90 protein-coding genes (1 of these 90 running past the window's edge) are annotated in these 115,343 nt (G+C 37.8%); 66 read left to right on the top strand and 24 right to left on the bottom strand.

The genetic code is table 11. The annotated features are described in order from the left end of the window. Positions 1-748: 748 nt before the first annotated feature. Entirely contained in the window at positions 749-838 is a 90-nt protein-coding gene (locus DI076_RS20460; RefSeq protein WP_369689755.1) for a WG repeat-containing protein, read from the bottom strand. A 322-nt stretch (positions 839-1,160) separates the two neighbouring features. Further along, on the bottom strand, positions 1,161-2,156 hold the full coding sequence (locus tag DI076_RS00650; RefSeq protein ID WP_135358367.1) for a DUF1554 domain-containing protein: 996 nt from the start codon (positions 2,154-2,156) through the stop codon (positions 1,161-1,163). Between the two features lie 916 nt (positions 2,157-3,072). On the opposite strand from DI076_RS00650, the gene DI076_RS00660 reads away from it, so the two are divergent. From DI076_RS00660 to DI076_RS00675, 4 genes are all read left to right on the top strand, one after another. Then, positions 3,073-5,328, top strand: a complete 2,256-nt coding sequence (locus DI076_RS00660) for a glycosyltransferase family 4 protein (protein ID WP_108958147.1) — start codon at positions 3,073-3,075, stop codon at positions 5,326-5,328. Continuing rightward, positions 5,325-6,263 (top strand): glycoside hydrolase family 130 protein, encoded by a 939-nt coding sequence (locus DI076_RS00665; protein WP_108958381.1) that lies wholly within the window; start codon positions 5,325-5,327, stop codon positions 6,261-6,263. Before DI076_RS00660 ends, DI076_RS00665 begins: the two co-directional genes overlap by 4 nt. After that, on the top strand, positions 6,264-7,733 hold the full coding sequence (locus DI076_RS00670) for a glycoside hydrolase family 130 protein (RefSeq protein ID WP_108958148.1): 1,470 nt from the start codon (positions 6,264-6,266) through the stop codon (positions 7,731-7,733). A 97-nt stretch (positions 7,734-7,830) separates the two neighbouring features. Continuing rightward, the gene (locus DI076_RS00675) at positions 7,831-11,004 is read left to right on the top strand and encodes a CheR family methyltransferase (RefSeq protein ID WP_108958382.1); all 3,174 of its coding nucleotides are present in this window, start codon (positions 7,831-7,833) and stop codon (positions 11,002-11,004) included. Between the two features lie 1,481 nt (positions 11,005-12,485). Here DI076_RS00675 and DI076_RS00685 read toward each other — a convergent pair. The 6 genes from DI076_RS00685 to DI076_RS20115 form a co-directional block, all read right to left on the bottom strand. Next, a complete protein-coding gene (locus DI076_RS00685; protein WP_108958150.1) occupies positions 12,486-13,943 on the bottom strand; it encodes an HD-GYP domain-containing protein in 1,458 nt (485 codons plus the stop codon). Between the two features lie 148 nt (positions 13,944-14,091). Next, positions 14,092-15,645, bottom strand: coding sequence for a methyl-accepting chemotaxis protein (locus DI076_RS00690; protein WP_245918184.1), 1,554 nt, complete (start codon positions 15,643-15,645; stop codon positions 14,092-14,094). A 264-nt stretch (positions 15,646-15,909) separates the two neighbouring features. Beyond that, a complete protein-coding gene (locus tag DI076_RS00695) occupies positions 15,910-16,374 on the bottom strand; it encodes an AgmX/PglI C-terminal domain-containing protein (protein WP_108958151.1) in 465 nt (154 codons plus the stop codon). Positions 16,375-16,405: 31 nt separating this feature from the next. Beyond that, on the bottom strand, positions 16,406-18,067 hold the full coding sequence (locus DI076_RS00700) for an FG-GAP repeat protein (RefSeq protein ID WP_245918185.1): 1,662 nt from the start codon (positions 18,065-18,067) through the stop codon (positions 16,406-16,408). A 171-nt stretch (positions 18,068-18,238) separates the two neighbouring features. Further along, the gene (locus DI076_RS00705; protein ID WP_108958152.1) at positions 18,239-19,108 is read right to left on the bottom strand and encodes a hypothetical protein; all 870 of its coding nucleotides are present in this window, start codon (positions 19,106-19,108) and stop codon (positions 18,239-18,241) included. 615 nt (positions 19,109-19,723) lie between these two features. After that, a complete protein-coding gene (locus DI076_RS20115) occupies positions 19,724-19,885 on the bottom strand; it encodes a hypothetical protein (protein ID WP_167396489.1) in 162 nt (53 codons plus the stop codon). 22 nt (positions 19,886-19,907) lie between these two features. On the opposite strand from DI076_RS20115, the gene DI076_RS00710 reads away from it, so the two are divergent. Both DI076_RS00710 and DI076_RS00715 read left to right on the top strand, forming a co-directional pair. Continuing rightward, entirely contained in the window at positions 19,908-21,227 is a 1,320-nt protein-coding gene (locus tag DI076_RS00710) for an LA_0442/LA_0875 N-terminal domain-containing protein (RefSeq protein WP_108958385.1), read from the top strand. Positions 21,228-21,357: 130 nt separating this feature from the next. Beyond that, positions 21,358-22,305, top strand: coding sequence for a DUF1554 domain-containing protein (locus DI076_RS00715; protein WP_108958153.1), 948 nt, complete (start codon positions 21,358-21,360; stop codon positions 22,303-22,305). Positions 22,306-22,370: 65 nt separating this feature from the next. On the opposite strand, the gene DI076_RS00720 is transcribed toward DI076_RS00715, so the two are convergent. Further along, complete coding sequence (locus tag DI076_RS00720) at positions 22,371-23,258, bottom strand: LysR substrate-binding domain-containing protein (RefSeq protein ID WP_108958154.1); 888 nt, start codon at positions 23,256-23,258, stop codon at positions 22,371-22,373. Between the two features lie 92 nt (positions 23,259-23,350). Here DI076_RS00720 and leuC point away from each other — a divergent pair, with 92 nt between their 5' ends. The 8 genes from leuC (at position 23,351) to DI076_RS00760 (ending at position 32,417) form a co-directional block, all read left to right on the top strand. Next, positions 23,351-24,754: a 3-isopropylmalate dehydratase large subunit gene (gene leuC / locus DI076_RS00725; RefSeq protein WP_108958155.1), complete on the top strand. Its 1,404-nt coding sequence runs from the start codon at positions 23,351-23,353 to the stop codon at positions 24,752-24,754. Beyond that, entirely contained in the window at positions 24,751-25,377 is a 627-nt protein-coding gene (gene leuD, locus DI076_RS00730) for a 3-isopropylmalate dehydratase small subunit (protein WP_108958156.1), read from the top strand. Before leuC ends, leuD begins: the two co-directional genes overlap by 4 nt. 351 nt (positions 25,378-25,728) lie before the next feature. Continuing rightward, complete coding sequence (locus tag DI076_RS00735; RefSeq protein WP_108958157.1) at positions 25,729-29,706, top strand: beta strand repeat-containing protein; 3,978 nt, start codon at positions 25,729-25,731, stop codon at positions 29,704-29,706. Between the two features lie 165 nt (positions 29,707-29,871). Next, a complete protein-coding gene (locus DI076_RS00740; RefSeq protein WP_108958158.1) occupies positions 29,872-30,192 on the top strand; it encodes a Bor/Iss family lipoprotein in 321 nt (106 codons plus the stop codon). Between the two features lie 12 nt (positions 30,193-30,204). After that, positions 30,205-30,501 carry an LIC_10461 domain-containing protein gene (locus tag DI076_RS00745; RefSeq protein ID WP_108958159.1) on the top strand — a complete coding sequence of 99 codons (297 nt, stop codon included), beginning with the start codon at positions 30,205-30,207 and terminating at the stop codon, positions 30,499-30,501. A gap of 341 nt (positions 30,502-30,842) precedes the next feature. Further along, the gene (locus DI076_RS00750; protein WP_108958160.1) at positions 30,843-31,547 is read left to right on the top strand and encodes a glutathione S-transferase family protein; all 705 of its coding nucleotides are present in this window, start codon (positions 30,843-30,845) and stop codon (positions 31,545-31,547) included. A gap of 41 nt (positions 31,548-31,588) precedes the next feature. Further along, entirely contained in the window at positions 31,589-31,936 is a 348-nt protein-coding gene (locus DI076_RS00755; RefSeq protein ID WP_108958161.1) for an ArsR/SmtB family transcription factor, read from the top strand. A gap of 10 nt (positions 31,937-31,946) precedes the next feature. Continuing rightward, the gene (locus DI076_RS00760) at positions 31,947-32,417 is read left to right on the top strand and encodes an SRPBCC family protein (protein WP_108958162.1); all 471 of its coding nucleotides are present in this window, start codon (positions 31,947-31,949) and stop codon (positions 32,415-32,417) included. A 59-nt stretch (positions 32,418-32,476) separates the two neighbouring features. Here the strand turns inward: DI076_RS00760 and DI076_RS00765 are convergent, their stop codons facing one another. Next, on the bottom strand, positions 32,477-33,583 hold the full coding sequence (locus tag DI076_RS00765; RefSeq protein WP_174704995.1) for a GGDEF domain-containing protein: 1,107 nt from the start codon (positions 33,581-33,583) through the stop codon (positions 32,477-32,479). 384 nt (positions 33,584-33,967) lie between these two features. On the opposite strand from DI076_RS00765, the gene DI076_RS00770 reads away from it, so the two are divergent. Both DI076_RS00770 and DI076_RS00775 read left to right on the top strand, forming a co-directional pair. Then, complete coding sequence (locus DI076_RS00770; protein WP_108958387.1) at positions 33,968-35,179, top strand: NHL repeat-containing protein; 1,212 nt, start codon at positions 33,968-33,970, stop codon at positions 35,177-35,179. A gap of 66 nt (positions 35,180-35,245) precedes the next feature. Further along, positions 35,246-36,136, top strand: a complete 891-nt coding sequence (locus tag DI076_RS00775; RefSeq protein ID WP_108958163.1) for an LBF_1199 family protein — start codon at positions 35,246-35,248, stop codon at positions 36,134-36,136. Positions 36,137-36,189: 53 nt separating this feature from the next. Here DI076_RS00775 and DI076_RS00780 read toward each other — a convergent pair whose 3' ends face one another. From DI076_RS00780 to DI076_RS00800, 5 genes are read right to left on the bottom strand one after another with little or no spacing between them, the layout of a single operon-like run. Further along, positions 36,190-38,571, bottom strand: coding sequence for a TonB-dependent receptor family protein (locus DI076_RS00780; protein ID WP_108958164.1), 2,382 nt, complete (start codon positions 38,569-38,571; stop codon positions 36,190-36,192). After that, positions 38,568-39,893: an HTTM domain-containing protein gene (locus DI076_RS00785; protein WP_108958165.1), complete on the bottom strand. Its 1,326-nt coding sequence runs from the start codon at positions 39,891-39,893 to the stop codon at positions 38,568-38,570. The genes DI076_RS00780 and DI076_RS00785 overlap by 4 nt, the downstream gene beginning before the upstream one ends. Next, a complete protein-coding gene (locus DI076_RS00790) occupies positions 39,880-41,016 on the bottom strand; it encodes an imelysin family protein (protein ID WP_108958166.1) in 1,137 nt (378 codons plus the stop codon). Before DI076_RS00790 ends, DI076_RS00785 begins: the two co-directional genes overlap by 14 nt. Next, on the bottom strand, positions 41,013-42,539 hold the full coding sequence (locus DI076_RS00795) for a di-heme oxidoreductase family protein (protein WP_108958167.1): 1,527 nt from the start codon (positions 42,537-42,539) through the stop codon (positions 41,013-41,015). The genes DI076_RS00790 and DI076_RS00795 overlap by 4 nt, the downstream gene beginning before the upstream one ends. An 11-nt stretch (positions 42,540-42,550) precedes the next feature. Continuing rightward, entirely contained in the window at positions 42,551-43,840 is a 1,290-nt protein-coding gene (locus DI076_RS00800) for an imelysin family protein (protein ID WP_108958168.1), read from the bottom strand. A gap of 237 nt (positions 43,841-44,077) precedes the next feature. On the opposite strand from DI076_RS00800, the gene DI076_RS00805 reads away from it, so the two are divergent. The 3 genes from DI076_RS00805 (at position 44,078) to DI076_RS00815 (ending at position 47,686) form a co-directional block, all read left to right on the top strand. Beyond that, a complete protein-coding gene (locus DI076_RS00805; protein WP_420870358.1) occupies positions 44,078-45,343 on the top strand; it encodes an SGNH/GDSL hydrolase family protein in 1,266 nt (421 codons plus the stop codon). A 10-nt stretch (positions 45,344-45,353) separates the two neighbouring features. Beyond that, positions 45,354-46,031, top strand: a complete 678-nt coding sequence (locus DI076_RS00810) for a hypothetical protein (protein ID WP_108958170.1) — start codon at positions 45,354-45,356, stop codon at positions 46,029-46,031. A gap of 92 nt (positions 46,032-46,123) precedes the next feature. Further along, positions 46,124-47,686: a HEAT repeat domain-containing protein gene (locus DI076_RS00815; protein WP_108958171.1), complete on the top strand. Its 1,563-nt coding sequence runs from the start codon at positions 46,124-46,126 to the stop codon at positions 47,684-47,686. Between the two features lie 121 nt (positions 47,687-47,807). Here DI076_RS00815 and DI076_RS00820 read toward each other — a convergent pair whose 3' ends face one another. Together DI076_RS00820 and zigA are read right to left on the bottom strand one after the other, a co-directional pair. Then, positions 47,808-48,335 (bottom strand): hypothetical protein, encoded by a 528-nt coding sequence (locus tag DI076_RS00820; protein ID WP_108958172.1) that lies wholly within the window; start codon positions 48,333-48,335, stop codon positions 47,808-47,810. Continuing rightward, positions 48,332-49,570, bottom strand: a complete 1,239-nt coding sequence (zigA, locus tag DI076_RS00825; RefSeq protein WP_108958173.1) for a zinc metallochaperone GTPase ZigA — start codon at positions 49,568-49,570, stop codon at positions 48,332-48,334. The genes DI076_RS00820 and zigA overlap by 4 nt, the downstream gene beginning before the upstream one ends. Positions 49,571-49,827: 257 nt before the next feature. Here zigA and DI076_RS00830 point away from each other — a divergent pair, with 257 nt between their 5' ends. The 9 genes from DI076_RS00830 (at position 49,828) to DI076_RS00870 (ending at position 59,853) form a co-directional block, all read left to right on the top strand. Then, on the top strand, positions 49,828-51,360 hold the full coding sequence (locus DI076_RS00830; protein WP_108958174.1) for a methyl-accepting chemotaxis protein: 1,533 nt from the start codon (positions 49,828-49,830) through the stop codon (positions 51,358-51,360). A 129-nt stretch (positions 51,361-51,489) separates the two neighbouring features. Beyond that, a complete protein-coding gene (locus tag DI076_RS00835; RefSeq protein ID WP_108958175.1) occupies positions 51,490-53,247 on the top strand; it encodes an acyl-CoA dehydrogenase family protein in 1,758 nt (585 codons plus the stop codon). Between the two features lie 64 nt (positions 53,248-53,311). Continuing rightward, positions 53,312-54,247, top strand: coding sequence for an amidohydrolase family protein (locus DI076_RS00840; RefSeq protein ID WP_245918215.1), 936 nt, complete (start codon positions 53,312-53,314; stop codon positions 54,245-54,247). A 53-nt stretch (positions 54,248-54,300) separates the two neighbouring features. Next, positions 54,301-55,047: a hypothetical protein gene (locus DI076_RS00845; RefSeq protein WP_108958389.1), complete on the top strand. Its 747-nt coding sequence runs from the start codon at positions 54,301-54,303 to the stop codon at positions 55,045-55,047. Between the two features lie 70 nt (positions 55,048-55,117). Further along, positions 55,118-56,428, top strand: a complete 1,311-nt coding sequence (locus DI076_RS00850; RefSeq protein WP_108958390.1) for a hypothetical protein — start codon at positions 55,118-55,120, stop codon at positions 56,426-56,428. A 14-nt stretch (positions 56,429-56,442) separates the two neighbouring features. After that, positions 56,443-57,405, top strand: coding sequence for a metal ABC transporter substrate-binding protein (locus DI076_RS00855; protein WP_245918186.1), 963 nt, complete (start codon positions 56,443-56,445; stop codon positions 57,403-57,405). After that, positions 57,383-58,096 (top strand): metal ABC transporter ATP-binding protein, encoded by a 714-nt coding sequence (locus DI076_RS00860; protein WP_108958176.1) that lies wholly within the window; start codon positions 57,383-57,385, stop codon positions 58,094-58,096. The genes DI076_RS00855 and DI076_RS00860 overlap by 23 nt, the downstream gene beginning before the upstream one ends. Further along, complete coding sequence (locus DI076_RS00865) at positions 58,089-58,943, top strand: metal ABC transporter permease (RefSeq protein WP_108958177.1); 855 nt, start codon at positions 58,089-58,091, stop codon at positions 58,941-58,943. The genes DI076_RS00860 and DI076_RS00865 overlap by 8 nt, the downstream gene beginning before the upstream one ends. A 7-nt stretch (positions 58,944-58,950) precedes the next feature. Then, complete coding sequence (locus DI076_RS00870) at positions 58,951-59,853, top strand: class I SAM-dependent methyltransferase (protein ID WP_108958178.1); 903 nt, start codon at positions 58,951-58,953, stop codon at positions 59,851-59,853. Here the strand turns inward: DI076_RS00870 and tmk are convergent. Then, positions 59,839-60,444 carry a dTMP kinase gene (gene tmk, locus DI076_RS00875; protein WP_108958179.1) on the bottom strand — a complete coding sequence of 202 codons (606 nt, stop codon included), beginning with the start codon at positions 60,442-60,444 and terminating at the stop codon, positions 59,839-59,841. The genes DI076_RS00870 and tmk overlap by 15 nt on opposite strands. Before the next feature lie 79 nt (positions 60,445-60,523). Between tmk and DI076_RS20120 the strand changes: the two genes are divergently transcribed. The 3 genes from DI076_RS20120 (at position 60,524) to DI076_RS00885 (ending at position 64,108) form a co-directional block, all read left to right on the top strand. Next, positions 60,524-60,694 (top strand): hypothetical protein, encoded by a 171-nt coding sequence (locus DI076_RS20120; protein WP_165780331.1) that lies wholly within the window; start codon positions 60,524-60,526, stop codon positions 60,692-60,694. Positions 60,695-60,890: 196 nt separating this feature from the next. Continuing rightward, on the top strand, positions 60,891-62,150 hold the full coding sequence (locus tag DI076_RS00880) for an EAL domain-containing protein (protein ID WP_108958180.1): 1,260 nt from the start codon (positions 60,891-60,893) through the stop codon (positions 62,148-62,150). Between the two features lie 44 nt (positions 62,151-62,194). Further along, positions 62,195-64,108, top strand: coding sequence for a B12-binding domain-containing radical SAM protein (locus tag DI076_RS00885; protein WP_108958181.1), 1,914 nt, complete (start codon positions 62,195-62,197; stop codon positions 64,106-64,108). A 28-nt stretch (positions 64,109-64,136) separates the two neighbouring features. Here DI076_RS00885 and DI076_RS00890 read toward each other — a convergent pair whose 3' ends face one another. Beyond that, positions 64,137-65,294 (bottom strand): DUF1577 domain-containing protein, encoded by a 1,158-nt coding sequence (locus DI076_RS00890; RefSeq protein ID WP_108958182.1) that lies wholly within the window; start codon positions 65,292-65,294, stop codon positions 64,137-64,139. Positions 65,295-65,391: 97 nt separating this feature from the next. Here DI076_RS00890 and guaB point away from each other — a divergent pair, with 97 nt between their 5' ends. From guaB to DI076_RS00905, 3 genes are read left to right on the top strand one after another with little or no spacing between them, the layout of a single operon-like run. Next, a complete protein-coding gene (guaB, locus tag DI076_RS00895) occupies positions 65,392-66,918 on the top strand; it encodes an IMP dehydrogenase (RefSeq protein ID WP_100718146.1) in 1,527 nt (508 codons plus the stop codon). A 9-nt stretch (positions 66,919-66,927) separates the two neighbouring features. After that, entirely contained in the window at positions 66,928-67,698 is a 771-nt protein-coding gene (locus DI076_RS00900) for an outer membrane lipoprotein-sorting protein (RefSeq protein ID WP_108958183.1), read from the top strand. A 3-nt stretch (positions 67,699-67,701) separates the two neighbouring features. Next, positions 67,702-68,379: a 16S rRNA (uracil(1498)-N(3))-methyltransferase gene (locus DI076_RS00905; RefSeq protein ID WP_282432597.1), complete on the top strand. Its 678-nt coding sequence runs from the start codon at positions 67,702-67,704 to the stop codon at positions 68,377-68,379. 7 nt (positions 68,380-68,386) lie between these two features. On the opposite strand, the gene DI076_RS00910 is transcribed toward DI076_RS00905, so the two are convergent. Beyond that, positions 68,387-68,656, bottom strand: coding sequence for a hypothetical protein (locus tag DI076_RS00910; RefSeq protein ID WP_174704997.1), 270 nt, complete (start codon positions 68,654-68,656; stop codon positions 68,387-68,389). 94 nt (positions 68,657-68,750) lie between these two features. On the opposite strand from DI076_RS00910, the gene DI076_RS00915 reads away from it, so the two are divergent. From DI076_RS00915 to carB, 12 genes are all read left to right on the top strand, one after another. Then, on the top strand, positions 68,751-70,223 hold the full coding sequence (locus tag DI076_RS00915; protein WP_108958184.1) for a hypothetical protein: 1,473 nt from the start codon (positions 68,751-68,753) through the stop codon (positions 70,221-70,223). Between the two features lie 78 nt (positions 70,224-70,301). Continuing rightward, positions 70,302-71,381, top strand: a complete 1,080-nt coding sequence (locus DI076_RS00920) for an LIC10775 family protein (protein WP_439957256.1) — start codon at positions 70,302-70,304, stop codon at positions 71,379-71,381. A gap of 18 nt (positions 71,382-71,399) precedes the next feature. Further along, positions 71,400-72,185 carry a hypothetical protein gene (locus tag DI076_RS00925; RefSeq protein WP_108958186.1) on the top strand — a complete coding sequence of 262 codons (786 nt, stop codon included), beginning with the start codon at positions 71,400-71,402 and terminating at the stop codon, positions 72,183-72,185. A gap of 100 nt (positions 72,186-72,285) precedes the next feature. Continuing rightward, positions 72,286-73,917 (top strand): potassium-transporting ATPase subunit KdpA, encoded by a 1,632-nt coding sequence (kdpA, locus tag DI076_RS00930; RefSeq protein ID WP_108958187.1) that lies wholly within the window; start codon positions 72,286-72,288, stop codon positions 73,915-73,917. Positions 73,918-73,929: 12 nt separating this feature from the next. Next, the gene (gene kdpB, locus DI076_RS00935) at positions 73,930-75,981 is read left to right on the top strand and encodes a potassium-transporting ATPase subunit KdpB (RefSeq protein ID WP_108958188.1); all 2,052 of its coding nucleotides are present in this window, start codon (positions 73,930-73,932) and stop codon (positions 75,979-75,981) included. Next, positions 75,978-76,553, top strand: a complete 576-nt coding sequence (locus tag DI076_RS00940) for a potassium-transporting ATPase subunit C (RefSeq protein ID WP_108958189.1) — start codon at positions 75,978-75,980, stop codon at positions 76,551-76,553. Before kdpB ends, DI076_RS00940 begins: the two co-directional genes overlap by 4 nt. Further along, entirely contained in the window at positions 76,546-79,119 is a 2,574-nt protein-coding gene (locus DI076_RS00945) for an ATP-binding protein (protein WP_108958190.1), read from the top strand. The genes DI076_RS00940 and DI076_RS00945 overlap by 8 nt, the downstream gene beginning before the upstream one ends. 17 nt (positions 79,120-79,136) lie before the next feature. Beyond that, positions 79,137-79,817, top strand: coding sequence for a response regulator transcription factor (locus tag DI076_RS00950; RefSeq protein ID WP_108958191.1), 681 nt, complete (start codon positions 79,137-79,139; stop codon positions 79,815-79,817). A 149-nt stretch (positions 79,818-79,966) separates the two neighbouring features. Beyond that, complete coding sequence (locus DI076_RS00955; RefSeq protein ID WP_108958192.1) at positions 79,967-81,229, top strand: porin; 1,263 nt, start codon at positions 79,967-79,969, stop codon at positions 81,227-81,229. A 169-nt stretch (positions 81,230-81,398) separates the two neighbouring features. Next, on the top strand, positions 81,399-87,002 hold the full coding sequence (locus DI076_RS00960; protein ID WP_108958193.1) for an alpha-2-macroglobulin family protein: 5,604 nt from the start codon (positions 81,399-81,401) through the stop codon (positions 87,000-87,002). 41 nt (positions 87,003-87,043) lie between these two features. Continuing rightward, the gene (locus tag DI076_RS00965) at positions 87,044-89,311 is read left to right on the top strand and encodes a sulfatase family protein (RefSeq protein WP_108958194.1); all 2,268 of its coding nucleotides are present in this window, start codon (positions 87,044-87,046) and stop codon (positions 89,309-89,311) included. A 21-nt stretch (positions 89,312-89,332) separates the two neighbouring features. After that, a complete protein-coding gene (carB, locus tag DI076_RS00970) occupies positions 89,333-92,644 on the top strand; it encodes a carbamoyl-phosphate synthase large subunit (RefSeq protein ID WP_108958195.1) in 3,312 nt (1,103 codons plus the stop codon). A gap of 85 nt (positions 92,645-92,729) precedes the next feature. Here carB and DI076_RS00975 read toward each other — a convergent pair whose 3' ends face one another. The 4 genes from DI076_RS00975 to ispG form a co-directional block, all read right to left on the bottom strand. Continuing rightward, complete coding sequence (locus DI076_RS00975) at positions 92,730-93,185, bottom strand: DUF1499 domain-containing protein (RefSeq protein ID WP_108958196.1); 456 nt, start codon at positions 93,183-93,185, stop codon at positions 92,730-92,732. A gap of 104 nt (positions 93,186-93,289) precedes the next feature. Continuing rightward, on the bottom strand, positions 93,290-94,525 hold the full coding sequence (locus tag DI076_RS00980; RefSeq protein ID WP_108958197.1) for a hypothetical protein: 1,236 nt from the start codon (positions 94,523-94,525) through the stop codon (positions 93,290-93,292). Beyond that, a complete protein-coding gene (locus tag DI076_RS00985; protein WP_108958198.1) occupies positions 94,522-96,210 on the bottom strand; it encodes a DUF2339 domain-containing protein in 1,689 nt (562 codons plus the stop codon). Before DI076_RS00985 ends, DI076_RS00980 begins: the two co-directional genes overlap by 4 nt. Before the next feature lie 43 nt (positions 96,211-96,253). Further along, entirely contained in the window at positions 96,254-98,275 is a 2,022-nt protein-coding gene (gene ispG, locus DI076_RS00990) for a (E)-4-hydroxy-3-methylbut-2-enyl-diphosphate synthase (protein ID WP_108958199.1), read from the bottom strand. Positions 98,276-98,416: 141 nt separating this feature from the next. Between ispG and DI076_RS00995 the strand changes: the two genes are divergently transcribed. The 20 genes from DI076_RS00995 to nuoL all read left to right on the top strand — a co-directional run. Beyond that, positions 98,417-98,701 carry a hypothetical protein gene (locus DI076_RS00995; protein WP_100718098.1) on the top strand — a complete coding sequence of 95 codons (285 nt, stop codon included), beginning with the start codon at positions 98,417-98,419 and terminating at the stop codon, positions 98,699-98,701. Next, positions 98,698-99,759 (top strand): A/G-specific adenine glycosylase, encoded by a 1,062-nt coding sequence (gene mutY / locus DI076_RS01000; RefSeq protein WP_108958200.1) that lies wholly within the window; start codon positions 98,698-98,700, stop codon positions 99,757-99,759. Before DI076_RS00995 ends, mutY begins: the two co-directional genes overlap by 4 nt. 29 nt (positions 99,760-99,788) lie before the next feature. Next, entirely contained in the window at positions 99,789-102,512 is a 2,724-nt protein-coding gene (locus DI076_RS01005; protein WP_108958201.1) for a sensor histidine kinase, read from the top strand. Further along, complete coding sequence (locus DI076_RS01010; RefSeq protein ID WP_012388280.1) at positions 102,509-102,925, top strand: response regulator; 417 nt, start codon at positions 102,509-102,511, stop codon at positions 102,923-102,925. The genes DI076_RS01005 and DI076_RS01010 overlap by 4 nt, the downstream gene beginning before the upstream one ends. Positions 102,926-102,946: 21 nt before the next feature. Continuing rightward, positions 102,947-103,222, top strand: a complete 276-nt coding sequence (locus DI076_RS01015) for a Smr/MutS family protein (RefSeq protein ID WP_108958202.1) — start codon at positions 102,947-102,949, stop codon at positions 103,220-103,222. Continuing rightward, positions 103,219-104,754 carry a (R)-citramalate synthase CimA gene (cimA, locus tag DI076_RS01020; protein ID WP_108958203.1) on the top strand — a complete coding sequence of 512 codons (1,536 nt, stop codon included), beginning with the start codon at positions 103,219-103,221 and terminating at the stop codon, positions 104,752-104,754. Before DI076_RS01015 ends, cimA begins: the two co-directional genes overlap by 4 nt. Then, complete coding sequence (pth, locus tag DI076_RS01025) at positions 104,751-105,317, top strand: aminoacyl-tRNA hydrolase (protein ID WP_108958204.1); 567 nt, start codon at positions 104,751-104,753, stop codon at positions 105,315-105,317. Before cimA ends, pth begins: the two co-directional genes overlap by 4 nt. Before the next feature lie 3 nt (positions 105,318-105,320). Next, on the top strand, positions 105,321-105,905 hold the full coding sequence (locus tag DI076_RS01030) for a YqaA family protein (RefSeq protein ID WP_108958205.1): 585 nt from the start codon (positions 105,321-105,323) through the stop codon (positions 105,903-105,905). Between the two features lies 1 nt (position 105,906). Beyond that, the gene (locus DI076_RS01035) at positions 105,907-106,128 is read left to right on the top strand and encodes a hypothetical protein (RefSeq protein WP_100718048.1); all 222 of its coding nucleotides are present in this window, start codon (positions 105,907-105,909) and stop codon (positions 106,126-106,128) included. A gap of 1 nt (position 106,129) precedes the next feature. Next, positions 106,130-107,389, top strand: a complete 1,260-nt coding sequence (locus tag DI076_RS01040) for a replication-associated recombination protein A (RefSeq protein ID WP_108958206.1) — start codon at positions 106,130-106,132, stop codon at positions 107,387-107,389. Positions 107,390-107,504: 115 nt separating this feature from the next. After that, positions 107,505-107,882 (top strand): NADH-quinone oxidoreductase subunit A, encoded by a 378-nt coding sequence (locus DI076_RS01045; RefSeq protein ID WP_012476226.1) that lies wholly within the window; start codon positions 107,505-107,507, stop codon positions 107,880-107,882. Then, a complete protein-coding gene (locus tag DI076_RS01050; RefSeq protein ID WP_100718050.1) occupies positions 107,873-108,433 on the top strand; it encodes an NADH-quinone oxidoreductase subunit B in 561 nt (186 codons plus the stop codon). The genes DI076_RS01045 and DI076_RS01050 overlap by 10 nt, the downstream gene beginning before the upstream one ends. Then, entirely contained in the window at positions 108,430-108,951 is a 522-nt protein-coding gene (locus DI076_RS01055; RefSeq protein ID WP_108958207.1) for an NADH-quinone oxidoreductase subunit C, read from the top strand. Before DI076_RS01050 ends, DI076_RS01055 begins: the two co-directional genes overlap by 4 nt. A 16-nt stretch (positions 108,952-108,967) precedes the next feature. Beyond that, positions 108,968-110,188: an NADH-quinone oxidoreductase subunit D gene (locus DI076_RS01060; protein ID WP_174704998.1), complete on the top strand. Its 1,221-nt coding sequence runs from the start codon at positions 108,968-108,970 to the stop codon at positions 110,186-110,188. Continuing rightward, entirely contained in the window at positions 110,188-110,676 is a 489-nt protein-coding gene (locus tag DI076_RS01065; RefSeq protein WP_108958208.1) for an NADH-quinone oxidoreductase subunit NuoE family protein, read from the top strand. Before DI076_RS01060 ends, DI076_RS01065 begins: the two co-directional genes overlap by 1 nt. A gap of 1 nt (position 110,677) precedes the next feature. Further along, positions 110,678-111,949, top strand: a complete 1,272-nt coding sequence (gene nuoF / locus DI076_RS01070) for an NADH-quinone oxidoreductase subunit NuoF (protein WP_108958209.1) — start codon at positions 110,678-110,680, stop codon at positions 111,947-111,949. Between the two features lie 15 nt (positions 111,950-111,964). Further along, entirely contained in the window at positions 111,965-113,035 is a 1,071-nt protein-coding gene (gene nuoH / locus DI076_RS01075; RefSeq protein WP_108958210.1) for an NADH-quinone oxidoreductase subunit NuoH, read from the top strand. After that, complete coding sequence (locus DI076_RS01080) at positions 113,014-113,631, top strand: NADH-quinone oxidoreductase subunit J family protein (RefSeq protein ID WP_108958211.1); 618 nt, start codon at positions 113,014-113,016, stop codon at positions 113,629-113,631. Before nuoH ends, DI076_RS01080 begins: the two co-directional genes overlap by 22 nt. Further along, positions 113,628-113,948 (top strand): NADH-quinone oxidoreductase subunit NuoK, encoded by a 321-nt coding sequence (nuoK, locus tag DI076_RS01085; protein ID WP_108958212.1) that lies wholly within the window; start codon positions 113,628-113,630, stop codon positions 113,946-113,948. Before DI076_RS01080 ends, nuoK begins: the two co-directional genes overlap by 4 nt. A gap of 4 nt (positions 113,949-113,952) precedes the next feature. Further along, positions 113,953-115,343, top strand: the 5' portion of a protein-coding gene (gene nuoL / locus DI076_RS01090) for an NADH-quinone oxidoreductase subunit L (protein WP_108958213.1). It continues 538 nt past the right edge of the window; only the first 1,391 of its 1,929 coding nucleotides appear in the window; it begins with the start codon at positions 113,953-113,955; its stop codon lies off the right edge, out of view.

The following is a 115,343-nucleotide window of genomic DNA, read 5'->3' on the forward strand; positions in this document are numbered from 1 at the left end:
CTACGTTGTATTTTGTAAAAGAGATGGTTGGAAACAACCAAAGTCAAATGCCAGTAACCTGGTCCATGTAAGAGAAGATAAGCCTCGCTAAGGTAAGCGGGGCTTTTTTTATGTAAGCGGATGAATTTAGTTGTGAGGAAGAGAAGAGAGTAACTTATTATACAAAGCTGATCTGCGTATTCGAGCGGAGGATCCTCTGATTGGGATGTTTCATTGGTGCAAGTTTGAAAAATGCTGAATTCATCACTTTTTCATCAACTATTATCATTTGAGGCACCCTGGCTGATAACCATACCCATTATCCCCCCGTGTGATTTGAGTCATACATTTGTGGCTTTAAGCATCGGAGCCATCGTTTTGAAACCAAATTTACGTTTTAGTGCTTCTAAATGCCCCTTCATTAGAAAACATAAACTCTCGAATCCTTCTCTCAGCGAATTTACTGAATCAGTTAATGGTTCAAATTTTAGGGCGCACAGTTCCGGCTCTCCGCTCCAATCTTTGCATTCGCAAAGGATTTACGCTTCGATCCGGGGCGCGGGGCTTCTTGGTGGAAAAGAACTAGAATTTTGCATTAAAAAAAATATATAGAAATACCAACGTTCAAAAATGAATTTGGAACCGGAATCTTGATTCAAAATATCACTGCCATTCTCAACTAACAAAGTTCTACAATTTCAGAAAGGGAAAAAAGGGCTGGTATCCTTTTTTTCGTTCATGATATACAATTTGGTTTTTTGATCACTCCCTATTTACCCAAACGAAGCGAAGCATATCCATTTTCGAATTCTTTTACAGAATCAAACTGCGGTTTGACGATCATGCCTGTTTTATCAATATAACCATATTTGCCATTGAGTTAAATGACAGCTAAACCCTCGCTAAAATCGTTCATTACCCGTACCATCGGAGGTAGGGCCGATTTCGGAGACGCTGATCGAAACTGGTATTACAATCTCTTTTTCTAGTTTACAATCGAAACAAAGAGTGATTGACTCTCGACAGTAACTACAACGAGGCAAAGCAAGGTAACGATTGGAATAGAAAGTCCAGTTGCTTGGAGAGACAAAGAATAGAAACAAAAAATTTTCGCGAGGTTCCCATACAAACTGACATTTGCTCATACAAATGAAGTATTAGAGTGATGCCTCCGCTTTTTCTTAAAATTCTACACAAATTAAATTCACCTGATTACTACAGGAAAAATTTCCTCCAAACAATGTATTGTCGGTGTATTGTGTTCGAAACATAAAGCCAGTCGTGATTGCTGTATTTTCTGTCCAATTGAAACATGTATTTCCACCTAACACATAGCCAGAAGAACTACCGAGCCAACCTCCTATTCCTACAGCATCGATCACACTTGCGAAAGGAATCTGGAGTAAAGACGTTTGATTCGTAGTTGTTATAAGTGTATTTGCAGGACTCGGACTGTAATAATGTGCGAATGGATGCAACACCCAATCGACTTGACCATCTCCTAAGTTTGCTGTAGCAGAAGCAATTCTCGTTGGACCAAGTATCATCGCCTTGCAACTTGATCCAGCTGGACATTTGATATCAGAATTACAAATTAAATCTGCTCCACCGATACCACCAAATTCCCCTCCTCTATAAGGACTTGTAGATAAAAACAATCTCCTTTCATTATCTTTCAATACCATTGGAATATCGAAACTCAAATCATGAAACTCTTCATCAGTAGAATCTATTTTTAATTTGAGATTAAAATTTCTATCTCCATTGATAATAGAATCATTGATTCCAGTTGCAGTAAAACTTAAAGGACTAGACCAGGTTTCTTGTGGAAATGTTAATGAATTCGTAGATAAGGTTGCGAGAGAGGGCTGCGAGGAAACAATTTGAATTGTAACGTTAGCGGTAGGTGCTTTAAAAAGTCGAATTACAAATATTTGGCTACTTCCCACAGAGAGACTACTTCCTGATTCTGATAAAACACCTAGATTCGGAGTAATTTCGAAAACACTAGAAGAGATATCTATGTCGAAAGAATTACACTTGTATCGGCTCTCACCTAGGATTTTGAATAAAATCAATCCTTTTGTGAATTGGTCCGATTTAGGATCGCATAGATTTTGATATTGAAATTCGCTACAAGAAACAAATATTATAAAAATTAAAATTATTTTTTTCAATGGAAATGAGTCTCACCTAACTCTGGAAATAACTTTTTTTAAGACAAACCCCATGAATATACCAATTGGTCCACATTTTTTTAAAAAATTTCTGTGGTGATTTTCAGGATACGAATCACTTTAAAGAGGTCCAGAGGAGGTATTAGATTCATTAGATTTTCAAAATATTTGATTTTATCTTTTCGTAATTCAGAAATAGTATAGAGAATGTGTGAAAACTGGAATGGAACAAAAGCCATAAAAATTAACGTATAAAATCCTAACAAAAATAAAGTTGGATTTCCACTTCGATCAAAGTTTTGGGATTACATTTCAATTTTAAATATCACCATTTTGGCCAAAGGCTTAGATCCTACATAAGGTCACGAAAAAATGCTTCATAATGGCACCGCATTTTACTGGAAGTCCTTTCATGAGAAGATTGATTTAGATATTTTTGAATCAACGTCTAACAAATATTATGAACTATTGATTTAAAGAATCAGATCTCAAAACTTCCCTTGATGCCGATAATGCCAAACTAGAACTCATAAATCCTAGTACTTTTTGTACAAAATCCAAATAATGGAGACAATTCCAAGAAATACCTTTCATTTACTCACTTATATTCCAAATTAATTGGAATTCTCTTGCAATTATTTAAAAGTCGATGCATTATAAGTTGTTAGGTTAGCAATCCATTTACTGATAATCATTCCAGATAGGATGCTCCAGTTTTTTTTCGACTTACGTATGTAAGAAGCGAGTTCCTAATGATTGTCTACTCGCAAAACCATTTGGTTTCTTTCTAAAAGTGATTGGAATGATTATACAAATCAATAGGAAATAATACTATCAATTGGAATCAAACTATGGACCTAAATTCAAAACAGAACACATCGAATCTTTGTAGATACGTTTCAAAAGCTGGCAATTCGTGAAACGAGTTGCCTTTATTGGTAACTACGCTCCTAGACAATGTGGGATTGCCACTTTTACAACTGATTTATGTGAATCCATTTCCGAACAATTCCCTGAAACTGCCTGCATTGCACTTCCTGTAAATGATATCGACTCAGGTTATGCTTACCCAACGAGGGTACGATTCGAACTTAAAGAAAAAGACATCAATTCTTATCATAGAGCAGCAGATTTTTTAAACATTAACAATGTTGACCTTGTTTCACTTCAATTCGAGTACGGAATTTTTGGAGGTAAGTCTGGAAGCCATATACTTTCCCTCCTTCGTGATTTACATATGCCGATTGTCACAACCTTACATACGATTCTAAAAGAACCAGATCCAGACCAACGTCATGTATTAGAACAATTAATTTCATTATCGGATAGAATTGTAGTGATGAGCAACTCTGGATCTGAAATCTTAAAAGCTGTTTATAACATTCAATCCGACAAAATTGACATCATCGCTCATGGAATTCCAGACGTACCTTTTGTAGATCCAAGTTTTCACAAAGATTTATTTGGTGTGGAAGGAAAAATAGTATTGATGAGTTTCGGTTTAATCTCAGCTAACAAAGGTTTAGAAAATGTAATACTTGCTTTACCTAAAATCATTCAAAAATTTCCAAATGTAGTTTATATAATCCTTGGCGCCACGCATCCGCAAGTTCTTCGGAACTCAGGTGAAGCCTACAGAATTTCCTTACAGTTGCTTGCAAGAGAGAACAAAGTAGAGGAAAATGTTCTTTTTTATAATAAATTTGTCAACCAAAGAGAATTAACTGAATTCATTGGTGCAACTGATATCTATATTACACCCTATTTAGAACCCAAACAAATTGTTTCTGGTACCCTTGCCTATACCTTAGGAGCAGGGAAAGCAATCATATCTACTCCCTATTGGTATGCAGAAGAAATGTTAGCTGAGGGAAGAGGATTCTTAGTTCCATTTCAAGATTTCGAGAAGCTGAGTAATGGAGTAATACATTTATTGGAAAATGAAACTCTGCGTCATTCTATGCGAAAAAAAGCTTACCTATACGCCCGAAATATGATATGGTCACAAGTTTCAAGGCGTTATATGGAATCTTTTCGTCGTGCCAGAGAAGAAAAAAGATACTATTCATCATTAGGATTCAATATAAAATTAAGAAATACTCTACCCATTGCATTTCCGATTCTGAAACTAACCCATTTGGAACATATGACTGATGATACAGGTATGCTCCAACATGCCTTTTTTACCTTACCAAATTATGGAGAAGGTTACACCACCGATGACAATGCACGTGCCTTGATTGTGTGTAAGTTGATTGAGGATTTAGATTCTGACACTACTTACAAGTTAAGTTATCGTTACTTAGCATTTTTATGGTATGCATATAACGCAAAAACAAAAAGATTCAGAAACTTTATGGACTATCAGAGAAATTGGTTAGAAGAGTCAGGATCTGAAGATAGCCACGGAAGATCATTAATGGCCTTAGGAACAATTCTCGGAATAGAATCTCTCCCTAAATTACCAACCATAGCTGGTCGGTTATTTGAAGAAGCACTTCCGTCAATATTAACTATGAATAGTCCAAGGGCATGGGCTTTTTCTCTTTTGGGCCTTAATGAATATTTTAAACGTTTTACGGGCGATAGACGAGCTGAATCGATCAGAGACGAATTAGCAAATAGAATCTTGAAACTTTACAAAGAAAACTTTAAACCTGATTGGTTATGGTTCGAACAATCTCTCAGTTATTGTAATGCAATTCTTCCACATGCACTTCTTGTTTCTGGAAAATCAATGCAAAATCAAGAGATGGTTGATATTGGTTTGAAAAGTTTATTTTGGTTAGCTGATTTGCAAAAAGCAAAGGCTGATGGTGGACATTTTATTCCAATTGGCACAAATGGATTTTACACTCGCGGAGGTCCACATGCGAGATTTGACCAACAGCCAGTAGAAGCACAAACAATGGTATCTGCCTCCATCGAAGCATTCCATATCACCAAAGACCAATTATGGAAAAAAGAAGCCAGCCGAGCTTTCGAGTGGTTTTTGGGAAGGAATGATTTAAAAGTATCTTTGTATGATCCAACAACTGGTGGTTGTCGCGACGGATTACATTCCGATCGAATGAATGAAAATCAAGGGGCAGAATCTACTTTAGCATTTTTACAAAGTATGTTAGAGATGAGACTGGAAGAAAGTATCCATTGTTCAAAAAGTTCAATATGAATCCCAACTATTTGGAATTATTTCTAAGATATAATAGAAATCCTATCCTAAAAGCAAGTATGTGGCCATATCCTGTTCATACTGTATTTAACCCTGGAGCGACTCTTTTGAAAAATGGAAATACTTTACTTCTCTGCCGCATGGAAGATCGAAAAGGGTTATCACAACTAGGGATTGCTCGGTCGGAAAATGGATTAGACCTATGGTCAATTGATCCCAGTCCATTTATGACAGCGGAACCAGAAATACACCCTGCAGAATGTTGGGGAATTGAAGATCCAAGGATAACATATATTAAAGAACTAAATCAATATTTAATTTGTTACGTTTCTTACGGAAAAACTGGTCCTTCTGTATCACTAGCAATGACCGAAAATTTTGAACAACAAAGAAAACTTGGAATGGTTTTAAAACCTAACGATAAAGATGCGGCTATATTCCCAAGAAAGATTGGGGACAAGTGGGTGATGCTTCACAGGCCGATCGACCAAAATAATGCCAATATTTGGATATCCTATTCCGAAGATTTAATGCATTGGCGAGATCGGAAACTTGTTTTGGGAAGAAGGAAAGGTGGTTGGTGGGATGCTGAAAAAATTGGTTTAGGTACACCCCCTATTGAAACAAAGGAAGGTTGGCTCATAATCTACCATGGAGTTAAAAAGACTGCATCTGGTTATATATATCGAATTGGTTTAGCATTATTGGATTTGGATTATCCAGATATTTGTATCAAGAGAACAAATGACTGGATCTTCGCGCCCGAAACTGATTACGAAAGATTTGGCGATGTCAAAGATGTAGTATTCCCATGTGGTTTAACTTTATTAGCAGACAATGATACAATCCATTTATACTACGGTGCAGCCGATACAAGTATTGGAGTGGCTACAGGAAGTCTTCGCAACATACTCGACTGGTTACGGAACCAATAAATGAAAACAGAAAATTTAGAACTCATTCGAATTGGATTAGAACTAACTCCTGATTACCGAAGGGTTTTATACCGACCTCTCCATATTGAGCCTGAAGAAAGAATCATTAAAATTTTAGGAAGAATTCAAACACTTTCTGAAACAGAAGTAGAGAATGAAATAGATGCTCTACTCACTGCATTTGAAGAAAGGCATAAGAGATTAAAAAAATACTTTTTACAAAGATTCCAACAAATAAAAAAATATCTGCTCACAGACCACATTCTTTCAGAGGGAAGGAAACTTTTGATTGGAGCTTACTTTACGCAGGAATACTCATTAGAATCAGCTGCATTATTTAATCCATCTATCATTTGGGATATAGACCAAACGAATCTTCCTTCAGGATGTAAACGCTTCATTATGAGTTTACGTGCTACTGGCGAAGGACATATTTCTTCCATTACCTTTAGATCAGGAATTGTCGATTCAGAAAACCAAATCACTGTTACGATTCCAACGAAATATGTGTCTACCTCTGAGAATATATCGAATCCAATCTATGAGAAAAAAATATTTGAAAGAAAATTATCAGAGTTAGATTTACTGAATGATTTTTCGATTACCATACTTTCCTTTCTGGATTCTCATTTTACAATCGAAGATTTAAAATTAAATTTAGACAAATATACAAAAAATTCGAAAACTAAATCAGCTGAAAACAAGTTGATTGCAAATGGAATCCTTTCATTAGCTTTGTCTAATTATGAAATTCAGTACGATAGTGAACAGCGGCTTTCCGAAAGGATTATTTTCCCACATTCACCTTCCGAAAGTAACGGAATCGAAGATGCTCGGTTTGTGGATTTTATAGAAGAAGATGGTAGTCATATTTATTACGCAACATATACAGCATATGATGGCAAAATCACATTCCCCCAACTCTTAGAAACCAGAGATTTTTTACACTTTAAAGTAAGCACACTCAATGGACCCGAAGTAAAAAACAAAGGTATGGCATTATTTCCAAGAAAAATTAATAATCATTATGCGATGTTGTCAAGACAAGACAATGAAAACATTTTCCTTATGTATTCTGAGGACCTCCATTTTTGGTACAACAAGGAATTGATTCTTAAACCAACTTACCCTTGGGAATTCATCCAACTTGGAAATTGTGGATCACCTATCGAATTAAATGAGGGTTGGTTGGTCATCAGTCATGGTGTGGGTCCAATGCGGAAATATTCCATTGGTGCTTTTCTGTTGGATAAATTAGATCCAAGGATCGTAATCGGAAGATTATTGGAACCTCTTCTCGTCCCAAATGAAAAAGAAAGAGAAGGTTACGTCCCTAATGTAGTCTATAGTTGCGGCAGTGCGATTAACGCAGGTGAGCTAATTCTACCATACGCAATGTCTGATAGGTCTATCGGTTTTGCAAAAATCAACCTAAAACAACTCATCAGTGAACTCACTAACAAAGAATAGGAAAATTAAATATGACCATAGAATCCAAAACCAATCAAATCCTTATTTGCCAAAGAAAGATCTTTGTATCAATGAACAGAATATCGGTATTATTCCAATGACATTTCCTGTAATCGGGATCGGTGCCTCTGCCGGTGGACTGGATGCATTAGAATTATTTTTTAAACATCTACCTATCGATACTGGTTATTGTTTTGTAGTGATCCTACACCTAGATCCAAATCATAAAGGTATGATTCCTGAAATCTTACAACGTTATACTTCAATACCAGTGATAGCTGCAGTCGATGGTGTAAAAGCAAAACCTAATACAGTTTATGTATTACCTTCAAACAAAACCATATCCATTTCCAATCGAGTTTTATCTCTATCGAAACCTTTAGAACAAAGGGGTCTACGCTTACCAATTGATTTGTTTTTTTCATCTTTAGCAAAAGATTTCAAAACAAAAAGTGTCGGGATCATTTTATCAGGGATGGGGACTGATGGAGGAATTGGACTTCAAACAATAAAAAAGGAAAACGGATTTGCATTTGTCCAAGACCCAGCAACAGCAAAATTTGATGGGATGCCTTTAAATGCAATTAAATCAGTCAATGTCGATTTAATTGCTTCACCGGAAGAATTAGCAATTCGGCTCGTATCCTTTTTAGATTCCCAATCTGAAATGAATCAATCTGATTTACCGCCTGAAGATTCTATAAAATCATTAAGGGTGATACAATCACTCTTAAAACAAAAATCAGGGCATGACTTTACAAATTATAAAAACAATACTTTATTTAGAAGAATAGAACGAAGATTAATTTTTCTAAATTTAGCCAATATACAAATGTACGAAAAATATGTTACAGAAAATCCAGATGAATTATTATTTTTATTCAAAGAAATTTTAATAGGTGTTACACATTTCTTCAGAGACAAAGAAGTTTGGGATAGAATTGAAAAACTAATAGTGGAAAATATTTTCGAAAAAACTTCTCAAGAAATAATTAGAATTTGGATCCCTGGTTGTTCGACAGGTGAAGAGGCATACAGCCTGGCAATTACCTTTTTAGAAGCTAAAATAAAAAATAAAAATTATCAAAGTTTTATTTTTCAAATTTTTGCTACTGACTTAGATGAGGAAGCAATTATCAAAGCAAGACAAGGACTTTACTCTAAAAATATTGAAAAAGATGTTTCCTCTAAACGACTCAATACTTTTTTTACGAAAGTTGAAGATGGATACCGAATCAATCCAAATGTAAGAGAATTAGTTGTTTTTGCAAATCACGATATCATAAAAGATCCTCCATTTACAAAACTAGACATTATATCTTGTCGCAATATGCTTATTTATATGGAGCCAAATTTACAAAAAAAAATATTAGGATTATTTAGATATTGTTTAAATCCAAATGGATACTTAATACTTGGGACAGCAGAAACCTTAGGCAACCAAACAATATATTTTAAAACCATTGATCCAAAATTAAGAATTTTCGAAAAAAATCAAGTTTCCATTAAAAATGAACCCATTGATTTTCCAACTTCTTTCAAATCAGAAAAAATCGCGAATTTTGAAATATCAAAAATGAAAGAATCAGAACCAAACATTCAAACGTTAACGAATGATATCCTGCTTCAAGAATATAGCCCACCAAGTGTTCTTACCAATGACAAAGGGGATATATTGTACATTACAGGAAAAACGGGAAAATACTTAGAACCTGCGGCCGGCAAAGCAGTATTGAATATTTTTGCAATGGCTAAAGAAGGATTGAAACACGAAATCACCATAGCATTTAGAAGAGCCCTAAAATCAACAAATCCCATCACACTAAAAAACTTAAAGATAAACTATAACTCCAGTATCGTATTAGCAGATGTAATCATTCGGAAAATAGAAAAACCCGATGTACTGTCTGGTTTAATTTTAATTGTTTTTGTTGATGTGCCAACTCTCATTCCTATATCTAAAGAAAGTCCAAAAGTAATAAAAAACAAATACCAAACACAAATGTTGGTCTTGGAAGCTGAACTTCAAAGAACTAAGGAAGAACTTCAGCTCACAATCGAAGAGATGCAAACATCGCAAGAAGAACTTAAATCGACGAACGAAGAATTGCAATCAACAAATGAAGAACTTCAATCTACAAACGAAGAAATAACTTCTTCCAAAGAAGAAATGCAAAGTTTAAATGAAGAATTACAAACTGTCAACGCTGAACTACAAACCAAAATTGATGAATACATTTCAATAACAAATGACTTTAAAAACTTATTAGATGGAACTGATATTGCTACGATATTTTTAGATAAGGAATTAAGAATCCGAAGGTTTACGAAACATGTAACTAGAGTATTTAACATGATACCTACTGACATCGGAAGACCAATCATGGACTTAGGTAGTAAACTAGATTATCCTGAATTCATTCAGGATGCACAAGAAGTATTAGATACCTTAATATTCAAGGAAGTTGAAATTCAATCTAGTGCAAAAATTTGGTATTTAGCAAAGATAATGCCCTATCGAACAGTAGATGATCGAATTCATGGACTCGTAATTACTTTCACAAACATAACCAAAACAAAGGAAATGGAATTTGCTTTAAGGAATACAAATGAAACTTTAGACATTCATTTAACGGAAGTACAAAACCTATTGTCCGAAAAAGAAATCATACTGAAAGAAGTTCACCATCGCATCAAAAACAACATGGGGACTGTATTTGGAATTTTAAATTTACAAGCTGATACAATCACCGATGAAACGATGAAAAATATCTTGGTAGATGCATCGTGTAGAATTCAAAGTATGATGACCTTGTATGATAAATTGTATCGATCTAGAAATACAACGGAAATTGATATTTCAGAATATCTACCTGATTTGATTGAAGAAATTATTAGCATCTTTCCAGAGGGCCATTTAGTTTCGAAAACGATCCAGTTAGATAAAATTGCCCTCAACTCAGATATGATTTCTACTTTAGGAATTATTCTGAATGAACTTGTCACCAATACTATGAAGTATGCATTTAAGAAATTTGCGAAAGGTGAAATTTCATTAGCGATCCATAAAGAAGAAAACCAAATCATATGTATTTATAAAGATAATGGAATCGGAATTCCAGAGAACATTAACTTTGAATCTTCCACAGGATTCGGTCTTGAATTATTAAGAATTCTTGTAAAACAATTAAGAGGAACAATTCATTTAGAAAGAAAAAATGGAACTGAATACACGATTCGTTTTCCTATGAGATACCTACCAAATACTTAAAACCTAAAACAACTAGATGTGAATCTACTTCTAAGTCATACAAAACGTTTGGTAATTGCCGACGCCACCTTGCTGGACTTCTTCTCCATAATCATAACCAAGTTCTTATATCCAGAAGCGAAGTCAAATATTCGTGACAGATTGTCCATTTTAGGAAGTAGGTCATCTTAAAGGTGAGTATATTTTAGACATACAATCGTAACTAAGACAACATATTTGACTTGGTTGGATTATCGATAAAGGTCGAGCATGTTTTCTGCGCGATTGCCCTTATAATTTAGCATCTCATATTTGTTGGATTTGAAATCGAATTCAAAGTGGTAACTAGCTTCCGCGTCGTTGTTTTCTCCCATGTAGTACATTGTAAAAGAAGATCCGTTTTCGATTTCTTCCCGTCTAGGTTCGCTTTCAATATGACTTGTTTCATCATAGTTTTTTTCCTTAAAGTGAGGTGATAGCCATATTCAGAAAAAATGTTTTTCATCGATGACATAGATTGATTTTCTTTTGATAAAATGATTTTATTTCTAGAGCAATGTTCAGAAAACTGCTTTAGTGACTTATTACCTATATATTTTGCTAATTCTTTTGCATTTCCATCATAATTCGTTTTCAAGAAGTCTTTGACGACTGGATGAATTTTTTTCCAAATAAATTCTTCTACAGTTTGTCCTTCATACTGATAAGGTCGATGTTCAGGATCTTTTGGATTGGTAAAATAGAAGATACCAGGTTCTATTTCTGTAAATAGATTTCGAATATCACGTTCTTCCTTCTGAGAATGGGAGTTGGAAATACATATGGTCAATGAAATTAAGATGATTGTATATATTTTGGATTTTTTTTCAACGTTAGTCCCAAACCAATTGCTATCGAATCTTATTAAAAAGAAAGAAGTGAAGACAAACTACCATAACCAATTACTGAAAGCAACAAATTTGATTAGATTTGAGATAAAAGGGATTAGGCGATAATTTAAACAGGCTTATTTGGAAACTAATTGTTTGAAGTATAAAATCGGGAGAAACAGAGCGTTTTGGATCACGCGAGAGGGATAGAAAGGGCGCGTTAGCGGTCGTTTTGCGACCGAAGCCCTGGATAGCCCGACCCCAAGTGATAGATAAAGATTCACATAGGGCAAGTTACTCCATTGGGTGGAGTGGTTTTTTTTGGGGGCTCGCCCAGAAGTATCTACCATGTTTTAGTGGATCAGCGTTTCTTACATAATGTGTCGGATAGGAAACCATTATGTGACATAATTCCGGTGTAAATCCACAAACCCCCTCCCGAGTTAGGGTGGAGGGGAGTGGCTCGTGGGCAGGTGTCACTTCCCGCCTACCACAAATGTCTTCTGAATGAAACTAACATTCCTAAATTACAGATTTTATTTCCAAATAGTTCGTATTTGGTCGCTAAAGCAAGTAATGTGAGTTTCAGAAACACAAGTTCTTTGTTCAATAGAACTCGTTACTGCAAGTCATTTATGAGATGTCCATTTTTGTGACTGCATCAAAAAGAGGTGCGTTCATTTCTGGATCAATGATGTAGATGATCCTTTGTGTACTCGAAGTTTGGCCTGCAAGGTCAATGACTGCTCTCCGTTTGTCCATTCGAATTTCATTGATATCAAAATCGGCAATTCTATATTTAATCCCTTTTTTGAACAAAGGTTTGATGGTGCATAACCTTTGGATTTTTGGACGTGTTTGGAAACGATCCACTTCTAAAATTTTGCAAATATCAAAATGCACCTGTTTTTCTGAATCAATAGATGCTGTGATAACATAATCACCCACGTTGATGATATTCTGATTATTAGTTAAACTCGCGCCAACATAGTCTAACAAATGGCGTATGTTTCGATTGCTATAGGAAAAAAAAGAATCATTCACAATCATTTTTAATGCTGTTGCTGAACTGAATGCAGGTCGCCAAGGTTGGTTTGTTGTTAAACTTGCATATTCACTAGCAAGAGATAAAATTGCTATATCTTCTTCAAAATTGACTGAGTTTACATTTGATTCTTGGATCCGAAGTTGTGCATCGATATCAGCAACAATCATTTTTTTACTTGGGTCTTTGATAAACTTATCTCTAATTACCATTAACTTTCTAAATACGGTATTATTGTCAGGGAAGTTATTATTAATTGAATTCCCTCGAAAGGGTCTATGATGGTTCAAAACTAGAGTACGAATCTCTTGGGTAATTTCAGGTGCGGCAAGCGTCATCAAATAACTGATAATCGGATGTTGTTGGATTGCATTGTATTCTTCTTTTGTAAGGTTTGGTTTGTCAGGTAAAACTAATTTTGAATAACCTATATCTGCAAGAAAACTTGCTGTCATCACTGAAAGATGGTCTTTTTTGTTTGGTTTATTATCATCACCTACACCAATCTTTTTAGTTCGGACTTTCATACCCATCGCAACAATTGTTCGTTTGGTCATTAGTTCTGATTCAACTGGTACACCCGCATGATTCAAAATCTCTAATATATTAAATAATCCGAATTCAAAATCTGGATTACTTGTGAAGTCATCTAAAACTTTTCCAATTGATTTGTGTACTCTCAGCGCATGATCCGAATTGAAAGCTTCTTTTTTTAACTCAAGGATCAATGATTCGGTTTGTTTTGCAAATTCTGTAGTTTTGTCTGGATCAAAAAGTTTTGTTTGGCGAGGGTCTGTTGTTTCTCCGGATGTGACTCGTAAATGTTTTGTGTCTGTTGTGAGGCAATAGGCTCCTTGTAACTCAATCTTTAAAAGTTTGCCAAAATCCTCTTCTGTCGCATTCTTTTTTTTTGCCATGATGAGCTTGCCATTGCGATCATAAAGATCGAGTGGGATTTGTTTGCTCTTACGATAACTGCTTAGCAGATCATCATTAAATTCAAATTTAGCAAGTTGGTCAGGGGAAATTAAAGGAGAATCGCTCAAATTATATAGTCCAATTATGGTATGATTATCTGACGATATAGGACGAATATAATTGAATTATACCAATGAATAAAGCCTTTAATCGTAAAAAAAATAACGAATTCTCATTAAAACAATAGATTGGAAGGGTTTAGGATCAAATCAGTGTTCAATTCTTCATTTCTTTTGCCATCTCATCTAGTTGAGTCATAATCCCTCCAGTAGACTTACTACTTTCCGAAATTTGTTTTGATATTTCCACTATGTTGCTTGCGTATTCTGAAATTTTGACAGTGATTTTTGTTGACTCTTCAGTGGCTAGTTTTTGGGAATTAGTAGAATTTTCTATGGTTTTACTGGTTTCATAAATCCGAGTGTTAAGATTATCAATTGTTGCAATCGCTTTGTCTATATCTTCGATTTTAGAACCAACACCGTTAATTTCTGATTTGATGATACCGATTGCTTTGCTAAGTTTTCCCATCCTTTCTGAAGACCGATTGATAAGTTCGTTACTTTCACTAATCAATGTAAGGTTTTCCTGAATGATTTTAGAAATTTCTTTGGAGTTTTTTGTTGTGGCATCCGCTAATTTTGAAATTTCTTCTGCAACAACCGCAAATCCTCTTCCATGTTCACCAGCTCTGGCTGCTTCAATCGAAGCATTTAATGATAACAAGTTTACTTTATCTGCAATGTCATTGATCACAGAGACAAAATCAGAAATTTCTGTACTTTTTTCTTGGAGGATGTTGAATTTATTAATCGATAGGTGGATATGTTCAGAAGTTTCATTTGAATAGTCCATAACGACATCTAGGTTTTGATAGATTCTACCAGTTCCAGTTTGCACAGTTTCATTGATGGTTTTTAGATCGTTAACCGATTGGATTGAAGATTCTGATTCATGATACAATGATTTTGCAATCTTGTTATTCGAGTCAGCTTTGGATGATAAATCTTGTAATGAAATAGATATTTCCGTTAAGGATGTTGCCTGGTGCTCTGAAATTTGTTTTAGTTCTTCTGAAATTGTATCCTGGTTTCTGATCTGCTGTTTCATCAATTCAATCGTATTTAAAATTGTTTTTGCCATTTGTAACAAAGAGTCCAAAGCTTTTTTTGCTTCCTTTTGTTTTTCAACAGCTAAATTGAGAAGTGTTCTAGTTGCAGTTGCTCCTACAGTTGCTCCAATCCCGACCCAAACAAAGATTAAAAATCTTACGATGATATTACTTTTAGGACCACCTGGGATTAATTCTGGCCTTAGAGTAAACAATACAAATTCAGAAACAATTATCAAAACAAAGTTGTAAATAGAGGCGTTCCTGTTGAAATACAATACACTTAAAACAAATGAAATGTAAAACGTTGCTGAAAGTTCTGTTGCCCCGTAAATTACATATTGGAATACCAATAAACATAATGTAACTCCAGTTATAGAAATATAACTTGATGTCCAATGGGTTTTTAATTTTGAGGATAATAAGAATCCAACAATCAAGATAGAAGTTGCTAAAACAAATTCGATCAATATACTCTGGTAGGTCAAATAATCGGATCCTTTTCCGGCAACTTTAATCGAAAGTGTTGCAATGTTGGCTAAGGCAAGGATGGAAAGAAACGATAAAAACATTCGTTTGTTGTTTCGTAACATCACCTCCGTGAAGAGGTCATCGGAAATGGTCATCGTATTCTTTTGAAAAAAAAGTTTATCAAACAAACTGTACCTTCTTTGGAAAGGGAATGGATTTAGGTCAGTGTTTCAAAATGAGATCTTCTGGCAAGAAAGGTCCTAAAAGTCGACAAGTGTCCAGAATTTACATTGATTCTAAATATCGATTTTTTTTACGCAAACTTGGTTAGGAATATGGGTTCTTTTCTTTTCCGTACGCTGGGGTAAGGTTTCATGCATTGAATCAAACAATGGTAAATGGACAGTCAATTGGTTCTATTTTAGACGCAGGGTTTGACTGAAAACTCAAACTTATCTTGGAACATTCAAATCCTTTTTAAAGAAAAAAGTATATTCTGCGTAGGTGTTATGCGATCTTTCCGGTGGAGGAGGAAATTCCCATGAACTGATTTCTTTTTGTAAACAACTGATCAGTGAATCAGATGGTAAATCGGATTGGATGAGTTCCACTTTTGTAGGAACACCATCGGGTTCGATCTGCCAATCGAATTGGATTTTGCCTTCTTCGATTTTAGGATTTGTTTCTAAGTATAAATTGTAACAAATTTGAATTTTCCGTTTGTGTTTGGTGATGGTAAAATTCACTTCTCGTTTGTGGTAAGGTGAGAGACCTTTTTTATCCACTTCCATTGAGGGTGGCGTGAATTGATTTCCATTTGAGTTTGGTCGAAGGAAAAGAAAATACAAAATGCTTAAGATAAAGGTAGTTATTGTGACAAGAATGATTTCTTTTTGATAGGGAATCTGATTTTTCATTTATGAATGTAATTTATGTTTTCAATCCGTTTTACTTTCTAAAAAACACAAAGGCTGCACCAGACGTTAAAGCTGAATTGTTTGTACTGGCAGTTGGTCCATTGGTAATAGTATTTTGATTGCTGTCCTCTAGGTTCACCCCAACGACGGCAGTATCTCCTGAAATAGAAATCGCATTGCCAAATCTGTCTTCGACATCGGCATTGGGAGCTTTGAAATAAGCCCTAAATGCCCAAGTGGAACCTGACCTTTGGAATACATAAACCGCACCGGAATTAGATAGGCTGTTGTCATCATTAGGCATCGTTCCATTTGTAACCGTTGTTTGGTTATTATCTTCAAAAATGGAACTAACTAAGATCGTATTCCCTTCGATAGCAACTGTGTTTCCAAAACGATCGTCTGCTCCTAGATTGGGAGGTTTGAGGTAGGCTTGGTGGCTCCATGTCGAACCCGTTCTTTGGAACACATAAGCGGCGCCTGCTATGCTAGCTGAGTTGTCGGAGCTGGCCGTAGTTCCATTTGTGATTGTAGTCTGATTGCTTGATTCAGCAAAGGCGCCGACTACTATAGTGTCGCCATCAATCGCAACCGCATTGCCAAATTGATCACCGGATTCTGCGTTAGGTGCCTTTAAGTAGGCTTCTTGAGTCCAGGTCGTGCCAGTTCTACGGAAGACATAAGCCGCTCCTGCATTGACTGCTGAGTTGTCGACACTGGCACCAGATCCGTTCGTAATTGTAATCTGATTACTCGCCTCTAAATTAGCACCGACAACAATCGTATCATTTGAGATGTCAACTGTAATACCAAAACGATCACCTGCTTCCATATTAGACGGCTTTAAGTAGGCTTGTTCTGACCACGTAGTGCCGGACCTTTGGAACACGTAAACGGCACCTGCATTTGTTGCTCCCTCATTGGCTGGAGCAGGAGATCCATTCGTAATGCTTGTTTGGTTGCTATCTTCAAAATAGGCGCCAACAGCAATGGTATCACCTGATATAGCAAGGGAAATTCCAAACTGATCATTTGCTCCGGTGTTAGATGGTTTTAGGTAGGCTTGCTCTGACCAAGTAGTGCCTGATCTTTGGAATACATAAGCTGCACCTGAATCAGTAGCTCCTTCATTCGGAGCAATAGCATTAGGCGCATTCGTAATCGTCGTTTGATTGCTATCTTCTTGGTTTGCTCCAACCACTATGGTATCTCTATCAATCGCAACAGAGACTCCAAATTGATCTGTTCCACCTAAATTAGAAGGTTTTAGGTATGCAGCTTGCGACCATGACGAACCAAATCTTTGGAAGACGTATGCCGCACCAGCCGAGCCTAATGAGTTGTCACTACTCGCAGTGGGTCCATTCGTAATTGTCGTTTGGTTACTTGACTCACCTGCAGCTCCCACCACGATTGTATCACCAGAGATGGCGACAGAATATCCGAAGCCATCATTTGCATCTGCATTTGATGCTTTGAGATAGGCCTGTGTTTCCCATAGTTTTGGAGAATTACCAACGCGGAATCCACAAAAGGGAATTGGAGTTTCCGATACGGAAGCGAGTAACAAGGTCTCTATATATGCTTTTGATTTTTGATCGCAGGGGTTATTTAATGTTAATGGATTACAACTTATGGAAAAATGAATTAACAAGATTCCAATGGAGTTTCTCACTAATAACGAACGAAACACGAAATTTCCTTTCTCCATCGCTTCCATCAGGTTCGTTTTTCCCAGCACAAAATTGCTAACATTTGTTAAAAACAATTTAAGATTCAACCAAGGTTAGCAAGTATTTTCTTATTTTTTTGATAGGAAGTCTCTCGATTTTTTAAGTTTATTTATATGAATGTAAGAACGATCTTATTTCGAGTCCAATGAATAAACATCCTTCGATAGTAATCTGTTTATGTAGATTGCCCGTAAAACAAAACCAATCACAATCAATTGGATTGGAATCAAAATCAAGTCCCATTGTAGTTCGGACAAATTGGCTAAATATGGTCCATTCAAATGGAATGGAGGTAAAAATGGATACCTCATGAGAACTGTTAATGTTGTGACAACAATGGTGTCTGCTAATCCAAAATAATAGGAAAGTGGATATCGTTTTTTGTTCACATAGAAGAGGACAACCATCACAAGAATACTCATTGGTTCCAAAAGTAAGTAATTGGAACTAACAAACGTTGGTAAAGATAGAAGTACAATGCGATACCCAGCATGGCAATAAATCCATGATAATGGTGATGAATTAAAGGTAAACATTCCCTGATTGGTCTCGGTAGTTTGAAATCTTACTTTACTCATTTCTTGCAGTAACCAAATGAGGAGGAAAAAACAAACAAATCGGCTGATCATACCGCGATATGTTCCTCCATCAGGAGAGAAAATCATAACAAAGATATTTCCTAATACTGCAAAGTTGATATAACGGGTAAACCAAGGAAGGTACTTTTGTTGTTTTGATTTGGGCAAACTCACATAACCAATCACAGCTCCTAATCCAAATGGAAGGAGTAGTATCATTTTGGTAAATCCCATGATAGAAACTATATCATGATGGGATTGTAAACTGAATTGGATTCCGGCTAATAGTGATACAGTGATAACGATAAAAAGAAGTAATTTTTGACGATAAATGCTTGAATAACAAACAAGAGTTACAAACAAAATGGAAATAGTTTGGTTCCAAAGGAGTAGGCTAAGATTAACTCCAAATTCATGATTCATATAAAAATATTTTCAAATAAGATCATGTTTGGGGTGACTCTGCTCGTTTTCATACTAGACATTATTTTCAATTTCGAACCATTACGTGTCATGTGATTGGTAAAAGGTTCTCACATAGTCATCCAAACAATTGGATTTGCAACTCTAACTTTCGCAATTTATTTTTTTGAGAATGGTTCTACTGATTGATTGAATTCAATGGCAATTCATGTAAGGATTAGGCACTTTTGAGAATTTTGAGGAATGGCCAAAAATTTTTTAAAAAATCACACATGGGTAAATAAATTGATTATGAATTCTGAATTCAAAAATTCTTAATTGTATGTAAGAGAAAAGAGTTTTATTGCTAATGACAAAAAAAGCAAAAAATTCAATGCAAAACTTGATTTTGATAGGCTAGAATCTTATCATCATTTTCATTCCAAGGAATTAAGGAATCACCGAAAATTCCATTATAGAATAAGTTGATTTTTCCATTGATGATTTTCTAAGTTCTGGTTTATGTAAAGGTGATTGTATACTCACTGATTTCGGATTTGTTAGGAACTTTCCCTAAAATTTATCAGTTTGTTTTCGCAATTCTGTCTCGTCCTAATATTTTGGTTTTGTTTTTACTTAGGTCTTATTCCTTTGAAAATGTAAGTTATAGTCTTTTTTTTTACCAAAACTGAGAACTCGAATTGATTCCATTGGGTTTATTTTTTTACTATGAAATTGTTCCCAAACTTCTTTAATCGAATTGCAGTATTTGGATTTTGTGTTATAATCAATGGACATTAGGTATCCATTTGTCCCCTTTATGAAACAATCCTTCTTTTTATTATGTACCGTTTTTCTTTTCGCCAATGTCTCCCTTCAGAGTGAAACCATTCTTTTTAAATCTGGAGAAAAAATCGAAGGTTCCGTTTTAGGCCAAGATAAGGATTCTGTGACAATCAAACTAGCAGACGGAAATACGAAGGTGTATCCAAAGTCATTGATCCAAAAAGTTTTCTATGGGCGGAAAACAGATTCTGCGGCTCTTAAAAAAGAACCTCAACCTTCTGAGAAAGAAAAAAAGCAGAGAGAAGAGAAGGAACTTGCTGAAAAACAAAAACGGGAAGCAGAAGAACTCAAAGCTAAAGAGGAAAAACTCAAAAAAAGAGAAGAACAACTATCAAATGCAAAACGCCATTATATAGAAGGTTCCTTAGGCCTAGGAAGTGGAGAAAACCAAATGGAACTCCGTCCTTTCTTTCAATCCATTCAAATTGCGGGGCTACTTTTTGGTGGAGGTGGAGCTGAGCTTCAATCCACTCCATATAAAACAAAAAATCACAGTTTCACACCTCGTTTGTTTTATGCGTGGAACCGGTTAACAGTTGAAATCCGAGGAACAGAAGCAACTGGGAATTTTAATGTAGGTGGATTCCAAACAATCTCTTCAGGTGGTGGAAGTGGTTCATCCTCTAGTGGTGAAAAATCAACGAATGCATTATTTGGAAACGGAGATACAAAGTTCCAAAAGGTATCAACAAGAATCGGTTTTACACCATACCCACATCCATTTTTTGATTTTCAATTTGTTGCTGGAGTGGAGCGCATTTGGACAAAGAGTAACCAAGAAGTAGCAAGTATTGGTGGATTGACAAGTACAGGTAATAATCCCTCGCGCGCAGATTTCCGTGATTCGACCCATTCGCTCAAAGGTTATAGCGTAGGGATCGGATACGAATGGAAATTTTGGGATCGTTTTTCTCTACAAGGGCAGATTTTGCATTTGGATATGCAAGGACCTTCTTCGTTTCGAAGTAACGAATTTGGATTTGAAACATCACCATTTAAATATAGACAATTTGGTTTGGACTACCAATGGAAATCCACTGGAACAGAAGTGAATGTAAAATTGTCCACAAAAATCAAAGGTGATGTTAGTTTCTTTTTGGAAGCAAGTAACATGGTTCTAAAAAACAAATTAGGATCGGGTTACATCACAGAAAATGAAGGAGGAGGAAATTCTGATCCTTCTCAAATTCTAGTGAAAATATATGCTCCACAAATCCTCATTCCTATGTTATTGGATTCAAAGACGATTCTCACTTACGTTCAAATTGGTGCAAATTATCGCTTTAATTTTTGAACAGAACTTATGAATTTAGCTACAATTTCGTACAAATCGACCAAAGTTCTTTCTAAATAAAATCAAATCCTATGCAATAAATTATTGCATAGGATTGAGAAATCAAAAATCATTTCAATTAGGCTTCAAAATGAATCCAAAGAGACAAAGATTTTTACCTCTCCTCTTCCAAATTTGTTTATTGATTCTAATTTTAACGGATTGTAAGGCATTAGAAAATAATAATCTTTGTGATCCAAATTCAGATACTTTTAAAGAAGTTCAAATTTCGAAAATCTTTACTAAGGATAACTCTCCTATTTGTGGTAAGGATTATATATCAAACATTATCCCTTATTCAGTCGGAGGATCCGTAACAGGGTTAATCAGTTCTGGATTAAGGCTATCACTCAATGGAATTATTACATTGTCGGTTGAGAATGGCAGCAAAAATTTTTATTTTTTGAATATTCTCACCAGTGGATCTTCGTATTCGGTAAAGGTATCTAACCAACCTGCAGGGTTTTTGTGTTCCGTCACAAATGGTGATGGCATCATTAAGAATTCTGATGTGAATTCGGTTTCTGTTTCTTGTGCTCCCACTTGTAATCCCTGTAATTTGTTCCTAACGAATTCTGGATACCCTCCAAACCCGGGAAGTGCGAAAAATTTTGATACTTCCTGTATGGCTGATGCAAATTATCCTGGTACCGGAAATTATAAAGCAATGGTTGTCGATGGAGTAACTAGGAACGCATCAATTACTGCCAATATAGGTGATGGACAAATCGATTGGGTATTCGCACCGAATCGAACATATCGTCAATCAGAAGGAATTATCGGTACAACAAATTCGGCAGGATTATTCGTAACTACTTTGTCAGTGAGATTCTCAGTCAATTCAAAGTATTGGACTGGATTAAATACCAATTGGACAACCAATACAGGTAATACTTGTGACTTGTGGAGAAGTGCGACTGGATCATTTACGGGTATTATGGGGCAAGGAAATTCTACGCTGATTGCTGATATCACAGCTGGTTGGACTCCTGATCCTTGTAATTTAAGTAACCAACAGTTAATTTGTGTCGAACAATAGTTTCCTTGTTTGAATTAATTCCACTTAGAGTTTGTTAGGCGGTATTGCAAATTCCATTTGATCGCTTATTCTCGTTCTATTTCCCATTTTTCTGCTGATTTGAGAATTTCTTCGGCGAGATAAGCAAGTGTTGGTCCCGATTTTTTGCGATAACAGAGGTAAAATTTTCGATCGGTGTTCCAGTCATCGAATTTAATTTTCTTTAATTTCGAATTAATAGAATATTCAGATAAAAATCCAATTCCAAGTCCTGCTTCTAATGATTTGACCACGGATTCTACACTCCTAAGTTCCATCGCGATGTTTGGGCCAAAATCTTTTGTAAATGATTTAATCTTTTTTTCGACGGCCTTTCTCAGCGCGGAACCTGGATGGAAACATACAAAAGGTTGTTTTTTTAAATCCTCAATTTTGATTTTTGTTTTTTGGAAGATTGGATGGTCTTTTGCGGCAACAGGATAAATTCTGTCGGATAAAAATTCCAATACATTCAAACTCGGTTCCGAAATGGGTCCGGTTAAGATACCAAGCTCAACTTCACCTTTTAATACTGCGTCCTTAGTTTCAGAGGCATCTCCTTCTCGAACGGAAAGGGAGAGTCCTGGTCTTTTTTTTAGAATATCTTTTAAGATTTGAGGTAAGATCCAAGCAGATACTGTCCCACCTGCAGAAATAGAAAAGTTACCTTTTAATTCATTCTCTTTTGAAAAAGCATTTTGAATTTCTTCCCACAACTCTTTCATCCGAATTGAATATTGATAGAACCTTTCTCCTTCATGCGTGAGTCGAACTGATTTTCCTCCTCTTTCCAATACAGTGATCCCTAGTTCCTTTTCTAAAAGGAACATTTGTTTGGAGAGTGCTGGTTGTGTTAAGCCCAATCGACTTGCTGCTTTTTGATATGTTCCTGATTCTGAGATTTCTAGAAAGTAGATGATCTGTCGGAATTCCATAAATACATATTACTTTTAGTTATATATTTCATAAAACCAATTTATTTGCATTATATTCAAATTTTTGATATTGTATTTACCAAGAGGGAAATATGGGACAGACTCTATACGACAAAATTTGGGAAAACCATCGGATCATAGAAAGTTCTGATTCTGAAACGATATTATATGTGGACAGGCATATCCTCCACGAGGTGACTTCAGCCCAAGCATTTGAAGGCTTAAGAACTAAGAATCGTCATGTGAGAAGGAAAGATCTCACCTTTGGAGTTGTGGATCATAATGTTTCCACTAGGGATCGGAAAAACAGAGATGCTGCGGGGCCTGTCTCACGTTTACAAATTGATACTATGGAGAAAAATTGTAAGGAATTTGGGATCCAATTGTATGGCCCAGAAGATCCCGAACAAGGAATTGTAAATGTTGTTGGCCCAGAGATGGGTTTTACAATCCCAGGTTCTGTGATTGTATGCGGAGATTCTCATACAGCAACCCATGGTGCCTTTGGAGCGTTAGCGTTTGGTATTGGTACGAGTGAAGTGGAACATGTTCTTGCGACACAAACCTTAAAACAAGCAAAAACCAAATCAATGTTAGTTCGTTTTGTTGGAACACCTGGATTTGGGATTACGGCAAAAGATATTGTCCTAGCACTCATTGCAAAAATCGGAACTTCCGGAGGAAGAGGATATACGATAGAATATTCAGGTGAATGGATTGAATCATTATCGATGGAAGCTCGAATGACCTTATGTAATATGAGTATCGAAGCCGGTGCAAGAGCAAGTCTTATCGCACCAGACGAGATAACATTTAATTATCTTAGAGATAAAAAACACATTCCAAAAGGTGAAAGTTTTCAAAGAGCATTCGAGTATTGGAAAACGTTTTTTTCAGACGTCGATGCTATTTTTGATTCTAAGATCGAATTGGATATTTCAAAAATTGAACCACAGGTCACTTGGGGGACAAATCCATCACAGACGATATCAATTGGAAGTGTCATTCCTAATCCAGAAGAGTTCCAAGAAATACGGGAAAGAGAAACTGCAAAAAATGCTTTGGCTTATATGGATTTACAACCAGGGACTCCCATGTCTGAAATTAACATAGATAAGGTGTTTATCGGATCTTGTACGAATGGCAGAATTGAAGATTTACGATCTGCTGCGGAAGTGGCAAAAGGAAAAAAAGTTCATCCGAATGTACAAGCTATTGTGGTTCCTGGTTCTCGGGGAGTCAAACGGCAAGCGGAACAAGAGGGTTTGGACAAAATCTTTTTAGCAGCGGGATTTGAATGGAGAGAACCTGGTTGTTCTCTTTGCCTTGCAATGAATGACGACGTTTTACAACCGGGAGAAAGATGTGCTTCCACTTCGAATCGTAATTTTGAAGGAAGGCAGGGAAGAGGAGGAAGGACACATTTAGTGAGTCCTTCCATGGCAGTCGCAGCAGCAGTGACTGGAAAATTAACAGATGTGAGGAGTTTCGCATGAAAACAAATCATTGGACTATCCATTCGGGAGTTGTTGTATCCAATCCAAGAGAGGACATTGATACCGATCAAATCCTTCCTAAACAATTTATGAAGTTAATCAATAAAAATGGTTTTGGTACCCATTTATTCCATGATTGGCGGTATTTAGATTTTGAAGGAAAGGCATTGAATCCAGAATTCATTTTGAACCAAGAGGGATTTATGAATGCGAGTGTTCTCATCGCTGGAAAAAATTTTGGCTGTGGTTCGAGTCGGGAACATGCACCTTGGGCACTTGCTGATTTTGGATTCCGAGTGATTATCGCACCTTCTTTTGCAGACATATTTTCAATCAATGCTGCTAAGAATGGAATCGCACTGGTTCGATTGCAAGAAGGAGAAATCCATACTTTGTTGGAATGGGTTTCCAAACAAGGAATCGCACAAATCCAAATCAATCTAGAAACATATGAAGTGAAAGCGGGGGAACATAGCTTTTCATTCCAATTGGATTCTGCTTCCGTGAATCGAATCCGCAATGGTTGGGACGACATCGATATCACTTTGAAACACGAAAACGAGATTTTGGAATTCGAAACAAAACAAAGGATGGAACGATCGTTTTTAGAAGTCTGTTGGTGATTTGATTCTACTGAAATGAATGTGAAGTTTCTTTGTCTATTTCAATGGATTTTTAAATTTAAAGATTCGATTCAATGATACATCAATCCATTGGAATAAGTACAAAATAAGTAGTTCTCCGGTGAAAAGTTGATCATTTAAAAAATATTTCTGAATTCATTCTGAAATCAATTATGAATTAAAAGAAAACTAGGTGATTATACGAAAGAATAGTATTGAAATATACAATTCAATTACTTGAGTATCAAAACAAATCAAAAATCTCGGGTTAGATTTATTCTAAAAAATAATATGTAACTGTAGTGTAGTTCTTTTTCTTCACGTCCTGTTGTAGTGTAGCAGGTAATTCAGATGAAGAAAGTATCCTTTACATTCTTAATTCATAAAGCAATCATTCTAATCTTTAGTACGGTAATATTCAGTTCCTGTATGGCATGGCCTGTTGGTTCAGCAGCTTTATTTGGTATTTTTGGCGGAAATTCTTCTGGAGGATCAAACTCACTTATTTCATTATTATTTGGAGGAAACTCTGGTAAGTCCCTATCTTCTATTGAGATATCACCTAAGAATGTTCAAATTGCAAAAGGGACTTCTGCTAACCTAAAAGCTACTGCGATTTATTCAGATTCAACGACTCAAGACATAACATCCGAAACTTCTTGGACATCTTCCGATACCAACTTGGTGATAGTGGATAAAAATGGAGTCAGTACATCTGTCGCTGCAACTTCAACAGGGACAACAATCATTACCGCTGATTATCAATCTATGAAAGCAGAAGCAAGAATCTCCGTTACCTCCGCTACTCTTAAAACAATTCAAGTGACAAGTAAAGAGGTAACTTTGGCCAATGGATATAAAGCTCAATTTCAAGCAGTAGGTCTTTTTTCTGACTCTACCACACAAGATCTTACTTCTGATCCTTCAATCAATTGGCTTTCATCGGAAACTGCCGTTGCAACGATTAATACTACAGGGCTTGTGTCAACAATAGGAGTTGGTTCTAGTTTAATTACTGCAAGTTTTGGTTCCGTTTCGGACACTGCTTCTTTGAATGTCTCTAATTCTAGTTTGGTTGCGATAACAATCTCTCCAGCAAACAACACGATGTCTATCAATGACACCAAACAATTTCGTGCAACTGGAGTATTTTCAGATAGTACTACAGCAGATATAACGAATCAGGTTACGTGGTCAATTTCATCAGGAATTAGCCATGCGACGATATCGGCTTCTACAGGTCTAGTCACAGCAACATCAAGTGCTGGGACAGCAACTGTCCTTGCTACAAAAGGTGCGATTTCAGGAAGTACTAGTTTGATAGTTGCGAATTGTAATTTAACTGGCATCACAATTACTCCGACGAATCCTATTGCTCTAGGGACTGGAATTCAGTTTACGGCAACAGGTTCTTACTCAAATTGTTCAAGTCAGAATATAACTTCAAACGTTGTTTGGAATTCAACCAATACCGAAATTGCAACCATTAGTAATTCAACACTCAATGCAGGTTATGCTAGTTCCGTGAGTGCTGGAACGGTAATCATTGAAGCTACAAAGGGGGCTATTGTTGGAAATACGGCACTTGAAGTAAGGAGAATCACTTTAACTTCATTAGCGATCACTCCTTCCACTTTTTCTATACAACACATTTCAGGTTTCCCGAAGACCCAACCATTTTCTGCATCTGGAACGTATTCAGATGGTACCATTATGGATTTAACTTCTCAAGTTATTTGGAGTACATCAAATACTTCAGTTGCCACGGTAAGCAATTCGTCACCTAATCAAGGTATTATTTCAACAGCTGGTTCAGGAAATGTACAGATATTGGCAACAAAGGATGGAATCACTGGAACTGCAAACGTTACAATTACTTCTGACAGTACATCGCCTGAACTATCAACAGTGACTGGATCAGGTGCAAATTATGTAATTGTTTCTTTCACTGAGAATGTAAATATTACACAAGCTGGTTCAACTGCAAATTGGAAGGTTGCAGATCCAAATACCCAAGCAGGATCATGCGCTACGTTGGATAATTTTTCTGGTTCTACCCAAACTGCTGATTTTTCTATCAGTTCTATAACACCTATATCTCCTTCCGAATATAAGATAAATTTTTCTGCAAACACACAGGCAAAAGTATATACAGTCCTCGTAAATAATACAGGTGCTGGTGCCATAAAAGACCTTGCTAATAACCAAATTGCTTGTCCCAATTCATTAAACTTTACTGGGCAAGATTCCGTTAAGCCGTATCTTTTAAGTGCAGTTAGTACGAATTCAACGACGATTCAGGTTATATTTTCTGAAGCAGTGAATTCAACTGGAGGTGGAGTAACAGATGCTACTGTTCCATCTAACTGGATCATAACTGAGGATGATAGTTCATCTAATAATAATCTTTGTGCGGATCCTACTTCTCCATCAGTATCATCTGTGACGAAAGTCAGTTCTAGCACTTACAAACTTAATATTGTTGGTTGGGCTCAGTGTACAATCCGATATAAAGTTGTCGTTGCTTCTACAGTTGTTGATATAGCTTCAACTCCGAACACTATGGGTTCACCCAGTTCGCTCAATTTCATTGGTGTGGAACAATTGAAATTGATTTCAGCGCAAGCAATTACTGCGAATAGCATTAAGCTTACTTTTAGTAAATCTGTGAAAGCTGATTCTTCTTGTTCTACTATTTCTTCTTGTTCAGAGAGATACAAAATACCAACAGCACTGGGAAGTGTAACCAATGCAATGGTAGGGACTGGAAACGAAGATAACACTGTGACACTTACTCATCAGACAGCTCAAGGTGGTTATGTATATACCGTAATTGTTGCTAACAATGTTGATGATGATCAATTTAATAACACTGGTAATTCATTTAAAGGAATTCGAAATGCGAGTGATTCTGAATATGTCCAATCCCAACCGAAGGATAGAGCTGGTTTTATGGGACTTGGAGCACCAATTGATTCATTTGCAGATGGAGCATACTTTGATGATCCTTTCCTGGACGGTACTACCTTTTCCTTTTCATTTAATTATGATGGCAAAGTTTATTTGGGAACAAACGATAAAAATTCAGCAGCATTTCGATTTGAACCTTCTGGTCTTAATTCAACATTAATAACATTTAGTTTTCTCAATCTTTTGTCTCCAACTTGCTCTAATGCGACTGGATTTGGTACCAATGCATCGGGGACTTGTGGAGCAGATTCCATCGGCCCTAATTCAGAGTATGGAGTTGTCGGTTTTACAAGTATTACTTCAACCATCTCATCTTCTAATTTTGAACTTCTATATATTGGTAATTTAAAGGATGGGGTCAATAAGGTCTACTACACACAGGATAAAGATTCGGTACTTGATTGGAAAGAAGCAACATGGTCAGCAACTGGAGGAGGGAATACTAAGAGTATTCAAACAATTTATGGCTTCAATGATCGAGTTTATTCCGCAGCATCTTCAGCACATGGAACGCAAGCCCCTGCAGTTGCTGTTCATTCATTAACAGAAACAGGTGGAGAAGTTGCCTTAGGAGCGGGTTCCGATTTATCATTAAGAAGTGTCAATTATATTGGAAAAAACGCGAGCATAGATAATCCTTGTAAGGCTGGAAATAGTAGCTGTGTTGTGGGCATAGATAGTATGTTATATGTTGCAAATCCAACATTAGGTGGACCAAAATTGTTTTTAGCAAATAATGGAGGTGTTGTACATTCAACTACGACTCCTCCCACTTCAAGCGCACATTTTAGCTTGGCTTTATCTTTGCGAGCTGCTGAACGTGGGAATGCAACTTTGGTTCTACCTGGATCACCAACGGGTTTACAAAAATTAAGTCCTGGTCAAAAAGGAGCACCATTAATGGTAGAATACAATGGTCGATTGTATTTAGCTAGAAACCTTTCCGCCGGTGAGACGAATAGTACTACCCAGACAACTAATAACGGAGCCGAACTTTGGAAATGTGAAGTGAGTTGTGGGACAAATTCGAATTGGAAAAAGATTGCAACTGCATCCAATTTTGGTTCCGATTCGAACAACAAGGCTATCTCATTATTACAAGTGAATGGTAGTTCTCTTTACATCGGATTTGACAATCAATTCGGAACAAGGATCTACAAATCTACTGCTACTGAAATCAATCCTACTGATGATGGGAATGGGCATGCGGATTTTACTCTTCAATCTGTTCAGGGTCTCGGCGGTGGATATACGAGAATCTTTTCATCTACCTCTGTATACGATGGGATTAATTCCTATATCTATGTAGTTGTTGGGACAGGTAGTAATGCTGTTAAAGTATTTAGGCAGACTAATTGATTTGATGGAAAGTTAGGTGATGATGCGAAAATTTATCCTGCGAAAAATGATTTTGATCAATGTGGTTTGTTTGTTAAACCGTTGGTTCATTTGAAAATTTAACGTTTCTCATTAATTGAAATTCGATTTAATTGATGAGGCATGAAGATTAACGAGGATAGATTTATGAAATTTAATTTGGCATTAATTTTACTTTTTACAACTACTCTAAATGTTAGTTGTTATCATTCAAGATACAAGGTTGATTCTTGTGAAAGATGTAAGTATTATCTAAAGGAGTCAACTAACGGAAAATCATATAAAATTCATTCAAAGTTTTATTTTTGGGGGCTCTATCCATCTAAATTAGAATACGGTATGGAAGATTTGTGCAAAAATTCGGATGTAAAAGAAATCCACGAATACACTTCCTTTTCGGATGGAATATATGAAAATTTTACCCTTGGGGTATATACCCCAAGGACAATGGACATTAGTTGTTTTTAAATAGGAATGTTTATGAAATGGATTACAATTTTTAGTATTTTGTTTTTTTTTGGCCGATGCCATACAACTGTGATTAAAATACAAAAAACAGAATTAGATATTAATAAGATGGAGCTTAAACAAAATCAAACACATCAGACAAGTTTGGTGTTTGGATATACTGAAGTTTCTGATCCTTCTAAATCAAATTGTAAGAATGAAAAAACCAAGGCAATTGTATTGCATAGAGATTGGAAAGATAAACTAATCCATGTCTTGATCGGTGGAATTTATTCTTCCAAAAGTATTTCGATTTATTGTGATGAATGAAAAATTTAGATTAGATGATCTAAGATTCGAATTATTGACATCATCAATATTTTGTGAATCAGGTTAATTTGTAGAAAGTATAATCGATCCTAAATTCTGAGAATTTACAGAAATCCCCCACCCGAGTTAGGGAGGAGGGGAGTGGCTCGTGGGCAGGTGGCGCTCACCCCTATAACACACCCACCTGATTTGAAAAGAAACAACGCAAGGAATCGCATTTTTTTGTTAGAATGTTCATGTTTTTGTTCCCCAAGGTGGGAATTCGGAGGAAAAGATAAATAGTTATCCAATTAGATAACTATTGAAGTTGCCAATCAGTCTGGATATAGAAAGTTAGCCAAATGGATAACAATAACCCAAGAAACCTGCTCCTTTATTTCCACCCGCTGGCTTCTTTTTGTCACAAGGTCCTCATAGCATTGTATGAAAATGGAACCGAATTTGAACCTAGGTTCGTAGACCTTTTGGAGGAAGAGTCTAGATCGGAATTATTTGCCTATTGGCCTGTCGGGAAAATTCCATTATTACGGGATCGCCTGCGAAACCAAATCATCCCAGAGACAAGTGTCATCATTGAATATATCAGTGAATTTTATCCTGGGACTGCCAATTTACTACCATCTCTTCCTCAAGAATCCATTGAAGTGAGACTCTGGGACCGATTTTTTGATTTATACATCAGCGATTCTGTACAAAAGATTGTTTTGGATCGTATTCGGACTGAAGGGCAAAAAGATCCATTTGGTGTTGAACGTGCTTATGAAAGATTACCTGTCGCATATGGTATGTTAGAAAAACAATTGGATACAAAAAACTACATTGTATCTGATCACTTTACCATGGCAGATTGTTCCGCTGTTCCTGCTTTGTTTTATTCCGATACTCTTCTTAGCTTTCGCAATGGTTATCCAAAACTAACCAATTATTTTGAAAGACTATTGGAAAAAAGTTCCGTCAAGCGAACATTAGACGAAGCAGAACCATATTTTCACATGTATCCTTTTTTTGATCAAATTCCAACAAGATTTTTGAAAGAAAAAAAGTAAGGACTTTTTTTCACGATTTTAGACACTGAAATGATTCCAATATGAAAATGACCGAACCTGGAATTGAGCAAATTTTTCATGCACTTGCTGACCCAAGTCGTTTGCAGATGGTGGAACGATTGAGTTTGGGATCTGCTTCCGTAAAGGAATTAGCTGAACCATTGGATATGGCATTACCTTCTGTATTAAAACATTTGAAAGTATTGGAAAATGGTGGGTTAGTGCAATCCAACAAATCAGGCAGAGTTCGAACTTACGAATTAAATTTTTCTAAATTGAATGGCATCAATTCATGGTTAGATGAACGGAAGTCGGCTTGGAATCGTAGTTTTGATCGATTAAGTCAATTTTTAATCGAATCTTCAGATGAAAACTCGGATGGAGTATAAAGTAAACTAAATGTTAGTCACCAATACATCTTTTACCATTGATAGAATTTTACCAGCTTCTAAAGAAAAAGTTTTTGCCGCTTGGTCGAACCCAGAGTCAAAACGCAGGTGGTTTTCATGTCATGATGATTGGGAAACTGTGGAGTTCAGTTTGGATTTTAAAGTAGGTGGAAAAGAATCCAATTTAGTGATCACACCTTCTGGAAGTCGGCATGTTTTTGATGCGACATTTTACGATATCATTCCCAATGAAAGAATCGTATATGCATTTGGAATGTACATGAATGATATTCGGATTTCAGTTTCTTTGGTTACTGTCATCTTTGATTCATTAATAGAAGGTAGAACTAAAATGTCATTTACCGAACAAATTGTACTACTTGGAGGAGTTTCCAATGAAGGAGTGCAGAAGATCGAGATTGAAGGTAGAATCGAAGGAACAAATGCTGGTTTTGACCGACTCACCAAAGAATTTTCCTAAAGTCTAAATTCAGATGTGCTGTGACCAAATGAAAAAATCCATCACATCTGATGATACTTCTAAAGATTTTTTTCAGAATAAACTTGGTTTCTACCTTTTCGTTTTGCTTCATATAAAAATTCATCTGCAAGATTGATGACAGATTCTGGATTCGTTGTTTGGTCCTTAAGGATGGAGATTCCTACACTAGTCGAACACCGGAGTTCTTTTCCCTTGATTGGTATTTTTAAGGAATGGAAGGTACTTCGAATTTTTTCAGCAGTCACAATGGCTCCATCCAAATCGGTATTTGGTAATAATACCAAAAATTCTTCTCCTCCCCATCTTGCTGGGAAGTCCTGTTTTCGTAAGGAAGTTTTTAATACATTAGCAAATTCGATGAGCACTAGGTCTCCAATTTCATGACCATAAGTATCGTTAATGGATTTAAATAGATCTAAATCGAACAATAGAAATGCAATTGGATAGGTTGATGTGCTACGGTGTTGCCTTGCCATTTCAATTTCTAAATTGGAAAAAAAAGATCTGCGATTTGAAATGCCTGTTAGTGGGTCAGTCATTGCAATTGCTAATAATTTTTCGTTCACATCCGTTAAGGAAGAAAACAACTTTGATACAATTTGATTCACTATGAATGCACTTCCACCAAGTAATAAAGAGGATATAAATATGCTGAGTAATGTAGGTTTTACGGGTGGCATTAAGATATTCACGAGTGGTATCACATCATAATACACAAAAAATCCCATGGCACTAAATAAGACTGTTGCTAAAAAGGCATTGTAAACACCATAATTTCGATCAAGTGACATACTACTGAGAGCAATTGAACCTAGGTAACCAAGTATAAAAAATGAAGTGATATGTCCTGTACCATAAGCAAGGACAGTGAGCCAGATCAAATCGAAAGTTGCTGGAACATAACCACTCCACCAAACATCCTTTTCTACTAAGATATCAAAGTGGATGAGTAAAAACCAAATCACGGAAAAAACTAAATGCACTGATCCAATCACAACAATCCAAGGAAGTTGGAAGTGGTAAAATACCAAAACCATCACAAGAGTATAGATACATCTTGCTAAATTTGCAGTTTGGAATTTTTCGGAACCAGAGTTCGTTTGGGAACTCGCTCTTAGGTTTAATTGTTCTGTATTTGCTTTCATTGAATATAGGTTCTATCGATAAATGATTGTGTATACTAGGGACAAGTCCTGAGAAACAAGATGGGGATCAGAAAAGGAAAGGGGCTTCACCATGACGACGTCTCAAATAAATTGTTTTTTTACTCTACGTCAATGAAATAAAATTCGTAAGATTCTTAGTTGTCTCTTTTTGCATGACTCGGCATACGACACACTGATCTAATTTTATATGTCACCGATTGAATTGTTCTTGGAAAAAATACTTAAGTCAGTATTCGTTATGGCAAGAAATTTCTTTCATTTGACAAATTAACGATCTTGGTTGGAATCATTCTATCAAGAGGGTTTGGATTGGAAATTCGAGGAAACCAATATTATAAATACGTAATTCTCCTTGTATCATCTATGATCCTGAATTGCGAACTCCCAAATCTTGGGAATGGTTGTGATCCTAACTCGGAATCCTTTCGTGATTTTTATTTAGCAAGAATCCTCACAGATGATGACCGAGAATTTTGCGGTTCTCGTGCCCCTAATAAATCCATTTGTGAAATGGACCCTCTTTCCATCATCCAACCTCGACGTTGGAAGTATGTGGCCGAAGAACTAAAGAAACAAGCTGCATTCGGTACTGACGGAGTGAGTTTTCAAACATTCACCCAACCAGAAACGGGTTTAGCAAAATGGCTTGGAGGTGTTCTTACGAACCAAGAGTTGGTGTATTCTCTTCCTTACAATCGTTCTGATCTTCTCGTCATTGAACCAACGCAAAATTCCTCAACCAATGTGAATACAACATCGACTGGATCTGCTCAATGGGAAGGAGGGGTTCTTGCACCAAATGGTAAAATTTATGGAATTCCACGAGATGCAAACCAAATCCTTGTTTTCAATCCTATCACGAATCAAAGTTACTTTTTAACTTCCCCTCTAACAGGTGTTGGTAAGTGGCGCGGCGGAGTGCTTGCTCCGAACGGACTCATCTATGGAATTCCCAATTCAGCAAATCAAATTTTAGTCATAGACCCTCAAACAGATTTGGTTCGTACCATTCCTTCTCCTGTTTCATTATCAAATATGTGGGAAGGGGGAGTGCTTGCTCCCAATGGCAAAATCTATGCATTCCCAGTTGATATCGATTCAATTTTTGTTTTAGATCCTTATTCAGAAAGAACGTATACAATTCCATCACCAAAAACAGGTTTAGGAAAGTGGAGGCATGCTGTTGTAACATCTGATGGTATGTTAGTTGGTATTCCCTCAAACGATTCTGATTTTATCTTTTTGGATCCTAGCAATGATTCAGTATCGCTTCGTGTTTCTCCATCAGGAGGGTCAGGAAAATGGAGGGGCGGAATTTTTTCTGCCGATGGAAGGATTATCACCATCCCTGCAGATATCACAGATATACTTGCGATTGATCCCGTCACTTTTGCTTATACAACACATAGTACTGGAATTGGGTCTGGAAATAAATGGGGTGACGGGGTATTGGCACCTAACGGAAAGATAGTTTCCGTTCCACATACGTATGATTCAATCCTGACGATTAATACTGGTTCTAGGGGAAAAATATGCAAAAATCTTCTACTAAGTTCGTATTGGAATGTATATTAATATACTAAAAAAAAGAAGTATCTAAATTTCATTTGACTTTGTTCTTTTTTCACACTACTTATAGACATGCGATGGAAGGCCTCTCAATTTTGGAAAAATGCATCGCCAAATGAGCTTCTATCATTTTTTTCCTCCATTGACAAAGGTGAAGATCTTAAATCATTAGCAGAACATATGTTGTCAGATACTGAGTTTTGCGACTTGGTATTCGAATATTTATGGTTGTTACGCACAGAGGATGCGACAAAACAATTTCTAAACGATCCAAACATAACTCCAGAACTTTTGATGAGATTCATCTATTTTGGATATGGAAAACAGTTTTTATTAGATCATTTTGATTCCAATGCCTATTTTTTGCAAATTCGAAGTATGTTTGATTCCGCTCAAAGTTTGAGAATTTTATCTCTTGGTGAAGAGATGGATCGTGATCCCACTTTAAAAATTCATCTCCTTTCGAATTTAGACCCTCAAACTTGGGAGGCATACTTTGATCTTTTGGAAGAAAAAAATATGACTATGCAAACCTTACTCGGAATATTTTCGAACCTAAGAGAGAATGAAATACGTAAGATTTTATTAAACAGTCACACTTTGTATTATTATTTAAGAATGATGATGGTTTCCGGAAATCAAAAGACTGAAGAAATCAGCGAAAAGGAAATGGAAAATCGAAAACGACTTGAGGTTATTTTAAGTTCCATACATGTTTGGGAAACTTTTTGTCAGGAATTAAAGGATAAGTATGATTTACAAAAAGAAATCAATTTAACTCCCAAGGAAAGAAATTCCAAACGTATGTCTCTCGTTTTAAAAGAACTAACAAAAATTCCAACTGCAGAACGAAACGATGTATTGGTGTATTTAAAAGGTAATGGTGTTGTTCTTGATTCATGGGAAGAAACAACCGTACAGTCTGCCCTTCTAAATTTTGATCGAGTGGGAAAATATTTTTAATCTCTTTTCGTCAACTAATTTAGTTCGATAGAATTTGATTCCTTTAATACGAATCATATTTCCAAGGTAAAACCAACATTGATTTGGCGGAATGGACCTGGTTGGATTCCAGTCGGTAATCTTCCAGATACATATTGTTTATCTTGGATGTTTTTTGCATTGATGAAAACCGACCATTTGTCTGGAGATCGATACCCTAAACTTGTATTCCATAATTCCACTTTTGGAATGATCCCTTTATTGCCATCTTCCGATTCATCTTTTGTGTTTAGTAGATCTGAATATTGTTTTCCAATGTATTGGTATTCTAATCGGCCATAGTATCCTTGAGGTGACGAAATAGAAATCGCAGTCGTAATCGTTTCTTTGGGAACATAGGGTAAATAATTTCCTGTTGTATCACTGGAAATGAATTGGTAGTTATTGACTGTATAAGCAGGTACAATCTCTATCAATTCTCGGCCATCACTTGTTTGGGATACTGGGAAAGGATTAAAACTTCTCGATTTAGCTTCAATGCGAGAGTAGATCAACTCAATGGGAACTCTCCATTCTGCTTTTTGCATTTTTGCTGGATCCCAAACAACAACAGCTTCACCACCGGTATGTGTAGAGTAACCTGTGTTTGCAGGTCTGATTCCATTTTCACCCCCAACTTCGTTCACGTTGATGATTTGATCACGAAAATACATTTTATAACCAACTAGTTCTGTATAAAGATAAGAAGTTAAATCACCTCTTATGCCAGATTCGTAATTTGTAGAAGTTTCTGGTTTGAGTCTATAGTCATTCCCTTGTGGGCTAAAGGAAGTTCCAAAGGTAGGAGGAGAAAATCCTTTATGAGCTCCCGAAAACCAAATGAACTTCTTTGTAATATCATATGTGATTCCAATTCCAGGAAGGATGATATGAGTTCTGGATTCACTTGCACTCCTTCTATTGACAGAAACATCATTGGGTAAAACAGCACCTATTCTGTAATCTTCTTGTGTCGCTTGCCTTCTAGTTGTAATTGCTTTTTGTCTCACTTCTTCATATCGAATCCCTGGAATCAATTTCCAATTCTCAGACAATTGGATTCTGTCTTGGAAATAAGAGGCAAAGGCTTCAATTTTTCTTTCTTGTCGGTTTAGGTTAAAATTCGGTAAGGAAGGTTGTAATAAGTTATTTGTAAGGGATTCTTCTTGAAGACTTGCTTTGGTTAGATACCCTAATGGATCGTCAGTTTTTTTTAGATTTGTCTGAGTAAGATTATTTTCAGCGTGGAATCTTAAACCAAGGTCAGTTTCATGTTTGATACCAAAGGTAGAAAATTTGGACTCCAGTTTTGTTTCCAAACCGCCAACTAAAAAAGATTGGTCTCTGCTCGTATATGTTTCCCGCATATAGATACTGTCACCAGGTCGATTTCCAAGGATTCCAGGAGAGTAGGTCCTGAGAGTATCGGTTGGTGGATTCAAATACCCACCTTCATCGGATTTTCCAGATAAAAAGTCTTGTCTTGCCCAATTTCTTTCTGCTTGGGAAACATAGCCTCGAATGATGATGGCATGTTCATCTGTTAATTTCCAGTTATGTGAAATTATGGTTTGGCTACGATTTAATTGTTTTTCATCATACTTGGCCGGATTGATTCTTGGGTCTTTCCAAAATAAACCTTGCGACAAACCTAAGTAAGTCGACTGCGCATTTTGCATATGATAACCTAATTTGATAGTTGTGCTATGGTTCTCATTCCAATCTTGGATCCATTTTAAATTTCCTTCTGTTACATCAAAATTTTGATAATTACGAAATCCATTTCCTTGTTTTCTTAAGAGAGAAACTTCAAAAGCACTTGATCCAAAACTTTTACCATAGGAATTATAAGTGGAAAGGTATCCATTTTCACCACCTACGTTTTTTGTATAAAAGGTTGATTCCACTGGCGGGCGTTTGGTGACAAAATTTACAATTCCACCAATTGTATTTGGACCAAATAAAATGGATCCAGATCCTTTGATCACTTCAATTCGTTCCATTCTTTCAATTGATGGAGAATAATAACTTTCAGGTTGCCCATAAGGAGAAAGTGATGTAAGAATACCATCTTCAAGGATTAATGTTTTTCTTGATTCTTCATTACTTACCCCTCTAAATCCAATATTGGGTGTGAGTCCCGCTGCGTCTTGAAACCTAACACTTGCTCCAGGAGCCCTTCTTAATGCTTCCATTGGATCAGTTGGTGATGCTTCCTGTAGATATTTATTATCGAGGATATATGCTGAGCCTGGGATCTTTTTTAGATCTTCTTTTTTGTTACCAATAACATGGATTCCATCGTTCTTTTGTAGAGTTGGTTCTTTCTCTTCTATCCCTGATTGTGCGTAATTTTTTGTGCTCAGTAAGAAAAAGAGGATAACAAATAAGAAAAAATGGAATCGGAAAGTATTCATCGATTGAGTCCTTTTAATGGTAAAAAATTAATTTCGATTTTAGTTAAATCTACATCAGGTGAAAACAAGGGCCTTGCTTGTTTGCCGTTCATTGAAACATGGGATTGAACATACACTGGTAGGTCTCTTTGGCCTGTTTCAATTGCTGCTTTCGATTGGATGTGTTTGGCATATTGAATGATATGTTCAGGTTGAATGACCATCATTCTATACTGGTATTCTGTGAGTTCGTTCCTTGGATCTATGGTTTTGCCTTGGACAAAAAAGAGGGCTTCACCCACTTTATCGGCTACCATCACTTGCCATGAAAATTTAATCCCTTCTTCTGTCCAAATTACCTGACCTGGATAAAATAAGTGGCGAAAGGGAATCAGAATTTGAAATAGAAGAAAAACGATGAGAATCCATTCTCTTGGAAACAAATGTCTGTTTGTTGGTTTTTCATTCTCTTTGTTTTCGAACTGAATATTGATATGATTTTGTTTTAAAAATCGATTCCATACTTGTTTTGGCCAGTTTGGTGAAAAAAATACCAAAGAAGATAAACTCATCACAATTGGGAAAACACCAATCGGAAATAAAAACGAGGTAAACGAGTGAAAGAGAAGGACTACAGTCCATGTTACCAATCGAAATCGATGGAAACATAATAAAAAAGGGATCGATAGATCAAATAGAATTCCTATCCAGGAAAAAACGTAAGCGGTAACAGGTAGTCCAAGAATTGGATCGAGCCAAGGAAGTTTCCCTTCAGATTGGTACAACCATAATTTTAATGGTAATGCTTCCCACATCCAATCAGGTTGCAGTTTAGCAATTCCACCGAAAAAATAGACCAATCCAATTTGCAATCGGAATGCATAGATCCATAGTTTTGCAATTGGCATTGGAGTATGGATCCAATTTTGAATTCCTAAAGTTGGTGTATCATATTTTGAGATAGGAGATAAGCAAAGTAAAAAACCTAGAATGGAAATCAGGTAATAATGATTCAGGTAAATGGTTGCATCTATAAAATGGAACCAAGTGAATCCGATCGTAAAAATCATAAGATTCGTGCGAACAAAATATCCAAATAAAATCCCTATCGAAGTCAAAAGTAAAATGATAAATAAAAGGTATATGAACGAAGGTGGTAAATTCGGGACCCATTCTAGGCCAAAATGTTTGAAGAATAAAGTTGGTTGGATGAAGTAAGTATGGATCCATCCAAAATAAAAGTATCGAATGATTAAGATCGTAGTTGTAAGTCCATAACCAAATCTTAGAAACTGTAAGGATAAAGAGGAGACGGGTTGATTAAAAATCTTAATCACCGTCATTTGTACTCGCTCCAATGGTTCCACCGAGGGAGCTAATTAATTCTGTATTGATAATCACTCGGAGTTTTTTGAATTCACCTAACATTGATTCTACATCTTGGTTTCCGTTTGTGATTGCATTTTGGAATGTACCATACTTTGTTTTGAGGGAATTAACGGATTCCGTTGTTGTTCTGATTTGTTCTTGTAACCTTGGGACAATGGATTCATTACGGAGAGATAAAAATCGATAGAGCCCCACGTCACCTAAATCAGAAATACCTTGTAGGTTTTGGACGAGTGAGTCTAAAGACAAATTTGCATAAGGAGTTTCCACTTTTGTAATATCTTTCACTCCCAGATTGGTTGCGCGTAACCCAGAAGGTTCGGCAATTTTAATATCGATCATCGTGTTACAGAAAAAAACTAATTGGTTTGTGATTTCCGTTAAACCATCTTTTGTATTTGGGTAATCAACACTTCCTTTCCCCGCACTTGTGAAGGAATTATAAAAAGAAGAAGATCTGGATTTATCCCAATGGTAAAGTAATAAGCCAGATTGTGTTTTAATGTCTTGGATGAGTTTGGTTAGATATGTTTTTCGATTTGTATCTGCAAAAGCTGTATTGGTAGTTGTAACATTGTCTTTGAAAAGTAGGTATTCGATTGCATCCATACCATCAACTCTTAATCCCGTTGGTGCTAGATTAGAAGTGATTTTGGATTCTATAGAAGTTGGATCAATCGGATAGGATCTAGTAAAACTATCTAAATATAAATACACATTATAAGGAATGGAAGCGGGACCAAAATAAGCCCATTCAATTTGCCGATACGCTAAATCAGCTTCCATCCAAGCATTTCTTACGTTTGTAAGGTTTGTAACATCAGTTGTTGTTACATATGCATTGGCAGCGGTCTGCAGGTTTGTGATTTTGTTATTTAAATTGGTATATTTAGGAAGGATAAGATTGTTGGAAATATCAAGTAGTAAACTGGAAGTTGAATAGTTTCGAAAGTAGGTATCAACAAGTCCTAATATTTGAGCGTTATCAGAGGATTGACCAGGTTTTGTTCCACAATTGATCAGAAGTATGTAGAAACTATAGAAGATAATTTTTGATCGAATACTGTGTTTTTTCATAATGATTTTAGAAATGAAATTAATTTGGTTCTCTGGTCTTTGGTTAATGACTTAAAACTATTTTTGGATTGTTCTGCCTCACCACCATGCCAAAGAATCGCTTCTTGGATTCCTCTTGCCCTTCCATCATGTAACAGAAATTCATGTCCATTCACTCTTTCGATGAGTCCTAATCCCCATAAAGGTGTTGTTCTCCATTCATTCCCACTCGCTTTAAAATCAGGTCGAAAATCACTGAGTCCATCTCCCATATCATGGATGAGTAAATCTGTATATGGACGAATCTCTTGGTTTGCAATTTCAGCGATAGGGTGGTCGCCTGTTTTAATTCTTGGGATATGACAAGATGCACATCCTATTTGAATGAAAATTTCTTTTCCTCTTCTCACATCTTCTGATTTCCATCCCCTTCGTCCAGGAACACTGACTAAACTTGTGTAGAATGTAACTCTCGCTAGACGATCATTTGAAATTTCAGGGTTTGTTCCGTTCCCTGTGGGACTGGAAGAACATAAGTTTTGTCCTGTTGCACAATTTTCTGTAGAAAATATGGATGTTGTGAGTCCAATATCTCCAAGAAAGGCACTCGCATTTTGGTGGTTTAAGTTTGGTTGGTTTGCCTTCCATCCAAATCGACCTAAGAAGGATTTTGCTTGTGTGGTATCCCAAACAATATTGGGTCTACCTGAAATTCCATCTCCATTTATATCCAATTCATCGACAAACGATCGTATGGTGGCTTCTGGGATTGCTTCCAATAAGCCAAGTCCTGGCATCATGGGTGCTGTTCTTGGTGAGATCAAATAAGATCCAGAAGCATTGTTTGTTGGGTGGTAAGGTTGGCCGGGATTTGTTACTTTGATCTGAGTGGCACCACCTCCAACATTCCAAGTGATTGTATAATTTGGTTTTCTTAAAGAATAGGATTCTCCATCGGGAAAGATTCCCGGTTCTTCAGTGTAGGTAATGGTAACAATGCCTTCCTTTGGAATTTGAGTGCCAGTTCCATATTCGGTAATCCCTTCTGTGTTCAATTGGGTGCCGAAATTTGTCATCGCAACTGGTCCCCCCGTTGTTGGGTTGTTTCCAGGAACACTCAAACGTATTAACATGGAAGATAAACTCGTTCCGTCTGCGGGGGGGCGGCCTCGTCCATCTTTTACATGGCAACTTTGGCAAGACCTGTTATTAAAAACTGGCCCCAGCCCAGCAACAGAAGAGTTACCTGCGGGTAACCATGTTCGGTTAAAGTTGGCATTCCCATCTTGGAAATCAATAGACCTTCTGGAATCTAAAACATTGGCAGCTTCTAAATCAAATGCAGATTCTGTGGAATCAAATGTTGTGGTTTCTCCGCCACTGTATTGTTCGCAAGGGTCATTCAATGAATCTCCCGAAGAACATGTCGTGGCAGATAAAACTGCCAAAAGTAAAATTGAATTTTTTTCATCATCATTTGAATGTGTTTTGCAACTTACTATGACAAATGATATTAGAACAAGGATAAGGTGGATGTATTTCATTTTTTCTTTATTTATTCTAGAACAAGACCATCGTCGCCGATGGAAACTCCGAAACTTGCTGCTGTTCTTTGCATTGACTTTGCGATTTCTTGTACGGCAGGTTGGATTTGATAACGAAAGAGTTGGTAATCTGCATTTTCAGTAGCAGAACCTGAAACATTGACTGTTCCAATCATTCGATCAAAACGACTGGAGATAAGGTTGCCACTGCAGGTTTGGTTGAGGGAAGTGTCTTCGGAAAATTCATTCAAACAGAATTGTTCTGCTGTCGTGATCCGATCTTTGATATAATTTGTTTCTTTTCCTAATAGGTTTTTCAATCCATATCCCGTAATGGTTTTGGAACCAATGTATGTTCCGTTAAAGATATTTTCTAAACCTTTGGCATCATAATAAAAGTCCGCTTTTGTATTGTCTGAGAAACATGAATGTTCCTCTTCTTGGTCACCGCCAAAAACACCAGTCATTCTTTCTCCTCCCCATTCACCACCTGCAAACTTGGCTATCCCTCTTAGGATATTTTCAAAGGAAGTGGAACTCGATTTGAATTTTTGAACATAGGATCCCGACAAAGAAGGATCCCATGCATTTTTAATGAGCAGTAAATGTGATTCTAAAATTTCTGTAGCATACAATAAATAAGCGGAACGTTTTGCTTGTGTACTTCCCGATCCATTCGCAGTGGTAAAGTTTGTTTGGGTGATGGTTGTACCTGGTGTTGAGTTATTTGTCGCATCAACTCCCCATAAGATATATTCTATAGCGTGCCAACCAACGGAAATATTTTTAGCAGTGTCTCCATCGGGGCAAGTTCCTCCTGAACAATCACCTTGGTTTGCATCGATTAATCCTTGTTTTGTGACCGTTCCTGTTAACACAACTGTGTCAATGTATCCTTCATCTAATGGCCAGGAATTCATCAATGGTTCGAGTTCCACACCTCCTGTAAGATTTGGATTATCAACTGGTCCTTGGCTAAAACGGAAAATTTCCGCTTGTAAGTAACTTCTCCTAGCCTTCCTCCAAAGGGTTCTGATTTCGTTTAGTTCGGAAAGAGTAGGGGATGCTTTTTGCGTAAAAATAGTTACCTTTTCCCTCATCAAAACTATGTCCGCATAAGCATCGCTATAGTTTTGAAAGGCAATTTGTGAATAGGTTTCTAAAAAGGCGGCTTGGTTTCCACTTGCACCAACAACGGCTAAGGAAACAAGCAGGGATGCTTCGTTATTATCTTGTTTGGTGCATCCTATCGTGGATATCCCAAGTGTTAGTACGATGGTAAAAATTCGCTTCCAGAACATCAGTTGTTTGTCTCCTTTTGATAATGAGAGTTAATCTCAATATCAATTAAACATGGTTCTCTGTGGGGGTGCTTAGCGTAAATGAAAAATTGGAACCAAATGTAGTGAGATTTATTATGAACTTAGTTCAAAAAATTGCAACGGTTCGGAAATAAATTATTTGACACTCGTTCAAAAAGACACCAAAATGTCTCAATTATTCAAAGTATGTTGCAAATATTCCGATTGGGAGGAAATATGAAGACAAATAAAGCATTCAGTTTGGTGCTCGCTTTGTTTCTGGCAGGTTCTTTATCTGCGCAAACACAAGGTGAAATGTTCCAGAGAGTTGGGGTCGTAGGAGATTCCTTAAGCCAAGGATTCTTTGGTGTTACTGTAGAGAAAAAAACACAGGACTGGGCTTATCCCGTACTGGTTTCGAAACAAGCAGGAGCATCGGTTTCTTATAATGTTTTGAAAGGACCATTCGTAAACTTAGAAGATGTACTTAAGTGGGATTGTGGGATTTTTTGTATTGCGGAAAGCATCATTGGTGGAAACAAATCCACTGTTTCCTTGCCTTCACATGCAGGGATCACAGGTGCAGAGTATACAACTCTATTAAAAACATCTGGTAAATGTGAAGATATCACAGCTACGAAACAAGCAAAAGAATGGTACTGGGCAAAGTGGTATTGGTATACATATCGTTGGGTGACTGTTGCTGATTGTAAAGAACCAGACAAATTTCACAGATTTGGTTTACGAGATGCAGGAACACAAGCACAAGTGATGGAGAAAGTAAAACCAACTTTCTTATTTGGATCTGCTGGAGCAAACCACGTACTTTGTACAGCACTTCATACTTCTACTGATTGTTTAGATGAAGCTCGTTTCAAAAGAGACATTCGTGAATTTTTCAGAAGAATGGCTGCTATGGGAAGTTTAAAAGGTGGGGTTTTATTCACTGTTCCAAACGTAACAGCAATTGCTTTCCTTGAACCTTACAAAGATCCAAGTGGCAGAGCAAACTACTCTGGACTCAAAGCATTTTTTAGAAACTCAGTATCAAATCCGAACCAAGTTTTGGATGCGAATGAAATCGGAACTATTTCCAACTTCTTAAATATGTTGAACAATGAAATCAAAGCTCAGGCTGCTACAATGCGTTTTGCAGTTGCTGACTTACGTGTGATTTTTGATGACCTTAAAGAAAATGGAAGACCTATTCGTAGTGCTTCAGGTTGGTCACCAGGAAATGCGCGAGCAAATTGGCCACTTCCTAACCAACCAGGTGTTTTTGGTTTAGATGGTGTTCACCCAAATATGTATGGTCACTCACTATTTGCTAATGAGTTGATTAAAGCAATTAACACACGATATGGATATTCAATTCCACAAGTGAGTGAATACACTGCTTGGTATTACGATACATTGAATCGAAATCCAGTTGATTTGAAAAAATTCTTAACAGAGAATATTTTCGGTCAGGCAATTTCTTGGGTAGTATCAATCTTTACATAAGGTATTAACGATGAGTAAACGGTTTATAGGAATTCTTTCGGTTTGTAGTTTTTTCTTAGCCTTGTTTGTTTTTTCTATTTGGAAGTTCACTTCTGATAAAACAAAACAAGATACAGTTATGTCAAATTCCGATTTTGGCAGTTCAGAAAAACACGCAAATTCGTTGTTTGATGATCCAGAATTTGCGGATGCTCCCAATCCTGAAGAATTGGAATTGGCACAAGCGGAAGTGCTATGGCCGTTTGCTCTCGAAAAAAAACCAAATCGTAAGGAAGAGATTAAAGAAGAGTGGAGAGATTTTGCGGCGAAATACCCAAATAATTTCTACATTCCGCGTGAAATTCGCGCTCCTCTCACTGAAAAACAAGAGAAAGAACAACTTGATATGTTGGATTCTTTTACCGCAATGGATGCTAGTTTTTCAGCAAGCCAATCGAAGGAAAAATGGGCAGACAAACCTTCGAGTGAAGAGCCGAATGTTGGAGAACGTCCTACTCCTAAAGCGCAAAAAGCTTACTTTGATTTTAAAATCAATGAATTAGAATCACGTATCCAAATGGTTGAATATTGGCTCGAAAACAAAAAACCTGATAGTGAAGTCAAAGGATCTGCTGAGAAAGATTTACAAGTCTGGCGCAAAGAACTAGCGACATTAAAAGAAGTAAGGAACCAAGTTCCAAATAGTTAAACATTCAATCCATTCCAAAGAATAAAGCTTCCTAATATTAGGAAGCTTTTTGTTTTACAATCCTCACCAAATATAAAACCATAGATACATCCATGCAACTCTTAGATAAATCATTCATTTTCCTTTTCGTATGTGGCTTAAGCCTAAATTGTTTTGGTGGTCCAAACGAACCTGTAACTCAGGAGGTAATGCCTGTGGAAGAAGAGATTCCGACTGAAATGCTCCTCAAAACATTGGAATCTGGTTCCAATTTTGACAGAGGCCAAGCTGCGATCCAACTGGGAAGCCGTGGGATCACAAAAGCAATACCTAGTCTTCGAAAGATGTTAAATGAAAAAGATCCGGGCCTAAGGGCGGGTGCAGCGATTGCCCTTGGAGAATTAAAGGACAAGGTCTCTTCCTCTACCATTGCCAATCTGATGTGGTCCGATACTGAAAATCCGAAAGATGTTTACTTAGATGCGCTAACTCGCATGAAAGAACCTTCTGTCGTGAATCGAATTTATCCATTATTAGAAGATGATAATGCAACTCTACGATTACAAACTGTAGATGCTTTGGTACAGATTGGAAATCGATCAGTAGGTCCTCAAATTTTGGCCTTAGCTTTAAAAAACAAAAACAGAGAAAAAGACAAAACCTTTGCAATGGCTCTTGGAAAATTAAATGTAAATTCCGCTGAATCGTATTTGCTCAATCTAACAAAAATCCAAGATGAAACTCCAACACTCGCTGCATCCTATTTAGCTCTCGGTAGGATTAAAGCAAAAAATGCCAGTGAAGTACTCATCAAAGCACTTACCTTACCTTATGATAAAGGAAAAGAAAATGCTTCCATGGCACTCATTGAAATTGCTAATCCAAATGTTGTTCCTAAAGTATTTACTGTTTTAAAATCTGATAATTTAGAATCAAAAATGTACGCAACTGATGTGTTATGTGCAATTCCTTCTAAAGAAGCAGCAAAACTTGCCTTTGGAATTTTAAATTCTGATGAAACGAGAAATTGGGGTTATGCGGCAAAAATCATTGGCCGTCAAAAGTACAAAGAAGGAAAAAATCGAATCGAAGAATTGCTCCTAAAACCATCAACACCTGAACGAGATAATTTTGCAGAAGCACTTGGATGGATTGGAGATCCAAGTTCCATTCCTATCTTACGCAAAGTTTTACTCTCTGGGGAAAAAGAGGGACCATATGGTTCTGCTTGGGCACTTGGAGTTATGGGAGCAAAAGAAGCAGTACCAGATCTTATAAAAGCCTTAGACAAAGGGGATGCCAAATTGATGGGATATGCATTGGAAGCACTCGGGTCCATTGCAGATCCAAGTGCCTTACCAAAACTAAAGGAACTATTATCAGACCGTCCTAAAATGGCTCCTCAAATTCTATCAACCGTTGCGCTGATACCAACCGAAGAGGCAAGGTATCTCATCGAAGATTCCACTCGCTCTAAGGATGCAGAAGTATACCGACCTGCGATGGAAGAAATTGCCAAACGAAAAGACAAAAAATCAATTCCACTCTTGATTTCATTTGTAAACGGTGATAACGCTGAAAAACGCAAGTTAAGTTATTATGCGCTAACAGCCATTACTGGTCAAAAATTTAGAACGGCTAGAGAGTGGAATGTTTGGGCGAAGGCAAATCCATAGACCGTGCTGAAATTGGAATCCAGATTGTTATGGGCCCTATTAAAGGGTTCATCCTATGTTCTATAGAAAAATCTATACGAATCAAAGATCACTGGATTTCTTTCAAAGATTCTTTTTTGTCTTATGAATACAATCCTCTCTCCAATCGATTTAAAAAATTTTTAATATTCGGTACACCGTATTGTTGTTTAGGGATGTAACTTGCTATGATTTTCCCATCTTTTAATGCAAAAAGTCCATGAGCTAAACGGTGGGAGTTTTTCACTCCAACACCTAATTTCTGTTTAAAGTTTTCGACTTCAATTTGACTACAGTTTTTCAGGGAATACCCGCGAGCTTTCAGCTGTGGATGTAATTTTTTTATCTCAGCCCAAGAATCTTTTCCACATGATGCAAGATGAAAAATTTTTGCAGGTATTTTCCGTTTGGTAATTTCAACTTCTAAATCTAAAACTTGTGCAGAACAAGCAAAGGATTTTACATTGGGTAAAGTGGATAGAAATATGATCCCCTTACTTTTTTGCAGATTCGGAAATTTATTTTTTGCATTGAGTACTGGGGTAAACCGATATTTTCCTTCAATCGGTTTTCCCAACCTAGGTCTCTTGCCAGTGAGTTCCACTGGCAAATCTCCTAAATAAACTTTCATTTTGAAAGTACCTCGGTTTCTGTTTCTCCTGCGGGTGTTTCGATCATTTCATCCCAATTCGGAAACGGATCTTCAAATGATGCCCAAATCTCTGGACCTTGTTTGTATTCTTCATCGGTTAACAAACATTTATCGAGAGAAGATCTTATTTTTTTTTCATTCATGTCCCTACCAATGAGGACAATTTCCTGTCGTCTGTCACCCCAAGGTTCTAACCAATGTTGTTTGAGATTTTCTAAAACATCTGGGTCGTCTGGAATATCTTCGTCCCTGATACTTGCCCACCAATACCCTTCTGGTTTATATGAAGAAAGATTACCAGCTTGAGAGTACAACACAACCCAATCCATTTTAGTAGCAAGCCATACAAATCCTTTTGCTCTCACTAGTCCGTCTTTTTCAGAATCCAACCAATCATAAAAACGTTTTGGATGCATGGGTTTCCGATTTACGTACACAAAACTTTTAATACCGTATTCTTCAGTTTCGGGAACATGTTCTCCCCTTAATTCTTTCAACCACAATGGAAATTGACTCGCTTTGTCAAAATCAAACTTGCCCGTATTGAATACTTTATTAAGAGGAATTTTTCCAAAATCTGTAGTGATGATTTCAGCTTCAGCATTGAGCGAACGTAAAATTGTGAGAAGTTTGTTTTTGTTTGATTCGGATAGGAGGCTAATTTTGTTAACAACCAAAGTATTTGAAAATTCAACTTGGTCTACCAGTAAATCTACTAAATCTCGATCATCTTCCTCTCCTGCACCTAATTCTCGTTCTTTTAAGGAATCTAAACTTTCAAAATCCTTTAGAAAATTGACTGCATCAACCACAGTGATCATGGAATCAAGTTGAACGAGGTTTGATAAACTAACTCCTGCTTCATCTTCAAAAGTAAATGTTTCAGCAATAGGTAATGGTTCTGATATTCCAGTTGATTCGATTAGTATGTAATCAAATCGATTCTCTTTTGCAAGTTTAGTAACCTCAATGAGTAGATCCTCTCGTAATGTACAGCAAATACAACCATTGGACATTTCGACTAGAGATTCGTTTGTTCGACTGAGCGAAGCACCATTCGCAACTAACTTGGCATCAATATTCACTTCGCTCATGTCGTTGACAATAACGGCAACACGTAAACCTTCTCTGTTCGAAAGAACATGGTTGAGAAGGGTGGTTTTACCTGCGCCTAAAAATCCTGATAAAACAGTTACGGGTATTCTTTTGTCCAAGTGGAGACCTTCCTTATGCAATCAAGTTGCATTTAAAATAGAGGGTTTTTTTTGTCAAATAAAAATGCAACACAGTTGCAAAATGATTTGGGGACTTGGTATTCAGTTTTGCTTTCTTTCGGATCAATATCGAATTGAATCTGGCAACTTTTTTTGATATGTTTGATTGATTGGTCCTAGATAAGCCTTCGTGGGATCCATCGAAAAGTATTTCCTTGCAATCTTTGTGGGAAACACCATGATAACTTCCGAACCTTATGGACGAATACAAATTACAATCAGCCAAAACCATTAATACCATACGTTTTATTTTATTTGGAATTTATGTATTGGGCATTTTAGGAAGTTTAGGTTCACTTCGGACTGACCAATTGGTTGTGATGGTCATTGCCACTGTCTTTTATGGGATTTTTGCATTTACACAATTGTATTTATTTCGACGTCATCTTAATCCTTATCCTTTTTTGTTTGTGATAGGTGATGCAATTCTTGTAGGAATATCTACCTGGGGCCAGTCACTCATCACTTTAGATTTATCCGCCGCTGCTCTTAAACTGGGAGTGAATTACACAATTTGTTTTTTTGTGATATTGTATTCAGGGTTTTTATTTTCTTCTAAACAAACTATCATCGTCGGTGTACTTCTTATTTTTATCCATATTGGTTCTTTGGTATTTTCATACCAGATGGGAGTAAGTTTTGTAGATAGAAACGATGTCCATCATTTGCCCCATTCTTTATCTTTACCTATTGAGATTGTGAAAATTGTTTTTTTAATCTTAGCAACTTACTTTATGAGTAAGATGGTGGGACTACTCATTTCCATTCGCGAAGAAGCAATGGTAGGGAAAAAAGAAGCAGATACTCATGCTAAAATAGTTACTGAACAAAAACAAGCAATGGTCGAGACAGGTGAAAACTTAAACCAATCTGTGGCAGCTTTGAAAGTTTTTACTGATGATTTGAATGGACTTGTTCAAAACCAAGCCGCATCCATAGAAGAAATATCGGCTTCCCTCACCGAAATAGCACAATCAACAGAAAATTCATTTTCCTTTGTCAAAGACCAATACCAAAGGATTGAATCTTTAAATGAAGAAAGTAAAACATTAGAAGGTATTGTCACTTCGGTTCGTACTGAAACTGAATTGATCTCTGGGTTAATCAAAGAGTCTTCCAAATTCAGTAATTTGGTCACACTTTCCATGGAAAATCTAAACAACGTACTTTCCGAAGTAAGTGATAGTTTTCAAAAAGTGGAAGATGTTAACCAAATCATGAAAGAAATTGCGGATCAAACCAACTTGCTTGCGTTAAATGCTTCGATTGAAGCTGCAAGGGCTGGAGAACATGGAAGGGGATTTGCTGTAGTCGCACAAGAGGTAGCCAAACTAGCAGATAATTCTGCAACCAATGCGAGTATCATTTCCAAAACCATTTTAAAATCAAAGTCAGATTTGATGAAAGGGAATTTATCTGCGAAAGAAGCAAATTCTCTTGCCAATAACCAAGAAAAAGAGATGTTAAATATCCAATCTAAAGTCATAAGTTTTAATGAAAAAATCATCGAATTACAAAAATTAAATGCAAGGGTAGTTGATTCACAAAAAGAATTAAAAGATATTTCTTCGCAACTGGAAACCATTGCCAAAGAACAATCCATAGGTAACCAGGAAGTGATGCGTGCGGCCCAAAACATTGAAGATGCAGTCCAAGTAGTGGCTGAGAATACTAGAGTGCTTGCAGAACACATCGAAGACATCCAAGTCCTTGCCAATCGCATCAAATGATCCTTGTTTAACACCATTAAGTTAACGGATTGGACATTCGTTCAGGAATCCACCAGGGAAAATCATTTGTAATTCTTTTCACGATATTGAAAGTTGAGTGAAAGTCCTTGTTAGGAGCCAATAAATTGTATGATATCTAATAACTATTTTAATGATAATGATGACCTAATTGATCATTTTGATTCTCTCACACCTTGGAATGCGGTCATTGACCAATATGAACAAGGGTTCGAAGATTTTGCAGAATTCCAAAAATCAGGAAAAGAGGAACTCACCTTTGCTCCTGGCAATTACGAAGATGCGATTGAATTTTACAGATCCACCCTCGAAGCCGGTGGTGACATTGCTGGAAATGACATCTCCCAAATCGCCAAACAAATGGATGAAGAGGGACTCAAATACAAGGATGGGCAAGTTGGGTTCCCAAAACCAATGTTAGACGTAGTAGAAAAAATTAAATCTGCTGGTTTATTGCCCTATGGAATCCATAGACACTACGGTGGACTTGGATTACCATCTGTCGTTCAATCTATGTTATCTGAGTGTGTATCACGTGGTGACGGATCCCTCGCAATCACTCTTGGTTGTATGAACCTTGCGGAAACTGTGGAACGATTTGGAACAGAAGAGATGATCCATGAGTATGTTCCAAAAATGGCTTCTGGTGAACTTTGTGGTGCTATGGCACTCACAGAACCTAACTATGGTTCAGATCTCCCTAATTTACAAACAAAAGCAGTTAAGGGTGAGGATGGTGTTTGGAGAATCACTGGAACCAAACGGTTTATCACACATGCTTGTGGATTTGGGAATGCACCTTCCATCATTTTAACCTTAGCACGAACTGGCACTACAACCAGTGGAGCACGAGGACTTTCCTTTTTCTTGGTTCATTCAAAAGATGTATTTGTTGCATCCATCGAAAAGAAAATGGGTCTTCATTGTTCACCTACTTGTGAAGTTGTCTTTGAAAATGCGCCAGGTATACTCATTGGTGAAGAAGGAAAAGGACTCGTAAAATATTCAATGGCAATGATGAACCAAGCAAGGTTAAACATTGCAGCCCAAGCTATGGGAATCGCAACTGCTGCTTATTTTGAAGGAAAAAAATATGCAGAAGAACGTGTTCAATTTGGAAAAACTATCAGTAACATCACTGCTGTTAAAAAAATGTTAGAAAGAATGGAACGTGAAGTTGCTGCAATGCGTTGTATTTTATACGAAGCTAGTTTTGCAGTCGACCAATACCGTTGGAAAGAAGAACGAGGAAAAATGAAAGGCCTTACTGAAAAGGACATCAAAAAGGATGAAACCTTTAAGAAATGGGAAAAACTAGCCTCACTCTTCACACCACTTTCCAAATACTACATTACGGAAATGGCAAACGTAGTTGCTTATGATGCCCTACAAATCCATGGCGGTTCTGGTTATACGGAAGACTATGATGTTGCAAGGTTGTATCGAGATGTGCGGATTACAAACATTTACGAAGGAACCACACAACTCCAAACAGTAGCTTGTATCGGTGGTATCGTTTCTGGTATGACAGAAACTGGAATTTACCGTGAATACTTAAAATCGGAAATGTCTGGTTTTGTTTCTTCTTCTGAATTAAACGAACTCTTCAAACAATTTGAAACTGTTGTAGCTGAATATGCTGAAATTGATTCAACACCTCTTCGTGAGGAGTTAGCATTTGAAGTGGTAGAATCTGCTGCAAGATTCCATAACAGTTTGTTACTCGAAAGAAGTATTGGAAGATCCAAAGTAGAAAGACGAAATCATAGAAAGACACTTACTGAAAGTTATATTTTAGACAGTGCAGCGATCTTGGCGTCTAACCTAACTAAAATTCGTGGAAAGAAAAAAACTCCAGTCACTGCATAACCACAAACTGGATTCACCTCTACTTCCTTGTTACGCTTGTTTTGCGAAGGAAGTTGACGATGGTATTTCTGCAAATGTTACAGACACACGATTCTCCTCTCCCTTTTCATGGAGGGGAGATTTTTTTCCTCCCATTCTTGACGATCCAATCCCCGACCACTTAGAAAAGATTTCCGATTTAGGCATCCCTCATATCTTCGATATCCACACTCATTTTTTTCCAGAAACCATTATGAAACTCATTTGGCGCTGGTTTGACAATGTGAACTGGGCAATCGGTTACCGGCTGTCAGAAATGGAAAGGGTCAACCGTTTGCACCATAATGGGATCAAACAATTTACCACCCTCAACTATGCTCATAAAAAGAAGATGGCAAAATCACTCAATGATTGGACCTACAACAATTATCAAAATTGGCAAGGTGCCATACCATTTGGGACATTTTATCCGGAAGAAGGTGTGTTCTCCTATGTGAAAGAAGCGGTTGAAGTATATGGTTTTTTAGGATTTAAACTCCACTGTGAAGTATCCAAACTCAATTTAAACGATCCAGAGCTCAGTGATTGTTTTGGTTATTTGGAAAAAAAAGAAATTCCAATCGTCATCCATACGGGTACCGCACCATTACCAGGTGAATTTACAGGGATTCAATTTTTTAAACCATTTATCCAAACCTACCCAAAATTACATGTAATTGTCGCTCATATGGGAGCCCATGAAATATCCGCCTATGCTTCGTTACTTGATGAGTATTCCAATTTAGCTTTGGATACAACTATGGTCTTTGTGGATTTTTTAGCGACTGGTAAGGAAACAGATGTTGATGAGGCAATCCCACTTTTGGAACGTTACAAGGATCAGATTTACTTTGGATCCGATTTTCCAAATATCCCTTATAATCTAAACCATCCCATTTCCAAATTTTTGGACCTGCCCATCTCCGACAAAGCCAAACAAAAAATCCTCTTCGAAAACGCTAAAAACCGATTTTTTAAATGAAACGTGGTTGCATTTGCAACAGCGTTGCAAATGATGTCCCAACAGAGGTACTTATGAATTTCTTAAAACCAATCATTGTATTTGTGATATTTGTCTCTCTGGGCAATTGTGCGGAACTTTTCCAAGCTTCCAAAAAAGACAATAATAATGATGCGATTTTTGCTGCTCTATTGGCAAACTCTGGTTCTTGCGGTCAATCGGCACGCTCTGGCGCTGCGGGAAATGGAACGAGGTATAATTTTTTTGGTTGTTCTGGTGACGCGACAACAACCTTACTTGGCTTAGGGTTTACTGCGCAGAATGTGAGTTTTAATGGTGGCCTTTCAGGAACTAGTGATGCATCTACAATTGTCACACGTGCCAGTAGTTTATCTTCCTCTGGTGGGGAAAAAAAAGCAGGGATTGAAATTACATACGTCTTGAATTCAGGTTCGTCCACATTAAAAGCAATTTTGCCTGGAGAAACCAATTTCAATGGACCTGGTTTTCTGATATCTGCTACTACCATTCAGAAATTAGTGGATAATGTATCTTCCGCTTTTAGCACTCCTGCATCATGGGGAACTTCTCTCGGGATTGAAAAAACTCTTTGTTTAGAAGTACATGAAGAAAATGGTGCACATATCTTTGGTTGGGAAGGATCTTGTGATTCTGTCAATCGTGGAACTTACCAATTTGAAGAGGATAGTGTGATAGTGAATGTAAATGGTGACCGAGTTGGTTTAAGACTTAATAATGTCATTGTCAAATCGATGACTATCTATTCGTCTGTAATAGGCACATCAGGAATGATCCGATAAGGAAATAAATATAAGTATTGTGAAACTTGGATTCCATAAACATTTTTCCTTTCTTCGGCTGGTGGTTGTTATGCTACCAGTCTTTTTTGCATTTTGGTTGTATGCGGATACAAATGACTGGGAAAAAGAACTAGCTGAACCAGATTCCAAAAAACAATCAAACTCACTTAAAAGCAAATCCCAAAATCCAGAACCCAATGATTGGGAAGCAGAACTTGACAAAGATTTAAAAGACCAAGAAACAAGAAGTAAAAGTACAGAAGGAAGTCGTGGAGTCACCTCCAACGTACAACAGCCCAACCAAATCAATCGTTCTGCACAAAACTTGATGATGGATGTTTCAGCCGCAATAGACATTGTTGGTGCATGGGATCGAAACAAACCAAGGGGAACAGGGGAACGTATCGATAATAAAATGGATGTTCGTTCTGCTGAGTTTGGATTTACGGCGGCGGTTGACCAATGGATGCGTGCTAATTTTTTGGGTGCTGCTCATGGGGAAGATGGTAAATATTATTTTGAAGTCCATGAAGCCAATGTTTTGTTCCCATTTTTACCTTTTAATACTTCCCTCAAAGTGGGACAGATGTTCCTCGATATTGGAAGGTTGAATCGAATTCACCTTCATGACAGACCCTTCACGATGAATCCAATTGTACATGAAAAATTCATAGGTTTTGAGTCTGCTATGGACACGGGAGCAGAGTTTAGTATTTTATTACCATGGAAATGGATTACCCAGGAATTAGTGTTAGGTGCAACAAATGGAAAGAGGTGGGGGCACGCCCATACGGAAGGCCAACAGAAAAATAACCCAATGGGTTATGCCCACCTCAAACACTTTTATTATTTTGGAAATAACTGGGGAACCCAATTTGGATTTTCTGGAGTTCGGTATGAACCAACAACAGATAGAAAAAACCAAAGGTATTTGTATGGAATGGATGCGGTTTTAAGGTGGAATCGTTCCAATCTCAGGGAACTCATGATCATGTCGGAAGGTTGGTACCAACAAGAAATTTTCCCAGAACAAATGGACCCAAGTACCTTCCAAAAATCGAAAGCAGCATCCAGAGACCAGTGGGGTTACTATTTTTTTGTGGATTATAAATTCCACCAACTTTGGTCACTCGGGTATCGGTATGATTATTTTACGGATAAATCACTTGTCGACAAAAATGGAAAACTAGCAGACAATGCTATAGAAGCACATTCGACTCAAATTACGTTTCATAGTTCAGAATTTGGAAGGATACGTGGTTCGATCGAAAGGCGATACATCCAGGATTTTTCCAAACAAGAATTCCAGGAACAACGCGAGTGGAGATTTTATGTGCAAGCAGTCGCCATTTTAGGTTCTCATCCAGCACATAGTTATTAAGGAAATAGGAAATCATGCCTCAATTTGATTCTGCATTTTACCATCATCAAAATTCAAAAAATAAACCTATCTTTCATTTTCTGATACTCTCTATCATTTTGTTTTTATCCTCACCTGTACTCGGAAAGGTATCACTTGTGGCAAGTATCTCTGATATCAAATACATCGCCGAACAGGTTGCAGGTGATAGGGCCGATGTTTATGGAATGATCCGTGGAGTGGATGATCCGCATTTTGTCATGACTCGTCCTGATTTTTTGGTCAAACTGAGTGAGGCGGATGTTTTATGTGTTGTGGGACTGGATTTAGAGATTGGTTGGATCCCTTATCTCCAACAACAATCTCGGAACATGAAAATCCAAAAAGGCCAACCAGGGTATTGTGACACTTCCTTTGGAGTGAAAATCCTTGGGGAACCAACTGTGATGATGGATCGTTCCATGGGAGACATGCACATTTATGGGAACCCTCATTATTGGAATGACCCGATTAATGCCATCCAAATGGCACAAAACATCAAAAATGCCCTCACAAGAGTGGACCCACTCAATGGAGAATACTATGAAAATAATTTTAATGCCTTTAAAAAACGTTTAATCCAACTGACAAAAGAAGAGATGAAGAAAATGGAACCCTATTTTGGCTTAAAAGTAGCCGTGTTCCATGATCAATTTGTTTATTTGGCATCTCGGTTTAAATTTAATGCAAATCTTACCATCGAAGAACGTCCTGGAGTTCCACCTTCTGTTCGTTATATGGACCAGGTCATTGGTTATATGATCGCAGAAAAGATAAAAATTATCTTGATAGGTCCCTATCATAATCCAAAGTATGCTGAGTACGTATCGTCCAAGGTGCCAGGATCGGTAGTAGTCACTCTCCCAGTTTCTGTTGGTGCACTAGACACCACTAGTTATGAAGAGACATTACGTTTGAGTTTACAAAAGATACGCGATGCAATCGACAAAACTAAATAGTCTAGAAGCTCACACTACCTTTATCCATGCAGACCACTTGTCCGTTGGGTATAGAAAAGAGTTTCCTGTTGTCTCAGATATCCACCTACACATTGAATCTGGCAAAACTTACGCCCTAGTAGGTGGAAATGGAGCTGGAAAAACAACCTTGTTTAGAACACTCACGGACTTACTCCCACCACTTGCGGGTACCATCAGTTTTTCAAAATCAATTACCACTTCCTATGTTCCCCAAGCGAAAAAAATGGCATTGGATTTTCCTCTCAGAGTGGAGGATGTTTTACTTATGCCAAAAAATATCGGACTGAGTTTTTTGCCTAAATCCAAATTCTCAGAAGAGGATAGAGAATTAATAGAACGAACTGGTGTTAGCTCTTATTTGAAAAAACAAATTTCAATGTGTAGTGGTGGGCAACTTCAAAAAGTTCTGATTTTACGATCCTTACTGACAAAAGCAAACTTGATATTTTTAGATGAACCAATGGATTCATTAGACCATAACGCAAGGGAACTCTTTCAGTCTGTTTTATCTGAATATTTAAATCAAGGAAATCGCTCTTTGTTTTTTATCACCCACAGTCTAGAACACGATTGGGGATTTGGTTTTGATGAAGTTTTGGAAATCGATGAAGGGAAATTATTCAACATCACAAAAGGAGAAAGGCCTCCCAATTGCCACCACCATGACTAGTCTCCTTTCCAGTTGGAATTTATTTTTACCTCAAATTTTAGTCGGTAGCCTTGTAGGAGCTTTATTATCTGTACTCGGTATCCTGATTGTTTTAAGGGGTATGACATTTTTTGGTGTGACCCTTTCACAAGCGGTTACGTTTTCAGTGGCTTTGTCTTTATTTATGGAATGGCCTGGTGAAATTTTTCCCATCCTATTCTCTTGTATTTTAGTTTTTCCTTTATTGTATGTGCGAAAACTTCCTGGCATGAAGGAAGAAGTGATCCTCGGTATCTTATTTGTTTTCTTTTCTGCAGCATCTCAGTTTATGTTAGCACTCGGCGGAAATGTTCAAAATCATTTGATGGCAGCATTTTTTGGAGATATTTTAACCTCTCAAGTCAGAGCAGATTCAATTGGCATCTATGTTGCCATTTTCTTTTTTATCTTGTATTTGAGTTTTTTTCGTAGGTTTTTGTTTATTAGTTTTGATCGGGACGAATACAAAATCCAAGTAGGCAATCCACTTCCGTTTGATCTTTTGTTTTATATCATCCTTGCGGCCTCTCTAACAGTTGCGGTAAATTTACTTGGAACCTTTTACAGCATTGCTCACCTTTTGCTCCCTGTGTTTGCACTACTTCCAATCATTCGTTCTTTAAAAATTTTAACTGTTGTTTGTGTTTTGTTTTCGATCACTTCGACTTGTTTAGGATTTATGGTATCTCTTATTGGGTTGGAGAGGAACGGTGAAATGATTTATTTTCCTACTTCCTCCAGTATCATCCTTGTTCTTTGTTTTTTTGCATTTTTTATTCATATCAGTCGGTATCTAATCACTTCCTTTTTTTCGCAAAAAAGCCGATAGGAAATCTGTGGAAACCATTCCTTGTAATACCTGTGGCAAAACTTCTTTTACCCATTTACATACGAAAAATAGCCCATTAGGGGAATCATTTTCGATTGTTAGTTGTGATCATTGTGGACTCGTCCAAGTGAACCCACAGCCAAGTTTGATAGAAGTCAAAAAATACTATGATGATTCTTATTTTACCCAGAGGACGGAACGTGGGTATGATAATTATTATTCCAGTGACCTCAGAAAAGAAATCTCTCGTGTTTTCCAATTGAATCTACAAGATTTAGATTTTTTTCAATGGGAGAAAAATCGAATCAAGGAAAAGGAATCTCCAACGACCAAACTTTCCTCACTGGATATAGGATGTGCTGCCGGCTACTTTGTCGCTTATATGAAAGAAAGAGGGTATGATGCCAAAGGAATTGAAATTGCAGATGGTCCAGTCAAATATGCTAGGCAAACTCTTGGACTTTCGATTTTCCAAGAAAATTTTTTAGACTGGGACCTTGGTTACCAAAATCAATTTGATGTCATCACTCTTTGGGCTACAATCGAACATCTACACAAACCCAAAGAAACGTTAGAAAAAATCATGAAACACTTGTTACCAGGTGGGATATTGATTTTGTCCACTTGTCGGTATGGATTCCTTGCAAAATGGAATGGAATCCATTGGAGGTATTTGAATGTACCAGAACATCTTTATTATTATTCTTTTTCTGGCTTAAAACAAATACTTAGTTCACTTGGTTACAAATCTCCCAAAGCCTTTACCTACGGAAGTGGGCTCACAAGCCGAAAAAATGCCAGTGTTTTCTTTCGATTCCGAAAGGCATTTTTTGATCGTTTTGTGAAATGGTTCCGCATGGGAGACATGATGGTCTTTCGTGTGACAAAAGAAAAATCAAACAGAAAGTGATTTTAAAATATCCTCAACACAAAAGTGAACAACTTCCTCTAAATCGGCAGTTGCATCTACAAAAATTGTCGATTCAGGTAAAATAGCCAGATAGTTTTGGTAAATTCGGGTTTGTTCTGAACTTTCATCAAACACTTCTTGTTTTCCTCCACGAGTATTCCTTCTCTCTAAGGCCTCTTCTGGAGATAAGTCTAAAAAATAAACATGGTTTGGTTCTGGGAAACCTTTGTCTTCATTCATGTACAAAATGTCCGCAGCATGTTCTTCATCTCTACCTTGGTAAGCTGCAGTTGAAAAATAATATCTGTCTTGCACAATAGATTTACCATTCTTTAACGTTGGTAAGATGATATCCTGTACAGATAGTTCCCTGTCTTGTAAAAATAGTTTTAATTGTTCTTCTTGGGTGAGTTTGATTTTCCCTTGGAGGAATTCTCGGATTTTTTTACCGAAAACACTATCAGTAGGTTCTCTGTGCCATACATTTGGGAACAATTTTTCATTTAGAATTTCAGAAACCCTCTTTGAAACTGTTGTTTTCCCTGAACCATCGATCCCTTCGAAGACAAAAAACTGCGACTTTACTGGCATATCTCCTCCATATTCAGAATCATCGTTTTTTCCTCGACTTATTTACGAAATTCGACAGTTTAGTCTAAGGAGCAAATACATGAAAAAAATTTCGTCTATGCTAATCATTGCTTTATTGGCTGTATTTATGATCAACTGTGCCTCTGAAGAAGTGAAACAACCGACTCAGCCAGTGGTAGAAGAACCAAAACCTTCTAAAAAGCCAAAATTGGATGACTCATTCAAAACAAGAGCAAGAGACATCAAGTAATTGGTGTTTTTCGTTCGGAAGCCACTCAGGGAGACTTGGGTGGCTTTTTTTTTACCATTTTGCTAAAAACTTCTACAATAATTAGAGATTTTTACAATCCTTGTTCGCTAATGCTAAAAAAACAAGCATGATGCAGTAAACTTCACTACATTGCTCATTGGTACCCTTCTTGCAATAGGAATGTATGTACCCCTCTATGCAAATAGAAAGTGAAAGTCATAAACTGGTTCGCGAATGGAAAGAGTGGCTTGCCAGCGGAGAACTCACACCCGTTTTCCAACCTATCTTATCCTCAGAATCGACTGGAATTTATGGTTACGAGCTCCTCGGCCGATTGTCCACTGACCAAGGTTTATTTAGCTTAGGTGATTTTTTTCTCACTCATACCTTGGGTTATGATGAATTGTTTTTTTTGAAAAAACAAGTGGATGAAGAAATTCGATTTTCCGCCTTACAGAAATTTGCAAAAGAAGCACCTCCCGAAACCAAACTTTTTTTAAACATATCACCGAACATTTTGTACCATGCTCTCCTCAATTTGGAAACAACCCTACCACAAACGATTCGAATGGTGAGAGAAGTGGAACTTGATCCATCTAGGATTGTGATTGAAATTACCGAAGAACGTTTTCCACATAATTTGGAACTCTTAAAACCTGTTCTCAATTTATACAGAAAGGAAGGATTTTCCATCGCCGTAGATGATGCTGGTTCGGAAGCAAGTAATTTAGATAGAATAGGTTTATTTCACCCTGAGATCATCAAAGTGGATTTACAGATGTTACGTAGATCTACTTTTTCTAGAAATTTTAAAGAGATATTACTCAACTTATCAAAATTAGGTGAGTCCCTTGGTAGTAGTTTGTTATTCGAAGGTATAGAATCAGAAGATGAATTGTACAACGCTTTGAATTACGGAGCCAGGTACATCCAAGGGTATTACTTTGCAAAACCAGAGATGAATTTTTCTGGCCGTTTTGAATACAGATCGGAAATGCAATCTTCCTTGGAATACTTCCATGCACGAAAACAAAAAGAGATGAACCAGCAAATTGAATGGGAAACCATTTGGAAAAATAAACTTTCTGAAATTGTAATGGGGTTTGGGGAAGAAAATGGGATTTGGGAATGGAAAGAAGATTTTTCCACATCTGTTTTTGGAGATGGGGACTTTTTTCGGATGTACATTACTAACCACATGGGGTTCCAAGTATCACCCAATTATGCGAGGTCAGAAACAGGTGAGATGAAACCTGATTATTCCATCTTGGGAAAAAACTGGTCGTTTCGACCTTATTTTTTTGAGCACTTACATAAATCCAAAACTAGTAGAGATGCGTGGACTCTCTCTCAAATGTACCATGATATTTCGGAAAGGATGATGTTACGGACATTTGCTAGAAACTTGTCCGAAAATTTGATATTATTTATCGATGTAATCGTGTCTCGAAGCTGAAAGTTTTTGCCGAACCAATCGGAATGTGAAAACTGGTTAGAGATATGGCAAAAATCCAGTTTTTGCAGTTACCTGTTCCTCCACCGAGTTATTTTGCGGCCACAGGAAATGTTCCACTAGCAGCTGCTAGTTTGGCAAGTTGCCTGGAATCCAAAGAAGATCCTATCCAAGGGATTGTCCCTTCTGTTATTTCACCTGAAGACACCGACTTTTTAGGGGATAAAGACTTAATTGATCGAATCTGCAAAGAAGGTCCTGATTTTTTGGGACTCTCTTTGTATTTATGGAACACCGAACGAAGCCTTTATATAGCCAAAGAAGTTAAAAAGAGAAATCCAGAGATTCAAATCCTAATCGGTGGACCGGAAGTCAACGAAGACAATCCCTTTGTACTTGGTGAGGATGGATATGATATTGCAGTTTCAGGAGAGGCAGAACATAATTTTCGAAGTTTAATGAAAGCTTTGTTAAACAAGGAAACATTGGAGAATGTTGAAAATGTTGCCTATCGAAAAAGAGATGGTTTTTTAAGTCCATTTGGAGTTCCATCACCAGCTAACTTTCCATTAACAGATTTTCCATCACCTTATACAACCGGTCATTTATTGGTGAATCCAAAACGTTCCACTTACTTAGAAACAGTGAGAGGTTGTAAGTCACAATGTACGTATTGTTTTTATCCAAAATCATCCCAAAACCTTCGTACACTTGATATCAAAGAAACAATCCAATTGATATCCAACCTAAAAGAGAAGGGAGCAAGGGAACTTGTATTTTTAGATCCAACATTCAATCATAGACCTGGTTTTGATTCTTTTTTAGATGCGATTGCAGAAGTGAATTCTGATGGCCAAATGACCATGTTTGCAGAGCTTAGATCCGAAGGAGTGACTTCGAAACTTGCCACCAAATTAAGAAAAGCTGGATTCAATCGAATCGAACTCGGATTACAATCTGTGAATGAGGAAACATTAAAACGTGTGAAACGTTACGGTAGTCCCCATAAAGTAGCAGAAGTTGCTAAAATGTTGGCAGGGGAAGGGATTGACCTCTTACTCGATTTGATCATTGGTCTTCCTGGTGACACTCCAGACGATGTCGAAAGAGGGATTCACTTTTTCTTGGAACATGGGTTAGGTGAATGGGTGCAAGCCTTTCCTCTTTCCGTTTTGCCTGGTACAAGTATGCGGAAAGATGCAACTAGAGAAGGCCTTGTTTTTATGCCAACACCTCCTTATCGAATCATCCAAACTCCCACATTTAGCCCTGAGGCACTACGTGATTCCGTTTATTTTGCAGAAGATTTATTAGAGCGAAGGTTAGATGAATTTCCGAGGCCATTTTTATGTGATGTGGCACCTAACAAAAATGATCGATTTGATTGGTATCCAAAAGGCATCAAACAATCGGAATTGGATTTTTTAGAAACGATAAAACGTGGGACTAGGCACCAAAGTGTTTGGTTCCATACCGATTCCCTTTCGAAAGATCGAATGGAAATTATGTCGGTCATCGAAAAAAAAATTGAAGCAGAACCATTTTGCACCATCGATTTTGTGATCCCACTGTTGGAAGTTCCAAAACCTTATGAAATCTTGACTTTAGAGAACTTACTCCATTCCAAACGAAATTCTTATTTGGCAAAAACCTTAGAATACCGAGGTGAAAATTTACAACACCGATTGGTTTTTGTGATCCCACAAGGAAAAGAATCACTCAGAAATTGGAGGGATTCATTCACTGGGGATGAATCCTTTTTGGTTTATGAAACCATTGTTCCAGAAACCATTTCCAAGTTAGATCCGGATGATTCGTTTTTTTATTTGGTCAGTGGTGATGCCATCACAACAAAAGATTGGGAATTATTAAAAGAAATGGATCCAGAGACAATCACATTCACAAGTAGAAAGTGGGAAGAAAGATGGTCTATGGAAGTCTTAGGATACGGCGAATTATAAACGTATTCTAACCGACAACATTTGGTGGTTAATTTTTTTGGAGTTGTTTTCGGAAAAATTCTACGTTTTCTAAGAATCGTTTTTTCTCACCAGCTCTTGAGGAATGCCCTGCGATCGCAAGACCAACAGTTAGGTGGCCTTCTTCATTTTTAGTGATCGTTTTGATCTGACCAAAAGCTGTGAGAGGTGATTGCATTCTAAAAAAAATATCAAACTGAAATCCAGTGAGTTTGGGAAGGCTTTGGATGAGATCAGGATGGTCAACAATCACCTTTAATCCACCTTCTGAAATATCAATCACTGGGAACTTACCATCCGATTTGATCATATTGGAATGTCGAATTCGATCCACCATTTCAAAACATAAAGTTTTCATCTCCATTGCTTTTAAGAGATCAAAGTTTTCAGTTTTACTTTGCATGTGAATGTATCCAATCGGAATGGATTCTTCCTCATCATTTAAATACAAAATAGGTAGGATGAGTTCCGATTTGATTTTTAAATTACGACGATTGTTGATTTCTTTATTGATATCTTCTTCAATTTCGTCAGCAAAAACGATAAAATCTTCATTAGGTGAAGTTTCATAACATTCCCGATTGTTGACATCTTCAAGAAGGAATCCTTTTTTTGTTTTTTTGATCAGACGAATGATTTCACCATCTTCACGGGAATTGAATGTCGAAATTTTGATGAAATCCACTGTATTTTTCAGTTTGGTTTCATAGTCTTGGAAGTTTACTTTCACTGCAGTAGGAACATGAAACATATCAGTTTCAATTTTTGCCTTACTGGAAACCACATTTGTAATCCAAGCAGCCCCAGGAGGGACCGGGATCCTAGAACTTTCTCTGTCTTTTTTGGCAATGGCAATTTTATTCAAGTGTAAGATGTATTGCGAGTCACCTTTATCTTGTTCCACAGTGCATTCTAAATGGAGGTAACGGCCAAGGATTTTGTAGAGAGTGATTTTTTGGCCCACAGAAAGGGTGATTGTTGGTCTAACACTGACGAGAACTTTGTTCCCGTCTTGAGACACTTTTTTGAGGTAACAAATTTCTCCCGAATGGATATCGTCTTTCAGGTTTAATTCCTGATTTAATAGAAATTTGGTCAAAACATGCAGTTTTTTTTCCGTGTCGGAAAAAACATCCAAGGAACGTTTGTTTCTTTCTACTGTTTCCATAAAAGGTCGTGGTACTCACTATTATCGGTCAATTTTCTCCTGAAATTCTCTTGCACTTAGAGTTTTCTTACCTAAAGTAGAAAAAGGAAGGATAATTATGTCAAATCACCCCCTACCAGGATCTGAGCTTCTCGATGGAGTCAGTGGACAAGAGCTCTTCTCGGTCAACATGGGACTCACGTATCGAGATTTTTTAGTACTACCTGGATATATAGACTTCAATCCAAGCGATGTGGATCTCGAAACAAAACTTTCTAAAAATATAACACTCAAAAGACCTCTTATGAGTTCTCCTATGGACACTGTCACAGAGTCTGAAATGGCTATTGCACAGGCACTCATGGGTGGAATTGGAATCATTCATTATAATAATACAATCGAAGAACAAGTGGAGTTAGTGCGAAAGGTAAAACGTTTTGAAAATGGTTTTATCAAAGATCCAATTTTACTCTCTCCTGAACATACACTTGCCGATTTAGATGCCGTAAAAGAAAAGTATGGATTCAGTGGGATCCCAATTACGGAAGATGGGACCGCAAGAACTAAGTTAGTTGGTATTGTTACCAACCGTGATGTTGATTTTGAAAGAGATCGTGACATCAAATTAGGGAAGGTAATGACAACTGAGCTCATCACAGCAAATGTGGGAATCAGTTTACGGGAAGCAAATGACATCCTTCGTACAAGTAAAAAAGGAAAACTACCAATTGTAGACAAACAAGGGAAACTTGTTGCTCTCATTTGTCGTAGTGACTTGAAAAAAAATAAAGAATTCCCTCAATCTTCAAAAGACGACCAAAAAAGATTAAGAGTGGGTGCTGCACTTTCCACCTTACCAGAGTCACGTGACAGAATGGCTGCCTTAGCAGAAGTTGGAGTGGACGCAATCATCATTGATTCTGCTCAAGGAAACTCAAGTTACCAAATGGAAATGATCCAATGGATTAAATCCAATTTCCCAAATACAGATGTGATTGGTGGAAACGTTGTCACAAAAGCACAAGCGGCAAACCTCATTGCGGCTGGAGCGGATGGACTTCGTATTGGTATGGGACCTGGTTCCATTTGTATCACCCAAGACACAATGGCAGTCGGACGAGCACAAGCAACTGCAGTATTCAAAACAGCAGAGTATGCACAAGCTCATGGAGTTCCAGTGATCGCAGATGGTGGTATTTCTAACATCGGTGATATCGCCAATGCTCTCGCGATTGGTGCCTCTATGTGTATGATGGGTTCAATGTTTGCAGGAACAAAAGAAGCACCAGGTGAGTATTTTTATGAAAATGGCATTCGTCTAAAGAAATACAGAGGAATGGCAAGTTTAGAAGCAATGAATAAAGGTGGAGACAAACGGTATTTCTCTGAATCCCAAAAAATCAAAGTAGCACAAGGTGTATCTGGTTATGTTGTGGATAAAGGTTCTGTTTTAAATCTAATCCCTTACCTCGTACAAGGTCTCAGACAAAGTTTCCAAGATATGGGTTACCGAAATATTCCTGACCTTCATAAAGCATTACGTGCAGGACAACTTCGTTTTGAACGTAGGACAGAATCAGCCCAAGCACAAGGTAGTGTGCATGGTTTGTATTCTTATACAAAACCTTCAATGAGAGCTGAATAAAGAAATCACATGCGAAAACTTTGGATTTTATTTTTTTTGATTTCTTTTGTATCTCTTGAGGCCCAAGCACCTGACACCAGTTTATCGGCCCAAGAATTACTTGCGAGGCTTGACCGGGAAATGGATTACGGGAAGGGCCTTGTGAAAGGTACCTATGTCCTCATTCGTAGGAACGGAACATCGGAGACATGGAGAATCAATCGATTTTTTAATGGTGAAGATGCTTTGCTTCTTTTTGACAGAAAAGGGCGAGGCCTCGAATCCAAACTGTTAACAAAAGATGAAGGGGAAAATGTATTTTTCTTCAATGTTCTCAGTGCTAAACTGTTTCGAAAAACAGACGACGAAAAATATGAATCCCTAATGGGAACTGGATTTTTTTATGTAGATATGTCTGGTTATTCGTATCAGGCAAATTATAACCCACTCGTAAATGGTGATTTGGAAATCGGTGGAGAGATGTATTACAGAGTTTCTCTCAAACCAATTCTACCATATTTCTACAAAAAACTGGTGTTACTCGTTGGCAAAAAGGATTTAAAACCTTACCGAGTTGACTTTCATGACCGTGACGGTATTTTATTTAAAACATTAAACTTAAAATATGGACCTGTGAAAATTAAAGACGCAACGGGAAAAGTGGAAGATGTACAAAAAGCTTCTCGTCTGGAAATGTTAGATTTGAACACAGGTAGCATCACCGTTTGGGAAATCCAAGAAGTTGACAAAACTGTAAATCCAGATGCATCTCTCTTTAATGTAGACAACCTAAGCAGATAAACATTGGAACCGGGGCTCATCCTATTTCGCATTCCATTCCAAAAAAAAGACATGATACAATTAACGAAGGAAGAAGTGAATCACCTTCGTGCGCTTCGTTTAGGAAATGAAACCACCATCATTCAAATAAGGGATGGAGAAGGTGGATTGTATGATTACCTTCTCACTCCACATTCGAAGGAACTAAAGTTCCAAAAAGAAACAATTGTTCCTCCAAAAGCCAATCGGAAAAAAATTGCCATTGCTTTGCCAAAAGGGAATCGTTTGGATTTTTTCTTACAGAAGGTGACTGAGATTGGACTGAATGAAGTGGTATTTTTAGTGTTTCGTCATTCCATCCGCAAAGAATTTAATTTGGAACGATCTGAAAAGATTGTGAAGGAAGCGGCAGCTCAATCCAAACAGACTGAAATCTTAAAACTTTCGATTGAAACGGCAAAGGATTGGATGGAAGCACATAAAGAAAGTTTGGTGGTCTTTCATCCTTTTGGACAAAAACCGTTCGAATTGTCCAGTTTGGCAAACAAAATTCCTGTCATCGGGCCGGAAGGTGGTTTCCATGAGGAAGAAGAGAATTGGATGGAATACAATCAGATTCCGAAACTGACTTTACCCGGTGGTGTGCTCAGGACGGAAACTTGCGGGATTGTAGCCGCAAGTTTTTTGGTCTATGGAACGTAAGCTCGGCTTATTTGTTGGTTAAGAGAAGTAAGGTTGTAGACAAACTACAATTGGTAGAACAATTGCTGAAACAGGTTGAAGCAGTTGGATAATTGTCCCCTGTGATGTTTGGGTATTTGGCTGCACAATCCGCATTACAGGCAGTAAGGCTCCCCCCTGTGCAGGAAACGATGTATGTGAATAAGTTTCTTTCCAAAGTTTTATCTTGTCTTTTTTGGCAAGATGTAGAAAAGAACACGACAAATCCAAGTGTCATCAGTAAAAAAAAACGTTTCATATCGTATAGACTCATCTCTGCTAGCATTTCGTCAATCGGTTCGTAAAAATCTTGACCCTTGTTTCTTTTCCTATGTTTTGGATGAGATCCCATTATGGCCGAAACTAGCAAAAAAGTCTTAGAGAAAAAAGGACAAGGCGAATATGAATTCACCGCTTATGGGGAATTTTTGTCCTATTTCCATGCCCACATTGATATTTTCAAACGCCTCTTAAAAGCCAAAAAGATGGATCCCACAAAAGTGGAAGAAGTTGCCAAACAAATCAAATCGTACATGACTGGGAACATCAAAAAAACGGATCAATTTTTTGAACATCTCCCACAGTTTGCTACCTTGTTAGGTGTTTCCAAAGAAGAAGTATCTGCATATCTCAATTCGAATTTTATAGAAGTCCTAAACAAAGTCCAAGAAAAACTGAAAACCCAAGAATTGGAAAAAATGAAAAATGCTCCAGTTCCTAGTTTTTCTTCCATTGCAGAAGAAATTGTAGAAGGATTACATTTTACTCATCCCACTGATTTTGTTTTTGCACAAAAAGGGATATTGATGGTTTTAGAAAATCCTTTAACTGGTGAGATCATCGAACCCCAAGGACTTATGGCTGCTTCTGCAAAAGCTGCATTATCGATTCCATCAGGTTCTGAATCTGAAAAAGAACCGGTCTCATTAACAGAAGCACTCGCCGTTGCCAATGCACCTCCCACTCCGATCGCAAAAAAACAAACATTGATTCCTGAAAAAGAAAAATCCATCTTACAGGAAATAACCGAAACCTTTAGCGATGTTTTAACGGGTGAAAGGTTAGAAGTAAAAATCGGACCAGAAGTAACAGACACTCCTCACTTAGAATCCAATACAAATGGCAATTCTGCTAAAACAAATGAAGAATATGAAATCGAAGATCTTGAGTTTGATGATTCTTCTGACTCTCAATCTGACAAACCAGGCGAAAGTAGTTCCGAAGACCACGATGATTTTTCAGATGATTTAGGAATTGAATACGAGGAAGAGACGGCACCAACTCCTCCACCAGTGGATTTAAATATGGTGCGATTGGGGAATTATTCTGTAAAAGAATTTATGGACCTCGTGCAAACCATCACCACCTACCAAACCAAAGGGGACCAAGTTGGTTACCAAAATTGGTTAAGAACTCTATCGGAGTTTGATAAAGCAGTTGTATCATTACGAACCCAAGTCCTGAAAGAACAAAAAAATGAGGTTGTTGATTGGAATACACTTTTCCAAATGATGAGCTCAAAATCAGAACTAAAACCGGAAGTCTTAAAAGGGATCGTAAAAAAAATCAAAAATTTTCAAATCGTAAAACTCACGTTAGATAGAATGATTCAGGAGTTCAAAAAGGGAAGTCCTGAATTTATGCAGATCGTCAAAATGGCATGGCCTCATATCCAAAAATCGTTTTATGAAGTTCCCAACTACCAACAAGTGCAAACTTTGTTACGAGGAATTTTGTCACGAGTGAATGGCGATCTCCATAAAAAAGAATTTTCAAAGATCTTTACGATGGCTCTCAATTTTATCCAATCCAAATACCAGGTGTAAGTGATGACTAGAGAGAAATATTCTCTCTTTTTGTTACATTGGGAATGGTATCTTCGTATTTGTTGTATTTCTCTACCTATGCTTTTAGGATTTGGGAATGTTAACTTACATGCGCAATCGAATGTAATCGTTGATCCTCTTCTCCAAAAACCATGGATCCCCGATGCAGAAGAGGAAGAGTCGAGAAGTTACCATCGTTTCTTAAGTGAATTTAAGAACAAACAATCATCTGTGAAAAAAAAAGATCGTTTTGGTCGGAATTACCTGGTGTCACCATCCGGCAAAATCAGGTTCCTCATTGATGATGAGTATTATAAAGAATTTCCACTCCAAGCAGAAGCAGACATAGCAGCAAAAGAATTAGAAGTTTTGTATGAAGTAAGAAAGGAAAAGGATGTAGTATTCCTGGGAAAGGGGATTCACCTTTGTTACCGATTAAAACAAGAAAAAGATTCTGGTTTTTTTCCTGAATGGTTGATAAAGTCCAATGAAATTACGAATCGAGCGGCCAATGAATGGTCTGACCAAACCATTCCATTGGATTTGGTGAGTGATCCTTATGGATGTTATGTGGATGAAGTTTCCTTACGAGATTATTTGTATCTGGAATCGGAATCGTTTCGTTATCGATTAAAAATACCATCAACTTTACGGTATGAAGGTTTATACGGAAATCGACTTGGTATTTATGGCGAAAATCGAGATAGTATTTATAGGATTGTTCGATTTGTAGAGTTTTTATCCAATTACCTTCCAGAAGGACAAACAGAATGGGAAGAGGCTTTTCTTTTACAAGTCTCAGGTAAAAAAAAGAAAACATTGCCAAAAATCATTTTGTCAATTGGTTCTAGTTTTGATAAAGTAAGACCTCTACGGAATGCCAAAAATTATTTTGTATTTTGGGACTCTCTTCGATCCTTAAACAAAAACCAAATGCGAAAATTGCAATTCAAACGTTCCGAAAAAGACAATGTTTATTTGAGCGAATGGGTTGAAGTGGATGATATTGGAAACCGAATCGAAATGGAAATGAAGGAATATTATGTATATAACGCTCCAAGAGGTTATTTTTTGTCTTTATCCTATCCAAAACGAGAAAAAAAGAAAGCAGATGAGTATTGGAATACAATTCGAAATAGTTTTGTCGTGAAAGATTAAAATCAATTAGGAATCAAAATGTTTGTTTCTTTTGTTGAAAATAAAAACCGGAAAAAACCAGAACCGAGTGATGGGTCTCCTTCTTTTTTCTTTCAGCTTTGGTTAGGTTTTGCATTTATATTTATATTTAGTATCGTATTATTACCGTTTGGTGTCTATTGGCCACTTTCTCATTCCATTTGGATCTTACTCATCTTCTTTTTGCCTTTGGTTTTTTTGGGAATTCACTTCATCAAATCAAGTGGGTATAAAATCCTTTTTGCTGTTTTTTTGTCATTACTCGCAGGAGGGAATGTTCTATTGTTTTTAGGGGATGCCATTGGTTACAAGTTAGGCCTCACTTCCAAATTTGATGTTTTACCAGAAGAGTCTCATTTAGCACTGGGCAATCGTTATTTGTATTTGAGAGAATTTTACTTAGATGATTCTGATTCAGGTTCGTTTCGGTCTCCCTTACTTGTCAGACGTAGATCAGGTAGTCTTGTTTATGGTCCCGTGATTACATTTCAATACAAAAGGATTCGTGCTGTTTCTGGAAAAGAAACCAAATTACCAATGTATGCTTTGTGTTATTCGAAAGAAAATGGAAATTGTTCAGTCTCTAGTCTATTTTCAGGAGGAGTTTTGTTAAAAGAAACGATCTGGGAAACAAAAGAGACAAAGTTGAATCAAGATTCAATCTTTATCATTTGGAAAGATCGATTGGATTCTGAGTTTGAAACAAAGGGAATATTTTCGTTTTTATTTCTAATTTTTCTCCATCTTGTTTGGGGGATTGTGGTTTATTTTCCATTTAGAAATTAAGCCGACTGAGTTTTTATCTTAATACGATCTTAATGTAATCTTATTTTTCCTTAAACTCTCAAGTCTTTACTAGAAGTATGTTTTATGGGAAGATAGAAGTATGGTAGAATTACTCTATTTTCCTTTTTACATTGGGTTACTGATTTTAGTTTCACCATTTTTCGGTTACTACATGGCATTCATTTTGAATGCAAAAGTTTTACCCGGTGAAGGTATATTCAATCGATTCCTTTACTCAGGTGATCCAACTAGCCAAAACGCTAAACAATATTTACAGAGTTTATTTTGGTTTCATCTTTTAGGAGGGGGATTCCTTTTTTTGGTTTTACGCTACCAGAATATTTTACCTCTTAATGCGATGAAAATCGATGGGATGGATTGGGACTTAGCTCTCAATACTACGATTTCTTTTATTACCAATACCAACTGGCAAGCCTATTCTGGGGAAAGCCAACTCAGTAATTTTTCCCAAATGGTTGGCCTTACCCCTCAGAATTTTTTGAGTGCGGGGGTTGGGATTTCGGTACTGGCGTTTGTGAGTCGAGCCATTGTCTCTTCATCTGAACAAAAGTTTGGAAATTTTTGGCAAGATCTGTTTCGTTCTACATTTTATATTCTCCTTCCTGTATCGATCCTTGTTGCAATTCTTTTGATTTCCCAAGGTGTGATCCAAACTTGGAATGAACCTCTCTCGTTATTAGGAACGGATACTCAACCAATCCCACTTGGACCTGCTGCGTCGCAAATTGCGATCAAACAAATTGGAACCAATGGAGGTGGGTATTTTGGAGTGAATAGTGCCCATCCATTTGAAAATCCAACACCAATCTCTAATTTTATCGAATTGTTTTCGATTCTCTTTATCCCTGCTTCCTGTGTATTTTTGTATGGAAAGATTACCAATTCTTTCAGACATGCATGGGTTGTTTTTTTCATTATGTTAAGTTTGCTCATTTTAGGTTTTTTTGCCGTATTCTTTTCCGAATGGAATCACCCAGGATTTTGGGAAGGTAAGGAAACTCGGTTCTCACTAACGGAATCGTCCTTGTGGTTATCCGCAACAACTGCGGCATCGAATGGTTCTGTTAATTCGATGCATGATAGTTATTCTCCGTTAGCTGGCGGTATTGCTATTTTCCAAATGATGTTAAGTGAAATTATTTTTGGTGGTGTTGGAACAGGTATGTATGGAATGGTTCTTTTCCTCATCCTTACCGTATTTTTATCAGGTCTCATGACGGGAAGAACTCCAGAGTATTTTGGAAAAAAAATTGAAAGTTATGAAATCAAATGGACTTTGTTTGGAATCCTAGCACCAACCGTTTGTATTTTGATCGGTACAACGATTACCATTTTTTTGAACTCTGGTTTTACCGCAAAAGGACCACATGCACTTTCACAAATTCTATATGCTTTTAGTTCTGCTTCTGGCAATAATGGTTCTGCATTTGCTGGATTTAGTGCAGATACATTATGGGGAAATTTATCTCTCGGATTTTGTATGTTAGTTGGTCGTTTTAGTGTGATTTATGCAGTCATCATGGTCGCTGCGAGTTTAGGTGGCAAAATCACAACAAAGTCTTCCGAAGGAAACTTTCGATTGGATACAATTTTATTTGGGATCTTAAGTTTTAGTGTGATTGTGATTGTATGTGGTTTGTCTTTTTTTCCAGTCATGGCCCTTGGTCCGATTCTGGAAGAGATCATGATTCGAAGTGGAATTTTCTTTTAAGAGGAATTATATATGAAATCTAACTATTTTGTTTCCAAGGAATTGTTTCTTTCCTCTACCGGGAATGCATTCCAAAAATTTTCACCCAAATATGCATTTTCCAATCCAGTCATGGCAACGGTTTGGGTAGGAACTTTACTCCTTCTTTTTCAAATCTTGTATCGCATCATCTTAGGGGAACCTCTTCGAAATGAACTCCCGATTTTTTTCTGGTTGGTTTTGACTTTGTTTTTTGCCAATTTCGCAGAAAGTGTTGCCGAAGGGCGAGGTAAGGCAAGAGCAGATAGCTTACGTAAAACAAGATCTTCTACTATTACGAAAAAAGTAAACGCAGTAGGAGATAAAAATTTTACAGAGATCACTTCGAGTGAATTAAAAGTAGGCGATATTGTTTTAGTAGAAGCAGGCTCTATCATTCCTTGCGACGGAGAAGTGATTTTGGGAATTGCTAGTGTAGATGAATCAGCAGTCACCGGTGAGTCAGCACCAGTGATCCGCGAAAGTGGTGGAGATCGTTCTGCTGTCACTGGAGGAACAAAGGTGATTTCAGATTACCTTTATATCCAAATCACCGCAAAACCTGGAGAAAGTTTCATTGATAAAATGATTTCGATGATAGAAGGAGCCTCCAGGCAAAAAACACCTAATGAAATTGCATTGGGAATCTTATTATTTGCATTAACCATTTTGTTTTTTTTAGGTGTCGTAACGTTGATACCGGTTGCGAATTTTGTGGGAAATCAAATTGGTCAAAAATGGAATTTTGATTTTTCAGTTTGGCTTGCTTTGTTTGTTTGCCTAATTCCAACAACGATCGCTGCATTGTTAAGTGCTATTGGGATTTCTGGAATGGAAAGACTCATTCGGTACAATGTAATAGCTAAAAGTGGAAAAGCAGTGGAAGCAGCTGGCGACATCCATGTCCTATTGCTTGACAAAACGGGAACAATTACACTGGGAAATAGGGAAGCACATCAATTTTATCCTGTTGATGGTGTGACGGAAGAAGAGCTTGCAGATGCCGCTCAATTATCATCTTTATCCGATGAAACACCAGAAGGACGTTCAATTGTAGTATTGGCCAAACAGAAGTATGCTATTAGAGAAAGAAACTTGAATGCACTAGACGTTAGGTGGATTCCTTTCTCTGCTTCGACTCGGATGAGTGGTGTGGAAGTATATGAAAACGGATTGGAAGTCAGAAACATTCGAAAAGGGGCGTTTGATTCCATAAAAAAACATATTGAGTCATTGGGTGGAGTGGTTTCAGATAAGAACCAATTAGTGATTGAACAAATCTCCAGAAAAGGGAGTACTCCGATCCTTGTCTCAGAAGGAAAAAAATTACTTGGAGTGATTGAACTCAAAGACATCGTGAAGGGTGGTTTAAAGGAAAGGTTTGGATATTTAAGGAGAATGGGGATTCGAACTGTGATGATCACAGGAGATAACCCACTCACTGCTGCAGCGATCGCAGCTGAAGCAGGTGTTGATGATTTTATCGCAGAAGCAACTCCAGAAGCCAAGTTAAAACGAATCCGAGAAGAACAAGCAAACGGGTATTTGGTGGCAATGATTGGAGATGGTACAAATGATGCGCCTGCTCTAGCCCAGTCAGATGTAGGAGTGGCTATGAACACAGGTACCCAAACGGCAAGGGAAGCAGGTAATATGATTGATTTGGATAGTAATCCAAGTAAACTCATCGAAATTGTTGAAATTGGAAAACAACTTCTTATGACAAGAGGCGCACTCACTACGTTTAGCATTGCCAATGACGTTGCTAAATACTTTGCGATCCTACCTGCCTTGTTTTTACCTCTGGCTCCCTTAAATATCATGCAATTGTCTAGTCCCGACAATGCAATACTTTCGGCTGTAATTTTTAATGCTTTGGTAATTCCTGCTCTCATTCCACTTTCACTCCGTGGAGTGAAGTATGTTCCGAAATCACCGGACCAAGCCTTACTAAGGAATTTTCTCATTTATGGAGGTGGTGGTATGGTGTTTCCTTTTTTCGGTATTAAATTGATCGATGTGATTTTATCAGGAGGAATTTTATGAAATCAAAAGAAACACACCAATGGGAAATCACAATTCGATTTCTTTTTATATCTATCTTATTCCTCGGTTTTTTATATCCATTTGCTATTACAGGAATCGGTAGTTTACTTTTTCCTAAACAAGCGAAAGGTAGTTTAATCGAATCAAATGGTCAAATGATTGGAACGGAACTTTTTGCAAGAAAGGAAACATCACAGTCTTTGTTTCGATACCGTCCAAGTGCCGTGTCATATTCCACTCTTCCGAGTGGTGCATCAAATTTAAGTCCTTCCAGTTTGGATTTAAAAGCATTGGCGGAAGAGAGAAAAAATGAATTAACAGAGATCGGAATTGATCCAATCCAATGCCAAGAACTTTTATATACTTCTGGATCTGGATTAGATCCACATATCACAATTGAGTGTGCCTTAGAACAAACAAAATACTTAAGCAAAGTGACAGGAGTCAGTTTGGATTCTATCAAATCATTGGTATGGCAACATGTTGAATCACCTATGTTTGGATTTATCGGGCGAGGTCGAGTCAATGTGACTAATTTAAATTTTGCTTGGAAACAGATGCACCATGAATGAAGGCAAACGTCCTGAAGATTTTTTGTCTCTGGCAAATCAGTCAGAGCCAAACAAATCTGGAACTTTAAAAGTATACTTCGGAATGTCTCCTGGCGTAGGCAAAACCTATGCGATGTTAACGGAAGCTCACCATCTAAAACAAGATGGTGAAGATGTTAAAATTGGCATCGTAGAAACACATGGAAGGGCAGACACAAAAGCATTGGTTGATGGACTGGAAAAAATACCACTCAGAAACATTGAATACCGTGGAAAAGTTTGGGAGGAAATGGATGTTGAAACGATCCTAAAGGAAAAACCAAGTTATGTGTTGGTTGATGAATTAGCCCATACTAATATTCCTGGATCAGTCAATAACAAACGATACCAGGATGTTCTTTTACTCTTAGATGCTGGAATCAATGTTTTGTCTACTGTGAATGTTCAACATTTAGAAAGCCAAGTTGATTCGATCGAAAAAATTCTGCAAAGTCCCGTCAAAGAAACGATTCCGGATAGTATTTTGGAGAGAGCAGACGAACTCGTGTTAATCGATATTATCCCTGACGAATTGTTGAAAAGACTTTCTGAGGGAAGAGTTTATGTTCCTGATAAAATTGTACAAGCCAAAGAGAATTTTTTTCGAAAAGAAAATCTAACTTATCTCAGAGAATTATCACTTACCTATACAGCAAAGTATGTTGAAAAGAGAATGCCGCAGGGTAGAGAAAGGATTATGGTTGCGATCTCTGCAAGCCCTCATTCAAAAACCTTGCTAAGGAATGCAAAACGATTGTCTTTAGAGAGGAATTCCGAATTGTATGCTTTTTTTTCTGAAAGTGAGGAAACAAAAGACTCTGAATCTGCCTTTGCCATTCGTTCCCATATCCGCCTAGCAAAAGAACTCGGTGCAGAAGTGGTGCATTCATTTGAATCAGATCCTGTAGTGGGAATTGTCTCTGCCGTATATGAAAAAAGAATCCATCGTTTGGTGATGGGAGGATCGAGAAAACGTGGAATTTTTCCTTTGTTCCAGAAAAACATTACAGAAAAAATTTTAAACCAACTTCGAGATGTAGAAGTGATCATCATTCCCTACAATGATGATCGTAATTTTCATTTTGATTTTTATAAAAAATTAATTCCTTCTTCTAGTTTACGCCAATACGTTGCTATCTTTGTATTAACATCTTTTGTTACTGTCATTAACTTATTTTTTATTTCTTATATAGGATACTGGACCGTTTCTATTTTATATTTATTCTATGTGGCTCTTCTTGGAATGTTTTTTAGCAGAGGTCCAGTCTTACTTGCAGCCATTTTATCTGCAAGTTTTTGGAATTTTTTGTTCATTCCGCCTCTGTACACTTTTTATATTTCTAAATTAGAAGATGCCTTGATGTTTATCATATTTATGTTGATTGCTCTCATCAATGGTGGTTTAACGGCAAGATTGAAAAAAAATGAAACCAAACTTAGGTCTCGTGAAGAAAAATTATCAATCTTATATGAATTAGCACAAAACTTATCTAAAACATCTACATCCAAAGAAATCATTGAAACAGGAGATTCCTTTTTTAAACGTATCTTTCCATTTCCAGTGAAATTACATTTTTACCAATCGGGCGAATTTATTCCTCGTATTTCAGATCAAAAAGATTTAGCAGTTGCCTCTTGGACGATTAAAAACGGAAAACCTGCGGGTAGATATACTGATACTTTGTCACTCTCAAATGCAACCTTTTATCCTTTGGTGTCCCCAGGTGGTATAACAGGTGTCATCAGCGTGAAAGCGAGTTTTGAGCCAAGTTTGGAAATGGAAATTTTATTAAATACTGTTGCTAACCAAGTTGCTTTGGCCCTCGACCGAGATGCTCTTTCAGAAGATGCGAAAAAAAACTATTTGATCAAAGAATCTGAAAAATTATACAATTTAGTTTTCAATTCTCTTTCTCATGAATTGAAAACACCTCTAACGTCTATTAGAGGATCTGCTTCTGCCTTATTAGATCCCGATATCGAATCTAATCCGAAAGCAAGGCGAGCTTTACTTGAGGAAATCCAAGAAAGTTCACTTGTTCTAAATTTACTATTGGGGAATTTATTAGATATAAGTCGTATCGAATCGGGTTATTTGGCCTTAAAAAAAGAAAAAGTTTACCCATCAGATATCATTCATGATGCTATTTCTTACCTTGGCAAAAACAAATTGAATCATACGATTATAACAAATTTAAATCAGAATGATATGGTTATGGATTTAGACCGTGTCTTATTTTCCCATGCAGTCTTTAATTTATTATACAACGGTTGTATGTATACACCAGTGGGATCAACTATTTGGGTTTCTATTCATAAATTGGATGAAGAAACATTACGTTGGGTTGTGGAGGATAACGGAAATGGATTACCTATTGATTCTTCTAGGATTTTCCAGAAGTTTTATCGAGGTGAATCGTCGGGTAAAATTGGCACTGGTCTTGGACTTGCCATTACCAAATCCATTGTAGAATTACATGGTGGTCAAATTGAAGCAGTGAACCGAAAGGAAGGTGGTGCAAAGTTTGTCATTGACATTCCACTATAGCACCATAAAAAAAATCTATGAATTATGATTTAATCCTTTTGGTAGATGATGATAGTGCAATTCGCAAAATGTTAAGAATTGCACTTGAAGCAAAAGGTTATCAGATCATAGAAGCAATTTCTAAAAAAGATACAATCGAATCTATTGCTTTGCACTCTCCAAAATTGGTTTTACTCGACTTACAATTACCTGACGGAAATGGATTGGAGGTAATCCAAGAAGTTCGTACCTTTTCCGATGTTCCTTTTATTGTGTTGTCAGTAATGAATTCGGAGGAAGACAAAATTGCCTTACTTGATGCAGGAGCAGATGATTATATCACAAAACCATTTAGTATGGGGGAACTCCTTGCCAGGATTCGTACCGCATTTCGTAGGTTACCTTCGGAAGAAACTCCGATAAATTGGGAAAATGAAAACTTAATCATTGATTTTGCTAACCACCAAGTGTTCAAACATAATCAAACCATCAAATTAACACCAACTGAATTTCAAATCTTGACATACCTTGTAAAAAATTCAGGAAAAATTATCACACATGAAATCCTAATTAAAACCATATGGGGAGAAATGGCACAAAATGAGATGAATTCACTTCGTGTTCATATTACCCAACTGCGTAAAAAAATCGAAGACACACCTAACCAACCAGAATGGATCACAACCGTTCCAGGTGTTGGTTACCGTTGGACAAATTAGTTTTCCATTTCGTAACCATTTCTTATAGTCATTAGTCATTAGTCATTAGAATTGACGGTATTTTCTTAATGTTTTCTTAACTTGAAATAGTTTTTCATAATCTCTCAACTATTGTGGCAAGTTTCTTTTTCTGATACCTTATAAGTATCATGTTGAATCAACTCACAATTCATTTTTGCCTTTCAAACATTTCACAAGTGAAATCAATTGTAAAATTTGTTTTAATACTTTTTGGTTTTTGCCTCTTGTTTTCTCCGATCCAATCAGAGGAAATCAAAAAAGCTGAAGAAGAAACCAAATCTGATACAAAACAAAAAACAATAACCATTCCTAGTTCTTTTCAATTTGGTGGATTTATTGATTCGTATTATGCATACAACCGAAATCTTCCCAAAGATACCGAAAGAAACTACACAACACAAGCCGTACGAAATGGGGAGTTTAATATCAACTTAGCCTATATCGATGCGAAAGTAGAAGAAAAAAATTACCGAGGACGAATAGCGTTTCAATGGGGAACTTCAGTAAACGCGAATTATGCGGCTGAAGTGACGACTGAAAAATACTCAAATCAGGCTTCTGTTAAGAATATCCAAGAAGCCTATACTGGTTTCAAACTTGGGAAAGATACTTGGATTGACATGGGGATTTTTTTTGGTAATATCGGGTATGAGTCTTGGATTTCACATAATAATGTAAACTACACAAGAGCGTTTGCCTTAGATTATGTACCTTACTATTCTTCCGGGGTTCGTTTGTCTCACCAATTTACTGACAAGTTGAGTGGACAGATACATATCTTAAACGGTTGGCAAAATATCACAGATAATAATAAAGACAAATCGTTTGGGAGCCAGATAAAATATATATTCAATCAATATTTTACTCTTACACTCAATCAATTCGCAGGGAATGAAGCACCTAACTTCGAAAGAAAACAGATGCGTTACTACAATAATACAATTTTGGAGTGGAATGTTACTGATCGATTGAAACTTGTAGGTCAATTTGATGTAGGTGCCCAGAAAGCAAAACAAAGTTTTGAATATGCACCATGGTTGGGAATGTTTGATCCTAGTTTAGGGGAATACCGTGAAACTGCTTCGAATGCTTACCGCCAATGGTACCACGGAACAATCTGGGCAAGTTTTTTATTAACTCCAGAATATCGATTGAGTTTTCGAGTGGAAAGGTTTTATGATCCTTTGCAAGTGTTAGCCACCACTGGAACAAGGAATGGATTTATGACCAATGGTTACACCACTACTTTTGATATCTTAAGTTTTGATCCAGGTTTATTACGATTGGAATATGTTTATCGACGTTCTGCCGATTCCATATTTGCAAACCGAGATGCGCAAACTTCAAAAAAAGAAGACTTGGTCATTGTAGCGTTTTCAATGAAATTTTAGGATGAAGATTGTTCCCATTCTAGTGTGAAAAATGAAAACTTTTCTCCCAAAAATGAGGTCTAAAATTCGTTCATAGATGTTTCTCCTTATGAGACCCGCAGGGAGGGGCCAATATCCCTGATTTTCTTTTTTTTCTTTCCAATCCAGTTCCTATTTCTAATTTCTTTCCATGTTCTTTCGATTCCGCATTTTTTTGTCCGTCATTCTTTCACTCATTTTGGTGAAATCCGATTTTTCCCAACCAACACCAGCTTCCATTGAATTTTTTACTCCCAATGGTTTTATCAAAGAACCCAAACAAGTAACAGTACGTTTTACAAAACCTATGGTGGCCCTTGGAGATGTACGCCCAGAGACTGAAATTTTCCAAGTGAACTGTCCTTTTCCTGGAACCAGTCGCTTCATTGATTCTACTACTTGGGTGTATGAATTTGAAAAAGAATTACCAGGGGGAGTGGAGTGTTCCTTTGTTTTAAAAGAGGGAACTAAGTCATTTAGCGGAGAAAAAATACAAGGGGAAAAATCGTTTGGATTCCATACAGGTGGACCTTCTGTAAAGTATGTTACACCTTACCAAGAAAGTACAATTGCAGAAGACCAAGTATTTTTATTACACTTAGATGGAAAACCCGACCTTAGTAGTTTTCAAAAATTTGCTTATTTCCGTTCCGAAGAATTGGGAAATCGAATTCCAGTTGTACTCATCTCTGGTTCTGAACGAAAAACATTTTTGCAATCAATGGGGAAAAAGGACAAAGAAGAAACCATTGTTCTAAAATCCAAACAAACCTTTTTGCCAGAAAAACAAATCCAACTTGTTCTTGGTAAAGGAATTAAGTCTGTATGGGGTGGTGCCATCCCTGAAGATGAAGTTCTCACGTTCACAGTAAGACCTGTATTTTCTGCACGTTTTAGTTGTGAAAGGACAACTGCCGATGCAAATTGTATTCCTATACTTCCTGTCAGTTTATCTTTTAATTCTCCCGTATCACAAGAGTTAATTGAAAAAATTAAGTTGGTGGATAAGGATGGAAAGGAATATCCAAAACAAAAAGTAACAAACAAAGGAAACGAATATTCGGATTGGGTGAGTTTTCCTGGCCCTTTCCCAGAAAACACTGAGTTCCAAATTAAAATTCCCGATATTGTGGATGATGCAAATAGAAGTTTGGCGAATAGTGCCGCCTTCCCATTAAAATTTAAAACTGATGAGTTTCCACCTCTTGCAAAATTCAGTGCAAAGTTTGGAATTTTGGAGTCAAAAGCAAATCCTGCGCTTCCTGTCACCTTACGAAACTTAGAAGGAAGTCTCCCCATCAAATCGACTTCGTTAGGGATGGGTGCAAAAAGTCAAAAAACGATGGACATTGTGGAAATCCAAAAGTGGTTTCAAACCCTATCAAAAGTCGAAAGGAACCAATCTGTTTTCCAATCAACAGCTTCCAATGCTAAAGTAAATTCTTTCCAATTACCAAAACCGAATGGCAAAAAGCCAATGGAAGTCGTAGGAATTCCTTTTGATTCACCAGGTTTTTATGTTGTTGAATTAACGAGTGAAGTGCTTGCAAACCATCTCTTTGCACAAGGCGAAGGAAAAAAAATGTATGTCTCCAGTGCTGCCCTTGTTACCAATTTATCGCCTCATTTCAAATGGGGGAAGGATACCAGTTTAGTTTGGGTGACAAGTTTGGATACAGGTCTTCCCGAAGCAGGAGTACAAATTAAAATTTTAGATTGTAACGGAAATATTCGGGGTGCTGGTATCACTGGAAAAGATGGAACTATGCTCTTTGGAAATATCAATTTCCAGGAAGTACCTTATTGTGGTTATCATGAGTTAGGTTCTGGTCTTACTGTTTTTGCTCAAAAAAATGATGATATCAGTTTCACTTCCAGTACATGGGAAAAAGGAATTGAAAGTTGGCGTTACCAACTCCCTCAAACAAGTGCAGGGTATGCAAATTATTTAGAATCAATCGTTCTCGATCGTACACTTTTTAAAAAAGGAGAGACGGTTCACCTGAAACACGTTAGACGAAGTTTTGGGAATAAGGGTTTAATACCGGCAGAACCGAAAGATTATCCAAATACTGTTGTCATTAAACATGAAGGATCTGGAGAAAGTTATACGGCACCTCTAGTTTGGTCATTCCCTGGTCATGCAGAGTCCGAATTTAAGATTCCAAAAAATGCAAAACATGGTGTTTATTTAGTCACCTATCCTTATAACCAAGAAGACACAAGTTATGGTCGAACCATCACACAATTTCGTGTAGAAGAATTTCGTCTACCAGTCCTAAAGGGGAATATACAACTTGCTTCCGAATCACAAAACCTTGTATCTCCTAAAGAAACAAAAGTTCTTTTTGGATTGGAATACCTCTCGGGAGGTGGTGCATCTCTAGTACCTGTGAAAATTCGTTCACAAGTAGTACCTGGTTATTATAGTCCAAAAGAAGAATATTCTGAATTTACGTTTTCACCGGAAACTATCAAAGAAGGAAAGTGGAAGGTAAGTGGGTATGAGGAAGAAGAAGTTGAAGAAACAAAACCAAAGGTGTTGTCCACGAATGCAAAAACGGATTCTAAAGGTTTTTTAGAATACAAATTTGAAAATCTAAAATCCATTCCAGGGTATGGAAATTTCCAGGTAGAAATGGAATATGCAGATCCTACTGGGGAAATCCATACAATCTCAAGGAGTTTTCCTGTTTCACCATCAGAAGTTCATTTAGGAATTTTACCTGATGGATGGTATTTCACAGAAGACAAAGTGAAACTTCAGTTAGTTGTTTTGGATGCGAAGGACAAACCTATTCCGTCTCAGAAAATTAAGGTAAATGCATACAAAAAAGAATTTTATTCTAACCGGAAACGACTCGTTGGTGGATTTTACGCTTACGAACACTATGAAGAAGTAAATAAGTTAGGAGAGTTTTGCGAAGGAAAAACTGATAACAAAGGAATTCTAATTTGTGAAGGAAAATCACCAGCCACAGGTGACATCATTTTTGTAGCGGAAACAAAAGATAAAAATGGAAATCAAACAAACTCAACTTATAATGTATGGGTGAGTTCTAAAGAAGAAGTTTGGTTTGATGTAAGTGATCATAACCGAATGGACATCTTACCAGAAAAACGATCAGTGGAAATTGGTGAATCCATCAAAGTTCAAGTGAGATCTCCCTTTAGGGAAGGAACTGCTCTTGTCAGTTTAGAGAGAGAAGGTGTGATCGATTATTTTGTTACACCTGTGAGTGGAAAAGATCCTTTCATTACCATTCCGATTAAAAAAGAATATGCCCCCAATGTTTATGTTTCTGTTTTTCTTGTACGTGGGCGAATGGGTGATCCAAAACCAACAGGTCTTGTTGACTTAGCTAAACCAAGTTACCGATTGGGTCTTTCTATGTTGAAGGTTGGATACAAACCGTACAGTTTATCCGTTTCAGTCACTCCCAATAAAAAACAATTCCAGGTTAGAGAAACAGTTGAAGTAGAATTGGAAATTAAATCTTCCGATGGTAAAATTCCTACGGAGTCAACTGAAGTTACATTAGCAGTTGTGGATGAAGCATTATTAGAACTTTCTCCCAATCCAACTTGGAACTTATTAGATGCGATGATGGGGACAAGACCACTGCAAGTGGTAACATCTACTGCCCAATCCCAAATCATTGGGAAACGCCATTTTGGGCTCAAAGCAAAACCGGAAGGTGGCGGAGGGGGGAAACAATCCACTCGTTCTCTTTTTGAAACCTTACTGTATTGGAAAGGAAAGGGTATTGTTGGCAAGGATGGAAAGTATAAATTTAGTTTTCCATTAAACGACTCCCTCACCAGTTTCCGTATTGTTGCTGTTGCCAGTTCCGGTCCTAAAGAATTTGGAACAGGGATGGCAAAAATCCAAACATCCCAAAAAATCCAAACATTTTCTGGAATCCCTCCTGTTGTTCGGATGGGGGATAGTTTACAACACGAAGTGACTTTGCGTAATGCAAGTGAAACCAAAGAACAACTTAGGCTTCGACTGAACGTAGTAGATACTAAAAATGGTTCGGAAGTCAAAACGGAATTAGAAACCAAATCGGCTATGTTATCTCCTGGGGAATCAAAAGTGATCACCTGGGATCTTACGGTTCCGGAAGAGATCGTAAAACGTAAATTTTCATTAGAAGTATCTTCACCTAACGGAACAGTTATGGATGCTTTATCGGTAGAACAAAATGTGATACCTGCTTTTACGGAAAGGGTTTACCAAGCAGGGCTTCTATTATATGAAGCACCATTTAAGGAATCAGCACAAACTCCACCAGGTTCGAAACCAAATACGGGAAAGATGGTTTGGAAAGCTTCCCCTACAATTTTAACAAGTACATCTGGAATCCAAAAGTATTTCCAAACGTATCCTTATTCTTGTATGGAACAAAGAGTTTCAAAAGCGATAGGTTTACGTTCGGATGGTTTATGGAATGATGTTCTAGCAGATCTAAATTCTTTTTTAGATTCAGATGGACTTGTGAAGTATTTTGCTCGAATGGATTATGGAAGTGAATTACTTTCTGCATATGTTTTAACATCTGCTAAACTAACAAACAAAACCATACCTGATGAAGTTTTATCAAAAATTATGAATGGTTTACAAGGATTTTTGGATGGAAGGGTTTATGGAGAAAGGTATCGATTTGGTGCCGACCTTGTTGTCAGAAAAATCATCGTTTGGGAGGCATTAACTCGATACCAAACTTACGAGTGGGAACAAGTGCGTCCCATTTTTGATAACCTTGAATTTTTACCTACTGCTTCACTCATCGATTTATCTGATATTTACAATCGTGTGAATGGAGCGGATCCAAAAGTAAAGAATCGTTTGTACAGTGTTTTGCGATCAAAACTAAATCTTCAAGGTACTGAGTTAATCATTGCTGACTCTGGTTTTACCAATCCATGGTGGATTCTTGGAAGTAGGGATTATACGATGGCAAAATTTTTGTTATGGTCGATTTCAGAACCCGCTTACAAAAAAGATATGCCACGGATTGTCAAAGCGTTTGTCAAAATGCAAAAACAAGGAAGGTATGATAGTACTCTTGGAAATGCTTATTCTGTTTTAGTTTTTGATCGTGTGAGTAAACTTCTGGAAGGTGAAAAGGTAAGTGGTGGGAAGGTCAAAATCCAAACAGAAAAAGAAATTTTAAGTTTGGAGCCCAATGGCAAACAAACTGTTACCCAAACTCTCGGTATGAACCCTGAATCCTTCACTGTGAGTTATGATGGAAAAGGAAAACCTTGGTTGGAATGGTCCGTTCAGTCTGTCCTTCCTTTACAAACTCCTATCTCCAGTGGTTACCGCTTGAAACGTTTTTTTGAACCTGTGCAAGTAGCAAAACCAGGAGTTTTAACCAAAGGAGATACCATCAAAGTCAGGCTGGAAATTGAGGCAGACTCCGATAAAACTTGGGTGGTTGTGGAAGATCCAATTCCACCTGGATCTCTTCCTCTCGGACGTGGGTTCGGGCGGGAATCACAGATAAACCAAGACAAACCAGGAGATACTTCTTATTACTTAAGTTTTGAGGAAAAAACCTTGTCCCTCTACCGGGCTTATTTTGAATACCTGCCAAAGGGAAAACATGTGATTGAACACAGTTACCGCCTAAACCACGTGGGGAATTTTGTCCTACCTCCAACACGTGTGGAAGCGATGTATTCGCCTGAAACACATGCCGAATGGCCTAACGAAATCGTGAGGATTTCGGAAAATAAGGACTAGGAAAAGTTTACGGATAAAGTGGGTTTGGAATGATGACTCTAATGGGTCCGAACCAAGCCCCTTTTTTCCCCATCCGAATTTTTAAAATTTCCCTCTATTATTCAGTTTTTTTTTATCTATTCTTTCTCCTCTTTAATACCAGCTTTACAATTATGGGTGTCGATGTTGGCGACTTCCTTAAACAATACTTAGGTGCCTTTTTTGGCGTTTATTTGACGACAACGGCTAAGGTTTTTGCTGTTTCTCTTTTTATCCATACAAGTTTATTCACGCTGGTTCACTTGGGTTTCTCTTTATGGAATCGTTCAGCTGTTAAATGGTATTTATTGGTTGGAAGTGTTCTATTCATCGAATGTTTTGCTCTTTTCCAATCAATGATCATGTTCCCACAAATTTACGGGGAATTTTTCTTCTTTAGGTATCCTAGTTTTGCACCGTTTTTGTATTTTTTAACTGATACCATCTCACCAATGTTTCTCAATTTTGTTTTGGGGATTTTGGTTTTACTTCTCTTTGTACTTTTAGGGCGCCATGTGTACCTTCATAAAAACAAAGAAAGTTTTTTTGCCATCATACATCTTTTGGTGTTAGGGTTTCTCCATTCCCATGGATTGTACTTACTTGGATTACTTTATTTTGCTTTTGTGATATTACAAGGGAAACACTATGAGAATGTACATATCAAAACATATGGTCTTCTATTGATTTTTCTTTTGTTTTTGTATGTTTTGCCAAGTTTTTGGATGGGCATTTCCTCCTTACGTTACTCAGAAGAAAAAGGAAAACCACCTATCTTCATCTTATCTGCAGATTCATTACGTTACGATAAGATTGGTGCAAGGATCAATGGCCAATCCATCACACCCAATATCGATTTGTTTACGAGAGATAGTTTTGTATTTCATGACCACCATACTACGATTCCACGAACTTTCCCCAGTTGGGCAGATACTCTAACTGGTAAATACTCGATGGAACATAAAATTCGAGACATGTTTCCATCACCGGAAGAAAAACAAAGGATTGGGTCTCCTTCCTTTCCAACACTCCAACAAATCCTAAAAAAAATTGGATATGATCATTTTGCCATTGGTAGTTTTGCGGCTGACATATTTCCAAGAGCCAACTTCGGTTTTGATGAAGTATATGCTCCCAATTTTAATGCAAGGATCATGACGGTCCAAAGGACTGCAGAAACACAAATTCTAATTTTGCCATTTCTTGTCGGTTCTTGGTTTTCGGGAGAAAAATACTTAGAAGAACTTGATGGACTTTCCACTTGGGGAGATGGAGATCGTTTACTCAAACGGTTCGATTCTTTGGTGAGTGAAAGGGGGAACTCTCCTTATTCCATTACCTATTTTTCGAGTGTGATTCATTTTCCATACACACCTGCATATCCACATTACAAACGTTTTACGAACCCACGGTATTATGGGAAATATAAGTATCTTAAATTTGTAGATCCTACGGATTCAAGTCTTCCCAATCAGGAAGAAATCTCCCAAATCCGAAGCTTATTTGATAGCGCAGTTTATGCCTTTGACCAAGAATTTGGTGAAATGGTTGGTTATTTAAAAAAGAAAGGGATTTATGATGATGCGATCATCATTTTGACTGCCGATCACGGGGAAGCACTGTATGAGGACATTCATGGGCAAGGGCATGGTGAACACCTTCGTGGTGAATCTGTCACCCATGTTCCATTGATGATCAAATTTCCGAAATCATCCAAGTTCGAATCCATTCCCTCGACTGAAAAAAATTTCGATGGCATTACATCCAGTATTGATTTAGTTCCCACTCTTTTGGATTATTTTGAAATCCCTTCCCAATTGGAATACCCCGGTAAATCCTTATTAACAATTCTTGGACAAAAGGACTGGAATGAAGATCGATTTGTTTATTCTGAAACTGGAATTTGGTTTTCAGATGTTGGTAACCATTTTTTCCAAAAACAGAGAATCCCATATCCGAATATACTCTCACTGCACCAAGTTGTTCCTGAAGAAGACTACCAAATCATGATCACAGATCCAATTTATCGTGAAACCATTGCATTTTCGAAACACCGAAGCATTCAGAATTCTAATTACAAATTGATCTATATTCCCACGAGGGAAGGTGTCAAGTTTGAGTTATATGACCGCAAAAGAGATCCTTTGAACAAAAATAATTTATACCCCAATCATCCAATGGCTTCAAAAATGAGAGAAACCTTATATAAAACTGTAGTGAAGTGGGAGAATGCTTCACTGGCAGGAGAATATTTAATTCCCAGTTCTTTATCTGACATCAATGAAAATTAATAAGAAAAAAAAGAGGAAACAATGCCGCAACGTAACGACTTAAAATCAATTTTGATCATCGGATCCGGACCAATCGTCATCGGGCAGGCATGTGAGTTTGACTACTCAGGAACGCAGGCAACAAAAGCACTTCGGGAAAAAGGGATACGAGTCATATTGGTGAATTCAAATCCCGCTACCATCATGACGGATCCTGACCTTGCAGATGCCACTTACATTGAACCTCTCACCGTTCCCGTTCTCGAAAAAATCATTAAAAAAGAAAAACCAGATGCCATATTGCCAACAGTTGGTGGTCAAACAGCACTCAATTTAGCTCTCGCCTTACATAGAGAAGGTGTATTAGAAAAATACAATGTAGAACTCATAGGTGCAAAAGTAGAAGCAATTCGAAAAGCAGAAGATAGAGAACTTTTTAAACTTGCGATGGAAAAACTTGGTATCCGAGTTGCAAAGTCTTTTATGGTGTCCGACATGGATGCAGCGAGAAAAGCAAAAGACGAAATCGGATTTCCCATCATCATCCGCCCTGCATTCACGTTGGGTGGTACTGGTGGTGGAACTTGTTATGATGAATCTGAATTTGATGATATTGCTCAAAAAGGTTTATCTGCATCTCCCATTTCACAGATCCTTGTTGAAGAATCCGTGATGGGTTGGAAGGAATTTGAGTTAGAAGTAATGCGCGATTTAAATGATAACGTGGTTATCATTTGTTCCATTGAAAACTTGGATCCAATGGGTGTTCATACAGGAGACTCCATTACTGTTGCCCCACAACAAACGTTAAGTGACAAAGAATACCAAAGATTACGTGATATGTCTATTGATATCATCAGGGAAATTGGTGTAGAAACTGGTGGATCTAATATTCAATTTGCTGTTAACCCGGAAAATGGAGACGTAATTGTCATCGAAATGAACCCAAGGGTTTCCAGGTCTTCCGCACTTGCTTCAAAGGCAACTGGATTTCCGATCGCAAAAATTGCAGCATTGTTATCCATCGGATATACCTTGGATGAAATACGAAATGATATCACAAGAGTTACACCTGCTAGTTTTGAACCTTCTATTGATTATGTAGTTACCAAAATCCCTCGATTTGCTTTTGAAAAATTCCCAGGTTCTGACAATACATTGGGTGTCCAAATGAAGGCTGTTGGGGAAGCAATGGCTATCGGTAGAAACTTTAAAGAAAGTTTTCAGAAAGCATTACGTTCACTTGAAACAGACCGATTTGGTTTTGGAAGTGATGGGTATTTAAAAGAACTGATGGAATGGGAAGCTGTTCCAAAAGAAGAAAGAAAAACATGGCTTACAGCGAAAGTTAAACGGCCAACTGATAAACGAATTTTTTATGTAAAGATGGCATTCGATTTTGGAATGAGTGTCGAAGAAATCCATGAGATTTGTAAAATAGATCCGTGGTTTTTATACCAATTTGAAGAACTTTTCCAATTAGAAAATAAATATCGAAAAGAAGGGAATGTCATCATTGAAGAAATGAAACAAGCTGGTTTCTCCAATAGACAACTTGCTTTCCTTTCAAAAGAAGAACAAATTTTATCCCAAGTCAGAAGTGGGGCAGCTATAGATATCACCAAGGCAAAGGTTGATAAAACCTTAAGAGAAGAAGAAGAAAAAATTGAAGCTTACTTAGAAGAAAAGAACATCAAACCTGTATACAAACGAATTGATACTTGCGCAGGTGAGTTTGAAGCATTTACTCCTTACATGTATTCTTCGTATGATGAAGAAGATGAATCTGATGTAACTTCTAAGAAAAAGGTTATGATCCTCGGTGGCGGACCAAACAGAATCGGGCAAGGGATAGAATTTGATTATTGTTGTTGCCATGCATCGTATTCATTACAGGAAGCTGGTGTTGAATCCATCATGGTAAACTCCAACCCAGAGACAGTATCCACAGATTACGATACATCGGACCGGTTGTATTTTGAACCACTCAGTTTAGAAGACGTGATGGCAATTTTCAAAAAGGAAAGACCTGATGGAGTGATCGTGCAGTTAGGTGGACAAACTCCACTCAAACTCGCTAAATCTTTGGAAAAAAGGGGGGTTCCAATTCTTGGAACAAGCCCTGATTCCATCGACAGAGCAGAAGATAGAAAACGATTTGCTGAAGTATTAGATAAATTAAGTTTAAAATCACCAGAGAATGGTATCGCTTCTTCAAAGGACAAAGCAAGGGAAATTGCAAGAAAAATCGGATATCCAGTGCTTGTTAGACCTTCCTATGTGTTAGGTGGTCGAGCCATGTTGATTGTCAATGAAGAAACAGAATTAGACAAATACATGGAAGAAGCTGAAGAGGTTTCTGAAGATAGGCCACTACTTGTAGATTCCTTTTTACAAGATGCGACGGAAGTAGACGTAGATGCTTTATGTGATGGAAAGGATGTATTTATAGCGGGAATTATGGAACATATTGAGGAAGCAGGGATCCACTCTGGAGATTCTGCATGTGTTTTACCCCCTCAAAGTATCTCCCAACGTATGCTCCAAGAAATTGAAGAAGCTACGTATCGACTTGCTTTAGAATTAAATGTTAAGGGTCTTATCAATGTGCAATATGCGATTAAAGATGAAACTCTGTATGTCCTAGAAGTAAATCCAAGAGCATCGAGAACAGTTCCATTTGTTGCAAAGTCAATAGGGATTCCTATTGTAAAAATTGCTGTAAGACTTATGTTAGGTGAAACATTGGCTTCTTTTAAATTGGGAAAACGTTTTTCTGCTCCAATGATCACTGTAAAAGAAGCAGTTTTGCCATTTAGTAAATTCCCAGGTGTAGATACAATCCTTGGTCCAGAAATGAGATCAACGGGTGAAGTGATGGGAATTGCTGCGACCAAAGGGGAAGCCTTTGTGAAAGCGCAGATTATGGCAGGTGAAGAACCTCCAAAACATGGAACTGTTTTTGTTACCATCAATGATAAAACCAAAAAAGAATTATTAGAACCAGTTAGGTCCTTGTCCAATTTAGGTTATAATATCATTGCGACAGAAGGAACTCATAAGTTTTTATCTGATAACGGCATCTTATCGAGTAAAATCAATAAAATCTATGACGGTTATTTTCCAAATGTAATTGATTACATCAAAGAGAAAAAAATCCATTTAATCATCAACACTCCTTTGTCCAGAGTCACAAGAGAAAATGCATTTACGATTCGCCAAGCAGCAATTAAATACAAAGTGCCTTGTCTCACTACATCACAAGCTGCAAAAGCTCTGATCCATGGACTTGTGGAGATGAAGGATAAAGGGTATTCAGTAAACTCGTTACAGGAAATTCACAAAAAGAAATAAAGAAAAAAACGATACGATTCTAGATTCTTACAATTTTGAATCGTATCTATTTATTCTTATGGATTGTAAGCCTAGACTTAAATCACTAAATTTGAATGTCTTTTAAGAGGATTTCAATTCGTTTTCGGTTCAATCCTAAATCTGACTTTCCTAGTCTAGAAGCTGATCGAAAGTGTAATTGTTTTGTTTTTTCATCAAAATAGAACTCTACATCATCCACATAACGCATGATAAGCGTTGTAAATTCAATATACAAATAATTGTTTTCTTCTTTGATGATTTTGGTTCTTGGATGGTTTAGAATTCTCTCTTTTAAAATGGAGATTGCTTCTACTGTTGGTTTTTGATAGGGCACTGCACTTCGAAAGTGTTCTTTGTCAGAAGGATCTGAAAAACTGCTGATGCAGTTTGGAGTTTTAGGACATTCTAATAATTTTCCAGATCGAATTCCCAAATTGTCTGGCCTTGTTCCCGTACAATTCATAAGGATGAGTAAGGTAATCATTCCTATCATGGTTGTTGTTAATTTTAGTTGCTTCATCTTTTCTCCTTTAAACCTGTTTGTTGATTTTACCTGATTTTTTGGTAATTTGGCAAATCCTTTGTCACTAAAATGTATACAAAAGACTTGCCTTAGTACCTGAGTTAGACTGTTTCTTTGACAACAAGTCGTTTGGACCTTAAGATTGAGAAGATAAACACGAGAAGTGTTCCTATTCCGATATAAAAGAGTCCAGTTGTGATATAACCAGAAATGGGAGGGTAAATCAAATTATATCCAAATTCTGCATTTTCTACTTCTTTGGTTAATTTGCCTTCAAGAGGAGTTTTATCCCTCAATTCATCAGAGGATGGGTAAGTATAAGGATCAAAATTGGCAGGCCACTGGTAAGGATTTCCATAATACAAACTGTAATTTGCATCATTTGTACCGTTATCTTTAAAAAATAAAATTTCCTCTAATGGTTGTACGGTGATTACTTCTTTTAAATGTAAAGTTTGATTCTCTCCATCTTCAATTTGGATTGTAAATTCGGAACTTAATGGTGAAGAGATTGGGATCTCTGCAAAATTTCCTTCTTTTTCATCATGATTGATGGTTCCTTGGAATACTGTGTCCCATTCTTTTTTATTAATTTTCCCTCGAACTGTAATCATACGTTCCCAATTCTTTTCTTCAAAGGAAAGTTTGATGTTTTGGAAACTACTTTGGTTTTCATTTGGAAAAGTAAAAAGCACTGCATTTTCTTCCAATAATGGATTGGGTAATTGATGGGTTTTTTCAAAGTATAAATGTTTATTTTCTTTGGACCTGGTGACAGAAGGAAATTTTAAATTTGATCCATTTTCCACTTCCAATCGTACGTATCGGAATTTGGTATTTCCTAAATCAATTTCTCCAGATGATTGTGAACCATACTTGTACAAAAATACATTTTTTGTTTCTGCAAAACTGTCTGGATTATCACCTAACTTAAGTGTGATTGATGTTTCATAATCATATGAGCTCGTTACTGTTAATTTTGAATAGGACATTCCTTCTGGAAGTTTCGGTAGTTCTAAAACATAAATTTCCATTTCATCTTTTTTGGTGAAGAGTAATTCTGGTTTCAGTTTTTCAGTGTATTTGCTAATTTCCTCTGCATTTTGGATTTTGTAAGGAACTATCTCTCCATTTCGAGTGACACGAAGGTCTCCATAAAATGAATGTTTATAAAACTCTTCATCTAGTAACACTTTTACAATTTGACTTTCTCCCATTTTGGAAGGGAGAGTGATGTCTTTTTTGTATTTAAAATTTTCGACAGGTAATGGCCTTGCGAAAATGGTAGTTGTCGTAAGTAAAGATATAAGTAATGATATTGGGTATAAAGTTTTCATGTAGTTTCCTTTTTGATTCGATTGTAAAATGTTCCCGTAACAATAAGAGTGATTCCTAAAAACAGACCTGCTAAGATTCTGTATCCCAAGGATAAGTTCCAAAAATCATATAAATAAAATTTGGCTACGACCAGTGCCAATGAAACAAATCCGGCCACTTTTATGGAGTGAATGTGTTTTTGGAATCCTATGACCAAAGTACCGAATCCATAGAAGATCAAACAAATGGTGTATAAAAACATGCGTTTTTCTTCAGGAAAACCCAAATGGATTTCCACAAAATTTCCCAGTAGGAAATAAGGATAGGCGGTGTATAAGAATAGTTTTGAAAAATTTGAAAACTGTCTACTATACCAATACGATAATACTAAATACAAACTACCTGTTGTAAAAATAAGAAACCTACCGTTTAGAAATGGAATTTCATTGTAAGAACGATAGGTAAATGCGAAAATATAAAACAAAGCAAAAAACCAAACAGGGAATGTTGCTAAATACATATACAATTGTTTGGAATATGTAGCCGCAATTGTCACAACAAATGCAAAACTAATTAGGCTAAATGCCAAAGCCTTGCCTGTCATTCCCATCACAATCACGCTGATAATGAGTGGTAATCCAAAAAGACTAATGATATCATACACTTTTTTTGTATCACTCGTAAGTTCTATATCACGGAGAGACCTTTGGTAGATTCCATAAAATACGATAAGAACTAGCGTTAGTAGAAATGGTTTTAGTGTAGGATAAAAGATTCCAAACATCCAAAAGGATTGCAAAAATCCAAATCCCAATGTGAGTCCTATGGTAACCAAAGTTAGGTTTGGATTCTCATTTATGGTTCTTTTTAATACTTCGAATTCACGAAGTAAAAATAGAAGGTAGACACCCAATTGGAAGATGAATGGAAAAAAGATTTTTGATTCTTCTAGTTTTGATTCTGCCCAAGTGGCAAAAATTAAGTGATTTGCGATTAGGATGAGTAATGGGATCACCTTCCAAGGCATTTCCTTTCTGATGAAAAAGAAAAGTAGGTTCCATATGAGTAAATAGGTAAATAAAAATGGATAGGAGTTTTGCCCAGTTGATACTAAGATGGGCGATAAGAAAACACCTAAACTCGCAAAACCAAATAATACTTCACTTTTTTCAGCATACGAAATTCCAACAGCTGTTAGGCTTAAAAGGATCAGTCCAACAAAACAAGTTTCTGTTCCGTATAAATCATACCAAACATATCCTGAAAAATAAGCAGAAAATAAAACAGCAATCCCGAGGCCAAGTAAACTAGGTGAAAGGTAAGGCCTTGATTCTCTTGTTTTGGTTCCATACCAAAGGATCGGAAGAGAAGAGAGGATACCTATCCAAATACGAACTGATTCGTTGATCCAATATTCTTCGATTGCTAGATAAAAAAACCAAATTGATGCAAGGATGAGTGAAAATACACCGAGTTTTACAAATAAATTTTGTCCAATCCATTGGATGAACCAATTAGGACCTTCGTCAATCGAGATGGGTTTTGTATCTTCTGTAACAGGTGTTTGTTTGGGATTTTCGAATCTTTCCGATTTGGAAATAACTTTTGATTCAGAAAGAGAAAGGACTTTTTCTTTTAAGAAAAAAAGTTCCTTTTCCATCAATTGGATTTTGGATAAAATTTCTTTTTTTTCTTTTTCTTCCACCTGGGTGAAGTTACAGATGGAAGAAACAAAAGGAAACTATTTTTTATTCTGGATCGTTCCACATCCCATTTTCGCGAATGAGTTCGATGAGTAGGTCGGGAGCTTCCGTTTCAGAGACTCCTTTTTTTACAATTTCCTTCCCTTTGTAGAGGTGGACTTTACCAATTCCTGCACCGACATATCCAAAATCAGCATCTGCCATCTCACCTGGTCCATTCACAATACATCCCATCACAGCAATTTTCACACCTTTTAGATGCCCAGTTTTTTCTTTGATTTTTGCTGTTGTTGTTTGTAAGTCAAACATAGTCCTTCCGCATGATGGGCAGGAAATGTATTCTGTTTTGGTGAGTCTAAGCCGAGTTGCTTGCAAAATATCAAAATTTAAATGTAAACACTCTTCTGCTTCTCCGTCACCAAAGGAAAGTCTTAAAACATCTCCAATTCCATCTAATAAACTTCCTCCTGCTTGGATAGAAGCATCATACATCAGTTGGTCTTTGTTTTTACCTGAAACATTTAAGACAATTGGGTAATCGGATTCTCTTAATAAAAATGCAAGTTTTCGGATCGTGAGTAAGTCACCATCAGAAGTTGAAAAAAGGATATTTTCTATTTTTCTTTTTTTGCATTCTTTTAGGACTATAGACACATGTTCTATGTTAGATGATGGAAAGGTCCATTCCACAGATCGTTTGTCTTTTGCGTATCTAGTCACAAATTGTAAAAGATCATCCCAGGATTCTTCCGATTCCTTTAAAAAGAGAGAAGGGGAGATGACCCACTTTTGAAACCGATACAAATCTTCGGCAAAAGTTTCATACTGGTACATGAGATCTTCAGAGAGTGCAAAGGAAACAGGTAAAGGAAATGATCCTCTCCTCACCATCGTTCCAAGCGTTAGTAAATCTAATTCGGAATCAATGTTAAAATGAATGAGTTCTGGTACTCGACCTGATTTGTTTCCCCTTTGGATGAGATGGAGAACCTCTTCCGATGTTCCCTCTCCAAAAAAAGGAAAACAGGACTCAATTCGAACTGGATTTGTATCTCCAATTTTTGTTTCTCCAACGGCAATTTCTTTGGAATAAAACCGAGCATATTGGTATGGATCTCGAAATTCCGTATAAATACTTTCACGAATCATTGGATTTTCTTTTGCCGTTAAGGAATGAAAATAGAGATCGTTGTATTTTTGAACCAGTTCCTTCGCGACAGGGATTTCATGAATTGCATCTTCTGTTAAGGAGACTCGGATCGTATCACCTAGACCGTCTTCCAGTAAACTTCCAATTCCAATAGCTGATTTAATCCTTCCGTCTTTACCATCCCCGGCTTCAGTCACACCTAAGTGGAGTGGATAATCCATTCCTAAATCATAAAACCTTGCAACTAACATACGATAGGCTTGGATCATCACTTGAGGGTTGGATGCTTTCATGGAAACAACAATGTCACGATAAGAATTTTTTTCAGCGATCCGGATAAATTCCAATGCAGACTCTACCATTCCAAGAGGTGTGTCCCCAAATCGATTCATGATACGGTCCGATAAACTTCCATGGTTCGTACCAATTCTCATCGCAACACCAAGTTCTTTGGCTCTTAAGACAAGTGGAGTAAAAACTTCTTCGATACGTTCTAGTTCTTCATTATAATCTTTGTCAGTGTATTCGATGATTTCAAATTTTTTTTTGTCTGCAAAGTTTCCTGGGTTGATTCGCACCTTTTCAACCCATTCCACACATTTTAGAGCAACTTGGGGAGTGAAGTGGATATCAGCCACAAGTGGGACTTTTAGACCAAGTTCTTTCATTCGTTTTCGGATATTTGGTAAGTTGTCAGCATCAGCTTGACTAGGAACTGTTAGGCGAACAATTTCTGACCCAGCTTTCTCTAAATCTGAGATTTGTTGGATACTTGCGTCCGTATCTCTTGTGTTAGATGTGATCATGGATTGGACGCGGATTGGGTTTTTTCCTCCAATTCCAACATCTCCCACTTTCACTTCTCTTGTCGGTCTTCTTCTGTAAAAAAATGGCGATTCGTTATATTTGGTGCTCATTTGAATCTTATGTTCTCATTATCTAGAAAATTAAATTCGAAAATTTGGGCAAGCAGTATGAAAAAAATCTGAGGCTTTCAATTTCACTCCCTTCCAAACCGAAAATCAATTTAGGAAGAAAACCTGGGCTTTTTGGAACCAATGAATACGGAAGTAAAACAAGGATTACAACGCAAATACCGAGTGCAGGTGACTGTAGCGATTTACCGTGAGGGAAATTTGTCTTACAAAAGTGAAATTTTATCACCTGCCTATTATGATAAACGGCAAGAAGCTCGTGACCACATCCGACAGGAAATCCGAGAACGATTGGCTCATTCCAAATTCTTCCGATCCACACGTTTGGACTATGACTTGGTACGGTATACGGAAGAGGGAAGTTGTAATACCTACCTTCGATATAGCATCCAAGATTCGGACATTTGAACCCACAGAAAAAACTTCACGATTGGTATTTATTACACAAACGTGACCTACCATTTCGTAAAAAAAAACAAGCATATCCCATTTGGATTTCTGAGGTGATGTTGCAACAAACAAGAGTTGCGGCAATGTTACCTTTGTTTGAAAATTTCCTCAATCGTTTTCCAAACCCGGAAGAGTTAGCTAAAGCAAGTGAAGAAGAAGTCCTCGCCCATTGGAAGGGACTTGGGTATTATAGCCGTGCTCGGAACATCCGAAAAGCTGCCATCCAACTTGTTAATCTATACAATGGTTCCTTTCCAAAAGACTTAGAGTTGGTTTTAAAATTACCTGGTATTGGGAATTATACAGCACGAGCTGTTTTATCCATTGCCTATGATTTACCGTATGCTGTACTTGATGGAAATGTAAAACGTGTTCTTGCACGTTACGTTGGTTATACGAAAAACATTCTCGGTCCAAAAGCAGATTTAGAACTCCAAGAAAAGGCAAATGAATTTTTAAACTTGGATTTTCCTGGCGACCATAACCAAGCCATGATGGAACTTGGGGCAACCATCTGCTTACCCGAATCTCCTAAATGTTTGGTCTGCCCTCTCATGGAAGGATGTTTTGCAAGAATCCATGGGAAAACAAAAGACCTTCCCATTCGCGAGAAAAGTCAAAAACAAATCAGTTTACAAGGTGAAATATGGATTGTCCAAAAGGACGATGTTTACCTCCTCATCAAGGAACCAAAAAATCGATTTTTGAAAGGTATGTTCCATCTTCCTTACGGTTTTTTAGGTGAACTACCAAACAATGAATATCAACCTTCCGATTTTTTCCATTTTTTAGGATCTCTTAAAGGGAAAAGCCAAACCTTAGGAACCATTAAACATACCATCACACATCATAAATTAGAATATTCTGTTCCACATTTGAAATTAAATCATACAAGGGATTTGGAATCCTTTTTAAAAACATCAGGTATCGATTTTAAATGGGTAAACCTAGATTCACTTGAAACCGAGTTCCCATCTTCTCTCGCAAAGAAAGTAAAAAAGATTTTGCTTTACTAATCTAAAATAACTCCTACGATTTTTTGGTCATGGCAGAGATCATCGTTTGGTTAGAATTTGTCATTTCCAAGATCCCACTACCAATCTTAGAAGTTTGGGGTCGATTTTCGTTTTTACTTGGTTCTCTCGTTGCAGTATTTGCTTATACTGGATTTAGCTTTCGGAATGGAAAACAATTCCGGATCTCGAGGGAAGTATGGACATGGAATCTCAAAAGTTTTTATTTTTTTCTCATCACCTTTGTCTCCATTTTTGCAACTGGTTATTTAGGTAGTTCCATTGTCCTCATCCCTGGAGCACAGACCTTAGAAAGTCTTAAGGATTTATCTGTTTTTTTATGCCTTAATTTTTTTGGTTACCCAGCCTTACTTGCAGTTCCGTTTGCATATGGTCTTTCTGATTTGATAGAAGGGGTTCCTCCAGATTTTTTATGGGACTGGTTACCTGGGTATTTCATTAATCCATCCTTGTTTTGGATCTCCTACCAAATGATTGGAAAGTCACCAAATTTTAGTAAGGTGAGAATTTGGATTTATTATTTTATATTTGTTTTTTTATTTTTATTACTCGAACCATTTTTATGGGGGTTTTTATGTTCCAAACAATTTGGATCTGAAATTTCCTATCATACCATTAGTTCAGCTCTCATTTTCACAACTGGAATCACTTGGATCCTCGCACCAATGATCAGTTTTTTGTTGTTTCCCATTGTTAAAAAAATTGGATACTTTTGGGCAGAGATCCCATTCCAAGTAAAGGAAGTTAGCATCACAGAACCAAGAATGGTTTGGGTATCATCATCGAATTTTGGGACTTCAAATGAACAATATGCGGAAGAGAGAACCGGGATATCTTTACAATTATTCATTGTGGCCCCATTTGTTTGTTTGGTTTTATTTTTAGTTGGGATTACATCGTATGTGACTTTAAAAAATGCAGAAGAATCTGCCTACCATATGGTTGAAATTTTACACAAACAATGGTCAAAAAACATTCAATTACAATTATCAGAATTGGAAACGAATACAGGATCCATAAGTTCCAATCCCATTCTACTCCAACAGTTATTGGATACTTCCATGGTCAATACCCAAGGAAAAGTGTATTTATTGGATTCTCACCTAACACTCATTTCAAGTTTGTCGAACGAACCAAAATCATCACGACTTCTAGAAACCTTACGAGTCGAATTAAAAAAACAAGCAAGTGACCTTCATTACCCAGAAACCCATTTGAGTTTTTCTGTTGTGACCAAAAAACCACTCTCCAGAGAAAATTGGAATGCCAATGTTTCGAGATTCGAAATCCCTAAAGAAAGGAGTACCATCTACCTTGTCACACTGTTCCCTTATTCCTTTTATTTGAGTGGAGTGTATACAGGGAATAGTGAGTCGGCAATGGTATTTGCTTGGGCAATTCTTTTAAGTCTTATCCTCGCTGTTGTTTTAGCAGAACTTGTCACAAGGCCGATTTTACGATTTTCTTCCGCTTCCAAATCACTGGCAAAGGGAGATTGGGATTTTCCTGTTGGTGAGAGTATGATTGCCGAACTCCGAGGACTTTCCGATGCCTTTCGTTTTATGTCGAGGGAATTAAAATCCAGTTTCGAAAGGGTGAGTGCAAGCCAACAGATGGTGATGGAAACCAATAGCAATTTGGAAAAAATCGTCAATGACCGGACAGTTGCTCTTATGGAAAGTAACAAGAATTTACTGGAGACCATTGCTACCAAAGAAAGGATATTACTCGATCTTCATAATGCCCAAAACCAGCTATTACTCAGTGAAAAATTAGCGGCACTTGGGCAATTTGCAGCAGGGATCACTCACGAATTGAATACCCCACTCGGTGCCATTTCTTCCAGTGTTCGTGCCATGTCGGAAATTTTAAAAAAAGATATCCTTCTCCTTCCGAAATTTTTAGAAACCCTAAATCATGAGGAGCTGGACGATTTTCAAACATTACTGTTGTTAAGTGTTAATTTCGGAGATAGAAGTTCTGGTCTTATGAGTCGTGCGGAAAAAAAGGAAAGGATGGCTCAACTTAAGGAAAAGAATATTTCCAATCCAGAAGATATACTCGACCATCTAACATCCATTGGTGTTACAAATTGGGATTCTCAAATCTTTTCTATCATAGAAAAACCAAGGGCGAGTTTTCTTTTACAAAACGTTGTGACTTTGGGAAGTTTGTATCGATTGGTATATGTGGTTCAATCTGCTACGGAAAAAGCCTCACATGTAGTGAACGCACTCAAACATTATTTGTATACTGACCAGTCCGTTGTCGACTCTAACTCCCAACATGTGAATATTCCTTCAGAATTGGATTCAATTTTAACTTTATACCAGGCAAAAATTAAAAAAGATGTGGAAATCATTAAGAACTATTTTACATCTGATTCTTGTTTGGCGGATCGTGATAAACTCAACCAAGTTTGGATCAATTTAATCAATAATGCTTTACAAGCAATGGATTATAAGGGTAAAATAAGAATTTCAGTCACAACCGAGTCAGATTATGTCCTAACATCGATTAAGGATAATGGAAAAGGAATTGATCCCGAAATCCAAGACAAAGTTTTTTTGCCTTTTTTTACGACAAAAAAACATGGAGAAGGGATTGGGCTTGGGCTTGACATTTGTAAACAAATCGTAGAAAAAATGAATGGAAAAATTGATTTTATTTCAGATCCTACTGGAACGGAATTCAGGGTGTACATACCAAAAGTAATGGAAGGGACAAGAGTTTGAATTTATCGCAGATCAAAAACGAGAAAAATGCCATTCTATGTGTTGATGATGAACCAATCCTCCTTCTTTCTCTCGTACAAGAACTGAAAAGAGAGATCGGGGGCAGTTACACTTATGAAACGGCTCAAAACCCAGAAGAAGCCATGGAAGTGATCGATGACCTCTGCCAATCAGGTGTAGAAGTGATTCTCATTTTATCCGACTGGCTCATGCCAGGGATGCGGGGAGACGAATTTCTCATCAAAGTCCACCAAAAATACCCCCATATCAAATCTATCCTCATTTCTGGGCATGCAGACAGGGATGCGATCAACCGTGTGAAAGAAGAAGCCAAAACCTATGCGATTTTTTCCAAACCTTGGAATACCAAGGAACTTTTGGATGCAGTTCGTTTCTGTTGCAATTTGACCTAAGTCCATTTTTTTGGACTTACGGTGCGTACCATTTACATTCGCAAACTCCGATTTGAAGAAGCTCGGACAAAACTCGAGAGAGAACTCCATGAAGCCTTTATGGATGGGGAAACCTATGTGGAAATCCTACATGGGATTGGGGAAGGGGTATTACGCCGAATGGCGATTGACTACGTGACCTCCACAGGGTTTTTGAAATTAGTGGAATCCGACCCAATGTTTCGACAGAACCCAGGTAGTACTCTTGTCGAAATCCTCGCGCCTTCCAAAGAATACATCAATCGATTGAAAGCATGACAGAACCAAATTCCAAAATAGAAATTCTAGACGTAACGTTACGTGATGGGGAACAAACCAATGGTGTTTCTTTCTCTTGGCAACAGAAATTAAATATCACCAAACACCTTTTAAAGGATCTAAAAACTGATAGAGTGGAAATTGCAAGTGCGAGAGTTTCCCCAGGGGAATTTGAAGCAGTTGGGAAAATCATCGATTGGGCAAAAGGGGAAGGTCTTCAGGACAGGATCGAAATTTTAGGATTTGTTGACTCAGACAAAACTGTGGAGTGGATGAAAGGCACTGGAGTGAAGGTACTAAACCTTTTGACAAAAGGGTCACTAAACCACCTAACAAACCAACTTCGAAAAACTCCCGAAGAACATTTTTCCGATATCAAACAAACAGTGGATTTTGCTCGAGAAGCAGGGATCACAGTGAATGTCTATTTAGAAGACTGGTCCAATGGATATTTACATTCCAGAGACTATGTCATTCAGTATTTACAAACCGTTTCAAAGTTTCCCATCAAACGATTTTATCTTGCTGATACTTTAGGTGTATTATCACCAGAAGAAGTGAGAACGGCTGTGACCGATCTTGTTGGCCTTTTTCCCAATTTATGGTTTGAGTTTCATGGGCATAATGATTATGACCTAGCAGTTGCGAATTGTTTAGAGGCAGTGAAGGCGGGAGTTCGGGGACTTCATGTCGCAGTGAATGGACTTGGGGAACGCGCAGGGAATTCTCCATTAGAAGCTGTGGTAACAGCACTCCATGACAAAACAAAATTTAGAACCTCTGTTGTCGAAAAAGAAATCACAAGTGCTTCTAGGCTAGTAGAAGTATTTTCTGGAAAACGAATCTCGGATAACAGACCCATTGTGGGAGAAGATGTTTTCACACAAACGGCAGGTGTCCATGCCGATGGAGACAAAAAAGGGAATTTATATGCCAATCCCATCCTTCCGGAACGTTTTGGAAGGAGTCGCGTGTATGCACTCGGCAAGTTAGCCGGGAAAGCGAGTATCACTGAAAACTTAAAACAATTGGGTATGGTTCTCTCACCGGAAATTGAGAAAAAAGTTTTGGAGCGAGTGATTGAACTTGGGGACCAAAACAAAACTGTCACAAAAGAAGATTTACCCTACATCATTTCTGATATCACTGGGGAAAACTTAGAATCTAGTTTTCGGATCGAAACATGCACTGTAACAAGTGGCATTGGAGTGAAACCCAAAGCCGAAGTGAAAGTGAAATACCAAGGAAATCTCTATGAAGGAAAAGGGGAAGGGGACGGGGGGTACGATGCGTTTATGAATGCCCTCGGAACCATCTTAAAAACCTTGAAGATCCAAATCCCAAAACTCTTTGATTATGAAGTGAGGATTCCACCTGGTGGGAATACAAATGCCCTTGTGGAAACTGTCATCACCTGGAAAAAAGAGGGAGACAATCACCCGATCCGCACCATCGGAATTGACTCGGACCAACAAGTTGCCGCAGTGAAAGCCACCGAACGAATGTTACATATCATCCTTGGGAATGTATGAACCACTTTTTAATTGTTGGTCTTGGAAATCCGGGAGATAAATACAAAAATACCCGCCATAATATTGGGTTTATGATCTTAGATGCTTTGGCTTCTGAATTTAGTGTCTCCTTTAAAGACGCCAAAAAATATGCAGAAACCACTCTTATCTGGGAAGGGGATAAAATCCATTTACTGAAACCCTTGGAGTTTATGAATCTTTCGGGCAAAGCAACACAAACTCTTGCCAATTTGTACAAAATCCCTCCCTCTCAAATCCTTGTGGTCCAAGACGAAGTCGATTTGCCATTTGGAAAAATCAAAAACAAAATCGGCGGAGGAACTGCTGGCCATAATGGTCTAAAAGACATCGTGGCAAAACTCGGGTCCCAAGATTTTCATCGTCTGCGGTTTGGTGTGGGCAAACCCGAAAAAGGGGGGATGGAAGTGGCTGACTTTGTTCTGCAAAACTTCAATGCAGAAGAAAAAACACAGTTGCAAACACTCATCAAAGACTCTGTTTCCAAAATCGAAGATTGGATCCGAACGAGTCGTAACCTTCTTTTAAAAGAAACCAAGGCATAATAAATGTCAAAAGAACAAGAAACTTCCATCAATCTACGAACCTTATTTTTACAAACCATCTTCTCTATTGTGATCGTTCTCGCCATTGTGTTTGGCCTTGCCTATTTTTTCCGAAGGGAACTACTCGGCTTTAGCGAACACTTTGTACGTATTTTTGGGTTCCTTGGTTTATTTATAGGAATGATCCTCTCGGATAGCCTTCCAGCCTTTGTACCGCCCGATGCTTTTTTGATGTTAGCGATTACCGGTGAGATGGACCCACTAAAAACCATCTTATCGATGTCAGTCGGAAGTATCATCGGGGGAACCTTCGCATATTTCATTGGTCTCTATTTGATTCCCAGATTCCATTTGGGCCGCCAGATGGTTTTACACTATGAAGACAAACTTCTGCCTTACATTCGAAAGTATGGATTTGGTGCAGTGGTTCTTAGTGCACTCACTCCCATTCCCTATTCTTGGATGGCATATACCGTAGGTACTTTTAAGATGCCATACCGTTTGTTTTTTTTAGGGTCCCTCTTTCGGTTTGTTCGTATCTCTGTTTATTTTTATGCAATGTACATCGGTTGGATTACGGGAGGCTAAGATGACCGAAGAACGACTATTCCCTAAGTCAGTCGACGAAGTGATTTTAGAAAAAGTCAGGTTTTTCTTTTTGCCAGACCGGACGGCAGCCTTTGTCAAAAACCTAATTGATGGAAAGGTTTCTGAAAGGGCCCTTATATGTTGCCATTCCGGTTGTGATGTGTGTAATGAAACCATTTACAACTGTTATATGGCAGTGAAAAAGGAATTGGATTTAAACTAAATTGGATTCCCTGTTTTCTAATTCCAAACAAGTGCCTCTTGCCCATCTCGTGCGGCCTAAAACTTGGTCCGAATTTGTGGGCCAAACAAAAGTGGTCTCTGCTTTACGATCCATAACAAAACCAACATCCATTTTATTCTACGGTCCTCCCGGAACTGGAAAAACCACACTTGCCCATCTGCTTGCTGAATCATGGAAATTGGAAAAGCGGTATTTGAGTTGTGTGACAAGTGGTGTCAAAGAAGTGAGGGAAGTGTTAGAAGAAGGGAAACGTCTCGGCACCATTGTCCTTTTTTTGGATGAGATCCACAGGTTTTCCTCCTCCCAACAAGATGCATTATTATCAGCTGTGGAAGAAGGGGAGATCATCCTCATCGCTGCGACCACAGAAAACCCAAGTTTTCGGGTGAATAAGGCACTCCTTTCCCGAATGCTTGTCTACAGGCTCACCACTCTCACCGAAGAAGAAGAGGACCAAATTTTTTCCGCATGCCTCACCAAACAAAACACAAACCGAACGATTCCAGAAGGAGTCAAACAGGAACTTTTTCGAAGGAGTGCAGGGGATGCACGTAAACTCCTTGGGTATCTAGAACGAATCTTAAGTGCCACAAAGGAAGGGGAAGAGGTTACAGAAGAAAGGTTGTCCCTTATCCTTGGAGATACCCTTGTGACCTATGATAAAAATAGTGAAAGCCATTATGATATCATTTCTGCCTTTATCAAATCCCTTCGAGGCAGTGATCCGGATGCTGCCTTGTTTTATTTGGCGCTGATGCTCGAGGGTGGGGAAGACCCTCTCTTTATTGCCAGAAGACTGGTAATCTTTTCGAGTGAAGATGTCGGAAATGCAAGTGTCCATGCGTTACCCCTTGCGATTGCCACTTGGCAAGCGGTGGAACGAGTGGGAATGCCAGAAGGAAGGATCCCTCTTGGGCAATGTACCACTTTCCTTGCCTCTGTTCCGAAATCTAATGCGAGTTATACGGCGATAAATGAAGCATTGGCCTTTGTGAAGGCAAGGAATCGTTCCTTCCAAATCCCAAACCACTTACGAAATGCGCCTACTGCCACTCATCGTAACGAAGGAGCGGGAGAGGGTTACAAGTACCCGCATGATTTTCCAGGACATTTCCTGAAAGAACGATACTTCCCAGAGTCCTTTTATCCGAACCCACCAAGCTTTTATTCACCCTCCAACCAAGGGATGGAGAAAAATCTGAAAGAACAATTGGAAAGGTTATGGGGAGACCGTTATTGAGAGTTTATCTCAAAAATTAGAGATTTTCCCTCGAATCTCGAAAAATACACGAAAACAAAGGGGAAATTCTTTCTCATCTTGACAACTAACCCCTTTCGTGAGAGCATTTTCATACATGGGATCCGCACCGGATAGTTTTGCACCAATCCTCTTACAACTTTTGCTCGGAGTCGGTTTCTCCGCTCTGATCTTATCACTTGCCTTTCTTTTAAACCCAAAGAAAAAATCAAAACCACAAGATACCTTTGAATGTGGAGTCACCTATTATGGAGATGCGAGAGGACTTTTTAATATCAAGTTTTACTTGGTAGCAGTCCTCTTTATCCTCTTTGATATTGAAGCTGTGTTTTTATACCCTTGGGCTGTGAATCTAATTGGATTCAAAGAAGCAGGACTAGGAACGTTTTTTCTTTTTGAAATGTTTTTCTTTTTACTCATCCTTGTGGTGGGTCTATATTATATCTGGAAAAAAGGAGCACTGGAATGGGATTAACAGAAACACTATCCAAACCGGGTGAGATGTTTGGTGACATGTTCCAAGTTGCCACACTCGACAATGTGGTACAATGGGGGCAAAGTTTTTCTTTGTGGCCTTATCCTTTTGCGACCGCTTGTTGTGGAATCGAATACATGAGTACTTCTTGTGCCGATTATGACATCGCGCGTTTTGGTGCCGAAAGGCCTTCCTTTTCTCCTCGCCAAGCAGACATGATTTTAGTTCTCGGAACCATCACTTATAAAATGGCTCCCGTATTACGCCAGATATACGACCAATTGGCTGAACCTAAATTTGTGATTTCTGTGGGAGCTTGTGCTTCTTCCGGTGGGATGTTTCACACCTATGGTGTGTTACAAGGTGTAGACCGTATTCTCCCCGTGGATGTGTATGTTCCAGGTTGTCCTCCCAGACCAGAAGCACTACTTGATGCGCTTGTAAAGTTACAGAAAAAAGTCCAAAGCCAAGGTTTGGAAGCTCGCCGCCAAGAAGTCATGAAAAAGATCCAAGAGATCAACGAACGTAACAAACCCCTCGTAGTGGCATGAAAGAAAAACTAACCGAATTTATCCAAACTCAATGGAAAGATAGTTTGCTCCCGCAAAGGGACATAAACACCAATCTTCTCTACTTTAGCATCCAAAAGGAAAGCCTACCTACCGTTGTACAGACGTTAAAGGATCACCCTGAGTTTGCTTTTACTTTTTTGAATGACCTCACTTCTATCGATTGGTTAGGAAAACGGGAACCGAGATTTGAAGTGGTATACCTCCTTCGTTCTCCGAGTAACAATCACTTTCGATTCCAACTCCGTGTTCCTGTGGGAGAAGGGGAATCAGTTCCAAGCATAGCGGGAATTTTCCCGGCAGCCAATTGGCCGGAACGAGAAGTATTTGATCTTATGGGGATTCCGTTTTCAAACCACCCAAGAATGGAACGACTCATTATGCCTGATAACTTTGTGGGCCACCCACTCAGGAAAGACTACCCACTCGAAGGCCCAGGCCAAGATTACCTCATCGAGGATTTACTGACCATTCACGTAGAAGAGGATATTACCGGTTAGGCGGTAAACAATCAATATGGTAATGTACGAAAAAACAGCCGAACACTTTGGCCAAAAATTCAAAGACCTACCAGAAGGTCATTTACTCGTTAACTTAGGACCAAGCCATCCTGCTACCCATGGAATTTTACAAAACGTAATCCAGATTGATGGAGAACGAGTTGTTGACACCGAATCTGTGATTGGCTATGTACACCGTTGTTTTGAAAAATTAGGAGAACGTTACGACTATAACCAGTTCTTAGTTTGTACGGATCGAATGAACTATGTATCCACTCCTTTGAACAACATCGGTTGGATCCTCACAGTGGAAAAGATGATGCAAATCCAAGTCCCTGATCGTGTGACATACGTTCGTATGATCATCTCCGAACTTTCAAGGATCATGGACCATATCATTTGTAATGGGATTATGGGTGTGGACCTTGGGGCATTTTCTGGGTTATTACACCTTTTCCACCACCGAGAAAACATTTACCAAATTTTAGAGAAACTCACGGGAGCTCGCCTCACGACCACCTTCTGCCGAGTGGGGGGAATGGAACGAGATATTTACCCGGAATTCCAATCCGAAATCAAACTCATTCTAAAGGGATTAAAACCAGCGTTAGACGAATTTGAAGAACTACTCATCAGGAACAAAATCTTCAATGAAAGAACGAAAGGCATTGGTGGGATTTCTTCCGAACGTGCGATTGCTTACGGTTTTTCGGGACCAAATTTACGCGCTGCAGGTGTCCCTTGGGACGTTCGTAAAGATGACCCTTATATGTTCTATGATAAGGTGGATTTTGACATTCCAGTGGGAGAGGACGGTTCCGCTCTTGACAGGACTCTGGTTCGTATGGAAGAGATGCGCCAGTCAATGCGGATCATCGAACAGCTAATTGACGGTATCCCTGAAGGTCCTTATCATGCAGATGTACCACACACTTTCCTTCCACCCAAAGACCGTGTGTATCACAATATGGAAGAACTCATTTACCATTTTAAGATCATTATGCACGGAGTGAAAGTTCCGCCAGGGGAATATTACCATGCCACAGAAGCTGCGAATGGAGAACTTGGATTCTATGTAGTATCGGAAGGGGAAAAATCTCCTTGGCGGGTACATGTGAGACGTCCATGTTTTTGGTACTACCAAGCGTTCCCAGAAATGGTGAAAGGTGGACTTTTGGCAGATACCATTGCGACAATGTCCTCACTCAATGTCATTGCAGGGGAGCTTGATTGTTAATGGCGTATCAATTTTCACAAGAATCGGAAAAAAGATTCCAAAGACTCATCCCACAATTTCCAAGCAAACGATCTCTCATTTTGCCATGTCTTTTTTTATTACAAGCTGACAAAGGTTTTGTGGATACAGAAGGGATGCAATACATCGCCGATCGGATTGGTGAACCAGTTTCTTTGGCACATGTGCACGGTGTGGCTACATTTTACACCATGTACAATAAAAAACCAGTTGGGAAATTCCATATCCAAATTTGTGCCAATATCTCTTGTTATCTGGCAGGTTCTGACTCCATCACGGAACACGTGTGTTCTAAATTAGGAATCGAAAAAGGGGAAACCTCAAAGGACAAAAAATACACTGTGGATGAAGTGCAGTGCCTTGGGGCTTGTGGGTTTGGACCAGTCGCTCAGATCAATGATAAGTATTATGAAAATTTAACTCCAGAATCCATCGAAAAGATTCTTTCTGAATTGGAAAAAGAAGGATAACATGGGACTTAAAACCTTACTCACAACACATATTAATGCCGCTGATTCTCATACCTTAAAACACTACCAATCGGTGGGTGGGTACGAAAGTTTAAAAAAGGCAATCTCTTGTATGACCGCCGAACAAATTGTAAACGATGTCAAAAATTCTGGGCTTCGTGGTCGTGGTGGAGCTGGGTTTCCTACAGGAAACAAATGGGGCTTCATTCCGAAAACCGACAAACCAAAGTATTTAATTTGTAATGGGGACGAAGGGGAACCAGGTACTTTCAAAGACCGGATGCTCATCGAACGATTTCCTCACATGCTTATTGAAGGGATGATCATTGCGGCAAAAGCCATTGACTCCCACCAAGGTTATATTTACATCCGTGGTGAATTTCACAAAGGGATTCGGATTGTGGAAACTGCCGTGGAAGAAGCATACAAAGCAGGGCTTCTTGGAAAAAATATCTTAGGCCTAGGGTATGACTTTGATTTGGCTGTGTATTCTGGTGCAGGTGCTTATATCTGCGGAGAAGAGTCAGCTCTCATCAATTCTCTTGAAGGTAGGAGGGGCCACCCGCGTCTCAAACCCCCATTCCCTGCGGTATCAGGACTCTATGCTTGCCCAACCGTTGTGAATAATGTCGAAACCTTTTGTAATGTTCCGCATATCATCCGTATGACGGGGGAAGAATACAAAAAAATCGGAACCGAAAAATCGCCCGGGACCAGGCTTTTTGCTGTCAGTGGGCATGTGAAAAAACCAGGGATTTATGAAGTGGAAATGGGAACTCCGATGAAGGAACTCATCTACGACATCTGTGGTGGGATGAAAAATGATAAGGCATTAAAAGCAGTGATCCCTGGTGGAAGTTCCTCACCGATCTTAACGGCGGAAGAAGCGATGACGGCAACAATGGACTATGAATCCATTGCTTCCCTCAAATCTATGTTAGGTTCTGGCGCTGTGATCATTTTATCGGAAGAAACCGATCTCGTGGAAACCACTTACCGATTGGCAGAATTTTATTCTCATGAATCGTGTGGGCAGTGTACACCATGTCGGGAAGGAACACACTGGGTCAAAGACCTTCTCCATAAAATCAAAGTGGGAGAAGGGACAGAAAAGGATGTAGAACTCATCTTTTCTCTTTCCCGAAATATGGAAGGTGGCACCACCATTTGTCCGTTAGCGGATGCTTGTGTGATGGCAGTTCGACCTACGATGACGAAATTTAAGGAAGAGTTTTCTCTTCGATTGAAAAAGGAAGTGAGTCTTTCTCACTAAAGGTCACCAAATACGATGGACTGGGCTTTAATACTTGCTTGGGGGATTAAAATCCTCTCTTTGTTTTTTGTAATCTTAACCGGTGTGGCGTATTATACTCTCGCCGAACGAAAGTTTGCTGGATTTATCCAGGACAGACCTGGTCCAAACCGTGCAGGTCCTTTTGGAATTTTCCAACCATTGGCGGATGGGATTAAGTTCATCGCCAAAGAAGAAATATTCCCAAAAAATGTATCGAAGGGAATGTATCTCCTTGCACCCACAATCTCTATGACTTGTGCGATCATGGCCTGGGCTGTGATTCCCTTTGGCGGGACTCTTCCGGCACCAGAGTGGTTAACCACTCTTACAGGTGTGGCAACCATCGACTTACAAATTGCAAACCCAGACTCTGGCGTTTTGTATATGCTCGCGATTTCCTCTCTCTCAGTCTACGGAATCATGATTGCAGGATGGTCCAGTAACAACAAATACTCGTTACTCGGTGGTGTTCGGTCGACTGCTCAGATGATTAGTTACGAACTTCCCATGGGACTTTCCATTGTTTCCATTGTGATCATGACAGGTTCTCTCAAACTCACAGACATCAGTGACTCCCAAAAAGACATGTGGAATATCCTCTCTCCACCTGGATTTGTTGCGTTTTTTATCTATGTGACAGCCATGTTTGCAGAAACAAACCGTTTGCCTTTTGACCTGGCAGAAGCCGAGTCGGAGCTTGTGGTTGGTTTCCATACTGAATATGGTGCATTTAAGTTTGCTCTATTCTTTTTGGCAGAATACATGAATATGATCACCATGTCTTGCCTCACCACCTTACTTTTTTTTGGTGGATATAATGTTCCTTTCCATCTTGGGGCCGGATCAGAATACCAAGCCTTTATTGGCCTTGGGTTTTTTATCTTAAAAGTATTGTTTTTTGCTTTTTTGTTCATTTGGGTGCGTTGGACACTTCCCCGGTTTCGTTATGACCAACTCATGAAACTCGGTTGGAAAAAGATGATCCCTTGGGGGCTATTTGTTGTCATGTTTGCCTCCATCTACACTGTGTATTGGAAAGAAGGATGGATGAAATTATTTATATGAACCTAGAAACTTCACCATCTCTTTTACTCTTTGTGTTTTTTGGAACGGTTACCGTCATCACGGCTTTAAGTGTCATTTTCCAAAAGAATCCAGTGGTTTCTGCTGTTTCCCTAGTGTTTACCTTTTTTTCCCTCGCAGGGATTTATGGGATTATGGGAGCCTTGTTTATAGCCACCATGCAGGTGTTAGTGTATGCGGGTGCCATTATGGTGCTTGTTGTGTTTGTTCTCATGTTACTTTCTCAAAGAGCTGAAACAATGTCTCGATATCGGAAACACCCTATTCGTTTGGTTTTGTTATCTGTATTTGTGATCGGATTTTTTTTCCTTTTGTATTCCACTCTCACAACGGGTGTCCCTCATTCGGAACAAATGGGAAAAGGGTATGAAAATGCGGAGTATTCATTCCCCATCCAAGGAACGTCCACTGTGAATGCCAAGGGAAACGTGGCAACGGTTGGAGCTTCTACTTATTTAGATTACCTTCTGCCATTTGAAATGATTTCAATTTTGCTACTTGTGGCAGTGCTTGGGGCAGTGATTTTAGCAAAAAAGAAACTCACAGAAATCGACCAAACAAAGGATACGGTTTTATGAATCCAGTTATCAACGGAATCCCCGTTCATTACCTCCTTGGCCTTGCGGGAATCCTTTTTTCCATTGGGGTTCTTGGAGTTCTCATCAGACGTAACATTGTAATCATTTTTATGTCAGTGGAGCTTATCCTAAACTCGGTGAATTTAGTGTTTGTTACCTTCTCCAAAGCTTTATCTCATATCAATGGGGAAACCATTGTTTTCTTTGTGATGGCAATCGCTGCAGCGGAAGCAGCCGTGGGCCTCGCTCTTGTCATTGCGATCTTCCGTCACAAAAAATCCACGAACGTGGATGAACTCCAATCGATGAGATGGTAATCCTATGTTAGATTTATTTCCAATCGTTGTTCTTCTTCCTCTGCTTGGTTTTTTGCATAATGGACTCTTAAAAGATCGAATCCCACACCGATTTGCAGGAGCCATTGGAACCCTCGCGGTTTTTATCCCTTTCCTTATCACCTTAGGTGCGTTTAATGAATTTAATCCAATGGAGCGAACTGCACCACATCTTGTGCCAGTGTTCGATTGGATTCTGATTGGAGATTTTAAAACCTCCTTTGGTTACCAAATCGACCAACTCTCTTTGTATATGACTCTTATCATTACGGGTATTGGATCACTCATCCATCTGTATTCGATGGGGTATATGAAGGGCAATAAAGGATACAACCGGTTTTTTGCTTATCTCAATCTATTTATCTTTTGTATGTTAAACCTTGTCCTCAGTGATAATTTGGTTTTAACCTTCCTTGGTTGGGAAGGTGTTGGTCTTGCTTCCTACTTACTCATCGGTTTTGATTATGACAAATCCTATGCCGCAGAAGCAGGGATGAAGGCATTTATTTTAAACCGAATCGGTGATGTTGGTTTTATCTTAGGGACAGGTTTTCTTTTTTGGTTAGGTGGGAGTTTGGAATACCTTACCTTACAAACCAATTTGAGTGAACTGTCAGAGTTTGCCTCTTATGCCAATCTCATTGCCCTTTTCTTTTTCATCGCAGCGATGGGGAAATCTGCACAGATCCCACTGTATGTTTGGTTACCAGATGCGATGGCAGGCCCAACACCTGTATCGGCTCTCATCCATGCGGCCACCATGGTAACGGCAGGAGTGTTCCTCATCGTACGACTCAACTTTGTATTTTACCTAGCACCGGATACTTCCTTTTTCATTGCATGTATTGGAGCTGCAACTGCACTTTTTGCGGCAACGATTGGGCTTTTGCAAAACGATATCAAAAAAATCCTCGCCTATTCAACGGTTTCCCAACTTGGTTTTATGTTCCTTGCTATGGGTAGCATGAGTTATGTAGCAGGACTTTTCCATCTAATGACCCATGCGTTTTTTAAGGCATTATTATTCCTTGGTGCGGGTTCCGTCATCCATGCCCTCCACCATGAACAAAACATCAAACATATGGGAAAACTTTTTGGAAAAATTAAAATCACATCAATAACCTTCTTACTCGGAACGTTAGCGATTGCAGGTTTTTTCCCTTTCTCTGGATTTTTCTCAAAAGATTTGATTTTAGAAAAAACTTACACCTATGGTGCGTTTGGTTCCGTTCTTTGGACTGTCGGTGTTGTGGCTGCTTTTTTCACTTCCTTTTATATGTTCCGCCTTGTGTTTGTGGTATTTTTTGGAAAGGACAATACCGACTCCCACCACAAAGTGCATGAATCGCCTTGGACCATGACATTTCCTCTCGTGGT

The sequence above is a fragment of the Leptospira ellinghausenii genome (assembly GCF_003114815.1).
Classification (GTDB): Bacteria; Spirochaetota; Leptospiria; order Leptospirales; family Leptospiraceae; genus Leptospira_A; species Leptospira_A ellinghausenii.

What these genes read in the sequence shown, in the direction of transcription:
- DI076_RS00665 (WP_108958381.1), top strand. Translation starts at nt 5,325, where the DNA reads ATGAATCCCAACTATTTGGAATTATTTCTAAGATATAATAGAAATCCT.
- DI076_RS00670 (WP_108958148.1), top strand. Translation starts at nt 6,264, where the DNA reads ATGAAAACAGAAAATTTAGAACTCATTCGAATTGGATTAGAACTAACT.
- DI076_RS00675 (WP_108958382.1), top strand. Translation starts at nt 7,831, where the DNA reads ATGACATTTCCTGTAATCGGGATCGGTGCCTCTGCCGGTGGACTGGAT.
- DI076_RS00695 (WP_108958151.1), bottom strand. Translation starts at nt 16,374, where the DNA reads ATGAAAAATCAGATTCCCTATCAAAAAGAAATCATTCTTGTCACAATA.
- DI076_RS00705 (WP_108958152.1), bottom strand. Translation starts at nt 19,108, where the DNA reads ATGAATCATGAATTTGGAGTTAATCTTAGCCTACTCCTTTGGAACCAA.
- DI076_RS20115 (WP_167396489.1), bottom strand. Translation starts at nt 19,885, where the DNA reads ATGTCCATTGATTATAACACAAAATCCAAATACTGCAATTCGATTAAA.
- DI076_RS00710 (WP_108958385.1), top strand. Translation starts at nt 19,908, where the DNA reads ATGAAACAATCCTTCTTTTTATTATGTACCGTTTTTCTTTTCGCCAAT.
- DI076_RS00715 (WP_108958153.1), top strand. Translation starts at nt 21,358, where the DNA reads ATGAATCCAAAGAGACAAAGATTTTTACCTCTCCTCTTCCAAATTTGT.
- DI076_RS00720 (WP_108958154.1), bottom strand. Translation starts at nt 23,258, where the DNA reads ATGGAATTCCGACAGATCATCTACTTTCTAGAAATCTCAGAATCAGGA.
- leuC (WP_108958155.1), top strand. Translation starts at nt 23,351, where the DNA reads ATGGGACAGACTCTATACGACAAAATTTGGGAAAACCATCGGATCATA.
- leuD (WP_108958156.1), top strand. Translation starts at nt 24,751, where the DNA reads ATGAAAACAAATCATTGGACTATCCATTCGGGAGTTGTTGTATCCAAT.
- DI076_RS00735 (WP_108958157.1), top strand. Translation starts at nt 25,729, where the DNA reads ATGAAGAAAGTATCCTTTACATTCTTAATTCATAAAGCAATCATTCTA.
- DI076_RS00740 (WP_108958158.1), top strand. Translation starts at nt 29,872, where the DNA reads ATGAAATTTAATTTGGCATTAATTTTACTTTTTACAACTACTCTAAAT.
- DI076_RS00745 (WP_108958159.1), top strand. Translation starts at nt 30,205, where the DNA reads ATGAAATGGATTACAATTTTTAGTATTTTGTTTTTTTTTGGCCGATGC.
- DI076_RS00750 (WP_108958160.1), top strand. Translation starts at nt 30,843, where the DNA reads ATGGATAACAATAACCCAAGAAACCTGCTCCTTTATTTCCACCCGCTG.
- DI076_RS00755 (WP_108958161.1), top strand. Translation starts at nt 31,589, where the DNA reads ATGAAAATGACCGAACCTGGAATTGAGCAAATTTTTCATGCACTTGCT.
- DI076_RS00760 (WP_108958162.1), top strand. Translation starts at nt 31,947, where the DNA reads ATGTTAGTCACCAATACATCTTTTACCATTGATAGAATTTTACCAGCT.
- DI076_RS00765 (WP_174704995.1), bottom strand. Translation starts at nt 33,583, where the DNA reads ATGAAAGCAAATACAGAACAATTAAACCTAAGAGCGAGTTCCCAAACG.
- DI076_RS00770 (WP_108958387.1), top strand. Translation starts at nt 33,968, where the DNA reads ATGATCCTGAATTGCGAACTCCCAAATCTTGGGAATGGTTGTGATCCT.
- DI076_RS00775 (WP_108958163.1), top strand. Translation starts at nt 35,246, where the DNA reads ATGCGATGGAAGGCCTCTCAATTTTGGAAAAATGCATCGCCAAATGAG.
- DI076_RS00780 (WP_108958164.1), bottom strand. Translation starts at nt 38,571, where the DNA reads ATGAATACTTTCCGATTCCATTTTTTCTTATTTGTTATCCTCTTTTTC.
- DI076_RS00785 (WP_108958165.1), bottom strand. Translation starts at nt 39,893, where the DNA reads ATGACGGTGATTAAGATTTTTAATCAACCCGTCTCCTCTTTATCCTTA.
- DI076_RS00790 (WP_108958166.1), bottom strand. Translation starts at nt 41,016, where the DNA reads ATGAAAAAACACAGTATTCGATCAAAAATTATCTTCTATAGTTTCTAC.
- DI076_RS00795 (WP_108958167.1), bottom strand. Translation starts at nt 42,539, where the DNA reads ATGAAATACATCCACCTTATCCTTGTTCTAATATCATTTGTCATAGTA.
- DI076_RS00800 (WP_108958168.1), bottom strand. Translation starts at nt 43,840, where the DNA reads ATGTTCTGGAAGCGAATTTTTACCATCGTACTAACACTTGGGATATCC.
- DI076_RS00805 (WP_420870358.1), top strand. Translation starts at nt 44,078, where the DNA reads ATGAAGACAAATAAAGCATTCAGTTTGGTGCTCGCTTTGTTTCTGGCA.
- DI076_RS00810 (WP_108958170.1), top strand. Translation starts at nt 45,354, where the DNA reads ATGAGTAAACGGTTTATAGGAATTCTTTCGGTTTGTAGTTTTTTCTTA.
- DI076_RS00815 (WP_108958171.1), top strand. Translation starts at nt 46,124, where the DNA reads ATGCAACTCTTAGATAAATCATTCATTTTCCTTTTCGTATGTGGCTTA.
- DI076_RS00820 (WP_108958172.1), bottom strand. Translation starts at nt 48,335, where the DNA reads ATGAAAGTTTATTTAGGAGATTTGCCAGTGGAACTCACTGGCAAGAGA.
- DI076_RS00830 (WP_108958174.1), top strand. Translation starts at nt 49,828, where the DNA reads ATGGACGAATACAAATTACAATCAGCCAAAACCATTAATACCATACGT.
- DI076_RS00835 (WP_108958175.1), top strand. Translation starts at nt 51,490, where the DNA reads ATGATATCTAATAACTATTTTAATGATAATGATGACCTAATTGATCAT.
- DI076_RS00845 (WP_108958389.1), top strand. Translation starts at nt 54,301, where the DNA reads ATGAATTTCTTAAAACCAATCATTGTATTTGTGATATTTGTCTCTCTG.
- DI076_RS00850 (WP_108958390.1), top strand. Translation starts at nt 55,118, where the DNA reads ATGCTACCAGTCTTTTTTGCATTTTGGTTGTATGCGGATACAAATGAC.
- DI076_RS00855 (WP_245918186.1), top strand. Translation starts at nt 56,443, where the DNA reads ATGCCTCAATTTGATTCTGCATTTTACCATCATCAAAATTCAAAAAAT.
- DI076_RS00860 (WP_108958176.1), top strand. Translation starts at nt 57,383, where the DNA reads ATGCAATCGACAAAACTAAATAGTCTAGAAGCTCACACTACCTTTATC.
- DI076_RS00865 (WP_108958177.1), top strand. Translation starts at nt 58,089, where the DNA reads ATGACTAGTCTCCTTTCCAGTTGGAATTTATTTTTACCTCAAATTTTA.
- tmk (WP_108958179.1), bottom strand. Translation starts at nt 60,444, where the DNA reads ATGCCAGTAAAGTCGCAGTTTTTTGTCTTCGAAGGGATCGATGGTTCA.
- DI076_RS20120 (WP_165780331.1), top strand. Translation starts at nt 60,524, where the DNA reads ATGAAAAAAATTTCGTCTATGCTAATCATTGCTTTATTGGCTGTATTT.
- DI076_RS00880 (WP_108958180.1), top strand. Translation starts at nt 60,891, where the DNA reads ATGCAAATAGAAAGTGAAAGTCATAAACTGGTTCGCGAATGGAAAGAG.
- DI076_RS00885 (WP_108958181.1), top strand. Translation starts at nt 62,195, where the DNA reads ATGGCAAAAATCCAGTTTTTGCAGTTACCTGTTCCTCCACCGAGTTAT.
- DI076_RS00890 (WP_108958182.1), bottom strand. Translation starts at nt 65,294, where the DNA reads ATGGAAACAGTAGAAAGAAACAAACGTTCCTTGGATGTTTTTTCCGAC.
- guaB (WP_100718146.1), top strand. Translation starts at nt 65,392, where the DNA reads ATGTCAAATCACCCCCTACCAGGATCTGAGCTTCTCGATGGAGTCAGT.
- DI076_RS00900 (WP_108958183.1), top strand. Translation starts at nt 66,928, where the DNA reads ATGCGAAAACTTTGGATTTTATTTTTTTTGATTTCTTTTGTATCTCTT.
- DI076_RS00910 (WP_174704997.1), bottom strand. Translation starts at nt 68,656, where the DNA reads ATGAAACGTTTTTTTTTACTGATGACACTTGGATTTGTCGTGTTCTTT.
- DI076_RS00915 (WP_108958184.1), top strand. Translation starts at nt 68,751, where the DNA reads ATGGCCGAAACTAGCAAAAAAGTCTTAGAGAAAAAAGGACAAGGCGAA.
- DI076_RS00920 (WP_439957256.1), top strand. Translation starts at nt 70,302, where the DNA reads ATGCTTTTAGGATTTGGGAATGTTAACTTACATGCGCAATCGAATGTA.
- DI076_RS00925 (WP_108958186.1), top strand. Translation starts at nt 71,400, where the DNA reads ATGTTTGTTTCTTTTGTTGAAAATAAAAACCGGAAAAAACCAGAACCG.
- kdpA (WP_108958187.1), top strand. Translation starts at nt 72,286, where the DNA reads ATGGTAGAATTACTCTATTTTCCTTTTTACATTGGGTTACTGATTTTA.
- kdpB (WP_108958188.1), top strand. Translation starts at nt 73,930, where the DNA reads ATGAAATCTAACTATTTTGTTTCCAAGGAATTGTTTCTTTCCTCTACC.
- DI076_RS00940 (WP_108958189.1), top strand. Translation starts at nt 75,978, where the DNA reads ATGAAATCAAAAGAAACACACCAATGGGAAATCACAATTCGATTTCTT.
- DI076_RS00945 (WP_108958190.1), top strand. Translation starts at nt 76,546, where the DNA reads ATGAATGAAGGCAAACGTCCTGAAGATTTTTTGTCTCTGGCAAATCAG.
- DI076_RS00950 (WP_108958191.1), top strand. Translation starts at nt 79,137, where the DNA reads ATGAATTATGATTTAATCCTTTTGGTAGATGATGATAGTGCAATTCGC.
- DI076_RS00955 (WP_108958192.1), top strand. Translation starts at nt 79,967, where the DNA reads ATGTTGAATCAACTCACAATTCATTTTTGCCTTTCAAACATTTCACAA.
- DI076_RS00960 (WP_108958193.1), top strand. Translation starts at nt 81,399, where the DNA reads ATGTTCTTTCGATTCCGCATTTTTTTGTCCGTCATTCTTTCACTCATT.
- DI076_RS00965 (WP_108958194.1), top strand. Translation starts at nt 87,044, where the DNA reads ATGGGTCCGAACCAAGCCCCTTTTTTCCCCATCCGAATTTTTAAAATT.
- carB (WP_108958195.1), top strand. Translation starts at nt 89,333, where the DNA reads ATGCCGCAACGTAACGACTTAAAATCAATTTTGATCATCGGATCCGGA.
- DI076_RS00975 (WP_108958196.1), bottom strand. Translation starts at nt 93,185, where the DNA reads ATGAAGCAACTAAAATTAACAACAACCATGATAGGAATGATTACCTTA.
- DI076_RS00980 (WP_108958197.1), bottom strand. Translation starts at nt 94,525, where the DNA reads ATGAAAACTTTATACCCAATATCATTACTTATATCTTTACTTACGACA.
- ispG (WP_108958199.1), bottom strand. Translation starts at nt 98,275, where the DNA reads ATGAGCACCAAATATAACGAATCGCCATTTTTTTACAGAAGAAGACCG.
- DI076_RS00995 (WP_100718098.1), top strand. Translation starts at nt 98,417, where the DNA reads ATGAATACGGAAGTAAAACAAGGATTACAACGCAAATACCGAGTGCAG.
- DI076_RS01005 (WP_108958201.1), top strand. Translation starts at nt 99,789, where the DNA reads ATGGCAGAGATCATCGTTTGGTTAGAATTTGTCATTTCCAAGATCCCA.
- cimA (WP_108958203.1), top strand. Translation starts at nt 103,219, where the DNA reads ATGACAGAACCAAATTCCAAAATAGAAATTCTAGACGTAACGTTACGT.
- pth (WP_108958204.1), top strand. Translation starts at nt 104,751, where the DNA reads ATGAACCACTTTTTAATTGTTGGTCTTGGAAATCCGGGAGATAAATAC.
- DI076_RS01030 (WP_108958205.1), top strand. Translation starts at nt 105,321, where the DNA reads ATGTCAAAAGAACAAGAAACTTCCATCAATCTACGAACCTTATTTTTA.
- DI076_RS01035 (WP_100718048.1), top strand. Translation starts at nt 105,907, where the DNA reads ATGACCGAAGAACGACTATTCCCTAAGTCAGTCGACGAAGTGATTTTA.
- DI076_RS01045 (WP_012476226.1), top strand. Translation starts at nt 107,505, where the DNA reads ATGGGATCCGCACCGGATAGTTTTGCACCAATCCTCTTACAACTTTTG.
- DI076_RS01050 (WP_100718050.1), top strand. Translation starts at nt 107,873, where the DNA reads ATGGGATTAACAGAAACACTATCCAAACCGGGTGAGATGTTTGGTGAC.
- DI076_RS01055 (WP_108958207.1), top strand. Translation starts at nt 108,430, where the DNA reads ATGAAAGAAAAACTAACCGAATTTATCCAAACTCAATGGAAAGATAGT.
- DI076_RS01060 (WP_174704998.1), top strand. Translation starts at nt 108,968, where the DNA reads ATGGTAATGTACGAAAAAACAGCCGAACACTTTGGCCAAAAATTCAAA.
- DI076_RS01065 (WP_108958208.1), top strand. Translation starts at nt 110,188, where the DNA reads ATGGCGTATCAATTTTCACAAGAATCGGAAAAAAGATTCCAAAGACTC.
- nuoF (WP_108958209.1), top strand. Translation starts at nt 110,678, where the DNA reads ATGGGACTTAAAACCTTACTCACAACACATATTAATGCCGCTGATTCT.
- nuoH (WP_108958210.1), top strand. Translation starts at nt 111,965, where the DNA reads ATGGACTGGGCTTTAATACTTGCTTGGGGGATTAAAATCCTCTCTTTG.
- DI076_RS01080 (WP_108958211.1), top strand. Translation starts at nt 113,014, where the DNA reads ATGGATGAAATTATTTATATGAACCTAGAAACTTCACCATCTCTTTTA.
- nuoK (WP_108958212.1), top strand. Translation starts at nt 113,628, where the DNA reads ATGAATCCAGTTATCAACGGAATCCCCGTTCATTACCTCCTTGGCCTT.